We start from the raw sequence: 110,265 nt of genomic DNA on the forward strand, positions 1-110,265 counted from the left end.
GCTGTGACAACTGATTGGCAGCGAGCAATTGCGCCTGCGTTTGCTGATCACCATTCGCCGCACCGCTTCGCTTTTGCAGACCGGTAGCGAGTTGTGCAGCGTTTGCCGGTTGCTGAAACGACCCAAATCGATCCTTGAAATTGTCATTGATTGGCTCAATGCCCATCGACTTAGCGATTTCGGCATGATTGGACGGCAGAAAGATTTTCCAAAAACTGGAATTGCCAATGCCTGCGGCTTTGCTCGCAACCTTCTCATAGAAGGTCTCCATGGCTCCCGTCATTCCAACGATCGCGTTGACAAAGTTATTCTTAAAATTGGTGATCGCACTGTTCCACATTTCATCGAACTTGCGCGCGTTCGCAATGAGCTTTTCGTTCGCCTGTTCGTTGAAATTGTCGGTTCCTTGTGCTGCGTTACGGATCGCATCGCCGCCTTGGTTCATCAACTTCACCCATTGGGTGGTCGTCGGCAGTCCAGCGGCTTCAAGGATGTTGCGCTTTTGAACATTGCTATTCGTTTGCGAAACGATATCTGCGACGTTCGCGTAATAGCCGACGATATCTTTCGCACTCTTGCCGCTAGCGATCATTAGGCCATTCAGCGAACCCATGTTGTGCTGTGCTTCGTCAGCGTATTTGGCAAATGCCTGCATTCCGGCCGCGAATTCTTCCTTACCGATGCCTTTGATTGCGGCCATAGATTGCAATCCGGACGCCTGCCTTAGCGTTAGATCGGTCGTCGTTCGAACATCGTCCAATGCCAACGCTGATTTAATTGCCGCTGCCGCGATCGCTCCTAATGACGCCGCGATTGCAACGCCACCGGCAGCGAACAAGGCCGCACCGCTGAAAAGCTTGGTCAGTGACGCGAATGCCTCTGAGAACGCTTGTTTGAGACCACCGGGGCCGGTTGCGGCAAACGCAAGATGGTTGAGTTGCGTTGTCAAAACCTGAGACGGAGGCACGCCCATTGCAAGCTGCTCAACCATCGATCGGATTGAGTGCTGTGCGGCCATTGCTTGCGTTGATAGTCCGGCGTGGCTTTTCGCAAGGTTATCATTCGCTGCCGCTGCCGATTTCGTCGCGTTGGTCGTTGCGGTCGTCGCACCGGCTGCGGCCTGCATTACCTTGGTCGTTCCACCGGTTGCCGTTGTCGCGCCGGTTGCGGCCTTGTTGACCTTGTTGAGCGCGGTCGAAACGTTTTCAGCGGCGCTTTCGGCAGCCTTGGAAGCTGGGACAAGCTTTTGTAGGTCCGTAGTCGCCGCAGCGAGCTCGGACGTATCAACACCGAAGCCGATTTGAGCCAAGTCCATGGTGCAAATTCCTCTCGCGCGGTGCGGCGAAGCGCTCTCAGAGGATAACACGGACGGGCGCAACGACGCGGCCCATACGATGCGAGCGCAAGCGCCAACGCCCGGCTATCCACGGATATTTGAGCATCGGTTATAGAATTTGGCAGCGCGCGGAATCATCGCGTTGAAATCGTTGTCGTTCGGCGCGGGGACGCACCGCGGGGGAAGCCAAGGGGTAATTTGATCCGTGCACGCTGTTGATTTGTCGCGCCCCGCCCTTGACGAACCTTACTCATTGAATCATTTTCAATTGGTCATGACGCGGATGCGTCGGGGCGTACGGGCTGGATGGCCTTTAGCCGCTGGAAGCAAGCGGCGCACTTGTAGCCGGATGGCTGCGAACCCCCTCAACATCATCATCAGGTCATCCGCCATGACATCAACGGTCCTGCTCGTTGACGCGAGCACGCACGCGGCTTTCGCTTCCAGCGACATCCTCGTTAATTCCAAAGCTGCCAGGACAATGCTCGGCAACATCTCGCACGCGACGCTACATTGCTGGCAGCACGGTCTACACCATCGCACGCGCAACAAGATCATCGCCCCGCTCGCGGACTTCCCCGCCCCGTTGATGATCAGCGGTCGGCGCTACTGGCGTCGGTCCGACCTTGAAAAATTCATCAACGGTCGCGCCAGCGCCGCCTAGCGCCAAAGGAAAAGGCCCCGCCAGCGCAACCCGGCAGGGCCTCTAATCATCGTTCTTTAGGAATAAGCATTATGACTATACACGCCCGCGCCGCGCATCTCAACCGCGCGCTTGTGACACTGCGTGCATTCGATAGCGGAAAGTCGCCTGCAAACCTCGCCGACCCTCTCGCGGGCCTGAAATCCCTTCCGCAATGGGTGCTGTGGCGACTTGAGCAATACGACAGCGAACCGAAACCGCGCAAAGTCCCCTACGATCCGAAGACGCTTCAACGCGCCGACACGACCAATCCTACCACATGGGGAAGTTTCGAAACCGCGACGATGATCGCAATGATCAACCCGGAATTCCGCGTCGGCTTCGTCTTCACTTTGAACGATCCGTATATCTTCGTTGACCTTGACGGATGCCGCGATCCGGACACCGGCGCATACAATGACGAAGCAACGCATATTTGCACACGGCTATTTCCGGGCGTAGCGGTGGAGGTTAGTCAATCAGGAACAGGCCTCCACCTGATCATGAGGGGCGACAAAACCCAATTCGGCAATCGTCGCAACAAGTGGGGCGGCCGATTTGAGTTTTATCAGAACAACCGCTTTATCGCCATTGCTGGCAACGAATGGACTGGTAATGCCGACTTAGAGCAAACAGCATCGCTGCAAACATTCCTTCCGATCCGGGAACATGATCGCGACAATCAAGAAATCGACACCATCCGCGATCCACGATGGTCCGGGCCGGAAGACGATCAGGAACTATTGGCCCGCATGCTTGCATCTGATGACAAACTTTCATCGGAGCGAATTGCCGAGCTAAACGACGCGATCATGCGTGATCCGAGCAACTTTGTCGCGAAAGCCCAATTCGACATCTTAAGCCGCCGCGTCCCGTTCGCCGCACTATGGTACGGCGATGCAAATGTGCTGGGTCATTCCTATCCGTCATCGGCAGGAAAGCAATTCGACCACAGTGCAGCCGATTTGGCATTGATGAACAAGCTGGCGTTCTGGACCGGCAAAGATCATGTCCGAATGATCCAGCTTTTCAGTATGTCGGCATTGGGCAAGCGCGAGAAATGGCTTAACCGGGCGTACTACCGCAACAGGACAGCTAGCAGCAGCAATCAGTCATGCCGTGATGTTTATCGAGGCACCAACCAAGAGCGGCGCCACAAACAACGCGAAGAAAACGAGCGTATCGGCGAGCAACTTGAGTTCGATATCACGACAAAGCTGATCACGCTCGATGAAATGATCAACGATTTCTATTTTGTCAGCGGCGTCGGCGCGTCAGGCGGCGTCGCGAATGCAAAGACGCTGGGTGTCTTATCCGTTGCGGTTGCGCGCAACGAATACGCACCGTCCAGGCATCCGCTTGAATACACCGACAAGCGAACGGGTGAGACGAAAACGAAGATCGTTCCGGCTTTTGAGCAGTGGCTACCGCACGAAAAGCGAAAGCGCGTCGATAGTGTTACATGGAAGCCGGAAGGCGGATCAATTTGCGACGTTCCAGAAAAGGTCGGCTTAAGCGGTTTCAACACGTGGCGTGGATTGATCAAGCCGACATGGCACGATCATTTCATCAACGACGATCAACTACGCGAACGATGGTTGACTAGATGGCGCGAACACCTCACCTATCTTGTACCGATCGACACCGAACGCGATCTGTTTGAGCGTTGGCTAGCGCACATTTTGCAGCATCCCGGCGAGAAAGTCGAAACCGCGTGGTGCTTCGTCGCCAATATGACCGGCATCGGTCGCAACTGGCTTGGCGGGGTTCTCTCGCGAGTGGTGCGTGGTTACGTGCTGAACAACGCAATCTTGGACGTTGTTCTAGACGGTAAATTCAACGGTCGAATGTCGCGCAAGCTATTGATGATCGTTGATGAAGCCAAAGCAGGAATGCGCGGCCCGAACACATGGGCTCTGTCCGAGAAACTAAAGACGATGGTCAATCCTGACTTTCGCGAGATCAACGAAAAGCATGGACTAGAATGGGTTGAGCACAACGCAATGCGCTGGCTTGTGTTTTCGAACAATTGGGACGCGCTTCCGATTGAGCGCGACGACAGACGATGGAACATCGTTGAAAATCCGACGAAACCGCAACCAACGACGTACTACAAAGAAATCTATGACCTTGTTCGGCGCGATGAATTCATTGCGGCGGTATGGGCGCATTTGTCCACGCTACCGCTAAACGGCTTCAACGTTGGCGATCGATCGATAAACAATGCCGCGCGCGAAAGGATGCTCAATAGCGTTTCGACCGATCTTGAACAGGCGCTAAAGGAATTCCGAGACCAATGCAGCGCCCAAGTTGTCGATTACATCACTATCGAGAACTTCCTTAGGCAACGGGCACCCGGCGAACAACTCAATAGAGCCGCCATCCGACGCAACTTGATGAAGCTCGATATGATCTATCTCGATAAACGCATTGGCACCGGCAACGATAAAAAACGGATGGTGATCGTGCGCGATTTGAAGCCCGCCGACGTTTACGACAACCCCGCCCGTTGGCTGGCGCTCGCAACTCACAACGCCGCGACAACCTTTTTCAACCGACCATCGGAATAATCATCAAGCCCGGTTCTGCCGGGCTTTTTGCTGCCAATCCCTGTCACAGTGGCCGCTCCATAATTTTCGCTTTCCTCTTTCTGGACAGCTTGGACACCCATTCTACTGCTCTACAAACAAATACATCAGGCATGTTTTACGGCGTAGGGGAGTACGGAGGGTGCCCAAGCGGTCCAGCCGAAATTATGGAAAAGAGCGATCCATAATTTCCATGGGGGGGCTGCACAGTGGTTGAGACTGCGAACTTACCCCGCAGATCACCCCTGTAAAAGTTCGGTCGGTTATCGCGTTGATGTTGCGCGCGTTTGAATCGTCGCATCTCTGTTTGCTGAACCGATGCTCCATTTCAGCGACCGACCATCGCAATATTCATAGCCTGACCATCGCAATAATCAAGGCAAGTACATCGCAATATTCGTCGCTATATTCACCGATATTATCAAGCAATACCAAGTACTTACGCACTTTTACTCTTGACTTTACTTCCCCTCCCAGAGTATTCATCGGCGCGTCTTAATATTCGGGCGTTCGGAGTGTTGCCCTCCCGCGCCGTGTCAACGAAAGGGTTGATTGATGAATGACGTTGCCAAACCTTCGTTTCCGCTGAGGTTCGATAATCAGGCGGATCACAAGCCGGTCACGTTCGAACTGAATGATAGCGGTCGCGGCATCGTACTCACGGCGCGTGCGGCAAAGGGGGAGACATCGAGCGCCTTGATCCCAAAACTTGATCAGGCTTCATCACTTGCGGAAATGACCAGCTACGTCGGCGAGTGCGCGAAAGCGTTCGTTGCGGACGTTGCTGGCTTGCATGACAGCTTCAAAAACGATGAACTGACCAACCGCATACGCAGCGCCGCTGGCATGCGTCTCGGAAAGGCCTGCGGGCAAATGGTCAACAGGGGCATTAAGGAAGCCCAGGACGTGGCCGCTTCGCGCGCCACACTGATGGCGGTCGATCCGGCAACCGTCGCAACTGCGCACCTGCGCGCCTATGGTCTTGGCAAATTTCACGCTGCTGACCGAGCCAGTCAGGAAGCGATCGCGATTGACGACAACACCCCCCATGAGACAACCGCCGCGCTGATCGAATCTGGTGCACTGACGACCGTGAGCGATCGTGCACGCGATGCCGCGATGACGCGCTATATGGCACAACGTCTAATCGCAAAATCTGGATCAACCGCTGCGCACCAGATCACGCCCACTTATGAACGCCCGCTCGCAACCGGGCCAGACCACCGCGCCGCGCGCGAAGCCGCCTCGCGCGAACTCGATAAATTGAATACACGCGCCGAAGCTGTCGCGACCGTCGAAGATATGTTGCGTCGAATTTGCGACGTTCTATCGACCGCAACCAATCTGTCACCACACGATATCTATAAGACGTTCGATCGCAAATAGCGACGCAAAGGCCGGGCGAACAACATCGCCCGGCCGTTACTTATGATCAACGTGAGGGCTTTGCTATGAGGCGCGGTCGTCATCCTAATTTCCCGCGCGTCGTGGTGCTGCGAGCCACGCCGGAGATTGATGCCGCTACGCTTCAAAATTCTATCATGAGGTCGCGCGCGGTCTTGTCGCGATGGAGAATGGTGGAGAACTTCCCGGCTGCGACACGGCGCGGCAATGTGTGGTGGACTTCCACAGCGGCAGTCGCACAGTGGTGTGAGCATAGGCAAATACGAATTTTCTGGACGTAGACCGATGACCACACCCTCTAACCTCGCCGTTTTTCACGGTAAATCAACGGTTGCGAAGGACGAACGGGGCCGCTTCGTATCCGGCCCGGCCAACACCGGGAGACCGGTTGGCGCTCGTAACAAACAATCCGCTGAGTTGATGAAAATCGTTCGCGCGATGGGCAATCGCGCTGCTGCAAATCTGTCCGATGCTTTGGATGCTAAAGAGCAGTGGGCAACAACTCTAGTGCTTCGTTACTGCCTGCCGAGCGCGCGCACGCAGGAAATGCACGGCGCTGACCCGGAAGATATCAAGGAAGCATTTGTTGCTGGCGACATTTCGGCGGATGAAATGAAAGAAATCGCAACCGCAATTGAGAAACTAAAATCTGTCGCGGATATCGATGATTTACGCAATCGCCTAAGCGAATTGGAACAACTGCTCAATGCCGATAGGTGATCGCGACCGCAACAGGCTTGCTGCACTTATCGCGATCGTGAAGCCTGCCCACAGCATCGCAGCAAAACTGGAAGCGATAACGGATGAACAGCGCAACTCTTACGCAGGATGGGAAGCACGTCATGAACGATGGATTGAGTGGTGCAAAGCGCAGCACGATGACGAAATCGAAGATGATGATGCACGTCCCTACGCCTATTCGCTTCAACGGTACCCACCGCCAACACTACGCCGCGAAGTAGAAACCGCGCTTTTCGGCCAAGCGCCAAAGATACTCAAGACGGACACCGAAGCCGACGCCGCCCGCAAATGGATGGATTATTCGCAATGCTTATAGCCGATAACTCGCCGCTTCGCGATGTGCGAATTTACAAGGTGTTTCATCCACACCCGATGATCTACTCGTTCAATCGCGACGGGTTGATGCACTTTGCGAGCGCGACCGAACACGATCGCATTGAAGGCGAATACGCAACCAACAACAACCGCGTTATCAGGAAGTGCGATGCGCTCTATTTTGACAACTATCAGCGTGAGCCAGTGCGCGAGATACAGTTTTTCGCAAATGTGCAAACGCCTAATCTCTCGATTAGTCCCGATACGCTAATTCGCATCATTAGCCTGTACTTATGGACGACACCCGCTCACGCGTTTGAAACGCCGCGCGACTTCCGGCTGTTCTTCGAGAACGACAACTACTCTCTGAATGAGGCTGAGCGTCTGTTCAAAAGCTACGTTGATCAACTAGCGAAGCGCTTTCCGGACAAATGCCGCGAACAGCGCAAATAGATCGGCCAATTGGACGGGCCGTCTTTCATCGTCCGAACAACAGAAGGTAACGTTCCCCATGGCAACGAAACTGCTTAGCCACAATTCCCACAGCGAAGCCGGAAAATCACATCTCGAATATATGCGCGAATTGCTATCGAAGCATGGCGACGAAGCCAAAATCGATCTGCACGCTGACCACATGCGATCCCTGCTCGCGTTCGCCTCTCCCGACAAACGCTAATCGAATGCACCGGCAGAGGTTAGTCGCTTCTCCATTGCCGGTTCATGCTACCCCGGACGCGTTGTCGGAAGTACACAACGCGTCCGGGGAATGTACGCTTCTACGCTGGCGGAATGACCTCTAGCTCTTCCTTGCCGTGGTATCCAATAACCCGATAAGAAACGACCTTTCCGGATGACCGCGACACCACAACGTCTACAAAATAGATCGCTTGGTATGGATTATCCTCATCATCAATCATCTGATTTTTTAGGTGGCTCATTTCGTCGGTAAAGAAAACGGCGTGGGACTTCTCATCTATCTCCTCGATAAGCGCCCGGTCCGGGGTCGTCTTTGCAGCAGACTTAACAGAATCGCGATCAAGTCGCTTCCAAATCATCGGAACGCGCTGCACGATCTCTGCGTTCGGATTTTGAAGTAAAGCTTTTTCTTGGGCAGCAGTTTCAAGGATACTGACCGCTTCCTGTGCTGTGATAGTCAATAGTTGGATCGTCACCGGTCCGTTAATCACATTGAAGGTCTGTGATCCGCCGTGGTTTGCGATGGGCTTAACGATGTTCGTTGCGTCGTCGCAATCCTTGACCGTGATATTGTCACGATCCGTCGTTTCCCTCTTTTTCGCGAAAAGATCGATCAGGGATTTAAGGTGCTTGCCGAACTTTTCGATCAACTCCAATTTGTCGATTAGAGGAGCGAGCAGCGGCCCCGCCATCGCGATCATGGTAGTCAGATCGGGGACCAAGTTGATGTCGATGCTGCCGGGCCTTACAGCCGACACTAAGAGCCGAGCCTCGGAGTTTTTGGAAGCTAGCTCGTTCTCGACAGCGTAGGCTTGATATTGGTGCGCGATAGCTGTTAGCGCGCCGGTTAGTTCGGAAATTTCAATAGGCTCTTCCGGCTCCAAATGGAGCTGAAGGCTCGGCTCAGCGGCGGCCATTTACCCTTCCCCAGACTTCTACCACGGTATTGAACCGTAAGCGCCGACGATTGGCTACCGGAAAGGTTGAGGTGAGTTAATCACTCGCGCGCTGTTCGTTGACGTGATCAAGGGGAAAGCAATGATGGTGCTGGCAGCAGGGATCGAACCCGCGACCCCGTGATTACAAATCACGTGCTCTACCAACTGAGCTATGCCAGCGACGGCCCCGGTCATATCAGAACAGCGACGATCGCGGCAACCACACAGGCCCCTCTTTTTACCCCGTTGGTTACCCGCCAAATTCGCTCGATCGTTATTGCGCTGATAATTTTGATGAAATTCGGCCGAAGCCACGGTTTTGTAAACCGAAGGTCGGGGGTTCAATCCCCTCAGCCGGCACCAGCTTTTGAGCGCAAGGCTCACTTCGAATGCTTAGGTGTGCTGCCTTGCTCGAAGTGCTCAGCGCCTGATATTTCCATCCAGGCATGTTTCGACTGCTCGAAAACCGAGCGGATGGGCGCCGGGTAGTCCGGATCCGCGATCGCGCCCACGGCAACGCCGATCATCGCAGGCAGATTGTCCGCCTTCCAATAGACCGTCGAACCGCACTCGGGACAAAAACAGCTGCGGACTTTGCCGCCGCTTGCGGCTGTCCGGACGTACTCCTTCGACGTTCCCGAGATCGTAATAACCTCTGTGGGATAGAAGGCACCGACACCGAACGGCGCGCCGGTTCGACGCTGGCAGTCAATGCAGTGGCAGGCAACGACGAGGCTGGAAGGTCCTGGAAGCGACAGCGCGAGAGCGCCGCACCTGCATTGGGCATCGATCATCGGGATTCACTCCACCTGCGTTGGTCCTCTAGTTCGGAGGGAGCGCAGCGCAATCCGGGCTACAATTGATCGAGCCGCCACAGCCCGAGGCTCTTGTCGCGCCAGCCGCCACCGCCCTCCTCGCAATGCTCCTTGATCAGCTCGCGCGGTGCCGGCCAGTCGAACGGCGCCTTCTCCATGTTCAGCGCGCGCCAGTCGCCGTCCTCGCAATCGCGATTGTCGTCCCATTCGGGAAACGTCGTGACCAGCAGGAAACGCGCGCCGCTGGCGCGAAAGTTCGCGACGGCGCGGGCGATATTGCCGAAACTCAAATGCACCAGGCAGTCCCGGCACAGAACGACATCCGCGCGCGGCAGTGCATCGCGCGTGATGTCGGCAACGAGAAACCGGCCGGACAACTCGCTGCCCGCCACGCGCTGGCGATTGGCCGCGATCAGCGACGGAACGATGTCGATGCCGGTGTAGTCGAGATCCAGCCTCACGCGGCCGATCCAGCCCGCGTCCCCGCAGGGCGCATCGAGCAGCGAGCGCGCGCCGAGCCGTTGCAGCAGTGGAGGAAGCACCTCGCGGACCGCTGCGGTCGCGGGGTCCTCCGAGCCGAGGCCCGACACCGAACTAGCCGCGCCCCACAGGTTGGTCTGCTCGATCCGCTCGAACCGTGCGGCGAGATCGAGGCCCGCGAAATTATCGCGGTCGGCGACGAAGCGTTCGTGAGCGAGCACGGATGGACGTTTGACGATCACCGGCCAGACCTCAGACCATGATTCCGTCGTGAACACACTAGCAGGTAGAGCTTTGCGTCCGAAGTCCGTCTCAAGCCGGTTTCTGCCACTCCATGACGTGGAAGAAGGGCACCCGGCGATGACGCGCATTCCTGTCGGGGTCGCCGCCCGTGGGCTGCGGCTCGACGAACAGGCGCAACTGGAGCCCGCGATCGAGCAACAGCGTCATGTAGGTAGAGAGCGGACGATGCCAGTTCTGGACGCGAATGCCGCGCCATGTCACCCAGGTCGGCCGCTCGTCCATGTAATGATCGATGACGAAGCGCAAGACGCCCTCGCCGTCACGCGTCCAGCCCTCGGGCGGACCGGCGGTGTTGAAGCTGGTCAGGTTGGCGATCAAGAGCGTACCGCCCGGCCGCAGCGCCGCCTCCATCCTCGCGATAGATCCAGCGAGATCGGGCATGTCTATCAAACTGAGATAGCTGACGACCAGATCGAACTCCGCGCCGAAATCCATCGTCTCGGCATGGCCGAGCCGATAGTCGCCCTGCGGGTCCAACTCCATGGCACGCGCGAGCAGCGCTTCGGTTGGATCGACACCAGTGGTGCGGATGCCGACGCGCTGCATGATGCGACAGAAGCGCCCCTCCCCGCAGCCGACGTCGAGCGCATTGCGGAAGCCTCGCCCTTCGATCCGCGCTCGCATAGGCGCGTCCAGCACGAAGCGGCGGCCATAGTCGCCGTCCTCGCCCTGCTCGACGATCCAGGCCATCGCGGACGCGGCCCAGCCGTCGCTGACATCGTCGCTCATGGGTCGACCTTCGGCATGCATCTTGGCCGCGCGCGTCGCGGGCGCAGCTACTGATCACAGATTGGATCAGAGTTCAACATGAGGTAGATTTCAGCCCCCATGCGCCCCAACATCAAAGAGAAGGCCAGAATCGCCGCCGGCGCGGCGGCGGCCGTCGTCATGACGGCCGTGCTGTTCGCATTCGCAATGGGATTTCTGCTGGCGCGATGATTACGCAGCGCGGCGGACGAAAGCCGCCGCGCTGACTTAGGCGGCGCGCACCGTGCGGAGGAATTTTCCGACTTCGTCCTTCAGCCGGTTGCTGTCGGTCGCCAGCATCTTCGCGGTCGAAAGCACCTGCGAGGAAGCCGAGCCGGTCTCGGCCGCGCCGCGCTGCACGTCGGCGATGTTGGTGGAGACCTGCTGGGTGCCGTGGGCGGCCTGCTGCACGTTGCGCGAGATCTCCTGGGTTGCGGCGCCCTGCTCCTCGACAGCCGCGGCAATGGTCGACGACACTTCCGAGAGCCGCTCGATCGTCGCGGAGATGTCGCGGATCGCGTTGACGGATTCCTGGGTCGCGGTCTGGATACCGGAAATCTGCTGGCTGATCTCGCCGGTCGCTTTCGCGGTCTGCTCGGCCAGCGTCTTCACCTCGGCGGCGACGACGGCGAAGCCGCGGCCGGCCTCGCCGGCACGTGCCGCCTCGATCGTGGCGTTGAGCGCCAGGAGGTTGGTCTGGCCGGCAATGGTGTTGATCAGCTCGACGACGTCGCCGATGCGCGTCGCCGCAACCGAGAGCTCGCTGACGCGCACCGTCGTGGTGCGAGCCTGGGTGACGGCCTCGCCCGCCATCCGCGCCGATTCCTGTACCTGGCGGCTGATCTCGTTGACCGAGGAGGACAGCTCCTCCGTGGCCGTCGCAACCGACTGCACGTTGCTGGTCGCTTCACCCGACGCGACCGCGACGACCGAAGTGAGCTCCTGCCCACGCTGCGCGGTGGTGGCCAACGTCGAGGACGACGCTTCGAGCTCGGTGGACGCCGAGCCCACCGTCTCGATGATCTCGCCGACCGCCCGCTCAAAGCCGTCGGCAAGGTTGACCATGTCGCGCTTGCGCTGATCGGCGGCCTGCTTCTCCACTTCAACCTGCGAAGCCTTGAGGCGCTCGACCTCGATCCCGTTGGTCTTGAAGATTTCGACCGTCCTGGCCATGTCGCCGATCTCGTCGCGGCGGTCCTTCTCGGGCACTTCGGTCTTGAGATCGTTGCGGGCAAGGCCCTCCATGGCGAGCTTGAGGCGGGCAATCGGCCGGGACATCGCGTTGAGGCCGATGAACAGCGCGATCGCGATACCCAGGATCAGGCCGCCGGCGCTGACGCCGATCACCGTCCAGGTCGCGGATCTGGCGTCGCGGTTGATGGCGTCCTTGCTCTTGGCGACCGCCTCTGCGGTCTCGCCCACGAACTTGGCAATGCGCCCCAGGGCCGCATCCATCACCGGATCGCACTCCTTGTGCGCACGCTCGGCCGCCTTGGCATTCTCTTCCGGGCTGCTTGCGAGCGAGCCTGCCTTCAGCACCGGATCGCAGCCGGCGAACACAGCTTTCAACTGGTCGCCGATGCTCTTGATCTGGCTCGCACGCGGCTGATCGTCCTGCTCCGCCGCCTCCAGGAATTGACGGATCTCATCGCGGTTCTGCGTCGCGGTCTTGAGACGGTTGGCGTTGCCCGCCTCCGTCGCCTCGGTGAAGACCGCATAGAGCGCGGCATGATAGGTCTCTGCGCGGCGCTGGGCCCGCGTCAGGTTGAGCGCTGAGGATTGTGCTGCGGAAAGCTCGGCGAAGCCGTCGACAGTTGCCGAGAGTTCGCGCGTGCCGAAGCCGGCGACGGCGACCATGGCAAAGCCCATCACGGCGACGATCAGCGCGACCTTCCACACGATTTTCAGATTGTTCAAAACGCTCATTGCAGCCGCCCCAGTGATTTTCTGCCGATGCATATTCCCAGCACCGTGCATTGGAACCAGCTGACGTTAAGATTTGATGCCAAATGTCCCGGGTAGTCTTACGGAAACTATGGCTTCCGCCGTAAGCTTCGCGTAAGCTTCGGCCTATTCCGGGGCGCGAGCCGGGCGTGGAATGCCGGAACCGGTCGCCGGTGTCCTCCGTTGTCGGCCCATGCGGATCAGGGAAGAAAACCGAAACATGTTTCTGCTGGCCACCGTGACGCTGTGCTGTAGCGCCTTGGCCGCGGCAATTGCGCTGTTCGAACCGGCTCCGGCAAAGCGGCAGGCTGAAACGGCGGCGATCGACGTGCCCGCTTCGACGCCGGTTCGGGTGGTCGGGGCTCCGTTCCGGCCCAACCTCAATCCGCGGGAGCGCTAGCCCTCACCCCGGCGAGACGTCGGCGCCTTCCTCGGGACGGCGTTTGGCGCGGGCCAACTCCTCAACGAACGCGATCACCTCCGCCCGTTTGTCGGGCGGCAGCGAGAGGAACGCGCGGACGAGCCTCAAGCCCTCGGCTTCGGCTGAATGGTCTGCTTTGGCATCCATTCCCCACTGTCGGGCGGCCGGGAAAAATATGCAATCCCCCACGCAACAGCTTCTTGATTCGGCCGGCCAGCTTTGCTGGAATAGCCCCGACAGGGGTGCACCATGAAGTGGATCACGGAACGCGACGCGCTGATCGCGCAGACAATGGCCTTCGTCCAATCGGTGACCGGCAAAAAGGATGACTTGCATCCACCGGAGATCCCGATGGCGACAGTGGCCGCGTCGGTGCAGATCGTCCCCGTCAACACCGTCGTCGAGAGCAAGCCACTTCCGCCCCAACCCTTGCCTCTCCCGCCGCAGCGCGCGGCGAGCCACGACGTCCGCACCGAGATGCATGCTCGCATCGCCAATTTCCGCAAGCATCAGGAGCGGTTCGAGCGCGAGCGCGAGGAGTATTGCGCGGCCACTTTGACCAAACTGCGCGCCGCCATCCGCGACCCCTCCTCCCGTCCACCGGCTGACAAGTAAAGCCGGATCTCCCGTCGCTGGCCTAAAGCCAGGACCACACCAGCCAGAGATTGGCCGCGCAGGCGCCGAACAGGGCCAGCGTGAGGGGCAGCAGCATGCGCCCGCAAGAGGTTTTCAGGTCCGTCGTCATGGCCGAAAACATCCGCTGATTCCGCCAAACGAGTCCCGGGGATTCTTTTTTTCGGGATTCAGGACTCGTTAAGGACTCAGGGCCCGGCGTCCCGATCACGGCTGCGTGATCGACCGGCAATCGGAACCCTCCCGCCGCAAAGTCGTTAATGCGTTTTCCGGGAGCGGGAAGAATGCCCTACGCCCTGTTCTGCAACGACGCCCAGATCAGCAAGGCCTATCCTGACGAGTCCGACGTCTGGAGCCTCGCGCAGCGAAGTGGCCTCGTCGTGGACGTAACCGCGGATGACGACCGCCCCGGGCCACGCCGGGTGCTCGACAACGATTACGAGATCAAGCCGTGCCAGGCCGCACAGGGCGAGGACCCCGCGAGGAACAAGGCGGAGGCCGATCGCCAGGCGAGGATGGAGCTCGAGCTGAATTCGTAAAGACGGATCGAAGCTGGGAAGCCGGAGCTCAGGAAAGCTCAGGGCGTCGCGGTGGCCAGCGAGGCCTGCTCGCCCGCCAGAGCCACGCAGGCCTTCCGGCGATGCAGCCCGCGGATCGCGCCGGTGACCTTCAGCACCTTTCCGGAGGAGCACGAGGCGTCCTTGACGAAGGCCACCTCATAGGGTGCCAGCATCAGAGGCTCGGATTTGAGGATTGTTTGGGCAGCGCACGGCAAACTGACGAAGCACGAGAGCACCACAGCCGACACCAAGATACGCATGTCCGTCGTCCCACCAGCCCGGTAATTCTCATATAACGCGTTCCGGCGCGCGAGTTCCGTAAGCTGCAAAAATTATTTTTGCTTTACCCGAGCTCCATGACGCGCGTGAGAAAGCGCGCGCCAAAACGTTTGCTTGCAAATGACGCGCCAGATGGTTGACGCAATGCAAACGACAGGAGGCTGGCAACCAGAGCCCGGCAAACGAAAGGCCGGCGGGAGCCGGCCTTTGTCAGATCGTGGTTGTTGGTGGCGCGTCAGTAGCGCGAGGCTGCCGGACCGCCCCAGCCAAAGCGGTAGTTCACGCCGACCTTGACGGTATGCTCGTCCTCCCGGCCGCGGACGCCGACAACGTCGACCGGACCGGAGGTGATCGTCGTGCTGCCGAAGTTGTAATACTGGTACTCGGCCTTGGCGGACCAGTTCGGCGCGAACATGTATTCGAGGCCAGCGCCAACGGTATAGCCATCCTTGCTGTTGCCGGTCGCGGTGAAGGGCTGCGGCACGCCGGCAATATTGACGCCGAGGCCGCCATTGCGCCAGGCATAACCGCCCTTGGCGTAAAGCAGCGCCGGACCCCAGGTGTAGCCGATGCGGCCGGTCACCGAGCCGAGCTGGTCGGTATTGGAGGTCACCTGCGTGCCCAGCGGGAACGTGGCACCGCCGTTGTTGGTCGGCAGCCAGGAATACTGGGCCTCGACACCCATGACCCAATTGGGCGCGAACTGGTAGTCGAAGCCGCCCTGGACACCGCCGAGGAAGCGCGCGTCGCTCGACTGGAAGTTGCTGTCGCCGGCAAAGGCGCCGCCGACATGGCCGCCGATGTAGAAGCCGGTCCAGTTGTAGATCACCTGCGGCGGCGTGTAGGCCGGAGCCTTGGTGTAGGTGCGCGCCTGCATGTCGGCTGCGGCAGCCGGCGCGGCCAGCGCAAGCAGGGCAACTGCACCCAGCAAAATCCTTTTCATGATCATCCCCGTTCTTTCAAATTCGACACTCAGGAAACAACGTGGCGTGAATTGGGTTGCTTCGAGGCGATGCCGGAACGTTGATCGTTCGTGACTGTGACGGAGCGGCAACAACGCGATTTTGTTCCGTCCCGCAGGCGCGTGCCGACGGTTTTTTTCCGTCGGAAACAGAACCCGCCGTAACGATTAGTCGCAACGCAAAACCACTCCGTTCAAAGCTCCCCGAAATGTGATCCGGCAGCTCCGGCGGGCTTTCTCCTATCACCGAGCGATGAAGGTGGGCTTTGCGCTACCGCGTCATCTTTTCAAGTTCCGGAAAGGGTACGTAAACCGCGCCCGCGCACAGCTCGCTGGCACGATCGACGACGCGGTCCGCCCGACCGTTGACGAAGATCACGGCGCGCTCCCTCATGGCCTTGTAGGTGCCGTCGGTCTCGCGTGGGGTGAAGTGCAGGCAGCTGACATAGAACTGCCGGCCGCCGACCTCGCGCTGCGCAGGTTCGGCCATGCTGGCGTCACGCACGCCGACGGGATTGTTCAGATAGCTGCGCATCAAGGCCAGCGTATCGCCACGGAAATTATCCGGGAACGGTTGTGGACCTCCGGCCTGAGTCCCGTCCATCAGAGTTGGACGGTCACCATCGCTGCCGAAACATCCCGTGAGCGCCAGCGGCAGTGCCAGCATCAACGCCAAGCTCACTGCGCGTTCCGCAAGTCGCCGCACCGCTTACGCTCTCCGCTCCATCAGTCTCGGAGACGTTCCAGTCCCAAGGTTGCAATGATGCATGTCTACAGGTGTTTTGCCCGGCGAGTCAAACTGCTTCGTAAAATCCGCAGATGAGCCACCCGTCAAACCATTGATTTATCTACCACCCGCTACTGTGCATGGGGTTGTTTTCGAGGTTTTGTTTGCGGCCGCCAAACCTGGGACGTTGCTCGCGGGCTTCAACATGGTCGTACCGGCCCGCCGCCAGCACCTCGAGCTTTCGCGCAAGGCGTGACGAACGGGCCGGGCCTGAATTCCTCACGCGGCGGTTGGGGCAATGCTAGGACGCCGCCGCGCAGGATCAGTCGTTAGCTGCGCTTCTCCATCGTCGCCGGCTTGGTCACGTCCGGCTGCGTCTTCAGCGACTTCTTCGCTGAGAGATGCTTGTGGTGGTGGCGATGCGAGCGCACGGTCTTGTGCTCGTCGGGAGTGACCGCGGCGTTGGCGTTCATCGCCTTCGACTTGGTGTCCACCTTGGCGTCCGCCTTGACGTCCGAAGCCTTGACGTTTGAAGCCTTGGCATCGGCCTTGAGGCCGGCATCGGGTTTCGCGGCGGTGGTGGACACCTTGGTCTGGCTCTGGTCTGCCTTGATCACCGGCGTGGTCGTGGTGGTCTTGCCGGCCTCGGCTGCGAAGGCCGGGGCTGCGATCACGGAAGCTGCGAGCAAGGCTGCGGAAATGGTCTTCAACATGGTTGGTCTCCTCTTTGAAGGATCTTGAGGCGGGCGCCCTCTCGCCAACCCTTTGATCGTAGGTTGGAGCCTAGGGGGCACGCACTGAACCCAATCTGAAGCCCGCAGCAGGCTTCCGTTCATCTGGATGACAAGTTTGTCATCCGCCCGCAGGGCGAATAGGCCAGGATGCCGGGAATGTTTTTGCCTGATGGGTGTTCCGGTCTTTGGGCAATCGTGTAGGATCGCCACGTTCCATACCGGAGAACTTAGATGCGCAAACTCTCAACGCTTCTTGTGCCGGGACTTGTCGCCATGACATTGGCGGCCGGGCCGGCTCTGACCAGCGCTTATGCCGCAGGTGGCGACACCCCCTCGTCGCCGCCATCGTCGGACACCTCGACCAAGAAGGGCAAGAAGAAGAGCTCCTCCATCAGCGATCCGAAATTCCTTGCTGCCTATCGCACCGCCTACACCACGATCTATGACAATCACGACTACACCGGCGCGATCGGCCAGCTGAAGTCGCTCAAGCGCGACGACGTCGCCGACGTCGCCAATCTGATCGGCTACTCCTATCGTAAGCTCGGCGATTACCAGTCGTCGAAGGTCTATTACGAGCTGGCGCTGAAGGACGATCCGAACCACGTCCGCACCTGGCAGTATTACGGCCTCTGGCAGCTCGAACAGGGCAATCGCGAGCAGGCGCAGTATCACCTGAACAAGCTCGCCTCGCTCGCCGGCACCGACAGCTCCGAATATCGCTCGCTCGCCGCCGCGCTCGACAAGCCGACCGGGGCGACCCTCGTCTATTAAACGCATCGCATCTTCGCACGAGGCGAACGGGCACAACCGCAGGGTTGTGCCCGTTCTGCGTTCTCGGCTAGCTTGCCCACCAATCCTCCCCTCGCAAATCGGTGCGCAATGGACAATTGGCTGCGATCCGCGATCGACTACATCGGCTCCTGGATCGAATTCCAGCACACCACAATCCAGCAGCCCGGCGTCGTCATCGCATTCGCCCATCGCGGCGAAATCGTCGCCGAGCACGCGTTCGGCCTCGCCAATCTCGACACCGGCGAGAAGCTCACCCCGCGCCACCGTTTCCGCATCGCCTCGCACTCGAAGAGCTTTACCTCGGCCGGCATCATGAAGCTGCGCGAGCAGCGCAAGCTCCGGCTCGACGATCCCATTGGCCAATATGTCGGAGGCCTGCATCCGCGCGTCGCGGAAACGACGATTGCGCAAGTGCTGTCGCACAGCGCGGGACTGACGCGCGACGGCGCCGATTCCGGTCAATTCATCGACAGCCGTCCCTATCTCGACGCGAGCGAGTTGCTCGCGGAATTGAAGCTGCCGACCGTAATCGAGCCGGGCACACGCTTCAAATATTCCAACCACGGCTTTGGGCTGATTGGTCTCGTCATCGAGTCCGTGACGAAGGAGCCTTACCGCGCCTGGATGAAGCGCGAGATCATCGAACCCGCGGGCCTGCGCGAGACCGAGCCGGATGCACCGCTTCCCAAGGGGGCGCCGTTCGCGCGCGGCCACACACGAAGGGTGCCCTACGGAGAGCGATGCGTGATCCCCGGCGACAATCCTACCCACGCGATGGCTTCCGCCACGGGCTTTGCCGCTACCGCCGCCGACACCGCCCGCTTCTTCGCGCAGCTCGCGCCCAACGCAAGAAAGAGCCTGCTGTCGGTCGCAAGCCGCCGCGAGATGACGCGACATCATTGGCGCATCCCGCAGAGTTTCGAGGCCTATTACGGCTTGGGTATCGGCGCCGGCAGGCTCGACGGCTGGGACTGGTTTGGCCACGGCGGCCATTTCCAGGGCTATATCTCGCGGACCTGCGCCATTCCCGCCTGCGAACTCGCGATCAGCATCATCAGCAACTCCATCGACGGCGCAGCGCCGTTCTGGATGGACGGCGCGATGCAGATCCTGCGCGTTTTCCAGACCCGTGGCGCACCCGACCGCCGCGTGAGCGACTGGACCGGCCGCTGGTGGACAATCTGGGGCGCGACCGATCTGGTACCCGTGGGCAACCGCGTGCTGGTCGCCAATCCTCAGTTCAACAACCCGTTCATGGATGCCGGCGAGATCGAGGTCACCGGCCGCGACACCGGCAAGCTCGCCTGGGCCGCCGGCTACTCCAGCCACAGCGAGCCGGTGCGCCGCGTCCGCGACAAGCGCGGCAAGGTTAGTGACGTCTGGATCGCTGGCGCCAACATCAAGCCTGCGGCCGCCGTCGCCCGCGAGATCGCGCGGAGATACAAGCCGCGCAAGCGCCCGCCTACTCCCGAATGAGAGTCTCGACCTCGCTCCGAAGGGCCCGCCGCGAGCCGTCGCGCGAATAGAACATGTGGCCGCCGGGATAGACCACGAACTTGACCCGCTGCGTTGCGAAGGCCGGCAACTGGTCGAGCACCCGCTTCGATCCGAAATAGGGCGTGGCGAGATCGAACAGGCCGTGCGCGACCAGCACGTTCAGCTTCGCATCCGTGGCGAGGATCTGGCGCAGCTCGGAGACCGACTGCGGCGGGTTGATGCCGCGGCCGAAATCCCAGTGGCCTTCGATGGCGCCGTTCAACACCTCGTAGGAGCCATCGGGCCGCCAGTTGAGCTTGTGCGTCAACAGGTCGACCGCAGCACTCGTCAGCGGCGCCTGCAGCGCATCGCCGGAGGGATCACCGAACCGCGAGCTGCTGGAATCCGGATAGGGATCGAAGCCGCGCACCGAGGCGTCGTAGCGCCCCGTCACCTTGCCGTTCTTGCGGTCGAATTCGCGGCGGAATTCGCCGACGTCGAAGCGGCCCGCAAGCCGACGGCTCACCGACTGGTCGATGCCGGTGAGCTCGGCGACCTTGTCGGCAAGACGATTGGTCGCTTCCTTGTCCGCCTCACCCTTGACGAGGTCGGCCAGGAATTCGCCGCGCGCGTAAGCCTCGACATCGGCGAGATCGGCGCGCTTGATAGCTCCCTTGGTCGATTCCTTGGCTTCGCGCGCGACCGCGACATAGCTCGGCAGCGTCGCGACATATTGCAGGAGGCTGGTGCCGGTGAACTCACGGAAGTCCAGGAGCGGCGACACCAGGATCAATCCCCTGACGCCGACGCCGTGCTGGAGCTGCAACTGGCGCACCACCTTCGGCCCGCGAATGCCGCCATAGCTTTCGCCGGCGACGTATTTCGGCGAGGTCAGCCGGTCGTGCTTCTCGAGCCAGCGGCGGATCACCAACGCGATCGAATTGACGTCGCCGTCGACGGAGTAGAACGATTTGCGCGCGTCATCGCCGGTCGCGACGAACCGGCTATAGCCAGTGCTGACGGGATCGATGAAGACGAGATCGGTGAAGTCGAGCCAGGTCTCCGCGTTCGGCTTCACCTCGGGCGAGGCGGACGGCGACAGCGCTTCGCCATCGAGCGGCAGCCGCCAAGGCCCGGCCGCGCCGAACTGGAGCCATGCCGAGGACGCACCGGGCCCGCCGTTGAACAGGAACGTCACGGGGCGCGTCGCACGGTCGGCGCCGTCGAGCTCATAGGATGTATAGGCGATGTCGGCCACCGGCTCGCCCTTGCCGTCGAACACGCGGATCGATCCGGCGGTCGCTGCGAAATTGAGGCTGCGGCCGGGAAGATCGAGCGTCTGTTTCGTGGTTGAATCCGACGGAAGACGGTGCGGCTCGGCGGATGACGATGAATTTTGCGATGCGCCTTGTGCACCGCCGCGTCCGCCCTTCTGTCCGGCTGGTGCCGCCGCCTCGGCGCGCGGCTGCGGCGGATCGTCGGCGCGCGCCAATCCTGCGAGCGCGAAGGCCGACACCGCCAGCACCAGGGTCGCGCGGCGGAGCGCCGGCACATTCGTGGCCATGATCGTTCTCCCTGCCCGGCGACGACCGCCGGTGCGGACCGTAAGGCTAGCGCGGAATTGCGACGGTTTGGGGGATCATGGCTCCGGTGGTGCCTGAAGAGCCCGGTTGGGCACAAACCGACCCGGTTTCGTCCTCAAACCGGAATGGGCAGTTGCCGGTCTGCCGTGAAGGGCGGTCATCCTCGACAATCCCGGTCGAGATCGTTAGACGAGCCCGGCGGAACTTCCTCCAGCCAGCGGCCCTGCCCGGAAGCCATGACCAAGCCAGCGCGATACGACCGGATCGCCTTCGTCGCCAGCCCGAGCAGCGAGGCGCAAGCCGCCTTCGGCCAGCTCACCAGAGACTTCGGCAATTGCGATCCGAAGGACTCCGACATCGTGGTCGCACTCGGCGGCGACGGGCTCATGCTCCAGACGCTGCATCAGCACATGCATACGGGCAAGCCGATCTACGGCATGCACCGCGGCACCGTCGGCTTCCTGATGAACGAGTACTCGACGGTCGATCTTCGAGCCCGTCTCGAGGCGGCGCAGGAGTCGGAAATCCATCCGCTTCTGATGCGCGCGACCGACGCCAACGACCGCGTCCACCTGCACCACGCCATCAATGAGGTCGCCCTGTTCCGGCAGACCTACCAGGCGGCGCGCCTGCGGATCCTGATCGACGAGCGCGAGCGGATGTCCGAGCTGATCGCCGACGGCATCATGGTGGCAACGCCGGCCGGCTCCACCGCCTACAATCTATCCGCCCAGGGACCGATCCTGCCGATCAACGCCGCGCTCCTGGCGCTGACGCCGATCAGCGCCTTCCGCCCACGACGCTGGCGCGGCGCGCTGCTGCCGAACACGGCCTATGTCGTGATCGAGGTGCTGGAGGGCGACAAGCGCCCCGTGGCGGCGGTCGCCGACCACGACGAGGTCCGCGACGTTCGCCGCGTCGAGGTGCTGTCCGACAGGACCATCTCGATGCGCATGCTGTTCGACCCCGGTCACAGCCTGGAAGAGCGCATTTTGCGCGAGCAGTTCGGGTCCTGAGCCGCCTCGCCGGACTGCCGATCGCAACCCTTCATTAACCCCCGGCGAGATATGGTTAACGAAAGTTGACCGCTCCGGCCCGGGCTCCATGTTCCGCATCGATTTCAACAAGCTGCGTTTCCTCGTCTGCGACGACAATCCGCACATGCGCCGCATCCTGCGGACGCTGCTGCATTCCTTTGGCGCGCGCGAAGTCTACGAGGCCGAGGACGGCGCCACGGCGCTGGAAATGTACAGCCATTACGTGCCCGACATCGTCATCACCGACTGGGCGATGCCGATCTTCGACGGGCTCGAGCTGGCGCAGATGATCCGGCAGCCGGAATCCAAGGGCAATCCTTATGCGCCGATCATCATGCTGACCGGCCATTCCGAGAAGCGCCGCGTCACGGTGGCGCGCGATGCCGGCGTCACCGAATTCCTGGCCAAGCCGATCTCGGCCAAGGGACTCTACCAGCGCATCCTCAACGTGGTCGCCAGTCCCCGCCCCTTCATCAAAACCAAGACCTATTTCGGCCCGGACCGGCGCCGCAACATCAACTCCGCCTATATGGGCCCCGAGCGCCGCGTCGGCGAAAAGCACGAGGTGCTGCAGCAGCCCTCGCTGCTCGACAAGGCCCGCTCCACCATCTAGCGCAACGTCTCTCACGATCGAGGCCGATATCATGGCGAAGAACAGCGCAAGAGACATCGAGATCACGGCCTTCGCCACACATCAAATCATCACGCAGCCCAACCCGCTGCGGTCGGTCCTGCGCCGCGTCGAAGACAAGGACATGGACGATCCGGTCGGCCGCGCCGAACAGGCGCTCGCGGGCCTTGCCGGCGAGTTCAAGGACTGGATGGCGACCGAGATCAACCGGCTGTCGGCGGCCTACGTCGCCATCCGGCACGACGGCTTCACCAAGGACAGGCGCGACGAGTTGTTTCGCGCCGCGCACGACATCAAGGGCGATGCCGCGACTTTCGGCTATCCGGTGGCGGCGGGCGTAGCCGAGAGTCTGTGCCGCGTCATCGAGCACGCGCCCGATCTCGAAAAGGTGCCGGCCGAGCTGTTCACGCACCACATCAACGCCATCCTCGCCATCGTGCACGAGAACACCAAGCTCGACAGCATCAGCGTCTCCGCCGAGCTCAGCCGGCGCCTGCGCAAGGTCGCCGACGATTATCTCGCCGACGCCAACCGCGATCGCCCCGAGCATCTCGAGGTGATCCTGGCGCCGAGCATCGCGCCGGCGGGGTAGCTTCGCCGTTCGCGAGGTGTGGTAGGGTGGGCAAAGCGAAGCGTGCCCACCAGTCGCCATGAATTGTGCGGAGAGACGGTGGGCACGGCGCAATGCGCGCCTTTGCCCACCCTACGTCGTCTCGTTACGCTGCAATCAGCTCGCCATACACCGGATCAACCATCTCCTCCGCGACCAGCTCGTCGCAGAACAGCCTTGCCTCTTCGCGTGCGGATTCGGTGGCGAAGCGGCGCAGCAGGACCATCAGCGGCTCGGTCGCGCCGCGGTCGGTCTCGCAATGGGTGAGCACGCGCTCGACCATGCGGCGGCGCAGCCTCGCCGCATTGTCATCGCTGTCGACGAAGCCCTGCTCGTGGGAGGCATCGAGGGCGACCTGGAAGGCCGCAAACGTCGCCTCGGGAAGCCCGGCGCGGCGGAGCAGCGCGTGCAGGCTATTGCCGCCGCGATCGTGCAGCAGCGCGGACACGCGCGCCAGCGGCAGCTCGGCGAGCTCAGCCAGCGCCGCATCGAAGAGATCCAGATTGCTCGACAGCAGCGCGCGCAGAATGAGACCCGCGGTGAGCTGGCCGGTGATGCGCAGGTGCCGAACAAGCCCTTCCATGTCTTCGCCGCGCGAGCGCGCCGCAATGTTCATGGTGGAGCGATCGCGGGCCTCGGTCGCGATGCGCTCGGCGCGGTCGGCAGTCAGCCAGTTCCGGGCCACGACGAATTGAGCCAGCGTCTCCGAGAGTTTTGCCACCAGCGCGGCGCGCGTTGCGGACGGCAGATCCTCCAGCACCAGCATCGCCTCGCGGATCGCGGCGAGATGGCCGTGACGCTCGACGATGCGATCCCAGGAGAACGGCGCAAGCTCGGCATGAGGATTTTCGATCAGCTCGAGCGCTGCCGCCGCGCAGCCGACTTCGGCAATGGCGGCGCAGACCGATACCGGCAGCGCGATGCGGCGCGCGACCGCGCACTGCACCTCGTCGTTGCCGGTCGCGACGATGTCGACGAGATCGGCGTCGATCAGCAGCGGAGAATGTTCGAGCACGGGCAACGCGACGGTCGGCTGGTCCCCCGACAGCGCCCGCACGATCGACGCGGGCGCCTCGGTACTGCGCGCAAACGCCTCGGCCATCGCCTGCCGCACCAGCGGCGAGGGATCGTCGAGCAGCATCAGAAGCGCGCCTTCAGCGGCAACACGGTCATCATGGGAAAGGTCTGAGATCAGCCAGGCCCGGGCCAGCGCCCGCGTTGCCTCGGCCCGCTCGCCAGCGGGCGCCGTCCTGATCCAATTGATGAACTGCCGAACAATCATGGTGCTTCCGGCTTACGCAACGAAGACGAAGCGGTGACGGCTTGTCACCTGCAACACAAAATAAACCACGACGCTTAACAAAGCGTTCACCATAACTGGCTGGTTTTATTGACGTTTTGTTAAGGGAACAAAGGCGGCCCGTTCACGCGCCGGGACCTGCGCGCAGCGTTCACGCTGCGACGTATCCGAGACACGGGCGCGCGAATTAGCTTGAGAACGTGCCGCTGCGATCGCTGAAGAGATCAAGAGGCTGCGGCGGCCGGACGTCGGGCGTTGCCGACGCGGCCGAGGTCGCGGGTGCGACCGAAGCGAGCGAGGCATTGTTGCCCCACAATTTCTGCACGGTCGTCGAGACCGGCTGGGTGGTGTCGCCGGGCTGATAGATCGAGCGAAACACCGGCGTGCTCGGTGCGTTGTCCGCGACCGTCATTGGCGCCGTCGCGCTGACCGGCGTCACCGCGCGTGTGTTCGGAAAGGACTGGAGATACGCGGCATTGTCGATCAGCGGCGCGGCAGGCTGTACGCCGTTGGCACTCGCGACCTGCGTGGTCGACGGCGTGCCGCCATACATCGCCATCGCGCTGCGGGTGGTTTTCGAATTTGCCGCGCCGGCGTAGCGTGCATCCAGCACCGAATAGACCTCGGAAACGCTGCGCGCGCGGCCGTCCTTGGCGTAGAAGATCGAGCGATTGGCGGACGCCGCGTTGGGAAACAAACGCGCGCCGACCGCTTGCGGATTGTCCTCGGCATTGGCGATCAGTTTCGCGGCGCCGCCGACGCCCATGAAATGCGCCATGTAGAGTTCGCTGTCAGACGGCCTGCGGCCGAGCAGGCCGGTGAGCTTGAAGCTGTTCGACTGCGTCAGCGCGGCCGCCATGCTGGAGGCGGCCTCCGGATCGTCGCGCAGTTTCATAATCGACCGCCTCATCGCGGGATCATCGACGGTGTAGGTGCCCGACGACGTCCTGGTGATGGCGTCGGAATAATTGCCATAGCCGAGCTGGGTGCCGGCTTCCTTCACCGTGCCGAGCCAGGTCTGGTCGATGAACTGGTAGAGCCCGTGCGCGGATGACGTAGTCGCCCCCGCCGTGGGATCGAAATCCGATTCCATCTTGGCGGTGGTCAGCATGTACTGGAAGCTGATGCCGGTCCGGTTGGAGACCTGATTGATCGCACCGGCGACGCGTGCCCGCGACGGATCGAGAACCGCCGTCTGAGAGGCACTGGAGTTGTCGACCGACATAATGAAGTGCCCGCACCGCACGGCGTTGAGTGGCGCCGGCAATTCGGCGCCCTGTCGTCTCACCGTGGGACAGGTATGGTTAATGCGGGGTTAATTCGGCCGTCAGCCCTACCCTCAATGACGGCAGGATTATTTCTTGTACACCGCGTCCGGATCGAACAGCCTGTCCGCATCGACAAAGACGAGCCTGGCGCCGCCGTCTTCGGCCTCGACCTTGCGGTAGAAGCAGGACCGGCGGCCGGTGTGACACGCTGCGCCGATCTGCTCGACGCGGATCCAGATCGCATCCTGATCGCAATCGGTGCGGATCTCGACCACGCGCTGGGTCTGACCTGAGGTCTCACCTTTTCGCCACAAGGCATTGCGCGAGCGGCTGAAGTACCAGGCCTCGCCGGTCGCGATGGTCTTGCGCAGCGCCTCGTCATTCATGTGCGCGACCATCAGCACGTCGCCACTGGCAACATCGGTCGCGACGACCGTCACGAGCCCGGCCGCGTCGAATCTGGGAAGGAAGGCGAGACCTTCCTCGATTTCATGGGAGTGAGCAGACACAACGCCCTCGCCGGTCTATTCGCGAGGTCAGCGCTGCAGGCCTCGCACCAGAGACAGAAAACGAGCTTGCTCCGCCGGATTGTCGCGGAACATGCCGGTGAAGCGGCTGGTGAAGGTGGAGGCGCCATGCTTGGCGACGCCGCGCACCGACATGCAGGTATGCTCGGCCTCGATCAGCACGGCAACGCCGCGCGGCTTGAGTATCTCGTCGATCGCCGCCGCGATCTGCGCGGTCATGTGCTCCTGGGTCTGGAGCCTGCGGGCGAAGATGTCGGTGAGGCGCGCAAGCTTCGACAGCCCGACCACGCGTTCCACCGGCGTGTAGGCGATGTGCGCCTTGCCGTAGAACGGCATCATGTGATGCTCGCATTGCGAGGTGAACTCGATGTCGCGCACAAGCACGAAATCATCATAGCCGGCGGTCTCGCCGAAGGTGCGATCGAGCACCTCGGCCGGGCACTGGTGATAGCCCTGATAGAGTTCGTCGAAAGCCTCGACCACGCGGCGCGGCGTGTCGAGCAGGCCCTCGCGGTTGGTGTTCTCGCCGATATAGGCGAGCAGCGTCTTCACTGCCTGCTCGGCCTCGGCGCGCGCGGGGCGCGGCTGGTCGGCCCGGACGGCGGCGGCGAGGAATTCGGAAGGATCAAGCTCCGCCGGACGGCTCTCGGGCTGCCGGTCGGAGGGCTTGTTGGGGCGGATGGATTTGATGGTAGCGTCCATGTCGACTCCGTTCGACGGCCTTGCGGCCGGAGTGTCACCGGCAGACGGGGCGGCGAACCGCCGGACGCCTGAGAGAACAGTTTCGGCGAAAAAATCTGCAAGCTGTAACGCCGGCAGCAGGGTTCTGCATCACACCACTGCTGCAGCGCTGGACTGTTTTTCCGCCAGTTCCGACCCTATATAAGGCCGTGGACGGCGCACGCCAAGGCCGATCCTGCTGGACTCCATCACATGCTGAACGACATTTATAACAAGCGGATCATCGAACTGGCCGGGAATATTCCGCGGCTCGGGCGGTTGCCGGATCCCGATGCCACCGCCACCGCCCATTCCAAGCTGTGCGGCTCGACCGTCAAGGTCGACCTCAAGATGGAGGGCGAGAAGGTCACCGACTTTGCCCACGACGTGAAGGCCTGCGCGCTGGGACAGGCTTCTTCATCCATCATGGCAAGTCAGATCGTCGGATCGACTGCGAGCGAACTCCGTGAGTTACGCGAAACTGTTCGCAAGATGCTGAAGGAGAACGGCGCGCCTCCTGAAGGCAAATGGGAAGAGATCAAGTTCCTCGAGCCGGTCCGCGACTACAAGGCGCGCCACGCCTCGACGCTCCTGACCTTCGATGCCGTGGTCGATGCCATCGGCCAGATCGAGGCGAAGGCGAAGCAGCCGGCTGCGGCGCAAGGCTGATTCCGGCGGAGGTTGATCCCGGGCTCGTCGCTCGGCCCGGATATAGATCAGAGATTCCGAGGCTACTTCTGCGATGCCGCGACCGGCGTGGCCACGCGGCCCGTCGGCACCAGGGCTTCCGCCGTCTTGGTCGACTTGGCAGGCTGCTCCGGTTCCGCACCGAACCTCGCCTGGGTCTTCGGTGCAAGCTCCGCCATTGCCGGCGCGGAGATATCGACATGCGGCAACACGTCGGCCACGAGATCCGTCGTCACGAGATTGGTAAGCTTGAGCTCGCCCGCATCGAGCTCGTGCAAATCTTCCCACGGCGGGACGCTGAGCGCGAGCGACAGCAGATCGCCGGCACCGCCCATGTCGAACGTGTATTTGGCGAGCCGGCCGATGTCGCGCTCCACGATCATCAGGTCCTGCGCGCTGTAGCTCGCGGCCTTGGCATCGTCGGCGCGATCACCCATCCAAATCTGATGGACCCGCACATGGGCCGCTTCCGGCACGTAGCGCTTCTTGCCCGCCAGCAGCAGGAACACGCACATGGATTCGCAATAGGCCTCGGGCGCGACCGCCGGCCGAACCGTCTGCCCGCCGCGGGTCTGAATGCTGATACCAACCGTGGTCAAAAGTCCGAGATTGCGAAAGCGCCGGCCGAGCGTGATCGCGTCGTTGACGGAACCGCCACTGGAATCGAGCACCACGGTGGCGCCGCCGAGCTGGCGTCCGCGGGAAAATTCTTCGAAGTCCCGGGGCGTATCGGCGGTGATGATGCCGACCGCACTGACCCACCCGCGGCAATTCGGTTCGCAGGCGACCCAATTGAACTTCATCGGCAGCTTGCGCTCTTCGAGGGCAGCACCGGCCCGGGCCGACGACCCGAGCGTCGCGACGGCGCCAGCCAACACGACTCCACAAGCAGCGGTTCCTACCAGCAACCAGCCGCGAAGTTTGAGCGACTTCAGAAGTTTCAAACTGGTCCCTTCCCCAAGCCCAAAGCAATAAGCCAAAGCCGATTCAGGCAAGCCCCGTTCTGACGTTCCATGAGTCTCACATGGGCGTCACAAAAATGGTATCCGGGGGAATACAGATCGTCCATAGGTACTTGCTGCACTGCTCCCAAAAAGCACGCAAAATATGGCGTGCAAACAACAGCTTACAGTTCCCTGCATCGGAACCACGCAAAACCTCGCCTACGATCTCAGCAAAGCGCCCATGAAGCAATCAGCCTGCGAGCACTGTTCCAATTCCGTCGCGGGCGCGCTCCGGCTTCCGCGCAGATTCGGCCGCGCGCTGATCTGGATCTACCGCCACACGCTCTCGCCTTTGGTTGGCTACAACTGCCGGCACCTGCCGACCTGCTCCGCCTATGGCGACGAGGCGATCGAAAGGTTCGGGCTGTGGGCCGGCGGCTGGATGACACTGGCGCGCCTGCTCCGTTGCAACCCCTTCGGCACCTCGGGCATCGACAACGTGCCCCTCACCGCGCCACAGGGCGCGCGCTGGTACTCGCCCTGGCGCTACGGCCGCTGGCGCGGTGTCAATGCATCCTAAGCACAGCGCGGCGCCTCACGCGTCGCTACCTTGAGTGGAACCGAAATTCTCCCCTCGCGTTGATGTGATGCTCCCGCGGGAGGAAAAACAATGCGCTGGAAAATCAGCCCTCATTTTCACTTCAGGTCTGGACCGGATTCGCGGATTGGTTCGCGAGGCCACGATCCCAGAACCCTCGACATGCTCGCCATCATCGTCCTTTTGATGCTCGCGGTCGGCTCCGGCTGGTATCTGGCCACGAGCACTGCCACGCCGCCCAGTACGACGGCGTTCATCGTGCCGAGCCAGAGCGTGCACTGGTAGAGCTAGACTTTAGAGGTCCAGCACCAGCCGGTCGGCATCCGATCCGGCGACGCAGATCATGAGAAAGCGTTCGCGCTCATACGGCGACAGGACGCGATCGCGGTGCACGGGCTTGCCCTCGATCCAGCCGACCTTGCAGGCGCCGCAAATGCCGCCGCAGCAGGACGTCGATATATCGATGCCTCCTTCCTGCAAGGCGGCCAGCATGGTCTGGCCGGCGCGAACCGGGATTTCGGTCCCCGTACGCGCCAGCAACAGCGTGAAGGGCTTTGCGTCAGGGTCGATCACCGGTGGCGGCGCGACGAAACGCTCGATGTGAACATTGGCTGCGGGCCAGGCTGCGGTCAGGCGCTCGAACTCGTCGGTCATGCCTTCCGGCCCGCAGCAGGCGACCATCGTCTGCCCCCCAACTTCGCCGACCAGCGAAGCGAGATTCGGACGCCCGGCGCAGGACGTGCGGTGCACGACGACACGCCCCTCATCGATCAGCGGCGCGAGCTGTGCGGCAAGCGGCACCTCCTCGCGCACGATGAGGTGCAGCACAAAGCCTGTATTGCCAATCTGCAGGAGGTGACGGGCCATCGACAAGAACGGCGTTACACCGATGCCACCGGCGACGAACACATGATGCGCAATGTCCGCACCCGGCTCCAGCCCGCCGCGCGGCAGTGACACGCCGATGACGTCGCCTATGCCAACCTCGTCGTGAAGCGCGCGCGAACCGCCGCGCCCATCGGCCTCGCGTTTGACCGCGATGACGTAACGCGAGTTGTCGGCGGGCTCGTTGCACAGCGAATAGGTCCGCACGAGACCGTTCGGCAGATGCAGGTCGATGTGGGCGCCGGGCTTGAACGGCGGCAGGTCCCAACTGTCGGGATCGGCCAGGGTGAACACCTTGATCCCCGCACCGGCCTCTTGGATGCCGGCGACAACCGTCTTGATCGTCGTTATCGGCCGTGCGCTCATGCCATGTTCCGCACGGTGTCGCCGACCCTGACGATGCCGCCTTGCAATATCCTGCAGTTGAGGCCCGAGCGGTTGATGAGCGGATCGAAGATCGCCTTGCCGGTGATCTCCTCGATATGCCGGCATGGGATCGATAATCGGGTTGCTTCCAGCAAGGTCTCACCTAACCAGAAGCGGCGGCCGACCAGATGGTTCAACGGCACGCCCTCGACCGTCACGTTGCGGCGATGCTCCTCGGGACCGAGTTCGATTCCCGCGTCGCGCTTGAGCGCAACCAAGGTTTCGAGCTCGAACAAGGTGACCTGCCTGCCCTCTTCGGGCTTGTGCGAATAAAATCCTTCCTCGCGCCCGATCATGTAGCGGTCACCTTCTATCCCTTGGCCGGCGACGAGAACGAGCTGCTCCATCGCGCGCATTGGCAGGAACGCGCGTGGAGCGAGATGGAGGAAGCGGACCAAGCCAGTCCAGCCGAGGCGTGCTGTGCTATCGGCCGAGCCGGCGCCTATCTCATCGAGCATGACAAAATCCTTGTGAGAAGCGATGGCGCGCCGCCAGCAGCGGCGCGCCGCGGGATCAGGTCAGTTCCTTGTTCGCCATTTCCGGCGCGAACGTGGTCGCGGTCGCCGTGATGGCGGCGCAGCCAATCAGCAGCAGCGAAACCGGCCAGGTGGCGCCGCCACTCCAGCCCATCAGAGCCGCCGCAATCAGCGGCGTCAATCCGCCACTGATGGCGGCCCCGACCTGGAACCCGAGCGAGGCGCCGCTATAGCGCAGCCGCGCGGAAAACAGCTCGGAGTACCAGGGCGCGCCGATGCCGAACATCACCATCTGCCCGAAAGTAATCGCCACCACGATGGTCCAGATGACGATGGTGGGATCGCGGGTGTTGAGCAGCCAGAACAGCGGAAAGGCAAACAGCGCCGAAAACAGACAGCTTGCATAGAACATCTTTTTGCGGCCGACGATGTCGGACAGCCAGCCGAACAGCGGAATGGCGAGCAGCGCGACCAGCGATGCCGCGAAGGCGCCGTTCAACACCACCGTACGAGATAAGCCAAGATTCGCGGTGGCGTAGGACATCACGAACACGCCGCCGATGCTGGCATAGGCGATCTCCGAGATCTTCAGTCCGACCGCGGTAAAGAAAGGACGGCGGTGATGCCTGAAGATCTCGACCAGCGGCAGACTTGCGACCTCCTTTTTGGCCTGGACCTGGCGGAAGGCCACGGTCTCTTCCATGTTGAGGCGGATGTAGAGACCGACGCCGACCAGCAAGATCGAGATCAGGAACGGAATGCGCCAGCCATAGGACATGAACTCACTTTCCGGCAGGCTCGCCACCAGCGCAAACATGCCGATCGCGGCGAGATTGCCGATGGGATTGCCGACCTGCACCATGCTGCCGAGCAGGCCGCGGCGGTGCGTCGGACAATTCTCCACCACCATCAGCACCGCACCACCCCATTCGCCGCCGAGGCCAATGCCCTGGAGGAATCGCAGGCCGATCAAGAGCAGCGGCGCGGCGATCCCGATCTGCTGATAGGTCGGAAGCAGGCCGATCAGAAAGGTGCCGATGCCCATCACCATGATCGTGATCGCGAGCATCGCCTTGCGGCCCACCCTGTCGCCGTAGTGACCGAAGATCGCGGCGCCAAGCGGTCGCGCCAGAAAGCCGACCGCATAAGTGCCGAAGGCCGCGATCGTGGCGAGCGCGGGGTTGCCGGCAGCGAAGAAGACCTTGTTGAAGACCAGCGCGGTCGCCGTGCCGTAGATGAGGAAGTCGTACCATTCGACCGCGGTGCCGATCACGCTCGACCACACGATCCGCCGCAAGCTCGCCGCCTCGTCCGGCGCTACGTTCAGGGTTACGTCGTCTGCTACGGTCATCGATGTCTCCAAAAAGTACCGGCGCCAGGGAAAGCAGTTGGTTCTGTCCGCGGAGCCCATCGGCAGCCCGGACGGTAAAAATCGATCATGTTTACTGTTGGAAATCAACGGCGTGGAACGCGGCAAATGTCGTCCGGAGCGGCAAAGCACGCTTATTGCCCTTTAATTGAGCTGATTTTGGCGATAAACTAGAGTCTTTGCTTACAATATCTGCGACCTTGCTCTAAATTTCTGCGCATATGTTTTCCTTTGGAATACAGCCGGCGCGTACACTGAAGGGACAGCGCGCACCCGCCGGACTGGCAGTCGAGCGGCATCTGTTGCAAAAGAGACGTCAGCAATTCGGGAGACTCATGCGTGCTTGACGTCAGCAAAGCGGCAGCCGTCGGGGCCAACATTCGCCAGGCGCGGATCGCCAAGGGCCTGACACTGGACCAGCTTGCCAAACAGAGTGATCTCACGCGCGGCTATATCTCCCTGGTCGAGCGCAACCTGAAGATCCCTTCGCTCGCCGCCCTGCTACGGATGGCAGCCGCGCTCGAGGTCAATGTCGCGAATTTCTTCGACCCGAACGCCGAGCCCGCGCCGCGCTACACGCTGTTCCGCCGTGAAGGCGGCAGCGTGCCGCTGTTTCAGGACACCTTTGGCGTGGTGCCACTGGCAACCGGCCGCACCCGCAAGATGATGGAGCCGTTCCTCCTGAGCCCGCCGCACAAATCAGCGACGCGCGCCTCGCATGCGGGCGAGGAGTTGCTGTTTGTCATCAATGGCAAGATCGCGATCAAGCTCGACGGCGAAGAACTTGTCCTCGGCAAGGGCGATTGCCTATATTTTTCAGGCGAGACACCGCACGAGGTCAGGAGCCTCGGCCGGCAGAAGGCGGAGGTCCTGGTTGTGGTCGCCCAGAGCCCGGCGGCGTAACGCCGGCCGAGCACCAGGTTTAGCGGGACCAGAAAAAGCGCCCGGGTGGCGGCGGGACCGGCTCGGGCGGACGTGGCCGCTTCGGACGCGGCGGTTTCGGCGACGGCTCGGCGGACGAGGTGGTCTCCGCGGAGGGCGCTGTCTCGCTTCCCGGCACCTTCACCGCCAGCAGCAAGTTCGATTCGTGCATCCGCCAGCGGTAGCCGACGCCGAAATCGATCGGCTGGGCGCGCGTGAACAGCGCGGCGTAGCGTTCCTGGTAGCGGCCGGGAAATTCGCTGATGGGTCCGAGATAGCGGCCGAACGGGAAGAAGCGCCATTGCCGCGAATTGTAGCTCGAAAGCGGAATGCCGGAATCGTCCTGGACGATGGTCGCGCTGTTGGCGAGCAACCAGTCGCGCGCGACGGAGAAATTGCCGGAGTGCAGCAGATAGGACGCGCTCTTGATCAGGCTGTTGCCGGGGCCGAGCGTCTCGCAGAACTTCAGGAAGCCGGCTGCGCGTGCACCTGAATTGGAGAGATCGGTCGAGAAATAATACAGCGTGCGCGCCTCGCCGTCGGGGCCTGCAAAGGTGATGCGGGCGCCGCGCGTCGCGTTCGGTCCGGGGTTGTCGTTGCCGACATGCATCCCGCCCTTGTCGTCGAGTGCAACCATTTCGACATTGCGGATGGTCTTGCCGGAGCGGACGAGGAAGACGTAGAGGATCGGCAAGGTGCCGTTGACCTGGTTGGTGTGCAGGTCGACCTTCATTTGCTTGGTGATGAAGAAGGAAAAACTCAGGATCGAGCCGAGCGAGCGCTCGACATTGTAGAGCGCGGCGCCGACCGAACCGCGTGGCAATCGCGTCAGGTCAGCCACCGCACCGACCGGCTCCAGCGCGCCGAGCACGTAAGTGCTGGCCTTCGAATAGAAGGCGTTGGCGTAGAGGAAGTCGGGGCCGCTGAACAAATAAAACATGGTCGGTCTGGGCGCCGCCAGATTGACGTCGGCCCAGTTGCGGATCTTCGAGAGCTGGCGCTCCTCAAGCTGGGCGAAGGCGCCGTCGAAGAATCTCGCGTGGCGCTGCCAGCCCGGGTCCTTTGTGAGCGGCACCAGCGGCGAATCCGTCGAAGGCTGCATGCCCGCGAGGAAGCGCGCGGTGTCGTCGAAGGTTGCCTCGGCAGCACGTGCGGACGGGACGGCCGCAACCAGCAAGGCGAGAGCCACGGCCGCAATTCTCATAGGTCGAAACATGTCTATTCGCGATTGTGTGACGTGCCAGCGGCGACCGGCCGCCTGCGGAAAACAGCATAAATCAACAGGCCCGAGAGCATGACGAGCATCCCCGACAGCGATTGCACGAGCCGCTCGGTCAACAAATAGTACATCATGAACCCGGTCACGAGCAGGAAAACGAGCGGCGTGAACGGGTATCCCCAGGCACGATAGGGCCGCGGCAAATCGGGATCCGTGATGCGCAGCTTGATGACGCCGGCGACCGTGAAAAACGAGCAGAACAGCAGCGCGAACTGGATGAAGTCGAGCACGGCCTCGAAGCTGCGCGTGAACAACAGCAGATTGGCGACGGCGAGCTGAAACAGGATGGCATAGGCCGGCGCGCCGCGCACCGACCTCTGCGAAAACACGCGCAGCGCCGGAATATCCTCCCCCATCGTCATCATCACGCGCGGGCCGATCCACATCATCGCGCTGATCGAGGAGATCAGGCCGAAACAGATCATCGCGCCGACGATCCGGCCGCCGAGATTGCCGAAAATCGCGCTGCCGGCGACGCTGGCGACGTCGAGCTGACCCGCGAGCGCGCCGACCGGCGTCGAATGGAGAAACACCGCATTCAGCGCGACGTACAGCACGAGCACGATCAGCGTGCCCGCGAGCAGCGCGCGCGGCAGGTCCCGCTGCGGCATGTTCATCTCGCCGATGATGTAGGTTGCGGCATTCCAGCCCGAGAACGAATACATCACGAAGACGAGCCCGATCGCGAAGGGCGCGCTGACGATATGCGCGAGATCGCCCGCCTGCGGCGTGAAGGCGATCGGCTGCGGCACGCCGACAATGAATCCTGCAACCAGGAAGGCAACGATCAGCACGACCTTCAGGATGGTCGAGATCAACTGGAAGGTCGAGGAGTGCCTGACCCCGGTCAGTTGCACGAGCGAGACCAGCCACACCACGGCGATGGCAAGCGGGATCGGCGGCACACCGGGCACGACCGATTTGGCGTATTCGCCGAAGGCCATCGCGGCGAGCGCGACGGGTGCTGCAAAGCCAACGGTCGCCGACACCCAGCCGGCGAGAAAGCCGAAGGCGGGATGATAGGCACGGCCGAGGAAATTGTATTCGCCGCTCGAGCGCGGAAACATCGCGCCGAGCTCGCTGTAGGAGAATACCCCGCATAGCGCGACGATGCCGCCTACGGTCCACAGCAAGAGGATCGAGAAGCCTGAGGGGATGTCCTTGACCTGGAAGCCGAGACTGGTGAAGACGCCGACCCCGATCATGTCGGCCACGACGATGGCGGTTGCGACCAGAACGGAGACCCCCGACCCGCGTCCGGTCAGCCGGCCGGTCCAGGGTGCAGTACCCGCATCTGATGCCGTCATCGCCGTCCTCAACCTCAGGCGTTGCGCCTCGTGGGAAGCATCGTGCAGTTCGGTCCAGTCAATTCAAGCAGGGTTAACAAGGGTTAAATGAGGCGAGGCCAAATCGGTACTGCAGCACCATTAATGCACGATCCGGACAATAAAGCTTCGTAAACACCGGGACATCCCGCTTCCCTCCCCCACAATCACGACACGATTGCGTGGTCCCTTTGAGCGTTCCGGATGTGGGGAAGTTTCTCCGGACACTTAACGTCGCCTAAACGCCCATCGGCTCAATTGCCTTAATGATTGCCGATGGACTTGTGGTCATGACTTGGGGTCATGGGTGAATGGTCGGGGCCGTTCCGAAACCGAGAGCTGACATCCGCGCCGACCGGACCACGTCCGGCGCACGCGGTCGTGCGCTTCGGACCGCTCTGATCTCAGCCTTGGTGCCGTTGTCGCTGACGCTGGTTCAATGCGGCAAGGCGCCCAATCCGGCAGCGCTCGCGGCGAACTCGCAGGCCAATGTCCAAGGCAACGTCCCAGCCAACGTCCAGGTCGTCGCGAAGACAAGCCAGCAAGTCGCAAGCGGCGACACGTTCGAGGATCGCTTCCCGGCCCCCCAGTTCAAGGAGCGCTTCCCATCCGCGAGCGAGGGTTTTCTGCAACGGCAGATGTCCGACTTCTCACCCAAGCGCGCCGTGCAGCAGCAGCCGGAGCAGGCGCCCTACAAGGTCGCTTCGCTCGCGCCGCAGGCCCCCTACCAGCGTCCGCCACGCGAGGACCTGACGACGCTCGTCAGCATGAAATCGTCAGCTTTCCCCTATTTCGGCAACAACCCTGCCTCCGACGCGCCATTCCTCAACATCTCCAAGGGCGACCGCCGCGGCCACCGCAGCTATTCCGGGCGCGTGTTCTGGCAGGACGAGACTTACAACGATAACCGCGTCTTGATGCACGTGCCCGAACATTTCGACGTGCGGAAGCCCGGCGTGATCGTGGTGTTCTTCCACGGCAATGGCGCGACGCTGGAGCGCGACGTGCGCGACCGCCAGCTGGTGCCGCAACAGATCACCGATTCCGGCGCCAATGCCATCCTGCTCGCACCGCAGATGGCGGTCGACGCCGCCGATTCCAGCGCAGGAAAATTCTGGCAGGCCGGCGGCCTCAAGCGCTTCATCGACGAGTCGGCGAACCATCTGGCCCGGCTCACGGGCGATCCCAACAGCGCCCGCGCCTTCGCCAACATGCCGATCGTGATCGTCGGCTACAGCGGCGGCTTCCTGCCGACCGCCTGGAGTCTCGAGGTTGGTGGCATCAGCGACCGCGTCCGCGGCGTCGTGTTGCTCGACGCCGTCTATGGCGAGATGGACAAGTTCGCCTCATGGATCGAGAGCCACCGCTCCGGCTTCTTCGTCAGCTCCTACACCCACTACACCGCGCGGCGCGACCGCGAACTGATGAGCACGCTGCGGCAGAAAGGCATCACCGTCTCCGAAGACATGGACGGCCCCTTGCGTCCGGGCAGCGTGGTGTTCGTCGAAACCGGGGACGGCATCACCCATCGTGACTATGTGACGCGAGCGTGGACGCGGGACCCGCTCAAGGACGTGCTGGTGAAGATGTCAGCGACGCCGGCACTGGCGCTGACGCGCGTCGCAGCTACGGCGTCATCCGCATCGAGTCGCTGATTGGACGTGACTCGCTAAGCCTACGTCTGTCGCTCAGCTCTTTGGCAGCTTCGGAATGCTCTCGGCAAACCCATTGAAGCAGGCCAGCCGCTCGTCCTCTTCCTTGAAGAAACGGCAATCGGCGTAGCCCTTGGCCTTCGCCGGCTTCGGCTTTGGCGCCGGGGGGATCACGGCGTCGTAGCAATTGAGCCGGTCCTTGGTGCCGTCATCGAGGTCGAGGCAAGCCTGGAGCCGCGCCGCGATCGATTGTGGCTTGCCCTTCGGCGCGGCGGCCGGCTTGGCCGCCGCCTCCTTGGTCCCCGCCTTGGTGCCCTTGGGCTTGACCTGAACCAGCGGCTTGTCCCCGACCATCGGTGGTGGCTTGTCGGCTTGCGCGAAAGCGGAGGCTGAATAGAGCACCGCGGCAACCGCCAGAATCATCCTCATCTCAGTCAACCCTCTTTGGTCCCCATGACCGGCCTTCTAGCCTCCCGGCGCGCGGTTTGCCAAGCACCTTGCGCACACGAACACGCTTCCGTTCAGGCCGGGGCGGCAGTTGCCGGCCGGGGCCGGGTCAGGATCACCAGTATCAGCGCCAGCACGACGAAGCCGACCGCGACGAAGCCTAGCGTATGCAGGAGCTCGCGGGCGAATAGCAGTCCGCCGACGGCAGAGCCGACCGCCTGGCCGATATAGAGGACGGAGGTGTTGAGTGCGACGGTCGCCGATGCCAGCGACGGTGCGGCCGAGACCAGCCGCACCTGCTGCATCGAATTGGTCGAGGCAAAGCCGAGGCCCCAGATCGCGACCGCACCCGCCATCAACGCGAGCGTGCCGGCGCCGAGCGCCCAGCCCGTGATCCCCGCAAGCAGCAGGCAGGTGAACAACAGCGAGGTGCGATAGGGCCCTGATGTGTCGACGATGCGGGTCGCGATGACAACGCCGAGGAAGCCACAGACGCCATAGAGAGCGAACACCAGGCCAATCGCATCGGGCCCTGCGCCGGTCAGCTTGTTGAGCAGCGGCCCCATGAAGGTGAACACCACGAACTGCCCGGACATCTGCAACATCGTGATTGCAAGCAGAAGCAGGATCGTCCTGTTGCGACCGACCGCGCTCCAGGTCTTCAGATCCACCGGCGTCCCCTTCAAGCCCGCCGGCAGCCGTATCAGCAACAGCAGCAGGCTGACGCAGCCGAGGGCGCCGATCCCGCCATAGGCCGCGCGCCAGCCATAGCGGCTGGCGATGAAGGTGATCAGCGGCAGGCCGACGGCGGCAGCGAGCGACCAGCCGAGAAAGATATAGGCAATCGTGCTGCCGCGACGCTCGACCGGCACGATCAACGCCGCCGTGCCGGCGGCCTGCGGCGTGTAAAGCGCGCCGACCGCGAGCATCACCAGGCGGATGACGAGGAGGCTTGCATAGTCGGGCGCAAAGGCCGAGGCCAGATTGCCAAAGGCGAGCACCGCCAGCGTCGTGGTGAGCAGCGTCCGGCGCTCCGTCCGGCCGGTGAGCCAGGCCGTCAGCGGAGACCCGATGCACAGGATGACAGCTCCGAAGGTGATCAGGAGCGCGGCCGCATGGATGCTGACGTCGAGCCCCGTCGCCAATTCCGGCAGCATGCCGGCCGGTGCCAAGACCGAGCAGCCGGTGACGAGATTGCCGAGCATCAGGGCGGTTGGCGCGAAACGGCCGGCGCGTGCATTTTCCATGCAAACGCATGTAGAACCGCCTTGCGACCAGTTAAAGGGCATTGCCCGGAATAGTTCGTGCAGCGCCCCCGCTTTTGCGCGCCGTTTTCTTGGAAATGCCGGATTGCGCAGGCCGAATCGCCTGATATATCGCTCGTTCCCGCTTACCTGCGCTCGTTCGCAGGAGTGAGCCTCAGGAGACATGCCATGACCGACCAGCCCACGGACCAATCCAAGGACCAATCCAAGTCCGAGCAGCCCAAATCCGAATCCGGCTTTCAGTACAGCCTCAGCAATTTGAGACCCGTGACCCCGCCGGAAAAAATCACCCTCACCTTCCCCGACGGCGCCCGGCGCGAATACGCCAAGAGCATCACCGGCCTTGAACTTGCCAAGGGCATTTCGCCGTCGCTGGCCAAGCGCACGGTCGCGATGGCGCTCGACGGCGTGATCTCCGACCTCGACGATCCCATCGAAGCCGATGCCAGGATCGAGCTGATCAACCGCGACGATCCGCGCGCGCTCGAGCTGATCCGCCATGACTGCGCCCACGTGCTTGCCGAAGCCGTGCAGACGCTGTGGCCGGGCACGCAGGTCACCATCGGCCCCGTGATCGAGAACGGCTTTTATTACGATTTCTTCCGCAACGAGCCGTTCACGCCGGAAGACTTTGCCGCGATCGAGAAAAAGATGCGCGAGCTCATCGCGCGCGACAAGCCTTTTACGAAGGAGGTTTGGGATCGCGAAAAGACCAAACAGGTGTTCCGCGACAAGGGCGAGGCGTTCAAGGTCGAGCTGGTCGACGCCATTCCCGGCAACGAGCCGATCAAAATCTATTACCAGGGCGACTGGTTCGATCTCTGCCGCGGCCCGCACATGACCTCGACCGGCAAGGTCGGCAACGCCTTCAAGCTGATGAAGGTGGCCGGCGCCTATTGGCGCGGCGACAGCAACAACCCGATGCTGACCCGCATCTACGGCACGGCATTCGCCAAGCAGGAGGACCTCGACGCTTATCTGAAGCAGATCGAGGAAGCGGAGAAGCGCGACCATCGTAAGCTCGGACGCGAGCTCGACCTCTTCCACTTCCAGGAGGAAGGCCCGGGCGTCGTGTTCTGGCACGCCAAGGGCTGGACCATCTTCCAGCAGCTGATCGCCTATATGCGGCGACGCCTCGCCGGCGACTACAGCGAGGTCAACGCCCCGCAGATCCTCGACAAGTCGTTGTGGGAGACCTCCGGCCATTGGGGCTGGTACCGCGAAAACATGTTCGCGGCGCAGTCGGCCGGCGAGGAGGCCGAGGACAAGCGCTGGTTCGCGCTGAAGCCGATGAACTGCCCCGGCCACGTGCAGATCTTCAAGCATGGCCTGAAGAGCTACCGCGACCTGCCGCTGCGGCTCGCCGAGTTCGGCGTGGTGCACCGCTACGAACCGTCCGGCGCGATGCACGGATTGATGCGCGTGCGCGGTTTCACCCAGGACGACGCGCACATCTTCTGCATGGAGGATCAGCTCGCCGACGAGTGCCTGAAGATCAACGAGCTGATCCTGTCGACCTACGCGGACTTCGGCTTCACCGGCGATCTCACGGTCAAGCTGTCGACCCGGCCGGAGAAACGCGTCGGCACCGACGCGATGTGGGATCACGCCGAGCGCGTCATGGCGACGGTGCTGCGCGAGATCCAGTCGCAGAACAATCACATCAAGACCGAGATCAATCCGGGCGAAGGCGCCTTCTATGGGCCGAAGTTCGAATATGTGCTGCGCGACGCCATCGGCCGCGACTGGCAGTGCGGCACCACGCAAGTCGACTTCAACCTGCCGGAACGGTTCGGCGCGTTCTACATCGACCACGACAGCGGCAAGAAGCCGCCGGTGATGGTGCACCGCGCGATCTGCGGTTCGATGGAGCGCTTCATCGGCATCCTGATCGAGCACTATGCCGGCAACTTCCCGCTCTGGCTGTCGCCGGTGCAGGTGGTGGTCACCACCATCACGTCGGAAGCCGACGAGTACGCCAAGCAGGTGTTGGAGCAAGTCCGGCGTGCGGGACTTCGGGCCGAGATCGACCTGCGCAACGAAAAGATCAACTACAAGGTCCGCGAGCATTCGCTGGCCAAGATTCCGGCACTGCTCGTGGTCGGCAAGAAAGAGGCCGAGACGCAGTCGGTCTCGATCCGCCGCCTCGGCAGCGACGGCCAGACGGTGACGACGACGGCGGAGGCCATCGCCGCCCTCGTCGACGAGGCGACCCCGCCGGATGTGAAGCGGGCGCGTGGCGCGGCCTGACATCTGAAATCGGTCTAAACTCGCTTTCGGTTGCGGGCGTGCATTCCTATGTGGGGACTGCACGCCCGACGACCAGCCGAAGAGGAAACCGCAGTGCCCGATGCCATCGAACTCCTGAAGACCCGCCGCTCGGTCAAGCCGCGCGAGATGTCCGGACCCGGCCCCTCCCCGGCCGAGCTCGAGACCATCCTCACCATCGGCGCGCGCGTGCCCGACCATGGCAAGCTCGCGCCCTGGCGCTTCATCATCTTCGAGGGCGATGCGCGCCAGCGCGCCGGCGAGGTGATCGCGAAGGTGTTTGCCCGGAAGAATCCCGGCGCGGCGGCGGCCGATGTCGAGACCGAGCGCAAGCGCCTCACGGATGCGCCGCTGGTGATCGGCATCGTCAGCTTCACCAAGCCGCATCCGAAGGTGCCGGCCTTCGAGCAGGAATTGTCGGCCGGCGCCAGCGTCATGAACATCGTCACGGCCGCGACCGCGCTCGGCTACGGCGCCTGCTGGCTGACCGGCTGGTTCGCGTTCGATCGCGACGTGCTGGATGGCCTCGGCCTCAAGCCGGACGAGAAACTCGCCGGCTTCGTCCATATCGGCAAGCCGACCAGGCCGAGCGAGGACCGTCCGCGACCGGTCCTTTCCGAAATCGTGACGCGATTTTAGTCGAAGGCGTGTTGACGCCTTCGACGTCTTGCGGCTTTGATCCCGGCAAGGGAGGAAGCCCGGATGAAGCGTCGTGAATTTCTGGTCGGAGCCGCGCTGCTGGCCGGCACGATGGCGCGGGCCCGCGCCGCCGACATCCCCGCTCCGTCGTCCGAGGGGCTCGACCGCATCACCGCGTACTTTGACAACGAGGTGACGAGCGGCCGGCTGCCGGGCGCCGTGGTCCTGGTCCAGCAGCACGGCAAGCCGGTCTATCTGAAGACTTTCGGCGTGCGCGACACCAGGACGGGCCTCGCGATGACGCCCGATACGATCTTCGCCATCCACTCGATGACCAAGCCGGTCACGTGCCTTGGCGCGATGATGCTGATCGACGAGGGTAAGCTCGCGCTCACCGACCCGGTGTCGAAATACGTTCCCCTCTTCGCCGACACCAAGGTGGGCCTGGAGGTCACCAATCCCGACGGCACGTTGCATCTGGATCTCGTGGCGCCGATCCGTCCCGTCAACATCGAGGATCTGCTGCGGCACACCTCCGGCATCAGCTACGACTACATCGGGGGCAAATGGGTCGAGCAGGCCTACAAGGCCGCCAATATCTTCGAAGGTCAATTCGACAACAGGGAATTCGCCCAACGCATCGCGAAGCTGCCGCTGGCGCGGCAGCCGGGGACCCTGTGGCGCTACGGTCATTCCACCGACGTGCTCGGCAGCGTCATCGAGATCATCTCGGGCCAGACGCTGTACGCATTCCTCAAGCAGCGCATCTTCGATCCGCTCGGCATGAGCAGCACCAAGTTCGCGCTGGCGACCGAGGACGAGCTCGCGCGGATGGCGCGGCCGCTGCCGAACGACAACATCCTGCTCGCCGCCGAGCGCGAGCGCCTCGAGCATCCCGAATGGCAGTCCGGCGGCGGCGGGCTGCTCTCGACCATCACCGACTATCAGCGCTTCGCGCAGATGCTGCTCAATGGCGGCGAGTTCGACGGCAAGCGCTATCTGAGCCCTGCCGCCTTCAAGGCCATGACGACCGATCACGTCGGGCCGGGCTCGGGCGTCGGACGCGACTATTTCTATTTTCCGGGCGACGGCTTTGGCTATGGCTATGGCCTCGCGGTGCGGACTGATCCCGGCAACGCCAGACCGCCGCCGCCGGGCTCGCTCGGCGAGTTGAAATGGGACAGTGGCAGCGGCACCTATTTCGGCGTCGATCCCAAGCTCGACATGGTCTACCTGCTGATGCAGCAGACCCAGAACGAGCGCAGCCGCATCACGCCCGCCTTCAAAGCGCTGGTCTATGATTGTTATCCGTCCGAGTTACGCCGCCCGTGAAGCACGCTGGCCGAAATCGGCGAGCAGCTTTGCGATCTCGGCGGCGGGCCGCGCCGCGCTGAACAAGAAGCCCTGCACTTCGTTGCAGCCTTCGGCGCGCAACCAATCGAGCTGATCCTCGGTCTCGACGCCTTCCGCGGTCGTGGTGATGTTGAGGCTGCGGCCAAGCCCCGAGATCGCGCGAACGATCGCGACGCAATCGGGCCGCCCTGCCAGATCCTTGACGAAGGAGCGGTCGATCTTGATCTTGTCGAAGGGGAAGCTGCGGAGATAGCTGAGGCTGGAATAGCCGGTGCCGAAATCATCCATGGAGATGCTGACGCCGAGCTCGCGCAACTGGTGCAGGATGGCGAGATTGGCATCGGTCTCGGCCAGGAAGATCGACTCGGTGATCTCGAGCTCGAGCCGCTTCGGCGACAGACCGGACTGCGCCAGTGCCGAGATCACGACCTGAACCAGATTGCGGCTTCGGAACTGCGCCGGCGACAGATTAACCGCGACCTTGACGTCGACGGGCCATTTCACCGCCTCGGAGCAAGCTACGCGCAGCACCCACTCACCGAGCTGGGTGATCAGGCCGATGTCCTCGGCGACCGGAATGAACTCCGCCGGCGAGATCATGCCCTTGTCGGGGTGATGCCAGCGCAGCAGCGACTCGAAGCCGGAGATGCGGTCGGAGGCGATCGAGACCAGCGGCTGGTAGTGCAGCTCGAACTCGCCATTGGCAAACGCGCGGCGCAGATCGAGCTCCATGTCACGGCGCTTCTGCGCCTGCAGATCCATCTCGCGCTCGAAGAAATGATGCACGCCGCCGCCGTCGGATTTCGCCCGGTACAGCGCCATATCGGCGTTGCGCATCAACTCCTCCGACGTCACGCCATCGCCCGGCGACAGCGCGATGCCGATGCTGGCGCCGATCACCATCTCCTGACCGTCGATCTCGTAGGGCGCCTTCAGCAGGTCGATCAGCAAGCCCGCGCAGGCGCTGGCCTCGTTGGGCGTGACGTCGGCCGCCAGGATCACCGCGAACTCGTCACCGCCGAGCCGGGCCGCGAGATTGGCGCCGCGGACCGCGGTGCTCAGACGGGCGGCAACCTCCTTCAACAGACGGTCGCCCACCGGATGGCCGAAGGAATCGTTGACGTTCTTGAACAGGTCGAGATCGAGGTAGAGCACGCCGACCCGCTTTCCGCTGGCCTGGTCGAGCGCCTGCTTCAAGCGCTCCTGGAAATATTCGCGGTTCGGCAGATCGGTGAGCCCGTCATGGTGCGCCATGTGGGCGATCCGCGCCTCGGCCTTGCGCCGTTCGGTGATGTCGACCACCGCGACCAGATATCCGTCGCGATCGTCGAAGGCGACGCGGCGGCCGAAGGTCAACACCTCGATCTCGCTGCCGTCGGCGCGCAGATGCCGCCAGTTGCGCGAGGAGTGATAGGCGTCGCCGACGCGTTCGAGCGCCTCGGCGTGGCTGCCCCATTCGTCCTGCGGCCAGATTTCGTGCAATTTCATGCGCAGGAAGGTGGCGCGGCTGTAGCCGTAATGCTGGACCGCGGCGTCGTTGACGCTGAGAAACTGCCTGCTCGCGGCGTCGAACACCCACATCGGCATCGGGTTGTTGTCGAACAGCAGGCGGAAAGAGGCGTCGCGCCGCTTCAACACAGTGACATCCGAGATCGTCAGCGAGACCACGTCGGCAAACGCGGTGGCGCTCAGCCGGAGATGGCGTCCGTCGCTCTCGATCTCGAGCTGCTCGCCGCGACCGCCGGAGACGGCCTTGAGCAAGAATTCCATGACTTCAACCGAGGCCAGCAGCGTGTCGCCCTCGCCGATCCGGCGCCACAGCAGGCTCGCCCCTTCGGCCTTCAGCAGCAGCGCCGCACTCTTGTTGTGGTGCACGATCTGGAGATCGAACGGCTTGCCACCCGCGTCGCGCAGCGTCGCCAGCGAGACCACCGCGTCGTCGGTCGAAGCGAAGATCGCGTCCAGGAGATTGTATTGCGCGCCGCGTTCGTTGATGTAGGCGCCGACCAGCGTCGCGCCCCAGCGCGATGCGGTCGGAAGCGCCAGCACATCAAACGTCCTGACCATGCCGTCGCGCACGCAATGGGCGCTGGCCAGGTGTGGCCGCCCGTTGGCGAGCGCGCTCGCCGCGGCTTCCGACAGCGCGGTAGCGCAATCGGGCGAGAGCGCGGCGACCGGGATGTCCCAGCGCTCTTCGCCGAGCCATTTCTGCACGTAGCGTCCGCTGCGCGACAGTTCGAGCGCGCCGTCGCCCTTGAGCAGCGCGATGTGGTCGGCGAGCCGTCCCAGGCTGCCGAGCATCACGTCCTCGTAGCGCGGCAGCCGTTCGCCCGGCTTCAACGCGGCACGCCATTTGCGCTGAAGCACCGGGATGTCGTCGAACATTTCGGCGGCCGGTTTTCCCGACACTTTCTTCACGGCACTCATGGCAGTCCCCAACGCACTTTCCGCTGCATCCAATGCAGCCGCGCTTAACGGCGTGTAAAGACCGCGCGAGTGCGGGTTCTGTTCGGCGATTATGACAGTTTAAAGTCGGGCGTTGGTTAGTGGGCGTTAGAGACTATGACGGTTGTGCGAAGGCGTTGCGTAGGAGGCGCGTGAGACCGAAGCTTTGGCGCACCGCTGCATCAGCATCGTCATTGCGAGCGCAGCGACGCAATCCAGAATCTCTCCGCGGCGGCAGACTGGATTGCTTCGCTGCGCTCGCAATGACGGAGTCTCTGGGCGGCAGTGTCGCGCTTCCATTCGCGTTGCGGATCGCAGACACACCTTCGCATCCTCGCGGCGCATTCGCCCGAGCTTTGCTTCGATGCCTCACCCTCAAATGAAAGAGGGCGCAGGGAAGACCGGGTGCCGGCTGGCACCCGCGGTCCACTGTGCGAGATTGTCGTAACGAGATTGCACAGCGGCATACAGGTGAAGCCCAACATCCGGCCTTCCCTGCGCAGTGGCTTTACGGCTTATGTCGTGCTCTCCCCGGGGAGCGATGCACTATTGCCCCCGTCGCCTTGCGGATGGCTGATGCGTGTGCCCGGTCGGGCAACCCACATCACCGCAACGCTTGACGCACAGACCCCGGGCGCCAGGACCACACGATTTCGCCGTACGCCGATCACACCGGTCGTGTGCGCGACACTTTCGCTCACGGTTGCCCGCCCTGCGAAGCCGTTCGCGCCGATGTGACTAACGTCCACCGCCGTCCGGCCCGCGTTCGTGACGATCGCGATACGCCCCTCTTCCTTGGGCCGGAGTGAGGCGAAATATACGCAATTCCGAAATTCGGTAAAGTGGAATATTTTGAGCCACGCGGGTTGACCGGCAGCTTGGGTGTTTTGCCCGACGGGCAACGCGATATCTTGTAGCCCGGATGAGCGAAGCGACATCCGGGATTCTACCACGAGCTGTCCCGGGTATCGCTTCGCTCACCCGGGCTACGAGACCTACCGGACTGCACGCGAGTCGCGACTAGTCCTCGCTGGACGTCGCCAAGCGATTGCGCAGATGGGCCTGCGACAACAGGAAGAACAATGCGCGCTCGCCATGATATTTTGCGGACGGCCGGGTGCGCTCGAAGCCATCGGCAAATTTCTTGCCGGATTGGTCGCACACCTGCCACCGCCAGCCGAACCGCTTACGCCTGGTGAGGATCACTTCGAACATGCCGACGAGCTTGGTCCCCTGCTCCTTGCCGGTCTCGCAGATGCACGAGCCTGCTCCGGCCTCCCCCGTTGGAGTGATGCCCGACATATAACGCGGCAGGATGGAAAGCGAATAAAATTGATTATCGGAAATAGGTATCTTGCACCAGCTGTGAGGAAGTCGCGGCGCCGCCGGAATAAGCCGCCGATGCCGGTGTCGATCGGTCCTGCTTGGTAGCGCTGCCAGAGCTGTTCAAATCGAAACACCAAGCAAATCGCAACACCAAACCGAGCAGCGAAGAGCATCTGCTTTCGCACACGGGACTGGCGGTAATACGATATGGGGGATCCGTGCGCTGAATGAGAAGTGTTCACCAGACACGAAGATCAGCGTCGGGCCGCATGCGGCATCACCGCTCAAACACTACCGCGCGACGACTTCCACTTCGCCGTCGACGCCGTTGACGACGTTGAAGCCGCGCTCGTAGACCTTGCCCTCGTTCTTGGCGATAGCGCGGTATTCGCCTTCGGAGAGCACGACGCGCGGAAAGGCGCCGATCGATTCCTTGATGACGTCGCCGCCCGGGGTCAGCACCGACCAGGCAGTGTTGGCGAGCGCCTCGCCGCCCCTGTCGCTGACGAGCTTGAGCGTGATGACAGCGGCGCGATGGGTGATGGTGACGTCGGTGAGCTTGCTGGCCTGGACGCGGATGTCCGAGCGCACCACCGAATTGGCGTCGCCGTAATTCGAGATGATGTAGTAGGTGCCCTCCGGCAGGAGCACGACGTCACCTGCGGCGACGTTCGGCACCAGGGAGGCGCGCTCGCCGGATTCGAACTGGCTGCCCTTGTAGATCGCGAACGAGATCTGGTTCTGCGGAATGCGGCTGGTGCCGACGCGGCCCTCGATGCGCAAGCCGCCGGCGGGCAGCACGAAGGATTCCCGGTCGGTTTCGGCCTTCAGGCTGACGGTGCGCACCGCGCTGACCAGGCCAAAGGCGACGTGCACGACGTAATTGCCGGGCGGCAGCACGATGTTCGGCGTGGCATTGCGGTCCTCGCGGATCAGCTTGAAGGTGCCGTTTTCGTCGGGACGATCGGCAAACACGCGCCAGACCAGGCCGCTGGTGATCGGCGGGGTGTCCTTGCCGTATTTGGCCGTCAGCGACAGCACGCCCTGTCCGGGCACGGCCGCGTTGAGCGGCGGGGCGGACGGCACGGTCGTGACCGCGGGCGGCGGCATGCTGGGCGTGGTCGGCTGCAACAGGGTCGGCGGCAGGCTCGGTGGTCCGGCACCCGGGCCGGAGGGCGGCGCCAGGCTGACGGCACCGCCGGGATCGGGCACTGAAGCCGGCGGTACCGGCGGCGGACGATCGGAGAAAAGCTGCGCCTGCGCAGCATTTTGGCCAAGGGTATAGAGGCAGGCAGCAAGGACCAAGGCCGGCAGCAGCGATGCGCTGCGCCGCCATCCGATGATGCCGTCACCCCCGAGAGTCATGCCACCTGCTTTTCACCGAAAACGCGGCAAATTCAAGCCTCTGTCCCCCTGAGAAATACGGCCCGACAGGTTTTGGAACCCGGTTGACGCCTGCGTGATTACCCGAGAGGCAGCCGCGCCTCGCCATACTCCTGCCCCGCGCGCTTCCCAAACCGGCATAAACCATGCTTCGGCCCGGTTCTGGCGGAGCGCGAGTACGGTGCCTAGTCTGATGGCGGGTCCCGGCGTAGGAGAGTTTCGGTGCTGGACATATTGAAGGGTCGGGGTTCGAACAGCGATAAGGTCACCGAGAAAGTCGGCCTGGGCAGCATCCGCCGGCCGGTCATCGGCCTTGCGCTTGGCGGCGGCGCGGCGCGCGGCTTCGCTCATATCGGCATTATCCGGACCCTGCTCGCCAACGGAATCGTGCCCGACGTCGTGGTCGGCACCTCGATCGGCGCGGTGGTCGGCGGCCTCTATGCGGCCGGCCGGCTCGATACGCTGGAAGAATGGGGCCGCAGCCTGCAAGGGATGCGCAACATCCTCGGCTACCTCGACATCCGCCTCAACGGCTCCGGCCTGATCGGCGGCGAGAAGCTGGCGACCCGGCTCGAGGCCGCCTGCGGCCAGAGCCAGATCGAGGATCTCCCGGTCAAGTTCGCCGCCGTCGCGACCGAGGTCCGTACCGGCCACGAGATCTGGCTGACGCGCGGCCGCGTGGTCGACGCGATGCGCGCCTCCTACGCGCTGCCGGGCATCTTCTCTCCGGTCCTGATCGGCGATCGCTGGCTGGTCGACGGCGCATTGGTGAACCCGGTGCCGGTCTCGGCCGCGCGCGCGCTCGGCGCGGAAATCGTCATCGCCGCAAATCTTTCCAGCGACATCTTCACCTATTCGACGACGGTCTATTCGCACGGCGCGATGCCTGAACCGGTGATCCCCGCGGCCGAAGAGCCGCCGTCAAAGCGGCGCTTCCCGAGATTCTTCTCGCCCGAGAAGACGGTGAAGCGCGAGTTCTTCGGCGGCGGCAGCGCCCGGCCCGGCCTCTCCTCGGTGATGGTCGACGCCTTCAACATCATGCAGGACCGCATCACCCGCGCCCGCCTCGCCGGCGATCCGCCCGATATGCTGATCACACCGCGGATCGGCCAATTCGGCTGGTTCGATTTCCACCGCTCCGAGGATCTCATCGCCCTGGGCACCCGCGCTGCCGAGCGTGCGCTGGAGTCCATCCAGGAGGCCATCCACGAGCTGGCGCCGGCGCCCGAGGGCACCGCGCCCAAAGCCGACCAGCAGCAGGACTGATCAGGCCGTCTTACTGATCAGGCGGTCTTGATGTAGTCGCGCAGGGCTTCCTGCTCGGACTCGTATTCCTGCACCCGACGCTTGACGATGTCGCCGATCGAGATCAGGCCGACCACCTTGCCATTGTCGACCACGGGCAGATGGCGGAACTTTCCGGTGGTCATCATCTCCATGAGTTCGGCGACCGTGTCGGTCTCCTTGCAGGTGACGACCTTGCGGGTCATGACCTGAGCGACCGGCTCATCGAGCGCGCCGGCGCCGCGCTCGCCGATCACCCGCACGATGTCGCGCTCCGACAGGATGCCTTCGAGCCGGCTCTGGTTCATCACCAGCACCGCGCCGATCTTCTTCTCGCCGAGCAGTTTGACCGCGGCCGCCAGCTTCGCGTCCGGCTCGACGCTCATGATCTGGTGGCCTTTGGTGTTGAGAATCGAACGTACCGTCATTGTCGCCTCCCTGAATCGCAACCGTCCGCTGTTCGCGGTCCGGACTTGTTCTTCGAGTCTTCAACTAACAGTTTCAGCGCCGGTTTCACGCTCAGGCGCTTTGCGAAGGATCGCCGCTAGCGGCCTGTCGCTTCGGAACATTCTTCTCGGGAATGATGGATGAATTCGGGCGGCGCCGCAAGCGCCGGTTCAAATACGGCCCGAAATGTCCCGTGATGACGCATCCGCAGCATCGCTTCGCACGCGCGGCACGGGATCGAACAGCGTGAACAGCAATAGGCCGGCAAGGAAGCCGCCGATATGCGCCTGCCAGGCAACGCTCGTGGTCTCGCTATCGACGCCGATCGCGCCGACGCCGAAGACGATGTTGACGCCGAACCACACCGCGAGGAAGCCGAGCACCCGCCCGTCGCGCAACGCGCGCGACAGCGGCAGCGCCGGAACTCTTGCGGCGGTATCGGCATCCGATCGGCTGAATGACAGGAAGCTGCCGCGAACGAAGGCGAAGCGGATCGCCGCCGCCATCGCGCCCGACACCGAGGCCGAGGCGCCGATCATCGGCGCCACCGCGTGCTCGTGGGTGACGAGATGGGCGAGTGCGCCGGCCGCCGCCGTCACCGCGAGGAACAGGAAGAACCTGATGGCGCCAAAGCGCCGCGCCAGCGCGCTGCCGAACGGCAACAGCCACAACACGTTGAAGCCGATATGGGTGAGATTGGCGTGGAGCAGCGAATAGGTGACGAAGGTCCAGACCTTGGCGCCGGCCCCGCCGGGGATCTCCAGATTCAGCAGCGAGGAATCGTAACGCTTGGGGATGAAACCGAAGACGTCGATGGTCCAGTTCTCGAGCTCCGGCGGCAGCAGCACCCGCAGATGGATCACCGCGAGCAAGAGGATATAGGCCGTCAGCGCGAACGGCAGCGTCAGGATCGGCTCGCGCGGAGCCTCCTCAACGACGGCCGGCACTGCCAGCGAAGCATCTTGCGACGGAGGATCTTGCGGCGGAGAATTTGGCGGGGAATCCAAGGCGGCTTCGCTTTCAGGCGCGATCGGAGCGACAGGCTTGACGACAGGCCTTGGAGATAGTCGCCTTTGCCCGCCCTGCGCAAGTGCACAAAAGGAAAAGGCAGGGCCCTGGGAAAGCCCTGCCTATCCGTGTCGGACTTCCGGTACCCAGAGAGACGGGAATATCCCCACCCCTCCCCGCGGCCGGTGACCAAACTGTTTGACGCCTGTGTACAGGCCTCGCCGAGAACCTGGAGAAAAGCGGCGAAGCTTGCGACCGCGATCACCATAGCAGCGGCGCGGCGCGCGGAAAGCGCATAGTTAACTTAACGTTAACGACGCAAAGGCAGCGCCAGGGACGCCGAAAACGCCGCTGCGGCATGGACGCTGCAAAGCCCCTCCTGCACAACAACACAGGGATCGCGGCTGCACTGAAGCGGGACAGGTTTGTCCCGCGAGGTTGCGCCCCGGGGTAAGCGTTCAGTCATGAAACATCCGTCAAGCCGCGAATTCTTCGCATATTGGAACGAAAAGCGCGGCACTGCGCGGGCCCCAGACCGGGCCGATATCGATCCGGCCGCCGTGCGCGGCCTGCTCGGAGACATCTTCGTGCTGTCCTGCGAGCCCCATCTCGGCTTCCCGTTCCGCGTCGCCGGCACGCGCGTTTGCGCGCTCGCAGGGCGCGACCTCAAGGATTCGAGTTTTGCGGCGCTGTTCAACGAGGCTAGCCGCCGCGAGATCGAGGAGATCACGACCATCGTCGCCGACGAGAGCCTCGGCGCAATCGCCGGCGTCACCGCCGCGCGCGAGGACGGCAGCAAGGCGCATCTCGAGCTGCTGCTGCTGCCGTTCAACGCCCGCCCGCATACACCGGTGAGCGTGACAGGCGTGCTCGCGCCGTTCGACGACGAATGCGGCGCCCTTGGCCCTTTCGCCCTCACCTCCTGGCGCTATCTGCATCAGCCGGAAAAATTGCTGCCGCGTGCGATCCGCAAGCTGCAGATCGCACGCGGGCTGATGGTCTATGAGGGACTGCGCTAGCAGTGCACCCCGCTCACGGCATCGCCAGATGCCAGGCGCCGTTCAGAAAGCCGTCGCCGGTGACGTCGCCGGGCTTGGTGTCCTTGGCGAAGGTGTAGAGCGGCTTGCCCTTGTAGGCCCACTGCTTCGAGCCGTCGTCGCGCGTGATGACGGTGTAGCCGTCGGCGGCGGCATCGCTGGCCTCGGCTTTCAGCACCGGCCAGTTGGTCGCACACGGACCATTGCAGGCCGACTTGCCGTCAGCATCCTTGTCGAAAGTATAGAGCGACATGCCCTTGGCATCGGTGAGCACGTTGCCTTTGTCGGTCTTGCCGGTCTTGGCCGGCGGTGCCGCGAAAGCAGTGGGAACCAGCGCCAGCGATATTGCGAGCGTGAGCGCGAGGCGGATCGAGGTTGTGGTCATGGTCTCTCCTGTCATGCAATGGGCTTGCATCGATAGGACGCCGCGCGAGCCGTCGTATTCCTGAGATGGCGGCAAAGATATTTTTCGCTGCACGCATCGTCGCATCGGAATAAACTGGAAATGATTGAGACGGAACGACGGATCGACATGAGCAAGCCGCATTGGCGTCCCGGGCGCGCCTCCGATCTGCCGGCGATCAGCACGATCGCAGTGCGGATCCATCCTGATCTGCCTGAACGCCCCGAGGTGCTCGCGGAAAAAATGCGGCTCTATCCCGACGGCTGCCGCGTGCTCGTCGCGGACGACGGGATCGTCGGCTACGGTCTCGCGCATCCCTGGATGCAGCACCGGATTCCCCCGCTCGACGGCTTGCTCGAGCAATTGCCCGACGATGCGGATTGCCTCTATTTGCACGACGTCGCGGTGCTGCCTGATTTTCGCGGCGGTGTCGTGCGCGATTATGTGCTGGCAATCGAACAGCTCGCGCGCGCGTCAGCGATTGCGACGCTCGCATTGGTGTCGGTCTACGCCACGCGGCCGCTGTGGGAGCGTCTCGGCTTTCGGTCCGTCACGACTGATGCGAAGCTGCGGGCAAAGCTCGCGACCTACAGCGACAGCGCAACATACATGCTGCGCGACCTCGCTGCTCAGACTTGATTTCCGAGATAATGCCGCCGGTGAAATCCGGCAGCATCATTGCCGTCCGCGCCGTGCAGCTGCAGTCAGGCGCGATACTTCTTTTTCGTCTTCGGCTTCTTCCCGGGAGCGCCCTTCTCAGACCAGGGCGTGACCGAGGGCTCAGCGTAGCCCGGCTTGTTCTTGTGCTTTTTCTTCTTTGCGAAGGAAGGAGCATCGTCGAATTTCGGCGTGCGCTCGCCGTATGGCTTTTCGTGCGGTTTGCCGTGTGGCTTGCCTTGCGGTTTGAACCCGCCCGGCTCGCGCGGGCGATCGTCGCGGCGTTCACGATGGTCGCCGTCGCTGCTCTCGCGCCGCGGCGCGTGGGACCGCTCTTCCGAAGGTGCCTGCCGTTGCGGCGCATCCGCCATGGACTCGATGCGAATGTTGTCTTCCTTGTCCGGACGCTTGATCTTGGCGGCGAAAGATTCCACGACCCGCTCGGAAATCTCGAACTCGGTCGTGGTGTCCATGATCTTGATCGCGCCGATGTCGTTCTTGTCGATGCCGCCACGGCGGCAGATCATCGGCAACAGCCAGCGCGCTTCCGCATTCTTTTTTCGTCCGATGTTGGCCCGAAACCAGACGCTGCCATCGGCCATGCCATGTTTCGACGACGATTTTCCCGATTTGGGCCGAGCCCTTTCGGGGCGGTCATCGCCACGCGAAGCGCGGACATCGTCACGCGGCGCGCGCGTATCGTTGCGACCGCGATCCTCGCGCGGCCGGCTGCTCCGCTCGCCGGGATCCATGATGTCTTCGGGCGACGGCAGCCGCGCGCGATAGAGCCGGGCGAGAGACGCGGCGATCTCCTCAGCCGACCGCTCGGCCAATAGCGCCTGCGCCAGCGCCAGATCGTCGGCGGTCGTCTCCTCCGTGAACAGCACGTCTTTCATGCGCTCGTGATCGAGCTTGCGGATCTCATCCGGCTGCGGCGCGGTCCCCCAGACCGCGTCGATGCCCGAGACGTTCAGCAGCATTTCCGCACGCCGCCGCCGCACGGGCGGCACCAGCATGACGCTCGTCCCCTTGCGGCCCGCGCGGCCGGTGCGGCCGGAGCGATGCTGCATGACCTCGGCGTCGTTGGGCAGGTCGGCATGAATGACGAGATCGAGGCTCGGCAGATCGATGCCGCGGGCGGCGACATCGGTCGCCACGCAGACCCGCGAGCGTCCGTCGCGCAGCGACTGCAGCGCCGTGGTCCGCTCGTTCTGCGTCAATTCGCCTGACAAGGCGACCACGGAGAAGCCGCGCTCCAGCAGCGCCGCCTGCAAATGCCGGACGCCATCGCGCGTGCTGCAGAATACCAGCGCGCTCGGCGCCTCGTAAAAGCGCAACACGTTGACGACGGCGTGCTCGGCATCGCCGGGCGCGATCCGGATCGCGCGGTACTCGATATCGGCATGACCGCCTTCGTCGCCGGCGACCTCGATCCGGAACGCCCGCTGCTGATACTGCTTGGCCAGCGCGACGATGCCGCGCGGGAACGTCGCCGAGAACATCAGGGTGCGGCGGGTGTCCGGCGTGGTCTTGAGGATGAACTCCATGTCCTCGCGAAAGCCGAGATTGAGCATCTCGTCGGCCTCGTCGAGCACGACCACTTTCAATTCCGAGATGTCGAGACGGCCGCGGCGCAAATGATCGCACAACCGGCCGGGCGTGCCGACCACGATGTGAGCGCCGGCCGCAAGCTCGCGCTGCTCGCGCCTGGGGTCCATGCCGCCGACGCAGGAGACGACGCGGCCGCTCGCATGCTCGTACAGCCAGGCCAGCTCGCGATGGACCTGCAAGGCTAGCTCGCGGGTCGGCGCCACGATCAGGGCGAGCGGTGCACCCGCCCGCTCGAACCGCTCGGCGTCACCCAGCAGGTCCTTGGCCATGGCCAGCCCATAGGCCAGCGTCTTGCCGGAGCCGGTCTGGGCCGAAACCAAGAGGTCGCGGTCAGCGGCCTCGTCCGTGAGCACGGCGAGCTGAACAGGGGTCGGACGGTCGTAATTGCGCTCGGCCAAAGCTCGGGCGAGCGGCGCACTCATGGTCGGAAAAGACACGGGATAAACCTTGGTTGGTCCAGGCGCGGAACGTCGAGCCGCGCGACCTGAAGCTGCGTAGGCGGCAAATGGTCCAGCCGCACGCGTGGTGATTTGATTTGGACGCTCTTTACGCCAAGTGCGGGCAAATCACCATGCCTATGACGCATGGCTTTGGCGATGCCGAGAATAAGCTTACTGGCCAGCTCGACCCACTACATCCAGCGTTTTCGAGCCGCTTTGCTGCATATAGCGGGATTTTGTGCCGAAGCGGCGGGTTTTCACAGCCACCCGGCTCAAATTGGATGCCATTAGGCGCGCTGGGATGCGCAAATGACCTCTCGGTCGGACGGCTTGGCCACTGCACGCTTGCGACGAGACCAAAGCCATCGAACCCAAGTCTTGCCGCCCCAGCACGTCGATCCCAAATCGTGCCTCACGAGGAAGCAATATAAGGGTGACACATGGCCAACGGCATTTCGCTTGCCGACAAACTCGCGACTTTTGGGGATTTCTGGTCTCCACGCACGATCACGACCTTCAACGACTCCGACGTGATGGTGGTGAAGGTGAAGGGAGAGTTCACCTGGCACAAGCACGAGGACACCGACGATTTCTTTCTCGTCCTGAAAGGCAATCTGGACATCGAATTACGGGATCGCACGGTGACGCTCGGTCCGGGCGAGCTCTATGTCGTGCCCAAAGGTGTTGAGCATCGCCCGGTCGCGCGCGAGGAAGTTCATCTCCTGCTCATCGAGCCGACCGGCACGCCGAACACGGGCGACAAGGCCACCGCCGCGGCCCGCAAGCTCGCATAAAGGACGACTCGCTCGGAGCAGCCCTAATCCCTGGAGGTCACCAGCCTGCCGAATCCGCCGACCAGCCTGGCTCTGGCCCGCGCAACGGTCTCCCTCGCCGTGCGACCCAAGGCGCGGACCGCGCGCCAGGCGTCGGTTGCCTGCAGCCACGCCTTCACCTCGGAGTACTTGCCGTACGCCCAGGCAAAAGCCGGAATCCGCATCAGCTTGTCACGCGTGAGATGGAACAGGCGCTCGACCAGGACGAGCTTGAGCAGCTCGCCGACGATGAACGTCACGGCCCCGCTCACGATCTGGCCGGTTGCGGCGAGATAGGCCGCCACGGGCTTGACCGGCTCCAGGATAATGACGGGGACGGAAAACAGGGCAAGCGAGCAATAAGGCGACAGCGATCTGATCCAGCCGCGCAATCGCTTCAACTGGAGATGCCGCCCAATCCAGCGCGAGATTGGCCTCGCCACGGCCATGAAGACCGCATCCACTAGGAAGTAGATGGCGGCCAGGATGTAAGTGACGGGTTTCAGGATCCGCTTCACGATGAACTCTCCCGTGAATTGAAAGCCGAAACCCCGGTCTAAGTTTCACCCCGGCGTGAACAACTCGGAGATTTTCGATGGAACTTTTCGTACACAGGCCCACCGCTCCCGCGGTTCAGATCTCCGCATAGACCTCCAAGAGATTGCCGTCGGGGTCGCGGAAGAACAGCGTCCGGTGCCCGAACGACTGGTTCGTCGGCGGCGACAGCAGGGCCACGCCGTGGCGTGCGAGTTCGTCGGCACACGCATCGACTTCGGCCGCGGACACCTTGAAGGCCAGTTGCAGCGAGGCGCTCCTGTGCGGCACAGGCGCGTCAGTCGCAGTCCGGCCCGCCTTTGCGAGAGCCAACGTGTTAGGGCCCAGGCCGTACTCGATCCAGTTCGCCGACAACTCCCGCAGCACCGGAAATGCGAGAACCTCCTCGTAGAAGCGGCGCATCGCCACCATATTGCGTACCAAGATGACGGTGTAGTCGATCGCACGGATGGAGCTGAAGGGTGAGCGGGTGCGCTGGCCTGGTTCGGTCGTTTGTTCGTTTGTCATCTCGTCCTTCATTCCAAACGCCGGCCCCGTAGCCCGTATGGAGCGTAGCGGAATGCGGGGAGCCGCAGGCGAGAATCCCGGATTGCGCTGCGCTCCATCCGGGCTACGGATCATCTAGCGCAGCAGCCCGCCACCATAGCGCAGCTCGTAAAGCAGCGCGCCATCCTCCTGCGCAATCGTCTCGATGCCGTGGAAACGATCGAGCGAGCCTTCGACCTCGTTACGGTAAACCATGCCGTCCTGCTCAAACAGATGCGGCCCCCGGTACGGCTCCTCCACGGATCCGGCCAGTAGTGCCTGGCGCAGGAATTTGTAGATCGCAAGGAAGGTGTCTCGCCCCGTGATCTCCGCGCGGACGCCCCCGCTGTAGCTCATCGACCAGATGACGCGCCCATCCCGGGACACGGTCTCCTGCCCGACGAAGAACCCCATCCCGAAATAGATATCGCGATAGGCATAAGGCGACGCGCGATGCTCGAGCTGCTTGGAGCCTCTGAGCAGCGGAGCGGCCACGGTGGCGTCGTCGTCCAGCCCCGCATAGGTGCGGCGCTTGGATTCGACCAGAAACGCCGCGAGCTCGTGCGGGATCGATGCCATCGCTACTCCACCAGCTCCGGCCACGGCACGATCGTTGACTTCACCGTCTTCATCGCCATCGCGTCCCTGACCGCCTGCGCGACGCCTTCTTCCGTGAACGGATAGATCGTCTGCATCTTCAGCCAGGGATATTTGTCACGGGTGCGATAGAGCATGTCGACGCCGAGCGGCAGATCGTTGGCGGTAAAACCCCAGGAGCCCAGCACATTGAGGTCCTTGGTGCAGATGCGGTGCCAGGAGGTCTCGATCGAGCCGGCGTCGGTGAACTGGCCCATCTCGACATAGGTGCCGCCGTCGCGCAGCATCTCGATGCCTTCGGGGCCGGCGGAGGGATGGCCCGAGCAATCCATCACCAGATCGGCGCCGAAGCCGCCGACGATGTCGCGTACGCGCGCGATGCGTGCCTCGGGCGATTTCAGTTCGTCGATGTTCACCGTCGCCTCGGCGCCGAACTCACGCGCGAGCTTGAGCCGCGGCTCCTCCGGCGCACCGACGCAGATGACGCGCCCTGCTCCCATCTCCTGCGCGGCGGCAACCGCGAGAATGCCGATCGGGCCCGAGCCCTGGATCACCACCGTGTCGCCCCAGGTGAAACCACCGGCGCGGCTGGCGCGATTGAAGGCGCGGATGCAGGAGGTCAGCGGCTCCGACAGCGCCCCCAGCCGCAGCGACATGTCGTCAGGCAATTTGTAGATCTTGGTGCCCGGCAGCATATCGAGATCGACATAGACATATTCGGCCCAGCCGCCCCACATGTGAGGCGCCTTGTCGAAGCCGAGATAGCGGCCGTAATAGACCGGCGTCAGGCACTTGTTGGCGACTTGCGGAAAATGGATGCAGTAATAGCAACGGCCGCAGGGCATCAGCGGCGGGATCATCACCTTTGATCCGACCTTCAGCGGCTTGCTCATGAAGTCCTCGGTGAATTCGTCGCCGCATTCGATAATGATTCCGCCGAGCTCGTGGCCGAGCGTGAACGGCCACGGCAGCGGCTTCGGCCAATGTCCCTTCAGGATGTGCAGGTCCGTGCCGCAGACGCCGCACGCACCGACCTTGATCAGCGCCGCCTTCCGGCCGACCTTCGGCCACGGCACGGAGCGGATGACGGGTTCGCTGCCCGGCCCTGCGTGGGTGCAGACGCGGATCTGGTCCATAGAGGTTTCCTCGATGCCCGCTTTTATTATGGCTGATTGGTGCGAGCTGACGAGCAGCGTATGTGAGATGCACGGTCGTGCCAAGCCGCGGCCTCGTAGCCCGCATGAGCGAAGCGACACGCGGGGCCGGCGTTCCCGGATATGGCTTCGCTCATCCGGGCTACGGGACCGCTGTCCTCACACACCCAAGTGTCTTGAGCGCTCGACGGCGAACGTGTAGGCAGCGAAAAGTCCCACCCAGGTGCCCGCTTGAACCCCCTTCCCCAAAACCCCGTGGTCGCGTCCGGCTCGTTCGCGGCGATGAAGTCGGTGCCGTACCGGCTCCAGTTCATCGCTTACGTGCTGGCGATGATGGCCGATAATATTGAGCATGTGATCAGTTATTGGGTGGTGTTCCAGAAATTCCATTCGCCGGCGCTGGCGGGCTTTGCGGTGCTGTCGCACTGGCTGCCGTTCCTGCTGTTCTCGGTCGCGGTTGGCGGGCTCGCCGACCGGGTCGATCCGCGCCGCATCATTCAGTGCGGCATGCTGCTGTTCATTGTTGCCTCTAGCGGATGGGGTTTCTTCTTCATCACCGATACGATCGAGATGTGGCACGCCATGCTGCTGTTGGTGATCCGGCATCGCGCTGGAATCCTGGGGACGGCTCAAGGGCACGCCGCGCACCGCGATCATGCTCGCGATGCTGTGGAGCGTGGCGCTGCTCGGCTTCGCCTCGGTGCGGATCTATCCGGTCGCGATCGTGTTGCTGTTCTTTGCAGGCTTCTTCGAGCTGTCGTTCAACACCATGGCGCAGGCACTGGTGCAGTTGAACGCACCGTCAGACATTCGCGGCCGCGTCGTCGGCCTCTACAACATGGCGGGGCTCGGGATGCGGGCCTTCAGCGGCATCACGGTCGGACTGTTCGGTGCGGCGATCGGCATTCACTGGTCGCTCGGGCTCTCAGCCGCGGTGCTGCTGGCGCTGCTATGTCTTCTCTATGGGCGCGCGACGAGGAAGACGGCCGGTTGACTCCGGCGTCTCCCCACCGCACGCTCGATATAGGGTTTGGGGAGATGAAGCGTTGCGCAATCGCTGGGGCATACTTGCGATCCTGTTCGTCGTTCGCCTCACCATCGCGTTCCAATTCCAGAGCGTGGCCGCGGTCGCGCCGCTGCTGCAGCAGAGCTTCGGCGTCGGACTCGCCGATATCGGCATCCTGATCGGACTCTATTTCACACCGGGCATCGTGCTGGCGCTGCCGGGCGGCGCGATCGGCCGGACGCTTGGCGACAAGCCCACCACGATCGTGGCGCTGCTGCTGATGACAGCGGGCAGTCTCGTCATGGCCACCACCGACGTCTGGGGCTGGCAGATGGCGGGCCGGCTCGCCTCCGGTGCCGGCGGCGTGCTGCTGACCGTGCAGCTCACCAAGATGGGTACCGACTGGTTTGCGGGTAAGGAGATCGCCACCGCGATGGCGATCTTCGTCAACTCCTGGCCGGCCGGCGTTGCGATCTCGCTGCTGGTGCTGCCGGCGATCGGCACGGCGTATGGCGCCGGCGCCGTGTTCCTCGTGGCCGGCGCGCTGACCGCGATCGGCATCGTGCTGATCATTTTCTACCAATCGCCGCCGGGAGCAACCGCCAGCGCGGCCGGCTCCGGGCGGCTCGATCCGCTCGCTCTCTTGGCGGTGATCGTCGCGGGTGCGATCTGGGGCCTTTATAACATCGGCTTCGCCATGATTTTCTCGTTCGGCCCCTCATTGCTCGTCGAGCGCGGCTGGAGCATTGCGGCGGCGGGATCGGCGATCAGCCTCGTGATGTGGCTGTCGGTGATCTCGGTGCCATCAGGCGGATATCTCGCCGATCGCACCAAGCGCCCCTTTGTCGTGGCGATCGCGGCGAGCCTCGTGGTGGCCGGTCTGCTCGCCTGGCTGACCCGGTCCGACGCTGTGATCGCGATCCTCGTCCTAGGCGGCTTGATCGGCGGCCTTCCCGCCGGCCCGATCATGAGCCTGGCCGCCCGCGTACTCGCGCCGGAGACACGAGCGGTCGGAATGGGCGTGTTCTACACTCTCTTCTATGCCGCGATGATGCTGGGGCCGGCGGTGGCGGGCCGGCTCGCCAAATCGGCCGGCACTGCCGCGGTCGCGCTCGACCTCGGCGCGCTGACGGTGCTGGCCTGCCCGCCCCTGATGTGGCTTTTCGAACGCATTGTGTCTGTTCGTCATCGCCGCGCCCGATCCTAACGCGGCATTAACCCTGTGCACCTTAGGGTCGTCCCGGACTCCGCCAGGCGGGGGGTCGGGTTGTGAAAATGGCGTTGGCGCACAAAAAATTTCTTCCGGCCGCCGAGGAACGTCGGCGTTTCCAGCGGGTGAAGGTTCACCTGCTCGGCCGCTACATGCTGCCGGACCGCCGTGAATTCCCTTGCCAGGTGATCAACATGTCGCCGGGTGGGCTGGCACTGCTGGCCCCCGGCATCGGCAATGTCGGCGACCGCGTGGTCGCCTATCTCGACCATATCGGCCGCGTCGAGGGCAAGATCACCCGCATCATCGACAATGGCTTCGCCATGACCGTCGGCGCGACGCCGCGAAAGCGCGACAAGCTTGCGGCACAGCTGACCTGGCTCGCCAACCGCGACATTCTCAACCTGCCGGAAGACCGCCGCCACGATCGTATCGTGCCGCGCAATCCGATCGCGGTGCTGACGCTCGAGGACGGCACCAAGATGACCTGCCGCATCATCGACCTCTCGCTGTCGGGCGCCGCCATCGCCGCCGAGAACCGCCCCCCGCTGAAATCGACGGTTTTGCTCGGCCGGGTGCAGGGTCGCGTGGTCCGAAACCTCGAAGACGGCTTCGCGCTCGAGTTCATGCATTCGCAGCCGATTGAAACTCTCGAAGAGAGCGTTACCGCGCGGTAAAGCGCGAAGGCACCAAAACCACTGCATTTCCAGCCCTGAAGGCGGCCTCCGCGATGCGGACGCCGCCTTTTTCATGGGTCGTGACGAGCCTCGCGCGGGTTAACGCGGAGACTGCGGGTGCGTGCAAACAGCGGTTCCGCCAGCGTTTCCGCGTTAATCGATAAAGTTTGAATCAATTGCAGTCATATCGAATTTTATTCGAGTTTGACTCAAGTATAGATCGAATTCGCCGCGTGTTTTACTTGTATTCGTCTCGACTTGACTTGACTGACTTAGCGGCAACTCAAAAGCTCCCTGCGCAATGTGGTCCCAACAAGAAACGGGGGCCGCAATGTTTGATTTCAGGGGACAGGGGAAGAGAATGGCGCTGGCCGCCATGCTCTTCGGAATGAGCGCGGCAGCGCAGGCCGGCGAAGGCCGTCTGCTCTACGCAAGCCTCGGCGACACCACGCGTGCGCCGATCGGCTGGGTCGAGTTCTGTGCGGGCAATGCCGCTCAGTGCCAGGGCGCACCGACGCAACCGCGTGACATCGTGATGTCGCAGGCTGCATGGCGCGACCTCGTCAAGGTCAATCGCTGGGTCAACGAGACCGTCAAGCCTTTGACCGACCAGGAGCACTGGGGCGTGATCGAAAAATGGTCGCTGCCGTCCGACGGTTACGGCGACTGTGAAGACTACGTGCTGTTGAAGCGCAAGATGCTGATCGATGCCGGATGGCCGCGCGAGGCCCTGCTCATCACCGTCGTGCGCGACAAGAAAGGCGAAGGACACGCGGTGCTGACGGTGAAGACCGACAAGGGCGAGTTCGTTCTCGACAATCAGAACGAGAACGTCGTTGCCTGGACGGAGACCGGCTACCGCTTCGTCAAGCGCCAGTCGCAGAGCGATCCCAATGTCTGGGTCTCGCTCGGCGACACCAAGCCGGCGGTCTCCACCGCCAGCGCGAGAGATCAGTAGAGACAAACGAAAGAGATACGCGACCCGGTCACATCCCCACCCCTCCCCGTCCCAGACCGGTTCGCGCGCGCCCAGCCATCCCCCAATGGCTGGGCGCAACTTTTTTGGGGTGCGCTTCGCTCAGTCCTGTGACGTCTGCCGCGACCAGGGTACGCGCGCGGCGGTGAAATCGCGCCATGTGCTTTGCAGGGCGGGCTGCACCCCGACCGACGCGCGCGCCTGCCAGCCGGCGATCGCCGCCGCGGCGATGGCGCCGTCGGGCTCGGCACCAAGGCCGTCCAGCAATGATGCCGTGACCGCCATGTCGTTGAAGGCGCCAAGCTGCTCCTGCAAGCCGGCGAGCCTGCGCGCGAATTTTCGCGCGGATTTGCGGTCCGCGAACAGCGGCAGCAGAAACTCGCTGACATAACGCAGCCGCTTGGTCGCGAGCCGCACGCGGTGCAGACCTTCGGCGGGAAGCGATTTGAAGCGGCGGCCGCGCCTGAGCACCTTCGCATATTGCTTCGACAGAATGCGCTGCGCGAAGTTGACGGCGGGTTCGGCGAGCTGGCCGAGATGCTGCGCGGCGATGTCGTTGCGCCAACCCCGCGCCTCGATCCACCCGCCGAGGCTGATCAGGAACATCGCGCAGCGGCGATCGTCGAGCGCATCGTGCGCCTTGCGATAGGCATCCGACTGGCGTTCGGCCGCAGCCTGGCCCAGCGCATCGAAGCCCGCGACCGACGGACAGGCTGTTGCGATTGTCGGCAAGGTATCGAGCCGGAATACATCCCAGTCGCGCGCGGCGGAGAGGTCTTGCGCCAGCCATCTGGCTTCGGTTCGCAGCGTGTCGACGTTGCTCGACACGCCCGCCGAATGCATCAGATCCAGCACCGACCGCAGCCGGCGCAGCGAGACGCGCAGCTGATGGATTCCTTCCGGATTGCGGCCGTCCTCGGCAGCCGGCAGCGACTGAAGCAGATGGAGGAAGCAGGAGCGCAGGATCGTCGCGAACGCCTCGTCCAATGCCACTGACGGATCGAGGCGAAGTTTTCGCGGACGAAGCGCCGAGGGCGGCTTGTCGGCGGCGAGATCGAACCCGCGCGCCGATTTGGTGCGGATCGACGGCTTTACGTCACCGTGCTCCGCGAGCCGCAGCGCGATCTCGTAGATCGCGCCCGCGCTGCCGCTCTTGAGCTCCAGCTCGATCTCGTTCACCGGCAGTGAACGGTCGCCGGCCGTCAACTCACCCCGGTCGAAGGCGATCTCGACCGCGCCTGACGGCAGCTCGATCAGCCGCGCATGGCGATGGACATCGGCGGTGAAGACCGCTTCAAGCGGCTGCGCTTCCAGGTGGCCGCGAAGCTTCTCAGGAATGAAGGGCATTGCCAAAGCGAGGTCGGGCGCAAGCGAAGGCACGCTCGCCTCCCACTCGCCACGGCGGAGTGGATCGTCCACCGCATCGGTCTTCACGGTTTGAACGAAGCGCGCACCGCTCTGACGAACGCGCAGGCTCAAGCCGTTGCGCCGAAGTGTCCGCTCCGGCGTGTCGTAATAGACGGACTTGAGATGTTTGCGCGTGCCCTTGTTGCGCGCGTTCGTCGCGATCACAGGCGCAGCGTTGAAAAGCGCCATGCGATCGGCATCGACGAGAAGCTTGAGTTCGATCTCACCGGCGCCATGCGCGGCAGCACTCGACCGGAGTGGTTCCGTTGCCGGTTCCGCGTCTTGCGATGGCGTCTGATCGATCACAGCGCCCTCGACGATCACAGGTTCCGCGGCGGGTTCGCGTTGCCTGAGGAAGCCGGCGACGGCTTGCGTTCTCTTGTTGTCCTTCGCAACAGGACTCCCATCCCGCGCGCTCGGATGCTTGCGGACCGGCGTTGCGTCTGACTTCAGCATTTGAGGTAACATGACAGTTCAATGACAGAGCGACAGCGTATAGCCGCTGCCGCCCGCGAGGAATAGTCACCTTACGTCGCAGTACCCCACCGTCCACACGAGGCCGCGAGCGGCTTGACCACAGGAACTAAATTGCCGCCGGGCGCAGCAAGCGATCGAATTGACTGCGAATTCCGCTCTACTCGAAACCGAGATGAACGCGTCAGCGAGCTTGACTCATGCCAGCCTTCCCGCAATCGGTGGCGATGGCGTCGAGCGCGCTGCCCTGTCCCTCCGGGTTGCTTCATCGGCTACCGGCACGGCAATCACAAGGAGCTGCCATGACGTCGTTCCGTCCCGTCATCGCGTTGTCCAGGGGCCTCGAAGTCCTGCGGGTGATCAACCAGGAACGGCAGTCGACCGTCGGCTCGCTGCACAAGGCGACGGGGCTCAACAAGGCGACGATCGTCCGCATGCTCGAGACGCTGGAGCATGAAGGTTATGTGGTGCGCCGTACCGAACCGGCCAGCTACGCGCCGACGGGACGCGCGCTGCTGCTCAGCGCAGGCTATGACGAACCGACCTGGATTGGCGGCATCGCCGAACCCATCCTCAACAAATTCCGCAAGCAGATCCATTGGCCGTCAGACATCGCGGTGCTCGATCAGGAATCCATGGTCATCGCCCACACAACGCGCGTGGATGGATCGCTGCTGTTCAGCCGCCCGCCGGGTTTTCGCTTTCCCGTGCTTGGCACCTCGATGGGACGGGCCTATCTCGCCTTCTGCGAGCCCGCCGAGCAGGAGCGCATTGCCGCGCGGCTTGCCCTCGGTCCCGAGCCCTGGAACGATCTGGCGCGCAATCCCGACAAGCTCACCAAGGCGCTGCGCACGATCCGCAAAGCCGGGTTCGCGGTGATGGACGACAGCTACAGCCGCAGTATCTTCGGCGGCGCAGTCTGGGCGCTTGGCGTTCCCGTCGCGCTTCAGAACCGGCTGTTCGGCAGCATGAACGTGATGATGCTCCGCGAAGCGGTCAGTCCGGAGGAAGGCATACGCCGCTTCGTACCTCCGATGAAGAAGGTCGCTTCCGCACTTGCCGAGGCGCTCGGCGCCAAGCTTGCTGCGCCAGGCTCTCCTGCAGGTCGGCCGTGACCATTTCACACAGTGAAACGATATTTTGATTTCTTGACCCTCCTCCTTGCCCATGTGACACCTCGTTGCGGCGGCTGCCGGCTGCCCAATGACACACGGAAAAGGGGAGGCCGAAGTGCGGACATCCGCGAGAATTTGGGCTGCCGCGATTGCATGCCTGACGCTGGCCGCTTCCGAAACGGCTTGGGCCGAAGCGTGGCCGACCCGGGCAATCAAGATCGTCGTCTCCACACCGGCAGGCGGCATCACCGATGCCTTCGCCCGCGCCTATGGCGACTACATCTCGCAGAAGCTTGGCCAGCCGGTCATTGTCGAAAACAAGACCGGAGCCAGCGGCGCGCTGGCGGCACAGTCGGTGAAGGATTCCCCGGCCGACGGCTACACGCTGATGTACACGATCTCGTCCACCCTGCTCGGTAACCGGCTGCTGCTGAAATCGCTGGCCTATGATCCGGACAAGGATTTCACGATCGTCGCGGTGACGCCTTCGGGGCATCTGCCGTTGGTGGTCCATTCCGCCACCAATGCAAAGACGATCGAAGAGTTCGTCGCGTACGCACGTAGCAACAAGGTCACGGCTGGCTCGTACGGGATCGGCTCGTTCGCGCACATTGCGATCGCCGAGCTCAACCGACAATTCGGTCTCGACATTTCCATCGTGCATTATCGCGGCGAAGCGCCGATGTGGCAGGATCTTGCCGCCGGGGTGATCCAGGCGGCGGTCGGAAGCTATCAGGCCGCGCTGCCGGTGCTCGATACCGGCATCGGCCGCCCAATTGCCGTGCCGACACCGGTGCGCATGAAGAAGCTGCCCGAGACCAAGACATTTGCCGAGCAAGGGGTCACCGGCAATGTCTTCCAGCTCATCAGCTTTACCGCGCTGGTGGCGCCTGCTGCGATGCCTGCAGACCGGATCGACATGCTCGCCAAGCTGATGGTCGAAGGCGGCAAGACGGAGCGCGTGCAGAAGCTGCTCGATGCCTTCGGCGTCGACCAGCCGGCCATGGATCGCGCCTCCTCGATTGCGCTTTACGAAAAAGAAGGGCCGATCTGGCTCGAGTCGATCAAGACTCTCGGGTTGGAGCCGCAATAGATTCCGACACCGTCATTCCCGCGGCCGGACGCTCGTTACCCTCACGCGCCCAGCACGTCCGCGAGCCGCAACTCGTCGGCTGGATCCTTCAGGAACAGCTCGGCCTCGATCTCGTTCAGATGCGACAACATCTGCGCGCGCGCGGCTTCCCTGTCGCATTTGCGAATCGCAGCGACGATGCCGGCGTGATGATCGGTGCCGCAGGCCGGCGTGTCGTGCCGGCGGTAGAGCAGGATGATGAGCGACGAGCGCGCGATCAGCTCCTTGAGAAAACCGAGATAGATGCTGTGGCCACTCATCTCGGCGACGAGTCGATGGAAATCGCCGGAGAGGCGGACCGAAGCACGCGCATCGCCGCGCAGCTCTGCCTCGCGTTCCTCAGCAAGATGGCGCTGGAGACGCCCGATCCAGGCCGGCGACACCGCGTCAACGGCGTGATCGACGATCGTCGGCTCGATCAGGCGGCGCGCCTCGAACACTTCGCGGGCATCCGCAGGCGTCGGCCGCGCGACGAAGGCGCCCCGGTTCTTCTCGATGTTGACGATGCCCTCATGGGCGAGCTGTTGCAGCGCGGTGCGAACCAGCGTTCGGCTTGCGCCGTAGATCTCGCCGATCTCGTCCTCGCCGAGTTTCGTGCCGGGCAGCAGGCGATGTTCGAGGATCGCCGCAGTCACGCCTTCCCGGATGCGGCTGACGCGATCGCTCGCATCTGGCGCGTCGGATTTCGGTCGGGACTTGGCGGCCATGGGGGTGAGGACTCGATCGTCGAAGATGGCGTCGAATCCTAATCGACCAGCTGTATCCAATCACAGGCGAAACTTTATACAATCTGCGCCTGTTTTGTGTGCACGCAGCTGCGAAGGCAACGAGCCGCCCACGCCCGAGGGATTCGATCTAACGATCTGACTCCGCTGCACTGTTTTGGAATTCAGCCGGCCGAGAACGATTCAAGCGCGATTGGCACGGACCTTGCGGAGAGAGGCGCAGCATCGCCCTCGCCCCGGACACGCCATGGCCACTCCCGCCGCCCTCGAACTGGTCGCCGTCACCAAGCGCTACGACACGACGCTGGCGGTCGACACCGTAAATTTGAAGATCCCGGCCGGCACCTATTGCTGCCTGCTCGGCCCCTCCGGCTGCGGCAAGACCTCGACCTTGCGCATGATCGCCGGCCACGAGGCCGTCAGCGAAGGCGACATCATCCTGGGCCCGCAGAACGTCACCGATCTCGAACCCGCCAAGCGCGGCACGGCGATGATGTTCCAGTCCTACGCGCTGTTTCCACACCTCACCGTGATCGACAACGTGGCGTTTGCCCTGAAAATGCGCGGCATCGACCGGGCGACGCGGCACAAGCGCGCCGGCGAGCTGCTCGAGCTGGTGGCGATGACGCCCTACGCGGCCCGCCTCCCCGCACAGCTCTCCGGCGGCCAGCAGCAGCGCGTCGCGCTGGCCCGCGCGCTGATCACCGAGCCGCAGATCCTGTTGCTCGACGAGCCGCTCTCGGCACTCGATCCGTTCCTGCGGGTGAAGATGCGGGGCGAACTGAAGCGGCTGCAGCGCGAGCTCGGCATCAGCTTCGTTCAGGTCACGCACGGCCAGGAAGAGGCGATGGCGCTGGCCGACCACATCGTCGTGATGAACCAGGGCAGGATCGAGCAGCAGGGAAGCGCCCGCGACATCTTCCATCATCCCCGCACCGAATTCGTGGCGCGCTTCATCGGCGGCCACAACGTCCTCAGCGACGCAGGCAAACTCATCGCCGTGCGCGCCGATCAGCTCGGCATCGTGCCGATCGCCGACGGCGCGGTCGGCGCGCCGGCGCTGCTGACCCAGACCGAGTACCAGGGCTCCTACATCGCCGTCTCGCTCACGCTCGAAGACGGGACCGCCCTGTTCTCCCACCTTCCCGAGGCCGCCTTCGACGTCCACCAGTTCCGGCCGGGCGATCGCGTGCTGGCCACCTGGGATCCCGCCAAGGCGCAACGTCTGCAATAGCGCCGATCAATCACCGGAATGCGCAACAGAGGAGTGAGCGATATGACCGAAACGACCAGGAAGAAGGGCCTTAGCCGCCGCACGCTACTGAAGAGCACCGCGGGTCTCGCCGGCCTTGCCGCCGGCTCCGGCGCCATCACCGGATTTCCATACGTCATGTCGGCCGAGCCGAAGGTGCTGCGCTATCTCGGCACCGCGGTGAACGAGGGCGACGAGATCTCCAAGCAGTGCCTGAAGGACACCGGCATCAAGATCGAATACATCACCGCGACCACCGACGACGTCACCAAGCGCGTGATGACCCAGCCGAACTCCTTCGACGTGCTCGACACCGAATATTTCGCGCTGAAGAAGATCGTGCCGTCGGGCAACATCCTTGCCCTCGATGCCAGGAAGATCAAGGAATTCGACAACATCACGCCCGTCTTCACCAAGGGCGTCACTCCCGGCGGCAAGAAGATCGGCGGCCAGGGCACCGCGCCCTGGAAGGTGCTCTATCTCGAAGGCAAGGACTCCAAGAAGTTCGCGACCTCGGCAACCGAGTTCGTCACGCTCATCCCGACCGTCTACAACGCCGACACGCTCGGTATCCGCCCCGACATCATCAAGCGTCCGATCAGCTCGTGGGCCGAATTGCTCAATCCCGAGTTCAAGAGCAAGGCCTCGATCCTCAACATCCCCTCGATCGGCATCATGGATGCCGCGATGGTCGTGGAAGCCACCGGCAAGTACAAATATGCCGACAAGGGCAACATGACCAAGGAAGAGATCGATCTTACGATGAAGGTGATGACCGAAGCCAAGAAGGCCGGTCAGTTCCGCGCCTTCTGGAAAGACTTCAACGAGAGCGTCAACCTGATGGCCTCGGGCGAGACGGTCATCCAGTCGATGTGGTCGCCGGCGGTGACGAAGGTCCGCTCGATGGGGATTGCCTGCACCTTCCAGCCGCTCAAGGAAGGCTATCGCTCCTGGGCGTCCGGCTTCTGCGTCTCGAAGGGCGTCTCGGGTGCGAAGCTCGAATGGGCCTATGAGTTCGTCAACTGGTTCCTTTCCGGCTATGCCGGCGCCTATCTCAACCGCCAGGGCTACTACTCCGCCGTGCTCTCCACCGCGAAGGCGCATATGGAGCCGTACGAGTGGGCCTATTGGATGGAAGGCAAGGCGGCAGAGAAGGACATCAAGGCGCCCGACGGCTCGCTGCTCGAGAAGGCCGGCGCCGTGCGCGACGGCGGCTCCTACGAGGACCGCATGGGCGGCGTCGCGTGCTGGAACGCCGTGATGGACGAGAACGACTACATGGTGCGCAAGTGGAACGAGTTCATCGCAGCGTAATTTGATGGACACGTCAGAGGACATCCTGCAACAGGCATCCCCGGACCTGGTCCGGGGATCGGAGACGGCGCGCCGCAGCAGAGCGGCGCGGCTGTCACCCTCCTTCATCTCCTGGCTTCAGGCCGGGCCGATGATGCTGGTGTTCCTCGCCTTCTTCCTGATCCCCCTCGTCTTCGTCGTCATCGTCTCGTTCTGGGACTACAACGAATACCAGTTGCTGCCGGCCTTCTCGGGCCGCGGTTACACCGACACGTTCGAGGGCTGCATCGCGCAGCTCCCCGATCTCTGCACCATCGCCAAGACTTATCTGAAGACACTGAAGCTGTGCTTCCTCGTGTGGGTCATCACACTATTCATCGGCTTCTGGGTCGCCTACTTCCTCGCCTTCCACGTCAAGTCAAAAACCTGGCAGATGGGACTGTCGCTGCTCTGCACGATCCCGTTCTGGACCTCCAACGTGATCCGCATGATCGCCTGGATTCCGCTGCTCGGGCGCAATGGCCTTGTCAACTCGGGCTTGGTGAAAACGGGGCTGATCAACCATCCCGTTGAATGGCTGCTGTTCTCCGAATTCTCCGTGGTGCTGGCGCTGGTGCATCTCTTCACCTTCTTCATGGTGGTGCCGATTTTCAATTCGATGGTACGCATCGACAAATCGCTGATCGAGGCCGCCTATGACGCCGGCGCGACCGGTTTCCAGACGCTCGTCAACGTCATCATTCCCCTGGCAAAACCTGGCATCGTGATCGGCTCGATCTTCGTCATCACCATCGTGATGGGCGATTTCATCACCATCGGCGTGATGGGAGGGCAGCAGATCGCGGCCGCCGGCAAGATCATCGAGACGCGGGTGAACGCGCTGCAATTCCCCGCAGCAGCGGCCAACGCCGTGATCCTGCTCGTCATCACGTTCCTGATCATCACCATGATGTCGCGCATCGTCGACATCAAGAAGGAGCTCTAGAGCATGACGGAAGGACGCCCGCGCTCTTTCTACGTGCTCGCGATCTTCTTCGCAGCCTACACGCTGTTTCTCTACGGCCCGATGATCGCGATCTACGTGCTGTCGTTCCAGGGGCCGCAGGGTGGCCTCACCTTCCCGATGAATGGTGTGTCGACTTTCTGGATCGCAAAACTGTTCCAGGGCACCGGCATCGTCGATCTCGGCGCGGCCTTTCGCCGTTCGCTGCTGCTCGGCATTATCGTGATGATCGTCACCGTCGTGCTGTCGGTCGCCGCGGGCATGGCGTTTCGCCGCAAGTTCAAGGCGCAAAGCATCCTGTTCTACTCGGCGATCGCGAGCCTCATCGTGCCCTCGATCATCACCTCGCTCGGCATCTCGCTTGAATTCCGCATCATCGACGATGTGATCAAGGGCACCTTCAACGAGAATTTCGAGACCTCGATGGGCCTGCTCACCTCAGGTCTCGGTGCACATCTGACCTGGACGCTGCCGTTCGGCCTGCTCATCATGTTCGCGATCTTCAACCGCTTCGATCCCAGGCTCGAGGAAGCCGCGCGCGATCTCGGTGCGACGCCGTGGCAGGCGTTCCGTCATGTCGTGCTGCCGATCATCCTGCCCTCGGTGATCGGTATCGGCCTGTTCGGCTTCACGCTGTCCTGGGACGAGCTCGCGCGCTCCAGCCAGGCGATCGGGGCCGTGAACACGCTACCTCTCGATCTCCAGGGCCTCACCACCACCGTGACAAACCCCGACATCTATGCGCTCGGCACCGTGATCTCGGCGGTGTCGTTCACGGTGATCGCGCTTGCGCTTGGCACCATCCACATGCTGAACAAGCGACAGGCGGCCAAAGGCTCGGACGCCGGCAAGGGGCTTGTCTGAAAAGGGGCTTGTCTGATCTGATGCGGCTTCACGTCGTCAATCCCAACACCACTGCGACCATGACGGTGAAGATCGCCGCTGCCGCGCGAAGCGTCGCCCTGCCCGACACGATGATCGATGCGCGCCAGCCCACGATGGGCCCGGTCTCGATCGAGGGATTTTACGACGAGGCGTTCGCGGTGCCCGGCATGCTCGGCTGCATCCGCGAGGCCGACCGCGACGGCGCGGATGCGCACATCATCGCCTGCTTCGACGACACCGGTCTCGACGCCGCGCGCGCCGCGGCAAAGGCACCCGTGATCGGCATTGGCGAGGCCGGCTTCCACATGGCGAGCCTGATCGCCGCGCGCTTCGCCGTGGTGACGACGCTCGGTGTTTCCATCGTGCCGATCGAACATAATTTGCGGAAATACGGCCTCGCCGAACGCTGCGCCCGCGTCCGCGCCGCCGAGGTGCCGGTGCTCGCGCTGGAGGAGCGCAACACCGATGCGCTCGCAAAAATCTCTACGGAAATCACGGCCGCGATCCGCGACGACCGCGCAGAGGCCATCGTGCTCGGTTGCGCCGGCATGGCCGATCTCGCCAATGAACTCGCCGCCACGCACGGCCTGCCCGTGATCGACGGCGTCGCGGCCGCGGTGACCTTGGCGGAATCACTGGTGCGATTGGGACTGAAAACCTCCCGGCTCGGACCCTATGCGGCGCCCCGATCGAAGACCTATTCAGGTCCGTTTTCGCCGTTTCAGCCCTGATCTCTGCCTCTGACGGGCGCTTGGATGCCCTAAGGCATCCTGATTGCTGGTTTTTTTGCTCTTAGCCTCTTTTTGGTCCCATTCCTTGCCGAAACGTAACGCTTTCGGGACACCCGGTGGCCTCAGGGTTGCCGGTCTTCGCCACTCACCAAGTTTCAATTTGGGTTTTGTCAGCGATGATCGATCTCGCAGAGGACGCACCGTCCAACCCGCTTCTTCGCCTCGGCGCCCAGCCCATCGCGCTGACCGCCGCCGCCCTCGTCCTGCTGATCGCCGGTGTGACCTCGATCGCGATCTGGCGCGCCTATACCGGCTCAGCCCCTGAGACCGACCGGGTGGTGGCGTCGCGGCAGCTTCAGGCTCGGACCGCACAGGCATCCGAGCAGCTGGTCGAGAAGACCAAGGGGCTGGAGGCAACCCAGCAGGAATCGATCGACCAGCTTCAGGTCGTGCAGGACCAGCTCCAGAGTATGAAGCGCTTGCTCGCATTCCAGCAGGCCGACACCAAGCGTCTGTCCGAGCAGGTCACGACACTCAACGAGTCCATCGACGGCCTGCGGCAATCCTTTGCGAGCGCCCGGGCGACCGAGGCGGAGACTCCCTCGGTTACCCGCAGGAAACCGGCGCGGCATCCCGTCCATGCCAGCGCACGCAAGCGTTCGCGCGGCTGAGCAGCCGGCGCCGCCTAAATTTTTGGACTTGTGAACTGGATCACATTCGCCCGTATGATTCCGAGCGATGCTCGCCGTCACCGGATGGCGTGAGCCGATTTCAATGTCCGGGGCTGGCAAGGTCGTTGACGGTATATTGCGTCAACGGCCTTGTTTTTTAACGGGTACCGCCGCCTATTCGCAGACATCCACGGAGCGGATGCGCCAGCCCGACGGCGTCATGACGCGCTTGCGCACGACGTAGCAGCCGCCATAGCCACCATCGTCGTAGCCGGTACCATAGTAATAGGGATCCCCGTAATACGGTTGGCCGTAGCCGTAATAGCCGCCGTAATAACCCGCGCCGGCGATACCCGCCCCGATGGCGATTCCCGGCCAGAAGCCACCGCCATGCCAGTGGCCGCCGTGACCCCAGCCGCCACCGTGGCCCCAGCCGCCACCACCGTGGCCGAAACCGCCCCGCGCCTGGGCGGCCTGTGGGGCTGACAGCCCGACTATCGCGACGGCCAGCGCCGCCATCATCATCTTGCGTAACATCCACTCGATCCTCCGCGTGGACACGCTCCACGCTCAAAGCAGGATCAAGCTAGCGTTCCCTGGGCATTCCGGACAGCCACGCTGCCTCACTTCCGCGCGAGCGTCAGCAGCCGCGGCAGATGCTCTTGAGCTTCTTGTCGAGCAGCCGGTTCTCGGCGTTGACGGCGGCGTCGGTGGATCCACCTGCGCCGGTCCCGGTGGTGGTTCCGGAGGTGGCATTCGCTCCCGATGATTGCGCCGTACCCAGGCTGTTGGTCCCGGGCGGCGGAGCCGGAGAATTGGCGACACCTCCGGCCGATCCCGCTGCGCCGCCGCTCGCTTGCGCGAACGCTACGGCCGGCATCGCGGCAAGGGCGAAGATGACAATCATGGTCTTGATTGAACAGGTTGCGGACGATGTTGCCATTCGAATGCTCCTTTACCGATCAACCGCCGCATCGATGACCGGTTCCGGAACAATTGCCGTCAGTTCAGCTTGAAAGGGGGAGAGCCACGATCATGCGAAAGCCGATCGCGTTCGACGCTGCAAACCAGAGAGGCGAAATCAGGATGACGGATCGCGATCCTTTTGCAGAGGGCGAACGCGCCGCGCGCGAAAACATTCCGGCAGAAGCCAATCCTTACTCGGACGGCAGCGACGAACACGCGTTGTGGGCTGCCGGTCACGAGAGGGTCGCGGGTGCGATCGAAGCGCGCGAATCCGAGGGAAGCTGAGGCGCCGCTTCGAATGGCGCGCGCCGTTGAACTACGCGGCCGCCACCATCCCCTCGGTCCGGTCCTCGACCATGGTCACGAACATGTGGGACTCTTCCCCTGCGCCGCCGATCTGGACACGGCGGGCGGAGATCACGCGGCGCCCGCGCTCGGCATTGTCGATGGTATCGACGATCGGCTCGAGCTGCTGTTTCTGCGCCAGAAGCTGTTGGTCGCGCTGCTCGATCAATTCGGCTGCCTCCGCGGAGAACAACTCCCGCGCGGTCTTGCCGATGATCTCGCCGCGCGACATGCCGATCATCTTCTCGGCCGCCTTGTTGACGAAGACGTAACGCAAATTGCGCGCGTCCTTGGCGATGATGCCCTCGGCCACGTTCTCGATGATGGTGGCGAGGAAGCGCTCCATCCGCTCGAGAATGCGCTCGCGCTGACGCTGCTCGGTGACGTCTTCCTGCACCGACACCCAGCCGCCACCGTCCATCGGACGCTCGTAGATCTTGATGATGCGGCCGTCATTCAGGGCGACCTCGTAGACCGCCGGCTCGCGCTTGGTGATCCGGTCGAGGACCGCCGCGACATATTTCGCGAGGTTACCGCTGAACAACCCGCTCCTGACTCTGTGCTGGAGAATTTCCTCGAGCGTCGACCCGGCCTGGATCGTCTCGGGTAGATTGTAGATCCCCCGGTAGTTGGTGTTCATCGCGACCACATTGGCCTTGCCGTCGAGCATAACCAGGCCCTGCGGCATGCTGTTGATAGCTGCCGAAAGCTGCCACTTCTTGGCCTGGTACTTGTCGTTGAACTTGTCGCGCTCGGTCATGGCCGCGTCGCGCGCCTGCGCTGTGCCGAGTTCGATCTCCTCGAGCTCGAAGATCCGCGCCACCGCATCGCGGAAGTTCTGTACGGCTCGCGCAAGACGACCGATCTCGTCGTGACGGCCGAGATGCGGCACCTCGCTCTTGACGTCACCGCCGGCAATGCGGTCGGTCGCTTGCGTGATCTCAGCCAGCGCCCCGACCACCGAGCCCCGCATCACAACGACGTTCAGCCCCGCGAAAACGAGCGCCACGAGCCCGAGCACGAACAAATAAGCCGCGGCATAGCGGTTCTCGTTGGCAAGTTCGTCCGCCTCGCGGGCGCGCTGCCCGTAGATCCGTTCCAGCGTCTCCAGATCGAGATTGAGCTTGTTGCGTAGCGTCCGGTTGGCGTCGTTATCGCCCCATTCGCGCGCTGCGGCCGGACTGATCTCCAGCCCGCGCCGAACAAGCTCCTGGCGAAATTCGATGAACTGCGCGATGCGCTGGCGGAAGCTCGAGACTTGCGCGGCATCGTCGGCGGCGACGGTCCGCTCCATGCTCTTCACCGCCTCGGCGAGTTCGCGGTTACGGCGCACCAGACCGTCGGCGAACTGCTTCATCGCGCCGCGATCGGCGGACATCTAGATGCCGCGCGATTCCATGACGACGGCGTAGATCAGCGTGTTGATGCGCCCGACATTGATCGCCGCCTCCGCCGAAGAGGCGTGCATGTGGCGGTAGGTCGTCTGCAGGCGGACGGTCTGGATCGACATCACGAGCAGGAAGGTGGTGACGATCGCGAGAAAGCCGGCAATGTTGTAGACTTTCTCCGCAACGCTCAGGGTATCCGCGCCGCGGGCGAAACGAACGAGCTTTTTCACAAATTTGGTTCCGGCGCCGAGTCCGGATCCCAGCGCCGCAGCATCCATGGCACCACTCCTCCTGGTTGAAAACGCTCCAGGATAGGCATGATGGCGCTAGCGGAGGATTAAAATACCGGCGGGTGTTTTTACGGTACGGAACCAGATGCCGGCCGCACACGGCCTGCGTGCATCTCAGTCGATCCGCTTGAGGCCCTTCGTGAAGCGCGGGCCGTTCGCGACGTAGAACTTCGCCGCGCTGCCCATCTTTTGCACCTGGGCGTCGTCGAGCGTGCGGATCACCCGCGCCGGCGAGCCGATGATCAGGGACCGTTCGGGGAATTCCTTGCCTTCGGTGATGACGGAGCCGGCGCCGACGATGCTGTTGCGGCCGATCCTGGCGCCGTTCATCACGATGGAGCCCATGCCGACGAGTGCGCCCTCCTCGATGGTGCAACCGTGCAGGATGACATTGTGGCCGACCGTACAGTTCCTGCCGATCTGAAGCGGAAAACCGAGATCGGTGTGGCAGGTCGAGCCGTCCTGCACGTTGGATCCCTCGCCGATCTCGATCCACTCATTGTCGCCGCGCAGCACCGCGCCGAACCAGACGCTCGCGCCGGGCTTCAGGCGCACGCGGCCGATCACGGTGGCGGTCTCCGCGATGAAGTAATTGCCGTCGGCGGGAAGGTCGGGCGCCTGCCCGTCGAGCTCGTAGATCGCCATGAGGGTCTCCTGTCGCGTCAACCCCAGCCATAGCGAAATGGCAGCGTCGACGCAAAGGGCCGCCGTGCAGGCAGCCCTACAGCGGGCGCATCAGACCAGGACGCCGGCCGCGCGGAGCGTCATCAGGAAGAAGGTGCCGCTCATCATGCTCCAGAAGCCGGCGATGACGGTGGCCATCATCACGAATTCGACGCGGCGGCTCTCCACCTGCCTGCCGCGCAGGGTGTTGCGCATGATGATGAAAGGCGCCGCGAACACCAGGAACGGAACCGCCGCGAAGGTCTTCGGCGCCACGCCGTCCTGCAACAGACCGAAGCCGGCGGGCCGCTGTGCGATCGTCTGGTATCCGCTGACGAGCGCTCCCGCGAGCGCGAAACCGATGCCGATCGAGAAGAATGTATTGAGAGCTTCAGGTGTCATCGGAACGGTCCGCCCTTACGCAACGCGAGGTGACTTCCTGTGACAAAGAGTGCCGGTTAACGCTACATTATCCTTAAGGGAAGGTTAACGCCGCCGGCCGTTCCACGCAGGCCTGTCTCCCTTCCCTGCAGCCGGCGAACGCTCCGCGAAATCGCAGCCGCGTGGCATATTCGCCGCTGATTCGTCGGCCATCGGCCGACTTCCGGCTCATTCGCGCGGCTCATGACGGTGTTTTCGGCAATTTCCCCTCAATCTCCCCGAGCGCACACCCGAGCCCATGTGGTGCCGATCGTGCTCGGCGGCACTGCCGCGATGTGCGCCGTCGCGCTCGTCGCCTATTTGTTGTGGCCGACCTGGAGCCCGAGCGGCGTGAACGCCCCGGACAAGCTGCCGGTGAGCGTCGGCGGCACGCTGTTCAACCTGCCGACCAACGCGATCCGCATGAAGATCCAGCGCCACTCCGGGCCGCAGGAGCGGATCGATCTCGACTTCCTGTATCCTTCGCTGGAGCCGCCGGGCGCGCCGAAGCACGTCACCGCCGATAGCGTGGATGCGGCGATGCAGCCGATCGACCGCATCTTCCTGTCGATCGCCGCGCATCGCGATGCGCTCTCGCCCGAGCAGCGCACCGCCACGATCTATCCGCGCTATCTCGACCAGGCCGCGGCAACGCCCCAGGACGGGCTGACAATGCGGATGTTCCGCGCCGATACGCCCTACGGCAACGAGGATCTCTATTCTGCCGCGAGTCCTGCACTGACCGCGCGCTGCACGCGGGATGCGGCGACGCCCGGCATGTGCCTCGCCGAACGCCGCGTCGGCGGCGCCGATCTCACCTTCCGCTTTCCGCGCAGCTGGCTATCGCAGTGGCGCGATGCGGCGGAAGCGATGGAGAAGCTGACGGCGCAACTGCGCGGCCCGAAGGGCTGAGCGGCCCCGAGCCTCCAAAACAAAAACTGCGAAAACAACCCCATGCACAGTAGCCAAGTGCCTGGCATGACTTCGTATTTTCGAAGCCGGCTTGGGAAAACTCGATCTCCCTCCGACAATTCGTCTTTTTCGAAAATGATTCAAAGCCGCAGGCCATTCAAACGCCGATCTCCTTGTGATCGCTCCAGCGATAAGTCGGCAGATCCAGCTTGTCGGCAAGGTCTCGACCGATGGCGAGTCTCGCCGCACCGGGAAACGAGAACGCCTTCACGACCTGATTGCGAAACCACAATCCCCATGACGTCCGCGGCGCAAATGCCGCGGCGAAGCGCTCCGCTCCGCGCTGCTTGGCGCCGATATAGCTGCGAAGGCGAGTCTCATAGGCGCTGAATGCTTCCTCGTGGCGCCCGTAGGCGCGTGCGAGTTCTCCCGCAAGCACATAGGCAGAGATCATGGCCAGAGCCGAGCCCTGCCCGGCGACGAGCGAGACGCAGAACGCAGCGTCTCCAATCAGCACGACGCGGCCCCGCGACCAGCCGTCCATCCTGATCTGGCTGACCCGGTCGCAATACAAATCATCGGCGCGCTCGAGTTCGTTCAGAATGTCTGGGCATTCCCAGCGGGCGTCGCGATAGAGATCACGCAGCTGTGCCTTTGCGGCAGGCCCGACCGCATCGCCGCGAAACACGAAGAGGAACAAGGTGCGATCATTGCACAGCGCGAAACGGCCAATCATCCGGCCCGGCCGGTTGTGCATCAGATACACATTCTCGTCGCGACGACGATAGCCGCGGGTTTCGAATGCCGCGACGCCATAGCCGAGATTTCTTTCGAACGTCCCGATCGAGCCGAACGCAAGGCTGCGCACCTGCGAATGCAGGCCGTCAGCACCGACGACGAGATCGAAACGTCGGCGCCCGCCGCGCCGCAACTGGACCTCGACCCATTCAGGCTGCTGCTCCAGGCCAACGATCTCCTCATCGAAGATCGTTTCAACACCATCGCGGACCGTACCGTACAGCAGGCGCGACAGATCGCTTCGTGCCAGAGTGACGTAACGCCCGCCTGTGAGATCGTCGAGGACGTTCGTACCAAATCCGGCGACACGCCGGCCGCGATCGTCGACGATCCGCATTTCCCTGACGCGATAGCCGGCGCTTTCGATCGCCGGCAACAGCCCCATCCGCTCGGCGATGTCGTAGCCCAGCCCCCAGAAATCGATCACGTAGCCGCCGCGACGAAGTGCGCTCGCGCGCTCGACCAGCGTCGGCGCGTAGCCCGCCGCCTTGAGCCAATAGGCGAGCGTCGGCCCTGCAATCCCCGCCCCGGAGATCAGAACTGTTCGCATGGAAGGAATATGGGAAAAGCGGCGGCCGATCGCACCGCCACGTCAGACACCAAATGGTGAGGGCGGGAAGTTCCGCCTCACCAATCGCGTCGCATCACTCCTGGTCGACGAGATCGTCCTCGAGGATCGCCATCTGGAACTGGAACGAGCGATCATCGTCCTCGTCGTCGACGAAGAGCACACCGATGAATTCCTCGCCGATATAGACTTCGGCGGAATCATCCTTCTTAGGCCGCGGCACGACGCGGATCTTGGGATTGCCGAATACGCGCTTCAGATACGCGTCGAGCTTCCTAACTTCCTTGACGTCCACGGCAAGTCTCCAATCGAAATCTAGGTTGGCGCGGGTTTTAGGACGAGACGCGACCAACCGCCAGCATGAATTGCCAAAGAATTTGGGAACGAAAAGGGCTGGAAAATCCGGCCCTCTTCCTCAGGCTCACAGCCCCATGGCGTTGATCATCTGATCCATGGTGCGCGACGGCTCAGCGCAGCCGGCTTCGCCAACGACCTTGGCGGGCACGCCTGCGACCGTCACGTTGTGCGGCACCGGTTTGACCACGACCGAGCCCGCCGCGATGCGCGCGCAATGGCCGATCTCGATATTGCCGAGGATCTTCGCGCCGGCCCCGATCAGGACGCCGTGGCGGATCTTCGGATGACGGTCCTCGTTCTCCTTGCCGGTGCCGCCGAGCGTGACGCCATGCAGGATCGAGACGTCGTCCTCGATCAGCGCGGTCTCGCCGCAGACGAAACCGGTGGCGTGGTCGAGGAAGATGCCGCGGCCGATGCGCGCGGCGGGATTGATGTCGGTCTGGAATACCGCAGACGCGCGACTCTGCAGATAATACGCAAAATCCTTGCGGCCCTTCAGATAGAGCCAATGCGCGAGGCGGTGGGTCTGGATGGCGTGAAAGCCCTTGAAATAGAGCAAGGGATCGATGAAGCGCGAGGTCGCGGGGTCGCGGTCATAGACGGCGACGAGATCGGCGCGGAACGCGTTGCCGAGATCGGGATCATCGCGTAGCGCCTCGTCGTAGGTCTGGCGCACGAGATCGCCCGACAGCGCGGAATGATCGAGCCTATCGGCGACACGATGGATGACAGCATCTTCCAGGCGGCTGTGATGCAGCACCGTCGAATAGATGAAGGTCGCAAGCTCCGGCTCGCGATGGACGATGTCCTCCGCTTCGCCGCGGATCCGATCCCAGATCGGATCGAGCGTTGCGAGCTTTCCTCCCGGATTGACCTGATGCACTGCCATGAGATCTGCTCTTTCGAATTGGCTCGTTTCGATGGTTCTATAACACAGTCTAGGCGACAAAGTCCTGACGGGCTTGCCTGAGAGTGAACAGTGCGTTGCCCAGCGGGGGCATGCCAAGGCGTTGAATCACAACAGTTTCTTCCGACACCCCGGGCGGCAAGGTCGGCTCAAAATGGTCAGGGTTTCGCCAAATTCAAGCCGGGCGGCGTCAAACTATTGGTGAATTCCGCCTCAACCGTGATTGCGGGCATGGTCCGAGTGAGGACGGAGCGGATTTGACCATCACCACCGATCATTTGCGCGCGGGCACCGCGGGCTCACTCTGGCTGCGGCTCGCCGCGGTCGCCCTACCGCTCCTGTTGATCGCGCCGGCGTTCTGGAACGGCTATCCGCTGTTGCAATGGGATACCGGAGGCTATCTGGCGCGCTGGTACGAGGGCTATCTCGTCCCGAGCCGCTCCACGGTGTTCGGCATCTATCTGCACTATGGCGAGAGTTCTGGATTCTGGATCAACCTCGCGGCCCAGGCGCTGGCGACGCTGTGGCTGTTGCAGCTCACCTTGCGCGTGCTCTCGATGATGCAGACGTTCCGCTTCGTCGCGATCAGCCTGCTTCTGATCCTGTCGACTGCGCTGCCCTGGCTTGCGAGCATGTTGCTCACCGACATCTTTGCAGGCCTGTCGGTGCTGGCGCTATTCCTGCTGGTCATCGGTGGACAGCGGACCTCCGCGCTCGAAAAGATCACGCTGTTCCTGTTCACCGCCTTTGCCGCTGCGACCCACAGCGCCACGCTCGGCGTGCTGCTCGGTCTCTGCGTTGCCGGCTGGATGATGCGGCCATTCCTGCGCGCGCGTCTGCCCGTCGCAGGACTGGCGCAGGCGAGCCTGACCATCGTCGTGGGCGGGCTAATGCTGGTGTCAGCCAACCATGCGCTGTCAGGCAAATGGGCCTGGACGCCCGGCGGCACCGGCGTCGCCTTCGGCCGCATGATGCAGGACGGCATCGTTGCGCGTTATCTCAACGACCACTGCCCGCGCGAAAAGCTCAAGCTGTGCCCCTATCGCGACCAATTGCCGGCGACCGCCGATGAATTTCTGTGGGGCAAGAGCATGTTCAACACGCTTGGCCGCTTCGAGGGCATGAACGACGAAATGGGCATCATCGTCGTGGGTTCGCTCGCCGACTATCCGGCCTGGCAGGCCGGCGCGGCGTTGCGGGCGCTGGGCCAGCAATTGCTGCATGTGGCGACCGGCGAAGGCACCAATGGCTGGATCCCGCACACCCGTGGCATCATCGAACGCTATATCCCCTCGCAGGCCGCGCCGATGCGCGCCGCGCGCCAGCAGCACTGGGGCGTCGATTTCGACTATGTCAATTGGCTGCACGTGCCCGTCGCGCTGGCCTCGATGCTGGCGCTTGTCGCGCTGCTTGCGCATGCCCTCGCGATCCGCCGGCTCGACGACCTGACGCTGCTGGCGGCAACCGTGACGCTGGCGCTGCTCGGCAACGCCTTCATCTGCGGCGTGATCTCGGGCCCGCACGACCGCTACGGCGCGCGGATGGCGTGGGTCGCGACCTTCACCGTGCTAATGGCGCTGGCACGTCGTCTTGGGGAAGACAGCAAAGCGCGGTGAGATTGGGGTGAAGCGCTATCGCGCTCCAGTTCTTGGAACGAATTCGTCGCCCTCGTCTCCTTGAAAATTCGACCATGTCGGGTTGCCCGACTGCCGACTTGAACGCTGCCGCGACAACGTCGAATGGCTTCGAGCCCCTAAGGCTCAAACGCTCGACCTCGACTTTAGCGATTGTCATTGGTCCTCCGTAACTGCTGCAAGCTGTGCATCCAGTCGCCATGTCGAGTTGGGTAATGTCATTCTCCGGATGCCTGGCTCAAAATGGTCGAGCGGAAGCGTGCGGGCTCCCGGCGCCAAAGCGCCGGGAGCGGCACCGTCACTTCGCGAGGGCGGCTTTTTCGATCACCTCAGCGACCTGCTTCGCATGGACGACGAGCGAGGCATGGCTGCCGGCGACTTCCGTCGTCTGAGCATGGATCCTGGCTGCGAACGACTTCTGGGCCTCGGGCGCGAGGACTTTGTCCTTCGTGCTGATGACGTAGAAATTCGGCTTGTCATGCCAGGCCGCAACGTCGACCGGAGCTTCGAACGCAACGTGGTTCAGCGGAAGCTGCGAGTTGGCCAGGTGCGCGGCGATCTCCGGAGGAAGGTCAGCCGCGACGGCTGACGGAAACACCTTTGGATCGATGTACAGATTGCCCTTCGCATCGGGGTGGATCGCCTTGCCGCCTTCGGTCGGCGGACCGGCCTTCGTCAGCGACGCCAGGGATTCACCGATCTCCGGCGCAAAGGCGGACACATAAACCAGCGCCGAAACCTTGGGATCGTTGCCGGCTTGCGTGATCACCACGCCGCCCCATGAGTGGCCGACCAGAACGGTCCTGCCGGCTTGCTTCGCGAGCGCCTGTTTGGTCGCATCGACGTCGGCGGCGAGCGAAGTGAGTGGATTTTCGACGAGCGTGACGTTGTAGCCTTTCTTCGTGAGAATATCGGCAACCGGCTGCCAGCTCGTCTGGTCTACAAAGGCGCCGTGCACGAGCACGATATTGTGGGCTGCCCCCTTGGGCAGTTCGGCGGAATGTACGGCTCCGACCAATGTCGTTCCGACCAGGAGGACGGTGGCGGCTGAGAGGAGAATAGTTCGCATTGTTTGTTCCTGTTGGCATGTCGGACGAAAACAGTCCGGGGAATGGAGAGGCGTTTCCAGCAAGGTCGCGGTTCTTCCATCTGCCGTTGGCGAAATGGTTGCCGCACGTCACGTCGGCCCGCCGTGGCATGACGTATTCCATGGACCTTATCGGACGATAGGGACCAATCGTCCCGCGTCTTGTGTCCGATCGTCCATGGATCTAGTCTCGGTGGATGGATATACTTACCCAGGTGCTCGATCGGGTTCGTCTCGGCGGGACGCTGCTCTTTCACTTCGAGCTCGGCCATCCCTGGCATCTTGAGTTGCCGGCGCGCCCCTACGCCCTGTTTCACTATCTCAGCCAAGGTTCAGCGACCCTCGCGCTCGAACACGGAGAGGAAATCCAGATCACCGGGGGCGATTTTGTCGTCATCACACGTGGCGAGCCCCATGTGTTTTATTCGGATCGCCGGGCCGAGCCTTTGCGCATCGTGGATATCGAACGGTCGTCGCCACGCCTCGGCTTCCTTCGCCACGGCAGCCGTGCAAAGCCGCTCTCGACCATGCTCTGCGGCAATTTCACGGTGTCGCGGCCGACGTTTGGCAGCGTGCTGGAGTTGCTTCCACCCGTGCTCTTGCTGAAGCCGACGTCGGACCGTGGTTGGCTTGAAGCCATCCTGCGCCGCATGATGAGCGAGTCCGCGCTCGAGCGTCCGGGCCAAGGCGTCGCGCTTTCACGACTGACGGAAGTGCTCTTCGTCGAGGTGCTGCGAAGCTGGATCGCGTCTCTCAGCCCCGGACAAGGCGGCTGGATCGGGGCCATTTCTGACCCCCATATCGGACCCGCGCTGAAGCTGATTCACGAAAGTCCGGAGCAGCTTTGGACGCTGAGCGACCTTGGCCGTCGCGTCGGGCTCGGCCGCTCGGCATTTTCGGCGCGCTTCACCAGGCTCGTGGGCCAGCCCATGCAACGTTATGTGATCGAACGCCGGATGACGGAGGCGGCGTTCCTGCTCGAAACCAGCGACGAGCCGATCGCACGGATTGCCAACCGGGTCGGTTACGAGACTGCAGCGGCGTTTTCGAAGTTGTTTCACCGGCACATTGGTCAGTCGCCCGGCCGTTACCGGGCTGCGCGACGCGCCGACGGAGGCCGTGCGCAGTTGGACGGATCGGAATTGCAAGTATCCGATTGACCTGGATAAGGCTGTGGCTTTGAGCTGAGTCTCATATGCGCGCTTAGCGAACCCCGGTGCCTGCGTAGAGGAATGGACGGTTGCCCCGAAGGGAGTGGATGGCCCATTGTAACGAGACATTTCAGGATAGCTGAAACCGCCTCATCGCCTCAGCTCCTGCGTGAGAGGAAATCCAGCACGCCGGTCTTGTAGACCTTGTCGCCGACTGCGCGCATGTGATCGCGGTTCGGAATGTCGAGCACTTCCGAACCCGGGATGATGGCGCCGAGCGCGCTGGCCGATCCCGCGACGTCGTCGGTCGAGCCGACCGCGATCAGCACGGGCACGTCGATGCGTGCGGCTTCGTCCTTCGTCATGAGATCGCGCGTGCCGCGCAGGCAGGCGGCCAGCGCCTTGCGGTCGGAACGGGTTTGGTCTGCAAAAGCACGAAAAGTGCGTCCGACGGGATCGGAGACGTCGTCGAGCGAGGGCGCTTCCAGCGCCTTCGCAACGTTCTCGCCCGGCCCGGTGCCCTCGATCAGGCCGCCGATGCCGATGCCGCCGAGAATTGCCGAACGCAGGCGCTGCGGCTCGTTGAGGGAGAGCCAGGCCGTCATCCGTCCGCCCATCGAATAGCCCATGAGATCGGCCTGCGGGATGGCGAGGTGATCCATCAGCGCGAGCACGTCGCCGGCCATGGTCGGGATCGAGTACTGCGCGGGCTCGTAGAGCTTGGCGCTTTCGCCATGGCCGCGATTGTCGAGCGCAATGACGCGGCGGCCGTTCTTGCGCAGCTCCGAGACCCAGGTCGGATAGACCCAGTTCACGTTCTTGCTGGAGGCAAAGCCGTGCACCAGGATGATCGGATCGCCCTCGCCTTCGTCGAGATAGGCAATTTCAACGGCGCCGTTGTGAAAGCTCGGCATCATCAGTTCCGCAATCTTGAGGGGAAGAAGTATCTTAGGCGGTGACGGCAGCGCTTGCCAGAACGGCTTCGGCAGCGATCCGGGCCTGGCGAAGTCGCCGCGCCCGCCTGCGATCGCACCAGGCCTGGCTCAGGCGCTCCGTGGTCGCCTTGATCGAGGACAACAGGCCGAACAGCGTCAAGGCCGCACCGAACAGCCAGAGTGCGAGATTGAACGCCCCGCCGATCAGCAGCAGCGCGCCGCGGCCGAGCAGCTTCAGGATCGCGCGCGTCTTGCCGCCCTGCGCTTCCGCGAGCCGCGCCGCGCGTGCGACGTCCTTCGGACCTTCGGCGATGCGCAAGCTATCCATCGCACCGCGCGTGCCGGTCTTCTCGACGACGCGCGTGACATCCTTGCCGAGCCGAACCAGCGCGCCGGCCTTCTCGGCGCGGAACGCGGCCTTGATCGCGCTCAAGGTCTGGCCCGGCCGCAGCACCGAGCCGGAGGCAACCGCGTTCTGGAGCATCGGCGTATCGACGACCTCGCGCGCGGACCGGCCGGCCCATGCCGCCAGTCCCTCGCCGAGCCGGCCCACCTTGCGCGCGTCCTTCACCAGCGTCAGCCCGGCGCGAACCGGCGCGGCACCGCCGACAGAGACGTAGGTCACGGCCGTGACCGCGAGACCCGCGGCCGCAAGGCCCAGCACCAGGCGATCGGTCTCCTCGCCCATGGCGAGGTGCTTGCCCTCGCGCACGACATCCCTGATGTCGCCGATGACGAAGAGATCGCCGGCCACGGTCCCCGACAGGCTCGCAACATCGTCCGCGTTGCCGGTGACGAGACCCGTGGCAAACCGTTTTGCGACATGCGAGGTGGAATTTTCGGCTTTGACCGCGTCGCTGACACGGCTCAGGAGGTCGTCAGGCAGCGCGATGTTGCGGTCGCGCGCCAGCGCGACAAAACTGTCGGCGAGATCGGCATCGCCCGACGCGAGCGCGGCCTCGATGTTGTCCTGAATCATGCGGTCATTGTGCCGCAGCAGCGCGTCGAGCTTGATCTCGGAGAGCGCGGCGGGATCGTCCTGGGCGGCCAGAATCGCCCCGGCCTCGCGGGCAGGCGGTGCTACCTGCGCGAGCATGAAGCCGCAAGCCACGATACCGGTCAACGCTGTGCTGATTCGCAACCACTTCATGCGGAGAGCCTGGACGGTCCTGAGATCGTTGACGCCTAACAGTTGGTCTTTCGTCGCAATTACGCTCGCCCACAGACATAGTATGCCAAAATTGCGACACAACGTCCCCGACGAAAGAAGGGCTTCTCTCAGGCCGCAAGATTGTGTCGAATTTGCATGAGCAAATGAGCATGGGGCATTGCGGAGCTTTCGGTTCCGCTGGACTAGCAATCATCCACACCCGCCAGTATGGTCCGCGGCGCCTTAATAATGCCGCGTCAGTCGTGATTGTGTCTGCCGCCATTGCCACTCCAGGATGAGTACGATGTCCGACCATGTCGTCCCGCACTTCCACAACGATGCCGGTGTCCCCGTCATCGAGATCGGCTCGCAAGAGTTCATGTGCGTGGGCGCCAACCCTCCGTTCGATCATCCGCACGTCTTCCTCGACCTCGGCAACGACAACGAGATCATCTGCCCCTACTGCTCGACGCTGTACCGTTTCGCCGCCGACCTGAAGGCGGGCGAAGCCCGTCCGCCGGAATGCGTCCTGAAGGACAAGGTGGCCTGACCGCTTCCATCGGTCAGGGGTGGCGCTCTCCCGAACGATTGTCATCGCCGGTGCCGGCATAGGTGGACTGACGGCTGCGCTTGCGCTCGCGGCACGCGGCTTCCGCATCGTCGTGCTGGAAAAGGCCGAGCGGCTCGAGGAAGTCGGCGCCGGTCTGCAACTTTCTCCCAATGCCAGCCGCGTGCTGGTCGAGCTCGGCCTTACCGAGCGCCTCAAGCTGCGCGCCGTGATCCCGGAGGCGGTCTCGATCATGAGCGCGCGGGCCGGCGGCGAGCTGTTGCGCATGCCGCTGGGAGAAGCCGCCGCCGCGCGCGCCGGCGCCCCCTATTGGGTGGTGCACCGCGCCGATTTGCAATCCGCACTCGCCGGCGCAGTCTCCGACCATCCCGATATCGACCTGAAACTCGGCGCGACCTTCGAAGACGTCGCGCCTCACGCCAAGGGGCTGACGGTCGTCCATCGCAGCGGCACGATCCGGCGCAGCGATCTCGCCAGTGCGCTGATCGGCGCCGACGGCATCTGGTCGACGGTGCGCCAGCATCTGTTTCCCGAGGTGCAGCCGCGCTTCTCGGGGCTGATCGCCTGGCGCGGCACGCTCGACGCCACGCAACTGCCGAAGGACTACACCGCGCGCCGGGTCCAGCTCTGGATGGGCTCGAACGCCCATCTCGTCGCCTACCCGATCGCGGGCGGACGCCAGATCAACGTGGTCGCGGTGCTGCCGGGCACCTGGAATAGACCGGGCTGGAGCACGCCCGGCGATCCGCGCGAGGTGATGGACGCCTTCGCCGCGCCGCGCTGGCCGCCAGCGGCGCGCATGATGCTCGCCACGGTCGATAGCTGGCGGAAATGGGCGCTGTTCGGCGTGCCTGACGACTGCCCCTGGAGCAACGGCCCGGTCGCGCTGCTCGGCGACGCCGTGCATGCGATGCTGCCGTTTGCAGCCCAGGGCGCCGGCATGGCGATCGAGGACGCCGCGGTGCTCGCGCAGCATTTGAGCCTTGAGGTCGCCGAGAGCACCGCTGGCATCACAGCTGCGCTGAGACAATACGGCCGTACGCGCCAGGCGCGCGTGCGGCGGGTGCAGCGGACCGCGCGGCAGCAGGGCCGCATCTATCATTTCACTGGGCCGCTCGCGTTCGCGCGCGATCTTGCGGTGCGCGCCCTCGGCCCGGAACGCATGCTGGCACGGCAGGACTGGATTTACGGCTGGCGACCCTGATGCGAGGCGCCGGTTTCAGCGCATTGCTCTTGTCGATTTCGGGGCAGGCTTGATCGGACCAGGGGGGTTGGCTGCTGGCGCCAGCGCAGCGGCCGGCGTCGCCTCGGGGGGCGTTTCCCGGCACTTGTTGCGGCGCCAAGCGTCATCGGCCATCTGCGCGTGCCCGCGCACCGCGACGTAGTCATTGCGGTAGGCAAGCTCCGACACGACGGCGCCGCCCGCGCCGGTCTGGGCCTTGTCCATCAGCCTCTGCAAATCAGCGGTGCGGTTGGCGAGCCCCTTGCGCTCGGCTTCGAGCAGCTTGCAATCGTACAATTCGTACCTGGCGGGATCGGCAAAGGCCGGAGCGACCGTCTCGCTGATGCCTGCGCAGCCGGACAGTGCGAAGCCGGCCGCGAGCAGCGCGACGGCCACGCAGCACGTGCGCAGGCGATATCGGATCAAAGCAGCCATGCCGGATGAATAGTCCCCGTGGATTGAGAATGCCTAAAGCAACAACAGATGTCCGGATTGAGGCTTTGCCTTGTGCGGCCGGCTCGCCTAAGGAAGAACCGCCCCTCCGGCCTGCAAACGCCAATTCCAAACGGCCGGCCAGGGACTTAAGTGATTGATCTCGTTGGATCAAGCGGGCATGGCGGAATTGGTAGACGCAAGGGACTTAAAATCCCTCGGTGCGCAAGCGCTGTGCCGGTTCGACCCCGGCTGCCCGCACCACGAGAGACGCGCGGACGATCCCGCCGATCGCCGCGGCCCCGAGCGCTGATACCTCGTCAATGTTGTCCGCTCCTGCACCGCCTGCCAGCTATCCCGAAACGTCGCTTGTGCAACGCAGCATTGAAGATAGACAGGGGCCTCAAATCAGAGGTGAGCTGCTTGTCCGACGTCAATGCCGACGATTGGGTGTCCTCGGGACACCGGCCGATGGGTTTCCCCGAATTCGTCATCGTGATCGCGTCGATCATGGCGCTGAATCCGCTTGCGATGGACATGATGCTCCCGGCGCTGCCCAACATCGGGTCGGCCTTCAATATCCCCGTCGCCAACCATCTTCAGCTGGTGCTGTCGACCTTCCTGATCGGCTTTGGCGCGGGGCAGTTCGTCATGGGTCCGCTTTCGGATCGCTTCGGCCGCCGCCCGGTGCTGCTCGGCGGGATGGCGGTCTATGCGGTGGCGAGCGTGCTGGCGATCGCCGCGCCGTCGTTCGAGACGCTGCTGCTGGCGCGCGCACTGCAGGGCTTCGGCACCTCGGCGACGCGCGTGATCGCGACCTCGATCGTGCGCGACTGTTACGTCGGCCGCCGCATGGCGAGCGTGATGTCGCTTGCGATGATGATCTTCATCGCCGTTCCCGTGATCGCCCCCTCGTTCGGACAGGCGGTGCTACTGGTGACGCAATGGCGCGGCATCTTCGTCGTGCTGATGCTCTACGGCCTGCTCGCGCTTGCGTGGTCCGTGCTGCGGCTTCCAGAGACCCTGCCTGAGAGCGAACGCAGGTCGCTCGCGCCGGCCGACGTGCTCACGGCCTACTGGCAGACCGTGACCCATCGCCAAACCCTCGGCTACGCGCTCGCCGCCGGAAGCGTCATGGGTGCGCTGTTCGCCTACGTGTTTTCGGCCCAGCAGGTTTTTGTCGGCATCTATCACCTCGGCCATTATTTTCCGCTCGCCTTCGCCGCGATCGCAGCCGGCACCGCCATTGCCGGCTTTCTCAATGCGCGATTCGTCGGGACCCTCGGCATGCGCGTGATCTCGCACGGCGCGCTGACGCTCTACACCGCGGTGGCCGGCGTGATGCTGCTGACCGAAAGCCTCGGCGCGTTGCCGCTTCCCCTGTTCATGGTGCTCTCGGCGCCGATGATGTTCTCGTTCGGCATGATGGTCGCCAACTTCACCGCACTCGCCATGGAGCCGCAGGGCCACATCGCCGGCACGGCGTCCTCGCTCTACGGCTCGATCACCACGCTTATCGGCCTCGTCGTCGGCATGGCGATCGGACAAAGCTTCGACGGCACGCTGCTGCCGTTCTCGGTCGGCTTCTTCGTGTCGTCACTCGCCGCGCTCGCGATCGTGCTGGTGGTGGAGAGAGGACGGCTGTTCAAGCCGCATCATCGCGCCATCGGGTGAGGAACTTCGCGGCGCTCTCGATGTTGTACTGCAACAATCTGAAAAGGCGCTTCAATGGAACCGAAACCCCGTAAAGACCACGACGCCACGGAGCGGGCGAAGACGGAACGCACGCCGTCGAGCGTTGAAAAGACCGCCGTCACCGTGCCATTCGCGAGTGAAGGGCTCGAGCGGGTCCGCGACAGCCACTGTTGAGCAACACGTCTATTCCGTTGCGCGCCTGTTGGCGCTGAAATCGTCCGCAACGCCCTCGGGTGCCGCGCCGCCTTCACGGGGCGGCACCATCAGCACAACCACGTCCCGCGTGAGACCGGGCCGGCCCCATAGCTGCGCCTGTACGATAAATTCCCGCCTGACGAAGTGCCCGACCCGCCCGGCCACCCCGTCCATCCACCGGCTGCAATCATCCTGATCGCGGAAACAGAGCGCGGCCCAGCCGCGGTCCAGCGTCGTCTTGCGCGGCAAGCCTCCGGGAGATTGATCCCCGAACGGCTGGGCGTAGTGCGGGTGGTCCGGGCTGTAGAAGGCCATCGCGAAGGCCAGCGCATCGTCGCCGCTAACGGCGGCGAGCGGCTCGCCCGTCAGTTCGCGCCACTCGCGAGTCAATTCGCTGGCGGCCTGCGCGTAGAAATTGCGCCCCTCTTCGTAACCGTGATCGTTGCGATAGACGGCATGGATCGGCGCGGCGACGAGGACGGCCGTGAGCGCGACGCCGGCCACGACCAAGGTGAGGTTGACGGTGTAAAAGCGCTCGATCGGGTAATTTGTGCCGCAGACCACGAGAATGGCGAACAGGAACAACCCCTGCAACGCCCACAGCGACGGCAGATCGGTGCCGATCACGAGCGAGATCAGAACCGGCAGCGCAATCGTGCCGACGGCAACGTAAAAGAGGAGCCGCAGGCCCGGATTCATCGCCGCGAAATCGTCCGGAAACTGCTTCAGCCGCGTGCCGGCGATCAACATCCAGGTGGCGGATGACACACTGATGGCCGCCAACAACCCCAGAAGGAAGTTCCTGGCCTCCCCGAGCGAGCTCGCCGCAGTGCCGTTGGCATGGTTCAGCGCGTAGGTGAAGGTCGGCGCCCCGGTCGTGGCGAGCCAGTGAACATGCGGTGACAGCGCCGCAAGCCCGACGACGACCGAGATCCAGGGCGAGGCGGAAGTGAAATAGGCGCGACGCGCCGGATGCGCCAGCGCGGCAAACGTGAAGCTCGCGACAAGGAAGATCGAATAATATTTGCCGGACATGGCCAGCGCCGTCGTGAATCCCACGGCGATCGCCCACGACGCCGCGCGGGTCTCGAATGCGCGGACGAAGCACGAAGTCGCCAGCGGCCAGACGGCCAGCAGCACCGCATTGGCATTGAAGCGCTGGGCATGGAACTGATAGGCCGGCGTCAGCATCAGGAGCAACAGCACAAGGACGCGCTTGTGCCCCGTCACGAATTGCCGCGCGATCCGGTCGACGAAGACCAGCGCAAGCCCGGCATTGGCCATCGCCATCAATTGCAGCGACCAGTCAGTGAGCGGAAAAATGGCGCTCCAGCTCGCGGCAACCCAGCCGGTCAAGGGCGGATGCTTGGGATAGCCCCACGCGAAATGCCGCCCCAGCGTCCAGGCCTCCAGCGTATCGGGGTGCAGACCGCCGCCGGCATAGGCGACCGCTAGATAAAGTGTCCAGATCGCGACGAAGCCCGCGATGAGAAGCGGCACCGCCCAGCCCGTCTCGACGCCATCGAGCCAACGCAGGAATGGCCGGCGCCATCGTGCCGGCGTGCGATCGGACCGTTCGGCCATCGCCTGGAATGCAAAATCGATCGGCACTGGAATCAAATGGAGGAAGGAAGGTGATGCGCAAGGACGGCACATCTAGTTCAGGACGGAAACAAATAGCAATGATTGGAAACTGGAAAAGCTTGAATTCTCCGCCTTCTCAGCCGGCGCAAGGTCGACAACAGACCAAGATCGACAAACGACAACGGCGCCGCTGATGACAGCGGCGCCGCAGGATGATCCGGACGAAAGGAAGAGCCTTCGCCCTACTCCGACTTGTCGACGTTCCAGAACAGCGGGGTCGCGGGACCGTCGAGCACGCCGGTCAGCGATTTGCGCCAGCCGCTCGGCAGGAGATACTGCCCCAGCGGGATGTAGATCACCTGCTCATAGGCTTCCTTCTGGATGTCAGCGGCGATCTTCTTCTGATCGTCGAGCGAGGCGGCGCGAACGAAGTCGTCCTTGAGCTTTTCGATCTTGGCGTTCTCGGCCCAGCCAAACCAGCCCTTCTTGCCCTGACCGCCGATCGAGAGATTGGCGATCGGGTTGGAGACGTCGGCCGCGACCCAGTTGGTGAAGAACATGTTCCAGCCGCCCTCCTTCGGAGGCTTCTGGCTGGCGCGGCGGCTCACCACCGTCTGCCAATCGGTCGCTTGCAGGTCGACCTTGAAGCCAGCCTCGCGCAGCAGCTGAGCCGCAACGATCGGCTGTGCCTTCAGCGTCGTGACATCGCCGGGGGCCATGATCACGATCGGGGTGCCGTCATAGCCGGATTCGGCGAGCGCCTTCTTGGCTTCGGCCATGCCGTTGCCCTTCACGAGGGTCTCGGCACCGGCCTCGGTCGCGAACGGCGTATCGCACACGAAGAAGGCGCCACAGACCTTCTGATATTTGGCGTTGCCGACGAGCGCGTCGAGAACGTCCTTCTGGTTTATCGCCAGAAAGGCAGCACGGCGCACTTTGACATTATCGAACGGCGGATAAAGGAAGTTCATCCGGCCGAGCGTCTGGAAACCGAACTTGTTCGAGACCTCGATCGTGATCTCCTTGTTCGCTTCCAGCAACGGGAGCATGTCGTAAGGCAGATTTTCCACAAAGTCGATGTCGCCCGACTGCAACGCGTTCACCGCGGTCTGCGAGTCCGGCATGGTGATCCACTCGACGCGGTCGACCTTCACCACCTTGCCGCCGGAGGTCCAGCTCGACGGCTCCTTGCGCGGCACGTAGTCGGTGTTCTTGACGTAGACCGCCTTCACGCCCGGCTGGAATTCCGACTGCACGAACTTGAAAGGACCCGAGCCGATCTGCTCGGGGATCTGCTTGTCCGGCGGCGTCTCGGCGAGGCGCTTCGGCATCATGAAGGCAACGCGGGAGGACGGCTTGCCGATCGAGTCGAGCACGAGGCCGTAGGGCTCCTTCAGCTTCAGCGTGATGGTCTTGGCATCGGTCGCCTCGATGCTCGCGGTGAAGTCGAAAAGTTTCTGGCCCATGCCGTCGACTGCGCCCCAGCGCTTGAGCGAGGCAACGCAGTCCTCCGCCGTCACCGGCGCACCGTCATGCCACTTTAGGCCGTCGCGCAGCGTGAACGTATAGGTGAGCTTGTCGTCGGAGATCTTCCAGTCCGCCATCTGCGGCTGGATCTTGAAGTTCGAATCGGGCGCCACGAGCGTGTCGTAGATCATGTAGCCATGGTCACGCGTGATGTAGGCCGTGGTGAAGATCGGATCGATGATGCGCAGATCCGAATGCATCACCGCCGTGATGGTCTTGCCGGCCGCAAGCACCGGCGAGGCCAGTGCGGTCGAAAGCGCGACGACCGACAGCGCAAGTTTGGAGGCGAACGCGCGAGGCCCCCGGCGCATCAACTTAAACATAAAAAGTTCTCCTGACGTGAAACTGTTCAAAGGCAGGTTATTGATTGAGCATCCGGTTCGTTCTTTAGGCGAACTAACCTCATGCAATGCCTTTATCTTTTCGAGACTTGCAGACAGTGCCGAGCGCGTCAATCCGGTTTCGCTGCAAGCCCAAGCAGCGCGCGCACGGGCTCCACACGGATCGGTTTGGCTCTACAACGCTCTCCGCCTGCCCTGCCCCGCGCCAATGCAATGCGCGTTCCATGTTCCGAAGCCCAAGAGACATTGGAGAGACATTGAGATGAATCCAGCCAATCTTCCCTTCGATTCCGAAGCGATGCTCCAGGGTCTGCGCGGCTGGGTGGAATGCGAAAGCCCGACCTGGGACGCGAGCGCCGTGAACCGCATGCTCGATATCGCAGCGCGGGAGATGGCAATCATGGGTGCGACGATCGAGCGCATCGCCGGTCGCCAGGGTTTTGGCGGCGTGATCCGCGCCCGCTTTCCGCATCCGAAGCAGGGCGAGCCGGGCATCCTGATTGCCGGACACATGGATACCGTCCACCCCACGGGCACCATCGAGAAGCTGAAATGGCGGCGCGAGGGCAGCAAGTGCTACGGACCCGGCATCTATGACATGAAGGGAGGCAATTATCTTTCGCTGGACGCGATCCGCCAACTGGCCCGCGCCTCGTTCACGACGCCGCTGCCGATCACCGTGCTGTTCACGCCCGACGAGGAAGTCGGCACACCCTCCACGCGCGATATCATCGAGGCGGAAGCCGCGCGCAACAAATACGTGCTGGTCCCCGAGCCCGGCCGCGCTGACAACGGCGTCACCACCGGACGTTACGCCATCGCGCGGTTCAATCTCGAGGCGACCGGGCGCCCCAGCCACGCCGGCGCCACCTTGTCGGCGGGCCGCTCTGCTATCCGCGAGATGGCGCGGCAAATCCTCGCCATCGACACGATGACGGGCGAAGACTGTACGTTTTCGGTCGGCGTGGTGCACGGGGGGCAATGGGTCAATTGCGTTGCCACGACCGCCACCGGCGAAGCGCTTTCGATGGCCAAGCGCCAGGCCGACCTCGATCGCGGCGTCGAGAGGATGCTGGCGCTCTCCGGTACAACCAATGATGTCACCTTCAAGGTGACGCGCGGCGTGACACGCCCGGTCTGGGAGCCCGATGCCGGCACCATGGCGCTTTACGAAAAGGCGCGCGGGATCGCCAAATCGCTCGGCGCAGAACTGCCGCATGCGAGCGCCGGCGGCGGCTCCGACGGCAATTTCACCGGCGCAATGGGCATCCCGACTCTCGACGGCCTGGGCGTGCGTGGCGGCAACGGCCACACGCTCGAAGAGTATATCGAGGTCGAAAGTCTGGTCGAACGCGGCCGGCTGATGGCGGGGCTGCTCGCGACTCTGGAGTGATGGCGCGAGCCACGGCACCAAAAGGGGGTGAGATCACCAAAACAAGGTGACCGCACTGCAAAAACCGTGGCCCGGATGGCATGGGAATTGCTGAAATGTTAGGCTGGTGGCAGAACGCAGCCTTCAGCCGCTGCCTCTGATTTGACTCTAATCTGACGGGATCCAACTTGCTCGGATATCTCCTTCGCCGAATTCTCGCCGCCGTGCCCGTGATGGGCGTGGTGGCGCTGTTCGTCTTCCTCCTGCTCCGCCTCACCCCCGGCGATCCCGCCGCGATTCTTGCCGGCGACAACGCCACGCCGGAGCGGCTCGAGCGCATCCGCACCTCGCTCGGTCTCAACGAGCCGCTGATCGTGCAGTTCATCACCTGGCTGAACAAGCTGCTGCATGGCGATCTCGGAACGTCGCTCATCTCCAACCTTCCGGTGATGAAGATGATCGGCCAGCGGGTCGAGCCGTCGATCTCGATCGCGTTGTCGACCATCATCCTCGCGGTCATCGTCGCCGTTCCCCTCGGTGTAATCGCTGCCTGGAAGCACGGCACCTGGATCGACCGCTTCGTGATGGGCCTGTCCGTGCTCGGCTTCTCGGTGCCGGTGTTCGTGGTCGGCTACATCCTGATCGAGGTCTTCGCGATCGACCTGCGCTGGGTGCCGGTCCAGGGCTTCCGCAGCATCTCGAACGGGTTTGGGCCGTTCTTCGAGCGCATCATCCTGCCAACCTGTGCGCTGTCCTTTATCTACATCGCTTTGATCGCGCGCATGACGCGCGCGGCGATGCTCGACGTGCTCGGCGAGGACTACGTCCGCACCGCGCGCGCAAAAGGCATCAACGAAGTCGCCGTGATGATGCGCCATGCGCTGCGCAACGCCGCCGTGCCCGTGATCACGGTGATCGGTACCGGCTTTGCGCTTTTGATCTCCGGGGTCGTCGTCACCGAGAGCGTGTTCAACATCCCCGGCATCGGCCGCCTCACGGTGGATGCGGTGCTGGCGCGCGACTATCCGGTGATCCAGGCGATGATTTTGCTGACGTCCTTGATCTATGTCGTCGTCAATCTTCTGATCGACGTCGCCTACACGCTGCTCGATCCCCGGATCCGGTACTAGGGCTAAGGATAACAACGAAAAATGTCGGTCGATACCCTTCCCCAGTCGTCCATCCCGATCACGTCGCCGCTGCGGCCGCGCTTCGGATTCCTGACCTCGACGCCGATCATCGCGGCGGCGACCATCTGCCTGGCGTTGGTTGTGCTGATCTCGATCCTGGCGCCCTTGATCGCGCCGTATGATCCGATCCAGCTTGCGCCCTCGCAGCGGCTGAAGCCCTCTTCGGCGCAATTCCTGCTCGGCACCGACGCCTATGGCCGCGACCTGCTGTCGCGCGTCATGTATGGCGGACGCATCTCGCTTCTGATCGGCATCGGCTCGGCGATCATGTCGATCGTCATTGGGTTGGCGATCGGCCTGGTCTCCGGTTTCTTCAAGCTGGTCGATTCCGTCATGATGCGGATCATGGACGGCCTGATGGCAATGCCGAGCATCCTGCTGGCAATCGCCGTCGTGTCGCTGTCCGGCGCCAGCCTCTGGACCGTGCTGATCGCAATCACGATCCCTGAAGTTCCGCGCGTGGCACGCCTGGTGCGCTCGGTCGTGCTGTCGGCGCGCGAAGAGCCCTATGTTGAAGCAGCGATCTCGGTCGGCTCATCCCTGCCAAAGATCATGTGGCGGCATTTGATGCCGAACACGATCGCGCCTCTGATCGTGCAGGGTAGTTATGTCTGCGCGTCCGCGATCCTCACCGAGGCCATCCTCTCCTTCCTCGGCGCCGGCATCTCGCCGGAAACGCCGACCTGGGGCAACATCATGGCCGAGGGTCGTCAGTACTTCCAGCTCAAGCCGACGCTGATCTTCTGGCCGGGCCTGCTGCTCTCGATCGCGATCCTCAGCATTAATTTGATCGGCGATGCCGCCCGCGACGCACTCGATCCGCGCATGAAGCAGCGGGAAGGCAAATGATGACCGATCAAGTGATGACCAGCCCGATCCTCGACATCAACAACCTCGTCGTCTCCGTCGGCAAGAAGCCGAATGCCGCAAACATCATCGACGGCATCTCGATCCAGGTGCACGAGCGCGAGACGCTGTGCCTCGTCGGCGAAAGCGGCTCGGGCAAGTCGGTGACCTCGCTGACCACGATGGGTCTGCTGCCGAAGGGCACGCTGATTCCGACCGGCGGCAGCGTCAAGCTGGTCGGCGAGGAGATTCTCACCGCGACCGACCGCCGCCTGCGGCAGCTCCGCGCGACCCGGATGGCGATGATCTTCCAGGAGCCGATGACGGCACTCAATCCGGTGATGCCGGTTGGCCGCCAGATCGACGAAGTCCTGCGCGCGCACACCAAACTCGATGCGAAGGCGCGCAAGAAGCGTATCCTCGACATGATGGAGCAGGTGCGCCTGCCCCAGGTCGAGCGTATCTTTTCCTCCTACCCTCACCGACTCTCCGGCGGTCAGCGCCAGCGCATCATGATCGCGATGGCACTCGTGCTCGAACCGAAGCTGCTCATCGCGGACGAACCGACCACCGCGCTCGACGTCACAACGCAGAAGCAGATTTTGACCCTGATCCGCGACCTCCAGCGCGATCACGGAACCGCCGTGCTGTTCATTACCCATGACATGGGCGTGGTCGCCGAAATCGCGGACCGCGTCGCGGTGATGCGGCAGGGCCGACTGGTGGAGACCGGAACGCTGGATTCCATCCTGCGCAATCCGACCATGGAATACACCCGCAACCTGCTCTCCGCGGTGCCGAGCCTGGTGCCGCGCGCGGCGCGGCCTGAGACCAGGGAACCGGTGGTGCTGGAGGCCAACGAACTCGGCAAGGTCTATCGCGAGCGCGCGTTCTTCGGTAAAGGCCGCGAAGTCGTCGCCGCCGACAAGGTCACGCTGACGCTGCGCAAGGGCCGCACGCTCGGCATCGTCGGCGAGAGCGGCTCGGGCAAATCGACCGTGGCGCGCTGCATCGTCCGCCTGATCGACCCGACCTCCGGCGGCGTGCGCCTCTCCGGCCGCGAGATCTCGGACATCTCGCGGCGGCTGTTGCAGCCGCATCGGAAGAAGATCCAGATCGTATTCCAGGACCCCTACCGCTCGCTCAACCCGCGCGTCACTGTCGGCGAAAGCATCGCGGAAGGCCCGATCAATTACGGCGTGTCGCATGCCGACGCAATGAAGCGTGCGCGCGAATTGCTCGAGCTGGTCGGCCTGCCCGCCGATGCGGTCGCGCGCTATCCGCACCAGTTCTCCGGCGGCCAGCGTCAGCGCATTGCGATCGCCCGCGCGCTCGCGCTCGATCCCGACGTGCTGGTCGCGGACGAGGCGGTCTCCGCCCTCGACGTGTCCGTGCAGGCCCAGGTGCTGGACCTGTTCGACGAGATCCAGACGCGGCTCGGCATCGCCATCCTGTTCATCACTCACGATCTGCGCGTCGCAGCGCAGATCTGCGACGAGGTCGTGGTGATGCAGCACGGCCGCGTCGTCGAGCAGGGCCCGGCCGCCGAAGTGCTGACGCATCCGAAGGAAGCCTACACCAGAGCCTTGCTCGAGGCAGCGCCAGGCCGCGGCTGGGATTTTGCGAACTTCCGGCCGGTGACCGAGGGCGTGGCGGCTAGCGCCTAGTCACTCTCCTCGTCATTGCGAGCGAAGCGAAGCAATCCAGAATCCCTCCGCGGGGACAGTCTGGATTGCTTCGCTGCGCTCGCAATGACGGCGGTTGCGACAAGCATTCCCAAAACGGCTTGACGCCATGCATGGCGCGATTGCTTCCCGGCTTGCTCTCGCCGCAAGCACAGGGCTAACGTCGCGCACTTTCAATTGCTGGACTTGAGTTGATGACACGCATCGCCGTCGGCGGCTTCCTGCACGAGACCAACACCTTCGCTCCGACGAAGGCGACTTTCGCGGATTTCCAGCACGGCGGCGGCTGGCCGGCAATGACGCAAGGTCCCGACGTGCTGAAGGTGATGCGCCGAATCAATGTCGGCCTAGCCGGTTTCGTCGACAGCGCCGAGGCCAACGGCTGGGAACTCGTTCCGACAATTGCCTGCGGCGCGAGCCCCTCGGCGCACGTCACCAGGGACGCCTTCGAGCGCATCGTCAAAGCGATGCTCGACGGAATCGCAGCCGCCGGCCCGATCGACGCCGTCTATCTCGATCTGCACGGCGCGATGGTCACGGAACATCTCGACGACGGCGAAGGCGAGATCCTGGCGCGCGTGCGCCGCGTCATCGGCAAGGACATTCCGCTGGTCACTAGCCTGGATCTCCACGCCAACGTCACCCCCGAGATGATGGAGCATGCGGACGCGCTGATCGCCTACCGCACCTATCCCCATGTCGACATGGCCGAGACCGGCCGCGCCTGCGCGCAACATCTCGCATTGCTGCTGAAGACAAAGCAGCGTTTCGCAAAAGCCTTCCGGCAATTGCCGTTCCTGATCCCGATCAGCTGGCAGTGCACCAACGACCAGCCCACCAAGGGCATCTACGAAAAGCTTGCCGCGCTGGAGAGCGATGCGGTTCCGACATTGTCCTTCGCACCCGGCTTCCCCGCCGCCGATTTCCGCGATTGCGGGCCGAGCGTGTTCGCCTATGGCAAGACGCAAGCCGATGCCGATCGCGCGGCGGATGCGATCGTGAAGCTGATCGAAAGCCACGAGGACGATTTCGACGGCAAGATCTGGTCACCCGATGACGGCGTGCGCCACGCGATGGAACTCTCGAAGGGCGCGAGCAAGCCGATCATCATCGCCGACACCCAGGACAATCCCGGCGCCGGCGGCGATTCCGACACCACCGGAATGCTACGAGCGCTGGTCCGCAACAAGGCCAGCGCCGCGACCGGTGCGATCTACGATCCGGAATCGGCCAAGGCCGCGCATGCAGCCGGCGTCGGCGCCACCGTGACGCTGTCGCTCGGCGGCAAGTCCGGCATTCCCGGCGACGAGCCCTATCGTGAGACCTTCGTCGTTGAAAAGCTCTCCGACGGCCGCTTCATCGCGCCCGGGCCCTACTATGGCGGCCGCGAGATGGAGATGGGCCCGTCCGCCTGCCTTCGCATCGGCGACGTCCGAATCGTCGTCTCCTCGCACAAGGCGCAGCTCGCCGATCAGGCCATGTACCGCTATGTCGGCATCGAGCCGACCGAAGAGAAGATTTTGGTCAACAAGAGCTCGGTGCACTTCCGTGCGGATTTCGAGCCGATCGCGGAAAAGCTGATGATCTGCGCTGCCCCCGGCGCGATGCCGGCCGACACAGCCACGCTGCCATGGACACGCCTGCGGCCGGGCATCCGCATCAAGCCGAACGGCCCGGTTTTCACTCCCTCCTCACGCTAACTGGACAGAACACATGCCCACGATCGACCGCATCGACGGCTATGCCGACGAACTCACAGCCATCAGGCGCGACCTCCACGCCCATCCGGAAATCGGCTTCGAGGAAGTGCGCACCTCCGGCATCGTCGCCGACAAGCTGAAGAGCTGGGGCATCGAGGTGCATCGCGGTCTCGGCGGCACCGGCGTGATCGGCGTCATCAAGGGCAAGGGGTCGAGCGGCAAGCGCATCGGGCTTCGCGCCGACATGGACGCGCTGCCAATGGAGGAGAACACCAATCTGAAATGGAGTTCGAAAATCCCGGGCCGCTTCCACGGCTGTGGCCATGACGGCCACACCACCATGCTGCTCGGCACCGCGCGCTACCTCGCCGAGACCAAGAACTTCGACGGTACCGTACACCTGATCTTCCAGCCGGCCGAGGAAGGCCTCGGCGGCGCCCGCGCGATGATCAAGGACGGGCTGTTCGAGAAGTTTCCCTGCGACGAGCTCTACGGCCTGCACAATGCGCCGGACCTCAACCACGGCGAGATCGCGATCCTGCCCGGCCCTGCGATGGCCAGCGCCGACTTCTTCGACCTCCGCATCACCGGCTACGGCGCGCACGGCGCGATGCCCGAACGCTCCAAGGACGCTGTGATCATCGCGACCACGCTGGCGCAGGCGATCCAGACCATCGTCAGCCGCAACGTCGAGCCGCTGCAGGCCGCAGTCGTCTCGATCACGCAGATCCACGCCGGCTCGGCGTACAACGTCATCCCCGGCGAAGCGCATCTTTGCGGCACCATCCGCACTTTCTCGAAAGAAGTCCGCACCCTGATCAGCGAACGCATTCGCACGATCTGCGCCGGCATCGCGAGCGCCTATCAGTGCGTGATCGACGTCGACATCCGCGACACCTTCGATGTGCTGGTCAACCAGGTCGAGCAGTCCAAGGTGGTCGAAGACGTCGCGCGCACCATCGTCGACCCCGCCAACGTGATCACCCGCGCCCAGCCGAAGATGGGCAGCGAAGATTTTGCCGACATGCTGCAAACCATTCCCGGCGCCTATTTCTGGGTCGGCCACGACGGCTCGGTGCCCGTGCACAATCCCGGCTTCGTGCTCGACGACAAGATCCTGCCGATCGGTGCCAGCATGTTCGCCCGGATCATCGAGACCCGGATGCCGGTGGGTGCCCATGCATAAAAAGAGCGTCGAAGAGGACGTCACCTCGCTGCACGATCTCTCCGCTGTCGATCTGATCGCGGGCTATCGCGCCAAGCAGTTCTCGCCGAGCGAGGTGCTGGAAGACGTGCTCGCGCACGTCGCCGCGTGGGAGCCGCACCTCAAGGCGCTTTATGCATTCGATCCCGACGGCGCGCGCGAGGCCGCGAAGGCCTCGACCGCACGCTGGACCGGGGGCGAGCCGTCCGGAGCGCTCGACGGCGTGCCGGTGACGGTGAAGGACAACATCGCGACCAAGGGCGTGCCGGTGCCGCTGGGCGCCGCCAGCGTCAAGCTGGTGCCGGCCGAGAAGGACGCACCACCGGCCGCGCGCCTGCGCGAGGCCGGTGCGATCATCTTCGCCAAGACCACCATGCCCGATTACGGCATGCTGTCCTCGGGGCTGTCCTCTTTCCATGCGCTCGCGCGTAATCCCTGGGACCTCTCCAAAAATCCCGGCGGCTCCAGCGCCGGCGCGGGCGCCGCGGCCGCGGCCGGCTATGGCCCGCTGCATCTCGGGACTGATATCGGCGGCTCGGTCCGCCTGCCCGCGGGCTGGTGCGGCCTCGTCGGATTAAAGCCGAGCTTTGGACGCGTGCCGATCGATCCCGCCTATGTCGGCCGCGTCGCCGGTCCCATGACCCGCACCGTCGACGATTGCGCGCTGATGATGAGCGCGATCGCGAAACCCGACCGGCGCGACGGCACGAGCCTGCCCGCAGAGCCCCTCAACTGGAAGGGGCTGGAGAAATCCCCGCGCAAACTCCGCATCGGACTGATGCTCGATCCCGGCGTTGGCCTGGCGCTGGAGAAACCGGTGCGCGAGGTCGCTGTGAAGGCGGCGAAAGCGTTCGAATCCGCAGCCGCCGTCGTCACCGAGGTCGACGGCATCCTCACGCGCGAGATGCTCGACGGCCTCGACAACTTTTGGCGCGCACGGATGTGGGATGATCTGTCGAAGCTGACGCCCGCCGAACAGGCCAAGGTGCTGCCTTACATTTTCAAGTGGGGCGAGTCTGGCGCGAAGCTCTCGGGTGTCGACGTCATCAGGGGCTTCAACCAGACCATGGCAATCCGCGCCGCGGCATCAAAGCTGTTCTGCGAGCTCGACTATGTGATCTCGCCGACCGCGCCGAACGTGAACTATCCGGCGGAGTGGGCCTCGCCGACCAACGATCCCATGAAGCCGTTCGAGCACATCGCCTATACCGTCCCATGGAATATGTCGGAGAATCCGGCGGTCTCCATCAACGGCGGCTTCGACGCCAAGGGTTTTCCCATCGGCGTGCAGATCGTCGGCCGCCGCTTCGACGATATCGGCGTGCTTGGCATGGCCAAGGCCTTCGAGAGCCTGCGCGGGCCGCAGAAGCCCTGGCCCAGCCCGCCGGCGAAGTAGAGCCTGGCCACCAAACGCCCAGTCCGCGCAAGACGGACGCTGGCGGCCATGCATGACGTCTCTTCGAGACAGAGTTCAGGACAGGGAAGGAAACCACCATGGCGTATGAGACGATCAAATACGAGGTCGCCGAGCAGATCCTCACCATCACGCTGAACCGGCCCGACAAGCTCAACGCCTTCAACGCGCAGATGCAAGCCGAACTGATCGACGCGTTCGACGCCGGCGACAAGGACGACGACGTCCGCGCCATCATCGTCACAGGCGCCGGCCGCGGTTTTTGCGCGGGCGCAGACCTTTCGTCTGGTGCCGACACCTTTGATCGCGACGCACGGCGCGGGCCCGTAAAACGCTTCGCCGACGGCAAGGTCGACTACAGTGATTCCCAGGTGCGCGACGGCGGCGGCCAGGTGACACTGCGCATCTTCAAATGCCTGAAGCCGGTGATTGCCGCGGTCAACGGCCCGGCGGTCGGCATCGGCGTCACCATGCAGCTCGCGATGGACATCCGCATCGCGTCCGATGCCGCGCGGTTCGGCTTCGTGTTCTCCCAGCGCGGCATCGTGCCGGAAGCTGCCTCGAGCTGGTTCCTGCCGCGCATCGTCGGCATCTCGCAGGCGCTGGAATGGTGCTATTCGGGCCGCGTCTTCCCGGCGCAGGAAGCCCTCGCCGGTCGCCTCGTCAGCAAGGTCGTAGCCCCTGATGATCTGCTGCCGACCGCCCGCGCGCTCGCCAAGGAATTCGCGGCGAAGACGGCGCCCGTGTCAGTGGCGCTGATCCGCCAGATGATGTGGCGCATGATGGGCGCCGACGATCCGATGGAGGCCCACAAGGTCGACAGCCGTGGCATCTACGCCCGCGGCCGCTCGGACGATGTGAAGGAAGGCGTGGTGTCGTTCCTGGAAAAGCGCCCTGCGCAGTTCAAGAACAAGGTATCGAGCGACATGCCGGATTATTTCCCGTGGTGGACAGAGCGGGAATACAAGTAGGGCATCGTAGGGTGGGCAAAGCGAAGCGTGCCCACCATTCTTGTCACGGTTGCCGATAAATGGTGGGCACGGCGCTCACGCGCCTTTGCCCACCCTACGGCACTGTCACTCCATCACCAACGCCACGCGCCCGATCGCCTTGCGGTCGATCAGCAACCGCATCGCCTTCGCAACCTCCTCCAGCGGCAGGCGGTGCGAGACGTTGGGCCGCAGCTTGCCCTCCTCGGCCCATTGGAGCAGCGCCTTCAGCCTGACCTCACCGAGCGCGGGATTTTTGCGTACCGCTTCGCCCGCTCGCACGCCGAGCACGCTGGCGCCTTTGATCAGCAAGAGATTGGTTTTCGCCGAGCCGATGCCGCCGGTGAAGCCGATCACCAGCAGCCGTGCGCCCCAAGCGATGCAACGCATCGAATTCTCGAACACTTCGCCGCCGACGGGATCGAACACGACGTCGGCACCTCGACCGTCGGTGATACGTTTGACGGCATCACGAAACGGCTCGCGGTCGTAGCGCACGAGATGATCGGCGCCCCGCGCCTTGGCGATCGCAAGCTTTTCGTCGCTGGAGGCCGTCGCAATCACGGTCGCGCCCAGCATCTTGCCGATCTCGACGGCAGCAAGGCCCACGCCCCCGCCGGCGCCGTGCACCAGCAGCACCTCGCCCGGCGCAACCCGGCCGCGGTCGATCAGCGCGTGATAGGCGGTGCCGTGCCCGGCGAGATAGGTCGCGGCTTCCGCATAGTCGAACGTCGATGGCATCGGCGTGAGCTGCGACGGCATCACCACTGCTTCATCGGCGAAGGCGCCGTGCCGCATCTTGACGATGACCTTGTCGCCGACGGCGACGCCGCTCGCCTCTGCGCCGACCTCGGTCACGTCGCCGGCCGCCTCCATTCCCGGCGTAAACGGCAGCTCCGGCTTGAGCTGGTACTCGCCGGCCGCCATCAGCACGTCTGGAAAATTCAACCCAGCCGCACGGATCGCGACGCGCACTTCGCCCGGCTTCAGGGCGCGCGACGGAAACTCTTCAAGCTGCAATTTTTCGGGCGCGCCGAGCGCGCGGCAAACGACAGCCCGCACCATCAGGCCGCGCTCGCCTTGCCGCGCAGCAGTGCCTCGCGGATCAACGGTAGGCGGTCGTTGCCGAAATACATGTCGGTCTTGCCGACGAAGATCGTCGGCGAGCCAAAGCCGCCGCGGGCGACGACTTCTTCGGTGTTGGCCTTGAGCTGATCCTTGATTCCCTGCCCGGAAATGCCCGCGAAGAATTTCTGCTCATCGACGCCGACCTTCCTGCAGATCTCGGCGAGCACTGCGTCCTGCGAGATGTCCTTGTCCTCGCCCCAATAGGCCTCGAACACGGCCGTCGCAAACGGCACCATGTCTTTGCCGAGCCAGATGCAGCCGCGCATCGCTTTGACGCTGTTCACCGGGAATACCGTCGGCGGCATCTTGATCGCCAGGCCGGCCGAGCGCGACCAGTCCGCAAGGTCCTTTTTCATGTAGCGCGCCTTCAGCGGCACCGGTGTCTCACGTTGCGCATAGACACTTGGGTTGACCGTATTGAAGATGCCGCCCACCAGGATCGGCCGCCAGATGATCTCCGCGCCAACCTCCCTGGCCAGCGGCTGGATGTTGTGGAAGGCGAGATAGGTCCAAGGGCTGGAACAGTCGAAGAAGAATTCGATCATGGCGTTTCCGATCCGGCGCCGCCGGTTTCAAGGCGACTTTTGTTGTTCTGTACCTCGACGTTAAGACATGGCAGGAAGGGGCGCAATCACAACCCGCCGAGAGGGCCGCCATGCTGTTTCCAACCACGATCGCCGGCTCCTTGCCGAAGCCGGAATGGCTCGCCGAACCCAACATGCTCTGGGCGCCCTGGAAGTCGCAAGGCGAAGAGCTCGTCCGCGCCAAGCGCGATGCGACGATGCTTGCCGTCAAGGTCCAGGAGGATGCCGGGATCGACATCGTCACCGAGGGCGAGCAGGCCCGGCAACATTTCGTCCACGGTTTCCTGGAGAAGATCGAGGGCATCGACTTCGCCCACAAGGTCGAGATGGGCATCCGCAAGGATCGCTACAAGGCGATGGTGCCGCAGGTCGTCGCCCCGCTCCGGCTGAAGAGCCGCGTCCACGCCGACGAGGCGCGGGTCGCGCGGACGCATACAAAGAAGAAGCTCAAGTTCACCCTGCCCGGCCCGATGACCATCATCGACACCATTGCCGATCGCTACTATGGCGATCGCGTCAAGATGGCCTTTGCGTTCGCCGAACTCCTGAACGAGGAAGCCAAGGCGCTCCAGGCCGACGGCGTCGATCTCGTGCAATTCGACGAGCCCGCCTTCAACGTCTACATGGACGAGGTCAACGATTGGGGCATCAAGGCGCTGGAGCACGCCGCGCAGGGCCTGACCTGCGCCACCGCCGTGCACATCTGCTACGGCTACGGCATCAAGGCCAACACCGACTGGAAGGAAACGCTCGGCGCGCAATGGCGGCAGTACGAGCAGATCTTTCCCGCGATCGACGCCAGCCCGATCCAGCAGGTCGCGATCGAGTGCCGCAACTCGAAAGTGCCGCTCGACCTGCTTGCCCTGCTCAAGACCAAGATCGTGCAGGCCGGCGTGATCGACGTCGCCAGCGACACGGTGGAGACGGCCGAGGACGTCGTGCAGGTGATCGACGCGGTGTCGAAATTCGTGCCCAAGAGCAACATCATCGCCACCACCAATTGCGGCATGGCGCCGATGCGGCGCGAGATCGCCGAAGCCAAGCTGATGGCGCTCGGCGCGGGTGCCGCGCTGGCACGCGAGAAGCTGGGTTAAGGCGGTGGTCCGATCCGCTTTCGTTGTTGCGACGCTTGCGGCGATCGCACTGCCGGCGCGCGGTGAGGATCGCTCGGTGCTTCTCAATTGCAAGGCAATCATGGAGCGTACGTCGAAGGATGCGAATGCCGCGAGCGAAGCCGAGCTGACGCGCTGCCGCCAAGTGATCCGCGAATGGGCGTTGCGCGATGCGCGGACGACAGTGGATGAAAGCGGTAAGCCGCTGCGCTAGGGGCGTGCGGTCGGATGCAGCACAGGTTGATATCCAGCGATGATCGCGCGCAGCGTGGAAAGCGGCGTCAGCAACAGCGGGTGATCGAGGGCGCTGGTATGCGGGGCGTAGCCCGCGAATGACCACAGCAGCAGCCTACCCTGCACCACCAAGAAACTCTCATCGCCCTGCTGCACCATCGCGCCGTCGGGCAATTCTGCCAGCGGCATCGGCAACGGGTGCAGGCGTTTGCGACCATGATCGAGGCGTTCCAGGTGCAGTTGCGCATCGATCTCCTTGGCACGCGCGTTGCTCACGCCATTGCCCGTCTCCCATGCAACCCGAAAGCGCTTCGCATCGTCACGGCGGCAGAAGAAGCAGGGACGGTGGCCTGCGGCAAAGGCGGTGGCCTCGTCCAGGAAGAACAGTTCGGTCCAACTCCGCCGCGCCATCACCGGCCGCCGCCAGCCGCGGAATTCACATAGGCAGGTGATCCAGGCCGGCGACGACCAGCGCTTTTTCAGCAGCGTCTTGGTCGCGGGATCATGGATGATGCCGCGGTTACCGGTGAATAGGCCGCGATGTGGCGTGGCAATGATCTCGCCGGTCGGCGTGACGCGGTTTTGCAGGGGCATGGTCGCTTCTGCCCGTCATTGCGAGGAGCGAAGCGACGAAGCAATCCAGACTATTTCCGCGGACACATTTCTGGATTGCTTCGCTGCGCTCGCAATGACGGTGATACTCACGCCGCCCCGTCGCGAAGCGGCGGGTGGTAGGACAGCGCGGTGTCCCAGGGGAAGAATATCCATGTGTCCTGCGAGACTTCGGTGATGAAGGTATCGACCAGCGGACGTCCCTTCGGCTTGGCGTAGACGGTGGCGAAATGCGCATCGGGGAGCATCGCGCGCACCAGCTTGCCGGTCTTGCCGGTATCGACGAGGTCGTCGACGATCAGGAGCCCCTTGCCGGTGCCGCCGCCGAGCTTCATCACGTCTTCGGAAATGCCCTTCAGCACTTTGAGGTCGCCCTGTTTGTCGTGGTCGTAGCTGGCGATGCAGACCGTATCGATCACGCGCACGCCGAGCTCGCGGGCCACGATCGCAGCTGGCACAAGCCCGCCCCGGGTGATCGCGATCACCGCATGAAACGGACCAACCTCGTTGAGCCGCCAGGTCAGCGCCCGGCAATCCCGGTGGAACTGGTCCCACGAGACCGGAAAGGGGCGGCCCGCCCGTTCTTGCGGACTTAGTTCCGGTGCTTCACCAGCCATTGTCGTCTCCTTCGTCTGCCGGCAGCTTGGTTGTTAGCGGGTGATATTCAATCCCGCCAGCATTGCCTTCACCGCGGCCATCGCCGCCGCCAACTTGTCCGCATCGCGCGAGCGCACCACCAGATTGGTGTTGGGCTTCTGCTCTTCATCCGTGAAGGGATAGCTGCCGATGATGGTGTCGGGATGTTCGGCGGCAATCGCCCGCAGCGGGCCGCCGATGTCGCCTTCCCGCGCATTGGCGCGGACCGATTCGGAGAGCATGCGCACGCCCGATTTCAGCTTGGGCGAGACAATGTCCATCATCGCCTGCATGATCGAGGGCACGCCCGCCATCACGATGACATTGCCGATCTTGAAGCCGGGGGCGAGGATGGTCGCGCTCTGGATCAACTCGGCTCCATCAGGGATGCGGGCCAT

The 110,265-nt window shown here is 63.4% G+C and carries 113 protein-coding genes, 2 tRNA genes and 1 pseudogene (2 of these 116 cut by a window edge); 58 read left to right on the plus strand and 58 right to left on the minus strand.

Annotation, left to right across the window (positions count from 1 at the left end):
• On the minus strand, positions 1 to 1,315 hold the 5' portion of the coding sequence (locus ABIB90_RS14340) for a phage tail tape measure protein (RefSeq protein WP_354200934.1). Its footprint begins 1,064 nt before the window's first position; only the first 1,315 of its 2,379 coding nucleotides appear in the window; the start codon lies at positions 1,313 to 1,315; its stop codon lies off the left edge, out of view.
• A gap of 412 nt (positions 1,316 to 1,727) precedes the next feature.
• Here ABIB90_RS14340 and ABIB90_RS14345 point away from each other — a divergent pair, with 412 nt between their 5' ends.
• From ABIB90_RS14345 to ABIB90_RS14375, 7 genes are all read left to right on the plus strand, one after another.
• Entirely contained in the window at positions 1,728 to 2,000 is a 273-nt protein-coding gene (locus ABIB90_RS14345) for a helix-turn-helix transcriptional regulator (RefSeq protein WP_354200935.1), read from the plus strand.
• Between the two features lie 71 nt (positions 2,001 to 2,071).
• Complete coding sequence (locus ABIB90_RS14350; protein ID WP_354200936.1) at positions 2,072 to 4,588, plus strand: phage NrS-1 polymerase family protein; 2,517 nt, start codon at positions 2,072 to 2,074, stop codon at positions 4,586 to 4,588.
• 573 nt (positions 4,589 to 5,161) lie between these two features.
• A complete protein-coding gene (locus tag ABIB90_RS14355) occupies positions 5,162 to 5,992 on the plus strand; it encodes a hypothetical protein (protein ID WP_354200937.1) in 831 nt (276 codons plus the stop codon).
• Positions 5,993 to 6,295: 303 nt separating this feature from the next.
• Complete coding sequence (locus ABIB90_RS14360) at positions 6,296 to 6,730, plus strand: hypothetical protein (RefSeq protein ID WP_354200938.1); 435 nt, start codon at positions 6,296 to 6,298, stop codon at positions 6,728 to 6,730.
• On the plus strand, positions 6,717 to 7,067 hold the full coding sequence (locus ABIB90_RS14365) for a hypothetical protein (RefSeq protein ID WP_354200939.1): 351 nt from the start codon (positions 6,717 to 6,719) through the stop codon (positions 7,065 to 7,067). The genes ABIB90_RS14360 and ABIB90_RS14365 overlap by 14 nt, the downstream gene beginning before the upstream one ends.
• A complete protein-coding gene (locus ABIB90_RS14370; RefSeq protein ID WP_354200940.1) occupies positions 7,058 to 7,519 on the plus strand; it encodes a hypothetical protein in 462 nt (153 codons plus the stop codon). Before ABIB90_RS14365 ends, ABIB90_RS14370 begins: the two co-directional genes overlap by 10 nt.
• Before the next feature lie 58 nt (positions 7,520 to 7,577).
• Complete coding sequence (locus tag ABIB90_RS14375; protein ID WP_166815369.1) at positions 7,578 to 7,742, plus strand: hypothetical protein; 165 nt, start codon at positions 7,578 to 7,580, stop codon at positions 7,740 to 7,742.
• A 100-nt stretch (positions 7,743 to 7,842) separates the two neighbouring features.
• Here the strand turns inward: ABIB90_RS14375 and ABIB90_RS14380 are convergent, their stop codons facing one another.
• The 6 genes from ABIB90_RS14380 to ABIB90_RS14405 all read right to left on the minus strand — a co-directional run bounded on the left by ABIB90_RS14380 (position 7,843) and on the right by ABIB90_RS14405 (position 12,971).
• Complete coding sequence (locus tag ABIB90_RS14380; RefSeq protein WP_166815368.1) at positions 7,843 to 8,679, minus strand: hypothetical protein; 837 nt, start codon at positions 8,677 to 8,679, stop codon at positions 7,843 to 7,845.
• 125 nt (positions 8,680 to 8,804) lie between these two features.
• A tRNA-Thr gene (locus ABIB90_RS14385) sits at positions 8,805 to 8,880 on the minus strand.
• Positions 8,881 to 9,080: 200 nt separating this feature from the next.
• Positions 9,081 to 9,494: a GFA family protein gene (locus tag ABIB90_RS14390; RefSeq protein WP_354200941.1), complete on the minus strand. Its 414-nt coding sequence runs from the start codon at positions 9,492 to 9,494 to the stop codon at positions 9,081 to 9,083.
• Between the two features lie 59 nt (positions 9,495 to 9,553).
• Complete coding sequence (locus ABIB90_RS14395; RefSeq protein ID WP_354200942.1) at positions 9,554 to 10,237, minus strand: class I SAM-dependent methyltransferase; 684 nt, start codon at positions 10,235 to 10,237, stop codon at positions 9,554 to 9,556.
• Between the two features lie 70 nt (positions 10,238 to 10,307).
• Positions 10,308 to 11,027: a class I SAM-dependent methyltransferase gene (locus ABIB90_RS14400; protein WP_354200943.1), complete on the minus strand. Its 720-nt coding sequence runs from the start codon at positions 11,025 to 11,027 to the stop codon at positions 10,308 to 10,310.
• A 246-nt stretch (positions 11,028 to 11,273) separates the two neighbouring features.
• The gene (locus ABIB90_RS14405; RefSeq protein WP_354200944.1) at positions 11,274 to 12,971 is read right to left on the minus strand and encodes a methyl-accepting chemotaxis protein; all 1,698 of its coding nucleotides are present in this window, start codon (positions 12,969 to 12,971) and stop codon (positions 11,274 to 11,276) included.
• A 238-nt stretch (positions 12,972 to 13,209) separates the two neighbouring features.
• Here ABIB90_RS14405 and ABIB90_RS14410 point away from each other — a divergent pair, with 238 nt between their 5' ends.
• Positions 13,210 to 13,389: a hypothetical protein gene (locus ABIB90_RS14410; RefSeq protein ID WP_198288282.1), complete on the plus strand. Its 180-nt coding sequence runs from the start codon at positions 13,210 to 13,212 to the stop codon at positions 13,387 to 13,389.
• A gap of 3 nt (positions 13,390 to 13,392) precedes the next feature.
• Here ABIB90_RS14410 and ABIB90_RS14415 read toward each other — a convergent pair whose 3' ends face one another.
• Positions 13,393 to 13,557: a hypothetical protein gene (locus ABIB90_RS14415; protein WP_007602663.1), complete on the minus strand. Its 165-nt coding sequence runs from the start codon at positions 13,555 to 13,557 to the stop codon at positions 13,393 to 13,395.
• A gap of 102 nt (positions 13,558 to 13,659) precedes the next feature.
• Between ABIB90_RS14415 and ABIB90_RS14420 the strand changes: the two genes are divergently transcribed.
• Positions 13,660 to 14,025, plus strand: a complete 366-nt coding sequence (locus tag ABIB90_RS14420) for a hypothetical protein (RefSeq protein ID WP_354200945.1) — start codon at positions 13,660 to 13,662, stop codon at positions 14,023 to 14,025.
• 302 nt (positions 14,026 to 14,327) lie between these two features.
• Positions 14,328 to 14,582, plus strand: coding sequence for a hypothetical protein (locus tag ABIB90_RS14425; protein WP_219683802.1), 255 nt, complete (start codon positions 14,328 to 14,330; stop codon positions 14,580 to 14,582).
• Positions 14,583 to 14,620: 38 nt separating this feature from the next.
• Here ABIB90_RS14425 and ABIB90_RS14430 read toward each other — a convergent pair whose 3' ends face one another.
• From ABIB90_RS14430 to ABIB90_RS14440, 3 genes are all read right to left on the minus strand, one after another.
• The gene (locus tag ABIB90_RS14430; RefSeq protein ID WP_018455389.1) at positions 14,621 to 14,863 is read right to left on the minus strand and encodes a hypothetical protein; all 243 of its coding nucleotides are present in this window, start codon (positions 14,861 to 14,863) and stop codon (positions 14,621 to 14,623) included.
• Between the two features lie 254 nt (positions 14,864 to 15,117).
• Positions 15,118 to 15,825: an outer membrane protein gene (locus tag ABIB90_RS14435; protein WP_354200946.1), complete on the minus strand. Its 708-nt coding sequence runs from the start codon at positions 15,823 to 15,825 to the stop codon at positions 15,118 to 15,120.
• Positions 15,826 to 16,114: 289 nt separating this feature from the next.
• Entirely contained in the window at positions 16,115 to 16,510 is a 396-nt protein-coding gene (locus tag ABIB90_RS14440) for a hypothetical protein (protein ID WP_354201007.1), read from the minus strand.
• Between the two features lie 100 nt (positions 16,511 to 16,610).
• On the opposite strand from ABIB90_RS14440, the gene ABIB90_RS14445 reads away from it, so the two are divergent.
• Positions 16,611 to 16,826, plus strand: a complete 216-nt coding sequence (locus ABIB90_RS14445) for a hypothetical protein (protein ID WP_354200947.1) — start codon at positions 16,611 to 16,613, stop codon at positions 16,824 to 16,826.
• Positions 16,827 to 16,899: 73 nt separating this feature from the next.
• Here ABIB90_RS14445 and ABIB90_RS14450 read toward each other — a convergent pair whose 3' ends face one another.
• Positions 16,900 to 17,283, minus strand: a complete 384-nt coding sequence (locus ABIB90_RS14450; RefSeq protein WP_354200948.1) for a His-rich protein BRANT — start codon at positions 17,281 to 17,283, stop codon at positions 16,900 to 16,902.
• Positions 17,284 to 17,535: 252 nt separating this feature from the next.
• Here ABIB90_RS14450 and ABIB90_RS14455 point away from each other — a divergent pair, with 252 nt between their 5' ends.
• Both ABIB90_RS14455 and ABIB90_RS14460 read left to right on the plus strand, forming a co-directional pair.
• Positions 17,536 to 18,078: a tetratricopeptide repeat protein gene (locus tag ABIB90_RS14455; protein WP_354158871.1), complete on the plus strand. Its 543-nt coding sequence runs from the start codon at positions 17,536 to 17,538 to the stop codon at positions 18,076 to 18,078.
• Positions 18,079 to 18,186: 108 nt separating this feature from the next.
• Complete coding sequence (locus ABIB90_RS14460; protein ID WP_354200949.1) at positions 18,187 to 19,575, plus strand: serine hydrolase domain-containing protein; 1,389 nt, start codon at positions 18,187 to 18,189, stop codon at positions 19,573 to 19,575.
• On the opposite strand, the gene ABIB90_RS14465 is transcribed toward ABIB90_RS14460, so the two are convergent.
• Positions 19,562 to 21,139 carry a S10 family peptidase gene (locus ABIB90_RS14465; protein WP_354200950.1) on the minus strand — a complete coding sequence of 526 codons (1,578 nt, stop codon included), beginning with the start codon at positions 21,137 to 21,139 and terminating at the stop codon, positions 19,562 to 19,564. The two genes, ABIB90_RS14460 and ABIB90_RS14465, sit on opposite strands and share 14 nt — an antisense overlap.
• Positions 21,140 to 21,394: 255 nt before the next feature.
• Here ABIB90_RS14465 and ABIB90_RS14470 point away from each other — a divergent pair, with 255 nt between their 5' ends.
• The 3 genes from ABIB90_RS14470 to ABIB90_RS14480 all read left to right on the plus strand — a co-directional run bounded on the left by ABIB90_RS14470 (position 21,395) and on the right by ABIB90_RS14480 (position 23,418).
• Complete coding sequence (locus tag ABIB90_RS14470; RefSeq protein WP_354158877.1) at positions 21,395 to 22,174, plus strand: NAD kinase; 780 nt, start codon at positions 21,395 to 21,397, stop codon at positions 22,172 to 22,174.
• Positions 22,175 to 22,262: 88 nt separating this feature from the next.
• On the plus strand, positions 22,263 to 22,808 hold the full coding sequence (locus ABIB90_RS14475) for a response regulator (protein WP_007602647.1): 546 nt from the start codon (positions 22,263 to 22,265) through the stop codon (positions 22,806 to 22,808).
• Positions 22,809 to 22,839: 31 nt separating this feature from the next.
• Positions 22,840 to 23,418, plus strand: coding sequence for an Hpt domain-containing protein (locus ABIB90_RS14480; RefSeq protein ID WP_007602646.1), 579 nt, complete (start codon positions 22,840 to 22,842; stop codon positions 23,416 to 23,418).
• A 124-nt stretch (positions 23,419 to 23,542) separates the two neighbouring features.
• Here ABIB90_RS14480 and ABIB90_RS14485 read toward each other — a convergent pair whose 3' ends face one another.
• From ABIB90_RS14485 to folE, 4 genes are all read right to left on the minus strand, one after another.
• Positions 23,543 to 24,718, minus strand: a complete 1,176-nt coding sequence (locus ABIB90_RS14485) for a DUF2336 domain-containing protein (protein WP_354200951.1) — start codon at positions 24,716 to 24,718, stop codon at positions 23,543 to 23,545.
• A gap of 205 nt (positions 24,719 to 24,923) precedes the next feature.
• Positions 24,924 to 26,003: a lytic transglycosylase domain-containing protein gene (locus ABIB90_RS14490; protein ID WP_354200952.1), complete on the minus strand. Its 1,080-nt coding sequence runs from the start codon at positions 26,001 to 26,003 to the stop codon at positions 24,924 to 24,926.
• Positions 26,004 to 26,090: 87 nt separating this feature from the next.
• Positions 26,091 to 26,513: a phosphoribosyl-AMP cyclohydrolase gene (gene hisI / locus ABIB90_RS14495; protein ID WP_354158883.1), complete on the minus strand. Its 423-nt coding sequence runs from the start codon at positions 26,511 to 26,513 to the stop codon at positions 26,091 to 26,093.
• Between the two features lie 27 nt (positions 26,514 to 26,540).
• Positions 26,541 to 27,233, minus strand: coding sequence for a GTP cyclohydrolase I FolE (gene folE / locus ABIB90_RS14500; RefSeq protein ID WP_007602630.1), 693 nt, complete (start codon positions 27,231 to 27,233; stop codon positions 26,541 to 26,543).
• Positions 27,234 to 27,464: 231 nt separating this feature from the next.
• Here folE and ABIB90_RS14505 point away from each other — a divergent pair, with 231 nt between their 5' ends.
• Positions 27,465 to 27,920 (plus strand): iron-sulfur cluster assembly scaffold protein, encoded by a 456-nt coding sequence (locus tag ABIB90_RS14505; protein ID WP_007602629.1) that lies wholly within the window; start codon positions 27,465 to 27,467, stop codon positions 27,918 to 27,920.
• Between the two features lie 62 nt (positions 27,921 to 27,982).
• On the opposite strand, the gene ABIB90_RS14510 is transcribed toward ABIB90_RS14505, so the two are convergent.
• Positions 27,983 to 28,882 (minus strand): COG3904 family protein, encoded by a 900-nt coding sequence (locus ABIB90_RS14510; protein WP_354158886.1) that lies wholly within the window; start codon positions 28,880 to 28,882, stop codon positions 27,983 to 27,985.
• 241 nt (positions 28,883 to 29,123) lie between these two features.
• Here ABIB90_RS14510 and yidD point away from each other — a divergent pair, with 241 nt between their 5' ends.
• Positions 29,124 to 29,462, plus strand: coding sequence for a membrane protein insertion efficiency factor YidD (gene yidD, locus ABIB90_RS14515; RefSeq protein ID WP_035994626.1), 339 nt, complete (start codon positions 29,124 to 29,126; stop codon positions 29,460 to 29,462).
• A gap of 90 nt (positions 29,463 to 29,552) precedes the next feature.
• Complete coding sequence (locus tag ABIB90_RS14520) at positions 29,553 to 29,765, plus strand: hypothetical protein (RefSeq protein ID WP_007602626.1); 213 nt, start codon at positions 29,553 to 29,555, stop codon at positions 29,763 to 29,765.
• 9 nt (positions 29,766 to 29,774) lie between these two features.
• Here the strand turns inward: ABIB90_RS14520 and ABIB90_RS14525 are convergent, their stop codons facing one another.
• Genes ABIB90_RS14525 through ABIB90_RS14535 form a run of 3 tightly spaced genes read right to left on the minus strand, consistent with a single transcriptional unit; the run spans position 29,775 to position 32,618 of the window.
• Positions 29,775 to 30,731 (minus strand): PDR/VanB family oxidoreductase, encoded by a 957-nt coding sequence (locus ABIB90_RS14525; protein ID WP_354200953.1) that lies wholly within the window; start codon positions 30,729 to 30,731, stop codon positions 29,775 to 29,777.
• On the minus strand, positions 30,728 to 31,249 hold the full coding sequence (locus tag ABIB90_RS14530; RefSeq protein WP_354158892.1) for an MOSC domain-containing protein: 522 nt from the start codon (positions 31,247 to 31,249) through the stop codon (positions 30,728 to 30,730). The genes ABIB90_RS14525 and ABIB90_RS14530 overlap by 4 nt, the downstream gene beginning before the upstream one ends.
• A gap of 55 nt (positions 31,250 to 31,304) precedes the next feature.
• Positions 31,305 to 32,618 carry an MFS transporter gene (locus ABIB90_RS14535; protein ID WP_219683823.1) on the minus strand — a complete coding sequence of 438 codons (1,314 nt, stop codon included), beginning with the start codon at positions 32,616 to 32,618 and terminating at the stop codon, positions 31,305 to 31,307.
• 357 nt (positions 32,619 to 32,975) lie between these two features.
• On the opposite strand from ABIB90_RS14535, the gene ABIB90_RS14540 reads away from it, so the two are divergent.
• Positions 32,976 to 33,539 (plus strand): helix-turn-helix domain-containing protein, encoded by a 564-nt coding sequence (locus ABIB90_RS14540; RefSeq protein WP_354128745.1) that lies wholly within the window; start codon positions 32,976 to 32,978, stop codon positions 33,537 to 33,539.
• A 19-nt stretch (positions 33,540 to 33,558) separates the two neighbouring features.
• On the opposite strand, the gene ABIB90_RS14545 is transcribed toward ABIB90_RS14540, so the two are convergent.
• A complete protein-coding gene (locus ABIB90_RS14545; RefSeq protein ID WP_354200954.1) occupies positions 33,559 to 34,773 on the minus strand; it encodes a hypothetical protein in 1,215 nt (404 codons plus the stop codon).
• Positions 34,774 to 34,775: 2 nt separating this feature from the next.
• Positions 34,776 to 36,143 (minus strand): APC family permease, encoded by a 1,368-nt coding sequence (locus ABIB90_RS14550; RefSeq protein WP_007602618.1) that lies wholly within the window; start codon positions 36,141 to 36,143, stop codon positions 34,776 to 34,778.
• A gap of 329 nt (positions 36,144 to 36,472) precedes the next feature.
• Between ABIB90_RS14550 and ABIB90_RS14555 the strand changes: the two genes are divergently transcribed.
• A complete protein-coding gene (locus tag ABIB90_RS14555) occupies positions 36,473 to 37,816 on the plus strand; it encodes an alpha/beta hydrolase (protein ID WP_354200955.1) in 1,344 nt (447 codons plus the stop codon).
• Positions 37,817 to 37,849: 33 nt separating this feature from the next.
• On the opposite strand, the gene ABIB90_RS14560 is transcribed toward ABIB90_RS14555, so the two are convergent.
• The gene (locus tag ABIB90_RS14560; RefSeq protein WP_354200956.1) at positions 37,850 to 38,242 is read right to left on the minus strand and encodes a hypothetical protein; all 393 of its coding nucleotides are present in this window, start codon (positions 38,240 to 38,242) and stop codon (positions 37,850 to 37,852) included.
• A gap of 92 nt (positions 38,243 to 38,334) precedes the next feature.
• On the minus strand, positions 38,335 to 39,507 hold the full coding sequence (locus ABIB90_RS14565) for an MFS transporter (RefSeq protein ID WP_354200957.1): 1,173 nt from the start codon (positions 39,505 to 39,507) through the stop codon (positions 38,335 to 38,337).
• A 186-nt stretch (positions 39,508 to 39,693) separates the two neighbouring features.
• Between ABIB90_RS14565 and thrS the strand changes: the two genes are divergently transcribed.
• From thrS to ABIB90_RS14580, 3 genes are all read left to right on the plus strand, one after another.
• Positions 39,694 to 41,775: a threonine--tRNA ligase gene (gene thrS / locus ABIB90_RS14570; protein WP_354200958.1), complete on the plus strand. Its 2,082-nt coding sequence runs from the start codon at positions 39,694 to 39,696 to the stop codon at positions 41,773 to 41,775.
• 93 nt (positions 41,776 to 41,868) lie between these two features.
• Positions 41,869 to 42,432 (plus strand): nitroreductase family protein, encoded by a 564-nt coding sequence (locus ABIB90_RS14575; RefSeq protein ID WP_007602608.1) that lies wholly within the window; start codon positions 41,869 to 41,871, stop codon positions 42,430 to 42,432.
• A 63-nt stretch (positions 42,433 to 42,495) separates the two neighbouring features.
• On the plus strand, positions 42,496 to 43,764 hold the full coding sequence (locus tag ABIB90_RS14580) for a serine hydrolase domain-containing protein (RefSeq protein ID WP_354200959.1): 1,269 nt from the start codon (positions 42,496 to 42,498) through the stop codon (positions 43,762 to 43,764).
• Here ABIB90_RS14580 and ABIB90_RS14585 read toward each other — a convergent pair.
• The 3 genes from ABIB90_RS14585 to ABIB90_RS14595 all read right to left on the minus strand — a co-directional run bounded on the left by ABIB90_RS14585 (position 43,750) and on the right by ABIB90_RS14595 (position 48,921).
• Positions 43,750 to 46,212 (minus strand): putative bifunctional diguanylate cyclase/phosphodiesterase, encoded by a 2,463-nt coding sequence (locus tag ABIB90_RS14585; RefSeq protein WP_354158907.1) that lies wholly within the window; start codon positions 46,210 to 46,212, stop codon positions 43,750 to 43,752. The genes ABIB90_RS14580 and ABIB90_RS14585 overlap by 15 nt on opposite strands.
• Before the next feature lie 1,038 nt (positions 46,213 to 47,250).
• Positions 47,251 to 47,532 carry a hypothetical protein gene (locus ABIB90_RS14590; protein ID WP_354158909.1) on the minus strand — a complete coding sequence of 94 codons (282 nt, stop codon included), beginning with the start codon at positions 47,530 to 47,532 and terminating at the stop codon, positions 47,251 to 47,253.
• A gap of 315 nt (positions 47,533 to 47,847) precedes the next feature.
• A complete protein-coding gene (locus ABIB90_RS14595) occupies positions 47,848 to 48,921 on the minus strand; it encodes an RgsD C-terminal domain-containing protein (protein ID WP_007602595.1) in 1,074 nt (357 codons plus the stop codon).
• A gap of 240 nt (positions 48,922 to 49,161) precedes the next feature.
• Here ABIB90_RS14595 and ABIB90_RS14600 point away from each other — a divergent pair, with 240 nt between their 5' ends.
• Positions 49,162 to 50,205: a patatin-like phospholipase family protein gene (locus ABIB90_RS14600; RefSeq protein ID WP_354158912.1), complete on the plus strand. Its 1,044-nt coding sequence runs from the start codon at positions 49,162 to 49,164 to the stop codon at positions 50,203 to 50,205.
• Between the two features lie 17 nt (positions 50,206 to 50,222).
• On the opposite strand, the gene ABIB90_RS14605 is transcribed toward ABIB90_RS14600, so the two are convergent.
• On the minus strand, positions 50,223 to 50,651 hold the full coding sequence (locus ABIB90_RS14605; protein ID WP_007602592.1) for a CBS domain-containing protein: 429 nt from the start codon (positions 50,649 to 50,651) through the stop codon (positions 50,223 to 50,225).
• A 189-nt stretch (positions 50,652 to 50,840) separates the two neighbouring features.
• Positions 50,841 to 51,677: a rhomboid family intramembrane serine protease gene (locus tag ABIB90_RS14610; RefSeq protein WP_502916932.1), complete on the minus strand. Its 837-nt coding sequence runs from the start codon at positions 51,675 to 51,677 to the stop codon at positions 50,841 to 50,843.
• 465 nt (positions 51,678 to 52,142) lie between these two features.
• Here ABIB90_RS14610 and ABIB90_RS14615 point away from each other — a divergent pair, with 465 nt between their 5' ends.
• Entirely contained in the window at positions 52,143 to 52,697 is a 555-nt protein-coding gene (locus ABIB90_RS14615) for a PAS domain-containing protein (RefSeq protein ID WP_354128737.1), read from the plus strand.
• 13 nt (positions 52,698 to 52,710) lie between these two features.
• Here ABIB90_RS14615 and ABIB90_RS14620 read toward each other — a convergent pair whose 3' ends face one another.
• Complete coding sequence (locus ABIB90_RS14620) at positions 52,711 to 53,100, minus strand: COG4315 family predicted lipoprotein (RefSeq protein ID WP_354158918.1); 390 nt, start codon at positions 53,098 to 53,100, stop codon at positions 52,711 to 52,713.
• 147 nt (positions 53,101 to 53,247) lie between these two features.
• On the opposite strand from ABIB90_RS14620, the gene ABIB90_RS14625 reads away from it, so the two are divergent.
• Positions 53,248 to 53,757 (plus strand): GNAT family N-acetyltransferase, encoded by a 510-nt coding sequence (locus ABIB90_RS14625; protein WP_007602586.1) that lies wholly within the window; start codon positions 53,248 to 53,250, stop codon positions 53,755 to 53,757.
• A 65-nt stretch (positions 53,758 to 53,822) separates the two neighbouring features.
• Here ABIB90_RS14625 and ABIB90_RS14630 read toward each other — a convergent pair whose 3' ends face one another.
• Positions 53,823 to 55,808 carry a DEAD/DEAH box helicase gene (locus tag ABIB90_RS14630; protein ID WP_354201008.1) on the minus strand — a complete coding sequence of 662 codons (1,986 nt, stop codon included), beginning with the start codon at positions 55,806 to 55,808 and terminating at the stop codon, positions 53,823 to 53,825.
• Positions 55,809 to 56,266: 458 nt separating this feature from the next.
• On the opposite strand from ABIB90_RS14630, the gene ABIB90_RS14635 reads away from it, so the two are divergent.
• Positions 56,267 to 56,620 carry a cupin domain-containing protein gene (locus ABIB90_RS14635; RefSeq protein WP_354200961.1) on the plus strand — a complete coding sequence of 118 codons (354 nt, stop codon included), beginning with the start codon at positions 56,267 to 56,269 and terminating at the stop codon, positions 56,618 to 56,620.
• 23 nt (positions 56,621 to 56,643) lie between these two features.
• Here ABIB90_RS14635 and ABIB90_RS14640 read toward each other — a convergent pair whose 3' ends face one another.
• The 4 genes from ABIB90_RS14640 to ABIB90_RS14655 form a co-directional block, all read right to left on the minus strand.
• The gene (locus ABIB90_RS14640) at positions 56,644 to 57,156 is read right to left on the minus strand and encodes a hypothetical protein (protein ID WP_354200962.1); all 513 of its coding nucleotides are present in this window, start codon (positions 57,154 to 57,156) and stop codon (positions 56,644 to 56,646) included.
• A gap of 115 nt (positions 57,157 to 57,271) precedes the next feature.
• A complete protein-coding gene (locus ABIB90_RS14645) occupies positions 57,272 to 57,712 on the minus strand; it encodes a VOC family protein (protein ID WP_354200963.1) in 441 nt (146 codons plus the stop codon).
• Between the two features lie 102 nt (positions 57,713 to 57,814).
• Positions 57,815 to 58,297 (minus strand): DUF5680 domain-containing protein, encoded by a 483-nt coding sequence (locus ABIB90_RS14650; RefSeq protein ID WP_219683838.1) that lies wholly within the window; start codon positions 58,295 to 58,297, stop codon positions 57,815 to 57,817.
• A gap of 2 nt (positions 58,298 to 58,299) precedes the next feature.
• A complete protein-coding gene (locus ABIB90_RS14655; protein ID WP_354200964.1) occupies positions 58,300 to 59,451 on the minus strand; it encodes a zinc-binding dehydrogenase in 1,152 nt (383 codons plus the stop codon).
• Between the two features lie 300 nt (positions 59,452 to 59,751).
• Between ABIB90_RS14655 and ABIB90_RS14660 the strand changes: the two are divergent.
• The 4 genes and pseudogenes from ABIB90_RS14660 (at position 59,752) to ABIB90_RS14675 (ending at position 63,320) form a co-directional block, all read left to right on the plus strand.
• Positions 59,752 to 60,463 (plus strand): annotated as a pseudogene (locus ABIB90_RS14660) (hypothetical protein).
• A gap of 52 nt (positions 60,464 to 60,515) precedes the next feature.
• Positions 60,516 to 61,682: an MFS transporter gene (locus tag ABIB90_RS14665; protein ID WP_354200965.1), complete on the plus strand. Its 1,167-nt coding sequence runs from the start codon at positions 60,516 to 60,518 to the stop codon at positions 61,680 to 61,682.
• 68 nt (positions 61,683 to 61,750) lie between these two features.
• Positions 61,751 to 62,362, plus strand: coding sequence for a PilZ domain-containing protein (locus tag ABIB90_RS14670; protein ID WP_007602573.1), 612 nt, complete (start codon positions 61,751 to 61,753; stop codon positions 62,360 to 62,362).
• Between the two features lie 331 nt (positions 62,363 to 62,693).
• Positions 62,694 to 63,320, plus strand: coding sequence for a transglutaminase-like cysteine peptidase (locus ABIB90_RS14675; RefSeq protein WP_354158930.1), 627 nt, complete (start codon positions 62,694 to 62,696; stop codon positions 63,318 to 63,320).
• 120 nt (positions 63,321 to 63,440) lie between these two features.
• On the opposite strand, the gene ABIB90_RS14680 is transcribed toward ABIB90_RS14675, so the two are convergent.
• Positions 63,441 to 65,201 carry a CYTH and CHAD domain-containing protein gene (locus tag ABIB90_RS14680; RefSeq protein WP_354200966.1) on the minus strand — a complete coding sequence of 587 codons (1,761 nt, stop codon included), beginning with the start codon at positions 65,199 to 65,201 and terminating at the stop codon, positions 63,441 to 63,443.
• A gap of 320 nt (positions 65,202 to 65,521) precedes the next feature.
• Between ABIB90_RS14680 and ABIB90_RS14685 the strand changes: the two genes are divergently transcribed.
• Positions 65,522 to 66,334, plus strand: a complete 813-nt coding sequence (locus tag ABIB90_RS14685; protein WP_354158934.1) for a helix-turn-helix domain-containing protein — start codon at positions 65,522 to 65,524, stop codon at positions 66,332 to 66,334.
• A 115-nt stretch (positions 66,335 to 66,449) separates the two neighbouring features.
• Positions 66,450 to 67,427 (plus strand): Bug family tripartite tricarboxylate transporter substrate binding protein, encoded by a 978-nt coding sequence (locus ABIB90_RS14690; protein WP_219683843.1) that lies wholly within the window; start codon positions 66,450 to 66,452, stop codon positions 67,425 to 67,427.
• Positions 67,428 to 67,468: 41 nt separating this feature from the next.
• Here ABIB90_RS14690 and ABIB90_RS14695 read toward each other — a convergent pair whose 3' ends face one another.
• The gene (locus ABIB90_RS14695; RefSeq protein WP_219683845.1) at positions 67,469 to 68,173 is read right to left on the minus strand and encodes a GntR family transcriptional regulator; all 705 of its coding nucleotides are present in this window, start codon (positions 68,171 to 68,173) and stop codon (positions 67,469 to 67,471) included.
• A gap of 265 nt (positions 68,174 to 68,438) precedes the next feature.
• Between ABIB90_RS14695 and ABIB90_RS14700 the strand changes: the two genes are divergently transcribed.
• The 6 genes from ABIB90_RS14700 to ABIB90_RS14725 all read left to right on the plus strand — a co-directional run bounded on the left by ABIB90_RS14700 (position 68,439) and on the right by ABIB90_RS14725 (position 74,026).
• Complete coding sequence (locus tag ABIB90_RS14700; RefSeq protein ID WP_027567792.1) at positions 68,439 to 69,425, plus strand: ABC transporter ATP-binding protein; 987 nt, start codon at positions 68,439 to 68,441, stop codon at positions 69,423 to 69,425.
• A 42-nt stretch (positions 69,426 to 69,467) separates the two neighbouring features.
• Positions 69,468 to 70,757 carry an ABC transporter substrate-binding protein gene (locus tag ABIB90_RS14705; RefSeq protein WP_354200967.1) on the plus strand — a complete coding sequence of 430 codons (1,290 nt, stop codon included), beginning with the start codon at positions 69,468 to 69,470 and terminating at the stop codon, positions 70,755 to 70,757.
• Between the two features lie 4 nt (positions 70,758 to 70,761).
• A complete protein-coding gene (locus ABIB90_RS14710; protein WP_354158941.1) occupies positions 70,762 to 71,721 on the plus strand; it encodes an ABC transporter permease in 960 nt (319 codons plus the stop codon).
• Between the two features lie 3 nt (positions 71,722 to 71,724).
• Entirely contained in the window at positions 71,725 to 72,603 is an 879-nt protein-coding gene (locus ABIB90_RS14715) for an ABC transporter permease (protein WP_354158943.1), read from the plus strand.
• A gap of 20 nt (positions 72,604 to 72,623) precedes the next feature.
• Positions 72,624 to 73,355 carry an aspartate/glutamate racemase family protein gene (locus ABIB90_RS14720; protein WP_354159295.1) on the plus strand — a complete coding sequence of 244 codons (732 nt, stop codon included), beginning with the start codon at positions 72,624 to 72,626 and terminating at the stop codon, positions 73,353 to 73,355.
• A gap of 176 nt (positions 73,356 to 73,531) precedes the next feature.
• Positions 73,532 to 74,026 (plus strand): hypothetical protein, encoded by a 495-nt coding sequence (locus ABIB90_RS14725; RefSeq protein WP_354200968.1) that lies wholly within the window; start codon positions 73,532 to 73,534, stop codon positions 74,024 to 74,026.
• Between the two features lie 174 nt (positions 74,027 to 74,200).
• On the opposite strand, the gene ABIB90_RS14730 is transcribed toward ABIB90_RS14725, so the two are convergent.
• Entirely contained in the window at positions 74,201 to 74,563 is a 363-nt protein-coding gene (locus ABIB90_RS14730; RefSeq protein WP_354158947.1) for a hypothetical protein, read from the minus strand.
• 103 nt (positions 74,564 to 74,666) lie between these two features.
• Positions 74,667 to 74,969 (minus strand): hypothetical protein, encoded by a 303-nt coding sequence (locus ABIB90_RS14735; RefSeq protein WP_007602556.1) that lies wholly within the window; start codon positions 74,967 to 74,969, stop codon positions 74,667 to 74,669.
• 92 nt (positions 74,970 to 75,061) lie between these two features.
• Here ABIB90_RS14735 and ABIB90_RS14740 point away from each other — a divergent pair, with 92 nt between their 5' ends.
• The gene (locus ABIB90_RS14740) at positions 75,062 to 75,277 is read left to right on the plus strand and encodes a hypothetical protein (protein ID WP_007602555.1); all 216 of its coding nucleotides are present in this window, start codon (positions 75,062 to 75,064) and stop codon (positions 75,275 to 75,277) included.
• 31 nt (positions 75,278 to 75,308) lie between these two features.
• Here ABIB90_RS14740 and ABIB90_RS14745 read toward each other — a convergent pair whose 3' ends face one another.
• The 4 genes from ABIB90_RS14745 to ABIB90_RS14760 form a co-directional block, all read right to left on the minus strand.
• Positions 75,309 to 76,715, minus strand: coding sequence for a PAS-domain containing protein (locus ABIB90_RS14745; RefSeq protein WP_354200969.1), 1,407 nt, complete (start codon positions 76,713 to 76,715; stop codon positions 75,309 to 75,311).
• Complete coding sequence (locus ABIB90_RS14750) at positions 76,716 to 77,003, minus strand: hypothetical protein (RefSeq protein WP_354158954.1); 288 nt, start codon at positions 77,001 to 77,003, stop codon at positions 76,716 to 76,718.
• A gap of 126 nt (positions 77,004 to 77,129) precedes the next feature.
• The gene (locus ABIB90_RS14755; RefSeq protein WP_354158956.1) at positions 77,130 to 77,660 is read right to left on the minus strand and encodes a gamma carbonic anhydrase family protein; all 531 of its coding nucleotides are present in this window, start codon (positions 77,658 to 77,660) and stop codon (positions 77,130 to 77,132) included.
• 90 nt (positions 77,661 to 77,750) lie between these two features.
• Positions 77,751 to 78,080 carry a DUF6949 family protein gene (locus tag ABIB90_RS14760; RefSeq protein ID WP_354200970.1) on the minus strand — a complete coding sequence of 110 codons (330 nt, stop codon included), beginning with the start codon at positions 78,078 to 78,080 and terminating at the stop codon, positions 77,751 to 77,753.
• A gap of 222 nt (positions 78,081 to 78,302) precedes the next feature.
• Between ABIB90_RS14760 and ABIB90_RS14765 the strand changes: the two genes are divergently transcribed.
• Positions 78,303 to 79,010 carry a hypothetical protein gene (locus ABIB90_RS14765; RefSeq protein ID WP_354200971.1) on the plus strand — a complete coding sequence of 236 codons (708 nt, stop codon included), beginning with the start codon at positions 78,303 to 78,305 and terminating at the stop codon, positions 79,008 to 79,010.
• 157 nt (positions 79,011 to 79,167) lie between these two features.
• Here the strand turns inward: ABIB90_RS14765 and ABIB90_RS14770 are convergent, their stop codons facing one another.
• The 3 genes from ABIB90_RS14770 to cysE form a co-directional block, all read right to left on the minus strand.
• On the minus strand, positions 79,168 to 80,358 hold the full coding sequence (locus ABIB90_RS14770) for an FAD-binding domain (RefSeq protein ID WP_354158961.1): 1,191 nt from the start codon (positions 80,356 to 80,358) through the stop codon (positions 79,168 to 79,170).
• 94 nt (positions 80,359 to 80,452) lie between these two features.
• Positions 80,453 to 80,671 carry a DUF3126 family protein gene (locus ABIB90_RS14775; RefSeq protein ID WP_007602550.1) on the minus strand — a complete coding sequence of 73 codons (219 nt, stop codon included), beginning with the start codon at positions 80,669 to 80,671 and terminating at the stop codon, positions 80,453 to 80,455.
• 126 nt (positions 80,672 to 80,797) lie between these two features.
• The gene (gene cysE / locus ABIB90_RS14780; RefSeq protein ID WP_007602549.1) at positions 80,798 to 81,622 is read right to left on the minus strand and encodes a serine O-acetyltransferase; all 825 of its coding nucleotides are present in this window, start codon (positions 81,620 to 81,622) and stop codon (positions 80,798 to 80,800) included.
• Between the two features lie 275 nt (positions 81,623 to 81,897).
• On the opposite strand from cysE, the gene ABIB90_RS14785 reads away from it, so the two are divergent.
• Positions 81,898 to 83,256, plus strand: coding sequence for a hypothetical protein (locus ABIB90_RS14785; RefSeq protein ID WP_354200972.1), 1,359 nt, complete (start codon positions 81,898 to 81,900; stop codon positions 83,254 to 83,256).
• Between the two features lie 316 nt (positions 83,257 to 83,572).
• Here the strand turns inward: ABIB90_RS14785 and ABIB90_RS14790 are convergent, their stop codons facing one another.
• A complete protein-coding gene (locus ABIB90_RS14790) occupies positions 83,573 to 84,343 on the minus strand; it encodes an alpha/beta fold hydrolase (RefSeq protein ID WP_354158966.1) in 771 nt (256 codons plus the stop codon).
• A gap of 215 nt (positions 84,344 to 84,558) precedes the next feature.
• Between ABIB90_RS14790 and ABIB90_RS14795 the strand changes: the two genes are divergently transcribed.
• Positions 84,559 to 85,521, plus strand: a complete 963-nt coding sequence (locus ABIB90_RS14795) for an AraC family transcriptional regulator (RefSeq protein ID WP_354200973.1) — start codon at positions 84,559 to 84,561, stop codon at positions 85,519 to 85,521.
• A 149-nt stretch (positions 85,522 to 85,670) separates the two neighbouring features.
• On the opposite strand, the gene ABIB90_RS14800 is transcribed toward ABIB90_RS14795, so the two are convergent.
• Positions 85,671 to 86,426, minus strand: coding sequence for an alpha/beta fold hydrolase (locus tag ABIB90_RS14800; protein ID WP_354200974.1), 756 nt, complete (start codon positions 86,424 to 86,426; stop codon positions 85,671 to 85,673).
• 34 nt (positions 86,427 to 86,460) lie between these two features.
• Entirely contained in the window at positions 86,461 to 87,597 is a 1,137-nt protein-coding gene (locus tag ABIB90_RS14805; RefSeq protein ID WP_354200975.1) for a hypothetical protein, read from the minus strand.
• Between the two features lie 304 nt (positions 87,598 to 87,901).
• On the opposite strand from ABIB90_RS14805, the gene ABIB90_RS14810 reads away from it, so the two are divergent.
• Together ABIB90_RS14810 and ABIB90_RS14815 are read left to right on the plus strand one after the other, a co-directional pair.
• A complete protein-coding gene (locus ABIB90_RS14810; protein WP_007602543.1) occupies positions 87,902 to 88,147 on the plus strand; it encodes a zinc-finger domain-containing protein in 246 nt (81 codons plus the stop codon).
• A 19-nt stretch (positions 88,148 to 88,166) separates the two neighbouring features.
• Complete coding sequence (locus tag ABIB90_RS14815) at positions 88,167 to 89,369, plus strand: FAD-dependent monooxygenase (RefSeq protein ID WP_354200976.1); 1,203 nt, start codon at positions 88,167 to 88,169, stop codon at positions 89,367 to 89,369.
• A 15-nt stretch (positions 89,370 to 89,384) separates the two neighbouring features.
• Here the strand turns inward: ABIB90_RS14815 and ABIB90_RS14820 are convergent, their stop codons facing one another.
• Positions 89,385 to 89,822 (minus strand): twin-arginine translocation pathway signal, encoded by a 438-nt coding sequence (locus tag ABIB90_RS14820; RefSeq protein ID WP_354200977.1) that lies wholly within the window; start codon positions 89,820 to 89,822, stop codon positions 89,385 to 89,387.
• A 172-nt stretch (positions 89,823 to 89,994) separates the two neighbouring features.
• On the opposite strand from ABIB90_RS14820, the gene ABIB90_RS14825 reads away from it, so the two are divergent.
• Positions 89,995 to 90,083, plus strand: a tRNA-Leu gene (locus tag ABIB90_RS14825).
• A 159-nt stretch (positions 90,084 to 90,242) separates the two neighbouring features.
• The gene (locus ABIB90_RS14830; protein ID WP_354200978.1) at positions 90,243 to 91,493 is read left to right on the plus strand and encodes a multidrug effflux MFS transporter; all 1,251 of its coding nucleotides are present in this window, start codon (positions 90,243 to 90,245) and stop codon (positions 91,491 to 91,493) included.
• 204 nt (positions 91,494 to 91,697) lie between these two features.
• Here ABIB90_RS14830 and ABIB90_RS14835 read toward each other — a convergent pair whose 3' ends face one another.
• Together ABIB90_RS14835 and ABIB90_RS14840 are read right to left on the minus strand one after the other, a co-directional pair.
• Positions 91,698 to 93,329 carry a glycosyltransferase family 39 protein gene (locus tag ABIB90_RS14835; RefSeq protein WP_502918235.1) on the minus strand — a complete coding sequence of 544 codons (1,632 nt, stop codon included), beginning with the start codon at positions 93,327 to 93,329 and terminating at the stop codon, positions 91,698 to 91,700.
• 206 nt (positions 93,330 to 93,535) lie between these two features.
• Positions 93,536 to 95,143 carry an ABC transporter substrate-binding protein gene (locus ABIB90_RS14840; RefSeq protein ID WP_219683856.1) on the minus strand — a complete coding sequence of 536 codons (1,608 nt, stop codon included), beginning with the start codon at positions 95,141 to 95,143 and terminating at the stop codon, positions 93,536 to 93,538.
• A gap of 280 nt (positions 95,144 to 95,423) precedes the next feature.
• Here ABIB90_RS14840 and ABIB90_RS14845 point away from each other — a divergent pair, with 280 nt between their 5' ends.
• The 8 genes from ABIB90_RS14845 to ABIB90_RS14880 all read left to right on the plus strand — a co-directional run bounded on the left by ABIB90_RS14845 (position 95,424) and on the right by ABIB90_RS14880 (position 105,543).
• Positions 95,424 to 96,554 (plus strand): M20/M25/M40 family metallo-hydrolase, encoded by a 1,131-nt coding sequence (locus tag ABIB90_RS14845; RefSeq protein WP_354200979.1) that lies wholly within the window; start codon positions 95,424 to 95,426, stop codon positions 96,552 to 96,554.
• A gap of 167 nt (positions 96,555 to 96,721) precedes the next feature.
• Positions 96,722 to 97,663: an ABC transporter permease gene (locus ABIB90_RS14850; protein ID WP_007602533.1), complete on the plus strand. Its 942-nt coding sequence runs from the start codon at positions 96,722 to 96,724 to the stop codon at positions 97,661 to 97,663.
• Positions 97,664 to 97,684: 21 nt separating this feature from the next.
• On the plus strand, positions 97,685 to 98,572 hold the full coding sequence (locus ABIB90_RS14855; RefSeq protein ID WP_007602531.1) for an ABC transporter permease: 888 nt from the start codon (positions 97,685 to 97,687) through the stop codon (positions 98,570 to 98,572).
• A 14-nt stretch (positions 98,573 to 98,586) separates the two neighbouring features.
• Entirely contained in the window at positions 98,587 to 100,236 is a 1,650-nt protein-coding gene (locus ABIB90_RS14860; protein WP_354159299.1) for an ABC transporter ATP-binding protein, read from the plus strand.
• Positions 100,237 to 100,448: 212 nt separating this feature from the next.
• Positions 100,449 to 101,954 carry a M81 family metallopeptidase gene (locus ABIB90_RS14865; RefSeq protein ID WP_354200980.1) on the plus strand — a complete coding sequence of 502 codons (1,506 nt, stop codon included), beginning with the start codon at positions 100,449 to 100,451 and terminating at the stop codon, positions 101,952 to 101,954.
• 13 nt (positions 101,955 to 101,967) lie between these two features.
• On the plus strand, positions 101,968 to 103,140 hold the full coding sequence (locus tag ABIB90_RS14870) for a M20 aminoacylase family protein (RefSeq protein ID WP_027567765.1): 1,173 nt from the start codon (positions 101,968 to 101,970) through the stop codon (positions 103,138 to 103,140).
• Positions 103,133 to 104,554 (plus strand): amidase, encoded by a 1,422-nt coding sequence (locus ABIB90_RS14875; RefSeq protein WP_354200981.1) that lies wholly within the window; start codon positions 103,133 to 103,135, stop codon positions 104,552 to 104,554. The genes ABIB90_RS14870 and ABIB90_RS14875 overlap by 8 nt, the downstream gene beginning before the upstream one ends.
• Positions 104,555 to 104,652: 98 nt before the next feature.
• Entirely contained in the window at positions 104,653 to 105,543 is an 891-nt protein-coding gene (locus tag ABIB90_RS14880) for a crotonase/enoyl-CoA hydratase family protein (protein ID WP_354200982.1), read from the plus strand.
• Positions 105,544 to 105,648: 105 nt separating this feature from the next.
• Here ABIB90_RS14880 and ABIB90_RS14885 read toward each other — a convergent pair whose 3' ends face one another.
• Positions 105,649 to 106,626: an NADPH:quinone oxidoreductase family protein gene (locus ABIB90_RS14885; protein WP_354158988.1), complete on the minus strand. Its 978-nt coding sequence runs from the start codon at positions 106,624 to 106,626 to the stop codon at positions 105,649 to 105,651.
• Complete coding sequence (locus tag ABIB90_RS14890; protein WP_354158990.1) at positions 106,626 to 107,234, minus strand: 2-hydroxychromene-2-carboxylate isomerase; 609 nt, start codon at positions 107,232 to 107,234, stop codon at positions 106,626 to 106,628. Before ABIB90_RS14890 ends, ABIB90_RS14885 begins: the two co-directional genes overlap by 1 nt.
• Before the next feature lie 110 nt (positions 107,235 to 107,344).
• Between ABIB90_RS14890 and ABIB90_RS14895 the strand changes: the two genes are divergently transcribed.
• Positions 107,345 to 108,367 (plus strand): methionine synthase, encoded by a 1,023-nt coding sequence (locus ABIB90_RS14895; RefSeq protein ID WP_354200983.1) that lies wholly within the window; start codon positions 107,345 to 107,347, stop codon positions 108,365 to 108,367.
• Between the two features lie 4 nt (positions 108,368 to 108,371).
• On the plus strand, positions 108,372 to 108,599 hold the full coding sequence (locus tag ABIB90_RS14900; RefSeq protein ID WP_354200984.1) for a hypothetical protein: 228 nt from the start codon (positions 108,372 to 108,374) through the stop codon (positions 108,597 to 108,599).
• Here ABIB90_RS14900 and ABIB90_RS14905 read toward each other — a convergent pair.
• From ABIB90_RS14905 to ABIB90_RS14915, 3 genes are all read right to left on the minus strand, one after another.
• On the minus strand, positions 108,596 to 109,213 hold the full coding sequence (locus tag ABIB90_RS14905) for a hypothetical protein (RefSeq protein ID WP_354200985.1): 618 nt from the start codon (positions 109,211 to 109,213) through the stop codon (positions 108,596 to 108,598). The two genes, ABIB90_RS14900 and ABIB90_RS14905, sit on opposite strands and share 4 nt — an antisense overlap.
• Positions 109,214 to 109,320: 107 nt before the next feature.
• Positions 109,321 to 109,848 (minus strand): xanthine phosphoribosyltransferase, encoded by a 528-nt coding sequence (gpt, locus tag ABIB90_RS14910; RefSeq protein ID WP_354158998.1) that lies wholly within the window; start codon positions 109,846 to 109,848, stop codon positions 109,321 to 109,323.
• Between the two features lie 33 nt (positions 109,849 to 109,881).
• Positions 109,882 to 110,265: the 3' portion of a competence/damage-inducible protein A gene (locus ABIB90_RS14915; RefSeq protein ID WP_007602502.1), read on the minus strand. It continues 354 nt past the right edge of the window; the window shows 384 of its 738 coding nt (coding positions 355-738); its start codon lies beyond the right edge, outside the window — the gene reads right to left on this strand; its stop codon occupies positions 109,882 to 109,884.

It is taken from the genome of Bradyrhizobium sp. JR4.1 (assembly GCF_040548605.1).
Taxonomy (GTDB): Bacteria; Pseudomonadota; Alphaproteobacteria; order Rhizobiales; family Xanthobacteraceae; genus Bradyrhizobium; species Bradyrhizobium canariense.

Bases quoted from the DNA above. Each gene is read 5' to 3' on its own strand.
- ABIB90_RS14895 (WP_354200983.1), top strand. From the start codon at position 107,345: ATGCTGTTTCCAACCACGATCGCCGGCTCCTTGCCGAAGCCGGAATGG.
- ABIB90_RS14725 (WP_354200968.1), top strand. From the start codon at position 73,532: ATGATCGATCTCGCAGAGGACGCACCGTCCAACCCGCTTCTTCGCCTC.
- ABIB90_RS14470 (WP_354158877.1), top strand. From the start codon at position 21,395: ATGACCAAGCCAGCGCGATACGACCGGATCGCCTTCGTCGCCAGCCCG.
- ABIB90_RS14620 (WP_354158918.1), bottom strand. From the start codon at position 53,100: ATGACCACAACCTCGATCCGCCTCGCGCTCACGCTCGCAATATCGCTG.
- ABIB90_RS14810 (WP_007602543.1), top strand. From the start codon at position 87,902: ATGTCCGACCATGTCGTCCCGCACTTCCACAACGATGCCGGTGTCCCC.
- ABIB90_RS14445 (WP_354200947.1), top strand. From the start codon at position 16,611: ATGTCTACAGGTGTTTTGCCCGGCGAGTCAAACTGCTTCGTAAAATCC.
- ABIB90_RS14475 (WP_007602647.1), top strand. From the start codon at position 22,263: ATGTTCCGCATCGATTTCAACAAGCTGCGTTTCCTCGTCTGCGACGAC.
- ABIB90_RS14535 (WP_219683823.1), bottom strand. From the start codon at position 32,618: ATGACCGTAGCAGACGACGTAACCCTGAACGTAGCGCCGGACGAGGCG.
- cysE (WP_007602549.1), bottom strand. From the start codon at position 81,622: ATGGCAGTGCATCAGGTCAATCCGGGAGGAAAGCTCGCAACGCTCGAT.
- ABIB90_RS14885 (WP_354158988.1), bottom strand. From the start codon at position 106,626: ATGGTGCGGGCTGTCGTTTGCCGCGCGCTCGGCGCGCCCGAAAAATTG.
- ABIB90_RS14860 (WP_354159299.1), top strand. From the start codon at position 98,587: ATGACCAGCCCGATCCTCGACATCAACAACCTCGTCGTCTCCGTCGGC.
- ABIB90_RS14520 (WP_007602626.1), top strand. From the start codon at position 29,553: ATGCGCTGGAAAATCAGCCCTCATTTTCACTTCAGGTCTGGACCGGAT.
- ABIB90_RS14635 (WP_354200961.1), top strand. From the start codon at position 56,267: ATGGCCAACGGCATTTCGCTTGCCGACAAACTCGCGACTTTTGGGGAT.
- ABIB90_RS14760 (WP_354200970.1), bottom strand. From the start codon at position 78,080: ATGACACCTGAAGCTCTCAATACATTCTTCTCGATCGGCATCGGTTTC.
- ABIB90_RS14400 (WP_354200943.1), bottom strand. From the start codon at position 11,027: ATGAGCGACGATGTCAGCGACGGCTGGGCCGCGTCCGCGATGGCCTGG.
- ABIB90_RS14890 (WP_354158990.1), bottom strand. From the start codon at position 107,234: ATGATCGAATTCTTCTTCGACTGTTCCAGCCCTTGGACCTATCTCGCC.
- ABIB90_RS14525 (WP_354200953.1), bottom strand. From the start codon at position 30,731: ATGAGCGCACGGCCGATAACGACGATCAAGACGGTTGTCGCCGGCATC.
- ABIB90_RS14345 (WP_354200935.1), top strand. From the start codon at position 1,728: ATGACATCAACGGTCCTGCTCGTTGACGCGAGCACGCACGCGGCTTTC.
- ABIB90_RS14350 (WP_354200936.1), top strand. From the start codon at position 2,072: ATGACTATACACGCCCGCGCCGCGCATCTCAACCGCGCGCTTGTGACA.
- ABIB90_RS14700 (WP_027567792.1), top strand. From the start codon at position 68,439: ATGGCCACTCCCGCCGCCCTCGAACTGGTCGCCGTCACCAAGCGCTAC.
- ABIB90_RS14755 (WP_354158956.1), bottom strand. From the start codon at position 77,660: ATGGCGATCTACGAGCTCGACGGGCAGGCGCCCGACCTTCCCGCCGAC.
- ABIB90_RS14365 (WP_354200939.1), top strand. From the start codon at position 6,717: ATGCCGATAGGTGATCGCGACCGCAACAGGCTTGCTGCACTTATCGCG.
- ABIB90_RS14550 (WP_007602618.1), bottom strand. From the start codon at position 36,143: ATGACGGCATCAGATGCGGGTACTGCACCCTGGACCGGCCGGCTGACC.
- ABIB90_RS14555 (WP_354200955.1), top strand. From the start codon at position 36,473: ATGGTCGGGGCCGTTCCGAAACCGAGAGCTGACATCCGCGCCGACCGG.
- ABIB90_RS14480 (WP_007602646.1), top strand. From the start codon at position 22,840: ATGGCGAAGAACAGCGCAAGAGACATCGAGATCACGGCCTTCGCCACA.
- folE (WP_007602630.1), bottom strand. From the start codon at position 27,233: ATGGACGCTACCATCAAATCCATCCGCCCCAACAAGCCCTCCGACCGG.
- ABIB90_RS14430 (WP_018455389.1), bottom strand. From the start codon at position 14,863: ATGCGTATCTTGGTGTCGGCTGTGGTGCTCTCGTGCTTCGTCAGTTTG.
- ABIB90_RS14800 (WP_354200974.1), bottom strand. From the start codon at position 86,426: ATGCCGAGCTTTCACAACGGCGCCGTTGAAATTGCCTATCTCGACGAA.
- ABIB90_RS14685 (WP_354158934.1), top strand. From the start codon at position 65,522: ATGACGTCGTTCCGTCCCGTCATCGCGTTGTCCAGGGGCCTCGAAGTC.
- ABIB90_RS14375 (WP_166815369.1), top strand. From the start codon at position 7,578: ATGGCAACGAAACTGCTTAGCCACAATTCCCACAGCGAAGCCGGAAAA.
- ABIB90_RS14405 (WP_354200944.1), bottom strand. From the start codon at position 12,971: ATGAGCGTTTTGAACAATCTGAAAATCGTGTGGAAGGTCGCGCTGATC.
- ABIB90_RS14355 (WP_354200937.1), top strand. From the start codon at position 5,162: ATGAATGACGTTGCCAAACCTTCGTTTCCGCTGAGGTTCGATAATCAG.
- ABIB90_RS14380 (WP_166815368.1), bottom strand. From the start codon at position 8,679: ATGGCCGCCGCTGAGCCGAGCCTTCAGCTCCATTTGGAGCCGGAAGAG.
- ABIB90_RS14720 (WP_354159295.1), top strand. From the start codon at position 72,624: ATGCGGCTTCACGTCGTCAATCCCAACACCACTGCGACCATGACGGTG.
- ABIB90_RS14560 (WP_354200956.1), bottom strand. From the start codon at position 38,242: ATGAGGATGATTCTGGCGGTTGCCGCGGTGCTCTATTCAGCCTCCGCT.
- ABIB90_RS14625 (WP_007602586.1), top strand. From the start codon at position 53,248: ATGAGCAAGCCGCATTGGCGTCCCGGGCGCGCCTCCGATCTGCCGGCG.
- yidD (WP_035994626.1), top strand. From the start codon at position 29,124: ATGAAGCAATCAGCCTGCGAGCACTGTTCCAATTCCGTCGCGGGCGCG.
- ABIB90_RS14360 (WP_354200938.1), top strand. From the start codon at position 6,296: ATGACCACACCCTCTAACCTCGCCGTTTTTCACGGTAAATCAACGGTT.
- ABIB90_RS14805 (WP_354200975.1), bottom strand. From the start codon at position 87,597: ATGAAGTGGTTGCGAATCAGCACAGCGTTGACCGGTATCGTGGCTTGC.
- ABIB90_RS14695 (WP_219683845.1), bottom strand. From the start codon at position 68,173: ATGGCCGCCAAGTCCCGACCGAAATCCGACGCGCCAGATGCGAGCGAT.
- ABIB90_RS14765 (WP_354200971.1), top strand. From the start codon at position 78,303: ATGACGGTGTTTTCGGCAATTTCCCCTCAATCTCCCCGAGCGCACACC.
- ABIB90_RS14870 (WP_027567765.1), top strand. From the start codon at position 101,968: ATGCCCACGATCGACCGCATCGACGGCTATGCCGACGAACTCACAGCC.
- ABIB90_RS14545 (WP_354200954.1), bottom strand. From the start codon at position 34,773: ATGTTTCGACCTATGAGAATTGCGGCCGTGGCTCTCGCCTTGCTGGTT.
- ABIB90_RS14905 (WP_354200985.1), bottom strand. From the start codon at position 109,213: ATGCCCCTGCAAAACCGCGTCACGCCGACCGGCGAGATCATTGCCACG.
- ABIB90_RS14440 (WP_354201007.1), bottom strand. From the start codon at position 16,510: ATGCTGGCACTGCCGCTGGCGCTCACGGGATGTTTCGGCAGCGATGGT.
- thrS (WP_354200958.1), top strand. From the start codon at position 39,694: ATGACCGACCAGCCCACGGACCAATCCAAGGACCAATCCAAGTCCGAG.
- ABIB90_RS14750 (WP_354158954.1), bottom strand. From the start codon at position 77,003: ATGGATGCTGCGGCGCTGGGATCCGGACTCGGCGCCGGAACCAAATTT.
- ABIB90_RS14855 (WP_007602531.1), top strand. From the start codon at position 97,685: ATGTCGGTCGATACCCTTCCCCAGTCGTCCATCCCGATCACGTCGCCG.
- ABIB90_RS14795 (WP_354200973.1), top strand. From the start codon at position 84,559: ATGGATATACTTACCCAGGTGCTCGATCGGGTTCGTCTCGGCGGGACG.
- ABIB90_RS14630 (WP_354201008.1), bottom strand. From the start codon at position 55,808: ATGAGTGCGCCGCTCGCCCGAGCTTTGGCCGAGCGCAATTACGACCGT.
- ABIB90_RS14655 (WP_354200964.1), bottom strand. From the start codon at position 59,451: ATGGACCAGATCCGCGTCTGCACCCACGCAGGGCCGGGCAGCGAACCC.
- gpt (WP_354158998.1), bottom strand. From the start codon at position 109,848: ATGGCTGGTGAAGCACCGGAACTAAGTCCGCAAGAACGGGCGGGCCGC.
- ABIB90_RS14820 (WP_354200977.1), bottom strand. From the start codon at position 89,822: ATGGCTGCTTTGATCCGATATCGCCTGCGCACGTGCTGCGTGGCCGTC.
- ABIB90_RS14615 (WP_354128737.1), top strand. From the start codon at position 52,143: ATGAAACATCCGTCAAGCCGCGAATTCTTCGCATATTGGAACGAAAAG.
- ABIB90_RS14745 (WP_354200969.1), bottom strand. From the start codon at position 76,715: ATGTCCGCCGATCGCGGCGCGATGAAGCAGTTCGCCGACGGTCTGGTG.
- ABIB90_RS14450 (WP_354200948.1), bottom strand. From the start codon at position 17,283: ATGTTGAAGACCATTTCCGCAGCCTTGCTCGCAGCTTCCGTGATCGCA.
- ABIB90_RS14370 (WP_354200940.1), top strand. From the start codon at position 7,058: ATGCTTATAGCCGATAACTCGCCGCTTCGCGATGTGCGAATTTACAAG.
- ABIB90_RS14705 (WP_354200967.1), top strand. From the start codon at position 69,468: ATGACCGAAACGACCAGGAAGAAGGGCCTTAGCCGCCGCACGCTACTG.
- ABIB90_RS14650 (WP_219683838.1), bottom strand. From the start codon at position 58,297: ATGGCATCGATCCCGCACGAGCTCGCGGCGTTTCTGGTCGAATCCAAG.
- ABIB90_RS14460 (WP_354200949.1), top strand. From the start codon at position 18,187: ATGGACAATTGGCTGCGATCCGCGATCGACTACATCGGCTCCTGGATC.
- ABIB90_RS14735 (WP_007602556.1), bottom strand. From the start codon at position 74,969: ATGGCAACATCGTCCGCAACCTGTTCAATCAAGACCATGATTGTCATC.
- ABIB90_RS14680 (WP_354200966.1), bottom strand. From the start codon at position 65,201: ATGCTGAAGTCAGACGCAACGCCGGTCCGCAAGCATCCGAGCGCGCGG.
- ABIB90_RS14455 (WP_354158871.1), top strand. From the start codon at position 17,536: ATGCGCAAACTCTCAACGCTTCTTGTGCCGGGACTTGTCGCCATGACA.
- ABIB90_RS14790 (WP_354158966.1), bottom strand. From the start codon at position 84,343: ATGCGAACTATTCTCCTCTCAGCCGCCACCGTCCTCCTGGTCGGAACG.
- ABIB90_RS14880 (WP_354200982.1), top strand. From the start codon at position 104,653: ATGGCGTATGAGACGATCAAATACGAGGTCGCCGAGCAGATCCTCACC.
- ABIB90_RS14420 (WP_354200945.1), top strand. From the start codon at position 13,660: ATGAAGTGGATCACGGAACGCGACGCGCTGATCGCGCAGACAATGGCC.
- ABIB90_RS14565 (WP_354200957.1), bottom strand. From the start codon at position 39,507: ATGGAAAATGCACGCGCCGGCCGTTTCGCGCCAACCGCCCTGATGCTC.
- ABIB90_RS14410 (WP_198288282.1), top strand. From the start codon at position 13,210: ATGTTTCTGCTGGCCACCGTGACGCTGTGCTGTAGCGCCTTGGCCGCG.
- ABIB90_RS14415 (WP_007602663.1), bottom strand. From the start codon at position 13,557: ATGGATGCCAAAGCAGACCATTCAGCCGAAGCCGAGGGCTTGAGGCTC.
- ABIB90_RS14465 (WP_354200950.1), bottom strand. From the start codon at position 21,139: ATGGCCACGAATGTGCCGGCGCTCCGCCGCGCGACCCTGGTGCTGGCG.
- ABIB90_RS14675 (WP_354158930.1), top strand. From the start codon at position 62,694: ATGTTTGATTTCAGGGGACAGGGGAAGAGAATGGCGCTGGCCGCCATG.
- ABIB90_RS14710 (WP_354158941.1), top strand. From the start codon at position 70,762: ATGGACACGTCAGAGGACATCCTGCAACAGGCATCCCCGGACCTGGTC.
- ABIB90_RS14840 (WP_219683856.1), bottom strand. From the start codon at position 95,143: ATGTTTAAGTTGATGCGCCGGGGGCCTCGCGCGTTCGCCTCCAAACTT.
- ABIB90_RS14595 (WP_007602595.1), bottom strand. From the start codon at position 48,921: ATGACTCTCGGGGGTGACGGCATCATCGGATGGCGGCGCAGCGCATCG.
- ABIB90_RS14390 (WP_354200941.1), bottom strand. From the start codon at position 9,494: ATGATCGATGCCCAATGCAGGTGCGGCGCTCTCGCGCTGTCGCTTCCA.
- ABIB90_RS14435 (WP_354200946.1), bottom strand. From the start codon at position 15,825: ATGAAAAGGATTTTGCTGGGTGCAGTTGCCCTGCTTGCGCTGGCCGCG.
- ABIB90_RS14580 (WP_354200959.1), top strand. From the start codon at position 42,496: ATGAAGCGTCGTGAATTTCTGGTCGGAGCCGCGCTGCTGGCCGGCACG.
- ABIB90_RS14645 (WP_354200963.1), bottom strand. From the start codon at position 57,712: ATGAAGGACGAGATGACAAACGAACAAACGACCGAACCAGGCCAGCGC.
- ABIB90_RS14875 (WP_354200981.1), top strand. From the start codon at position 103,133: ATGCATAAAAAGAGCGTCGAAGAGGACGTCACCTCGCTGCACGATCTC.
- ABIB90_RS14425 (WP_219683802.1), top strand. From the start codon at position 14,328: ATGCCCTACGCCCTGTTCTGCAACGACGCCCAGATCAGCAAGGCCTAT.
- ABIB90_RS14590 (WP_354158909.1), bottom strand. From the start codon at position 47,532: ATGTCGGGCATCACTCCAACGGGGGAGGCCGGAGCAGGCTCGTGCATC.
- ABIB90_RS14845 (WP_354200979.1), top strand. From the start codon at position 95,424: ATGAATCCAGCCAATCTTCCCTTCGATTCCGAAGCGATGCTCCAGGGT.
- ABIB90_RS14605 (WP_007602592.1), bottom strand. From the start codon at position 50,651: ATGACGGTACGTTCGATTCTCAACACCAAAGGCCACCAGATCATGAGC.
- ABIB90_RS14485 (WP_354200951.1), bottom strand. From the start codon at position 24,718: ATGATTGTTCGGCAGTTCATCAATTGGATCAGGACGGCGCCCGCTGGC.
- ABIB90_RS14770 (WP_354158961.1), bottom strand. From the start codon at position 80,358: ATGCGAACAGTTCTGATCTCCGGGGCGGGGATTGCAGGGCCGACGCTC.
- ABIB90_RS14715 (WP_354158943.1), top strand. From the start codon at position 71,725: ATGACGGAAGGACGCCCGCGCTCTTTCTACGTGCTCGCGATCTTCTTC.
- ABIB90_RS14670 (WP_007602573.1), top strand. From the start codon at position 61,751: ATGGCGTTGGCGCACAAAAAATTTCTTCCGGCCGCCGAGGAACGTCGG.
- ABIB90_RS14740 (WP_007602555.1), top strand. From the start codon at position 75,062: ATGCGAAAGCCGATCGCGTTCGACGCTGCAAACCAGAGAGGCGAAATC.
- ABIB90_RS14505 (WP_007602629.1), top strand. From the start codon at position 27,465: ATGCTGAACGACATTTATAACAAGCGGATCATCGAACTGGCCGGGAAT.
- ABIB90_RS14585 (WP_354158907.1), bottom strand. From the start codon at position 46,212: ATGAGTGCCGTGAAGAAAGTGTCGGGAAAACCGGCCGCCGAAATGTTC.
- ABIB90_RS14865 (WP_354200980.1), top strand. From the start codon at position 100,449: ATGACACGCATCGCCGTCGGCGGCTTCCTGCACGAGACCAACACCTTC.
- ABIB90_RS14530 (WP_354158892.1), bottom strand. From the start codon at position 31,249: ATGCTCGATGAGATAGGCGCCGGCTCGGCCGATAGCACAGCACGCCTC.
- ABIB90_RS14730 (WP_354158947.1), bottom strand. From the start codon at position 74,563: ATGTTACGCAAGATGATGATGGCGGCGCTGGCCGTCGCGATAGTCGGG.